Origin of the sequence: Janthinobacterium sp. BJB301, from assembly GCF_002735685.1 — a bacterium.
GTDB lineage: Bacteria > Pseudomonadota > Gammaproteobacteria > Burkholderiales > Burkholderiaceae_D > Janthinobacterium > Janthinobacterium lividum.
Map to the genome: position 1 here is coordinate 395,257 of NZ_PDZJ01000003.1, position 115,343 is coordinate 510,599.

Annotated in this window: 91 protein-coding genes and 2 tRNA genes (2 of these 93 only partly in view); 34 read left to right on the plus strand and 59 right to left on the minus strand. The window is 60.8% G+C overall.

The features are described 5' to 3' along the window. From murI to CSQ91_RS21165, 3 genes are all read left to right on the plus strand, one after another. Positions 1–489: the 3' portion of a glutamate racemase gene (gene murI, locus CSQ91_RS21155; RefSeq protein WP_099389522.1), read on the plus strand. Its footprint begins 357 nt before the window's first position; 489 of the gene's 846 nt are visible here — the last part of the coding sequence; its start codon lies beyond the left edge, outside the window; it ends in the stop codon at positions 487–489. 142 nt (positions 490–631) lie between these two features. Then, positions 632–707 (plus strand) — tRNA-His (locus CSQ91_RS21160). 181 nt (positions 708–888) lie between these two features. Then, complete coding sequence (locus CSQ91_RS21165) at positions 889–2,247, plus strand: family 43 glycosylhydrolase (protein ID WP_099389523.1); 1,359 nt, start codon at positions 889–891, stop codon at positions 2,245–2,247. A 9-nt stretch (positions 2,248–2,256) separates the two neighbouring features. Here the strand turns inward: CSQ91_RS21165 and CSQ91_RS29015 are convergent, their stop codons facing one another. Further along, complete coding sequence (locus CSQ91_RS29015; RefSeq protein WP_180278480.1) at positions 2,257–2,703, minus strand: response regulator; 447 nt, start codon at positions 2,701–2,703, stop codon at positions 2,257–2,259. A gap of 287 nt (positions 2,704–2,990) precedes the next feature. On the opposite strand from CSQ91_RS29015, the gene CSQ91_RS21175 reads away from it, so the two are divergent. The 3 genes from CSQ91_RS21175 to CSQ91_RS21185 all read left to right on the plus strand — a co-directional run bounded on the left by CSQ91_RS21175 (position 2,991) and on the right by CSQ91_RS21185 (position 6,297). After that, a complete protein-coding gene (locus tag CSQ91_RS21175) occupies positions 2,991–5,111 on the plus strand; it encodes a TonB-dependent receptor family protein (RefSeq protein ID WP_099389525.1) in 2,121 nt (706 codons plus the stop codon). 482 nt (positions 5,112–5,593) lie between these two features. Beyond that, positions 5,594–6,043 (plus strand): hypothetical protein, encoded by a 450-nt coding sequence (locus CSQ91_RS21180; RefSeq protein WP_034782544.1) that lies wholly within the window; start codon positions 5,594–5,596, stop codon positions 6,041–6,043. 35 nt (positions 6,044–6,078) lie between these two features. Then, complete coding sequence (locus CSQ91_RS21185) at positions 6,079–6,297, plus strand: hypothetical protein (RefSeq protein ID WP_180278481.1); 219 nt, start codon at positions 6,079–6,081, stop codon at positions 6,295–6,297. 63 nt (positions 6,298–6,360) lie between these two features. Here the strand turns inward: CSQ91_RS21185 and CSQ91_RS21190 are convergent, their stop codons facing one another. The 20 genes from CSQ91_RS21190 to CSQ91_RS21290 all read right to left on the minus strand — a co-directional run bounded on the left by CSQ91_RS21190 (position 6,361) and on the right by CSQ91_RS21290 (position 32,125). After that, positions 6,361–6,744, minus strand: a complete 384-nt coding sequence (locus CSQ91_RS21190) for a hypothetical protein (protein ID WP_034782540.1) — start codon at positions 6,742–6,744, stop codon at positions 6,361–6,363. Between the two features lie 161 nt (positions 6,745–6,905). Further along, positions 6,906–7,478, minus strand: a complete 573-nt coding sequence (locus CSQ91_RS21195; protein WP_099389526.1) for a hypothetical protein — start codon at positions 7,476–7,478, stop codon at positions 6,906–6,908. Positions 7,479–7,646: 168 nt separating this feature from the next. After that, a complete protein-coding gene (locus CSQ91_RS21200; protein ID WP_092611776.1) occupies positions 7,647–7,973 on the minus strand; it encodes an energy transducer TonB in 327 nt (108 codons plus the stop codon). Between the two features lie 81 nt (positions 7,974–8,054). Next, the gene (locus tag CSQ91_RS21205) at positions 8,055–9,794 is read right to left on the minus strand and encodes a methyl-accepting chemotaxis protein (RefSeq protein WP_034782537.1); all 1,740 of its coding nucleotides are present in this window, start codon (positions 9,792–9,794) and stop codon (positions 8,055–8,057) included. 533 nt (positions 9,795–10,327) lie between these two features. After that, on the minus strand, positions 10,328–10,792 hold the full coding sequence (locus CSQ91_RS21210; protein ID WP_099389527.1) for a hypothetical protein: 465 nt from the start codon (positions 10,790–10,792) through the stop codon (positions 10,328–10,330). After that, on the minus strand, positions 10,792–11,787 hold the full coding sequence (gene dusA / locus CSQ91_RS21215) for a tRNA dihydrouridine(20/20a) synthase DusA (RefSeq protein ID WP_034782593.1): 996 nt from the start codon (positions 11,785–11,787) through the stop codon (positions 10,792–10,794). The genes CSQ91_RS21210 and dusA overlap by 1 nt, the downstream gene beginning before the upstream one ends. 119 nt (positions 11,788–11,906) lie before the next feature. Continuing rightward, positions 11,907–13,739: a translational GTPase TypA gene (typA, locus tag CSQ91_RS21220; protein ID WP_034782534.1), complete on the minus strand. Its 1,833-nt coding sequence runs from the start codon at positions 13,737–13,739 to the stop codon at positions 11,907–11,909. A 342-nt stretch (positions 13,740–14,081) separates the two neighbouring features. Continuing rightward, positions 14,082–15,017 carry a tRNA pseudouridine(55) synthase TruB gene (gene truB, locus CSQ91_RS21225; protein WP_099389528.1) on the minus strand — a complete coding sequence of 312 codons (936 nt, stop codon included), beginning with the start codon at positions 15,015–15,017 and terminating at the stop codon, positions 14,082–14,084. Positions 15,018–15,019: 2 nt separating this feature from the next. Beyond that, complete coding sequence (gene rbfA, locus CSQ91_RS21230) at positions 15,020–15,442, minus strand: 30S ribosome-binding factor RbfA (protein ID WP_034782531.1); 423 nt, start codon at positions 15,440–15,442, stop codon at positions 15,020–15,022. Positions 15,443–15,557: 115 nt separating this feature from the next. Then, positions 15,558–18,416, minus strand: coding sequence for a translation initiation factor IF-2 (gene infB, locus CSQ91_RS21235; RefSeq protein WP_034760145.1), 2,859 nt, complete (start codon positions 18,414–18,416; stop codon positions 15,558–15,560). Between the two features lie 46 nt (positions 18,417–18,462). After that, positions 18,463–20,028, minus strand: a complete 1,566-nt coding sequence (gene nusA, locus CSQ91_RS21240) for a transcription termination factor NusA (protein WP_034782529.1) — start codon at positions 20,026–20,028, stop codon at positions 18,463–18,465. Continuing rightward, positions 20,025–20,513, minus strand: coding sequence for a ribosome maturation factor RimP (gene rimP / locus CSQ91_RS21245; protein ID WP_034782527.1), 489 nt, complete (start codon positions 20,511–20,513; stop codon positions 20,025–20,027). Before rimP ends, nusA begins: the two co-directional genes overlap by 4 nt. A 343-nt stretch (positions 20,514–20,856) precedes the next feature. Continuing rightward, positions 20,857–22,917, minus strand: a complete 2,061-nt coding sequence (rluB, locus tag CSQ91_RS21250; RefSeq protein WP_099389529.1) for a 23S rRNA pseudouridine(2605) synthase RluB — start codon at positions 22,915–22,917, stop codon at positions 20,857–20,859. Then, positions 22,910–23,704, minus strand: coding sequence for an SMC-Scp complex subunit ScpB (scpB, locus tag CSQ91_RS21255; protein ID WP_034782524.1), 795 nt, complete (start codon positions 23,702–23,704; stop codon positions 22,910–22,912). Before scpB ends, rluB begins: the two co-directional genes overlap by 8 nt. Before the next feature lie 399 nt (positions 23,705–24,103). Beyond that, positions 24,104–25,123 carry a glucokinase gene (locus CSQ91_RS21265; RefSeq protein WP_034782520.1) on the minus strand — a complete coding sequence of 340 codons (1,020 nt, stop codon included), beginning with the start codon at positions 25,121–25,123 and terminating at the stop codon, positions 24,104–24,106. Positions 25,124–25,512: 389 nt separating this feature from the next. Next, a complete protein-coding gene (locus CSQ91_RS21270) occupies positions 25,513–26,475 on the minus strand; it encodes a VTT domain-containing protein (RefSeq protein WP_099389531.1) in 963 nt (320 codons plus the stop codon). Between the two features lie 27 nt (positions 26,476–26,502). Beyond that, positions 26,503–28,194, minus strand: coding sequence for an ABC transporter ATP-binding protein (locus CSQ91_RS21275; RefSeq protein ID WP_099389532.1), 1,692 nt, complete (start codon positions 28,192–28,194; stop codon positions 26,503–26,505). Between the two features lie 9 nt (positions 28,195–28,203). Then, entirely contained in the window at positions 28,204–29,313 is a 1,110-nt protein-coding gene (locus tag CSQ91_RS21280; protein WP_070280986.1) for an ABC transporter permease, read from the minus strand. Positions 29,314–29,322: 9 nt separating this feature from the next. Further along, positions 29,323–30,261, minus strand: coding sequence for an ABC transporter permease (locus tag CSQ91_RS21285; protein ID WP_034782513.1), 939 nt, complete (start codon positions 30,259–30,261; stop codon positions 29,323–29,325). A gap of 28 nt (positions 30,262–30,289) precedes the next feature. Next, positions 30,290–32,125 (minus strand): ABC transporter substrate-binding protein, encoded by a 1,836-nt coding sequence (locus CSQ91_RS21290; RefSeq protein WP_257217429.1) that lies wholly within the window; start codon positions 32,123–32,125, stop codon positions 30,290–30,292. A 480-nt stretch (positions 32,126–32,605) separates the two neighbouring features. Between CSQ91_RS21290 and CSQ91_RS21295 the strand changes: the two genes are divergently transcribed. Then, on the plus strand, positions 32,606–35,281 hold the full coding sequence (locus CSQ91_RS21295; protein ID WP_099389534.1) for a TonB-dependent receptor: 2,676 nt from the start codon (positions 32,606–32,608) through the stop codon (positions 35,279–35,281). A 357-nt stretch (positions 35,282–35,638) separates the two neighbouring features. Continuing rightward, on the plus strand, positions 35,639–38,458 hold the full coding sequence (locus CSQ91_RS21300) for a TonB-dependent receptor (protein ID WP_034782508.1): 2,820 nt from the start codon (positions 35,639–35,641) through the stop codon (positions 38,456–38,458). An 84-nt stretch (positions 38,459–38,542) separates the two neighbouring features. On the opposite strand, the gene aroG is transcribed toward CSQ91_RS21300, so the two are convergent. Next, the gene (aroG, locus tag CSQ91_RS21305) at positions 38,543–39,607 is read right to left on the minus strand and encodes a 3-deoxy-7-phosphoheptulonate synthase AroG (protein WP_099389633.1); all 1,065 of its coding nucleotides are present in this window, start codon (positions 39,605–39,607) and stop codon (positions 38,543–38,545) included. Positions 39,608–40,091: 484 nt separating this feature from the next. Here aroG and CSQ91_RS21310 point away from each other — a divergent pair, with 484 nt between their 5' ends. Continuing rightward, positions 40,092–42,974: a TonB-dependent receptor gene (locus CSQ91_RS21310; RefSeq protein WP_257217430.1), complete on the plus strand. Its 2,883-nt coding sequence runs from the start codon at positions 40,092–40,094 to the stop codon at positions 42,972–42,974. A 147-nt stretch (positions 42,975–43,121) separates the two neighbouring features. Here the strand turns inward: CSQ91_RS21310 and tldD are convergent, their stop codons facing one another. From tldD to CSQ91_RS21325, 3 genes are read right to left on the minus strand one after another with little or no spacing between them, the layout of a single operon-like run. Next, entirely contained in the window at positions 43,122–44,582 is a 1,461-nt protein-coding gene (tldD, locus tag CSQ91_RS21315; RefSeq protein WP_099389535.1) for a metalloprotease TldD, read from the minus strand. 21 nt (positions 44,583–44,603) lie between these two features. Next, the gene (locus CSQ91_RS21320; RefSeq protein ID WP_034782501.1) at positions 44,604–45,404 is read right to left on the minus strand and encodes a carbon-nitrogen hydrolase family protein; all 801 of its coding nucleotides are present in this window, start codon (positions 45,402–45,404) and stop codon (positions 44,604–44,606) included. A gap of 30 nt (positions 45,405–45,434) precedes the next feature. Then, positions 45,435–49,619 carry a YhdP family protein gene (locus CSQ91_RS21325; RefSeq protein ID WP_070260193.1) on the minus strand — a complete coding sequence of 1,395 codons (4,185 nt, stop codon included), beginning with the start codon at positions 49,617–49,619 and terminating at the stop codon, positions 45,435–45,437. Between the two features lie 235 nt (positions 49,620–49,854). Here CSQ91_RS21325 and glnE point away from each other — a divergent pair, with 235 nt between their 5' ends. The 3 genes from glnE (at position 49,855) to CSQ91_RS21340 (ending at position 53,725) form a co-directional block, all read left to right on the plus strand. After that, on the plus strand, positions 49,855–52,608 hold the full coding sequence (gene glnE, locus CSQ91_RS21330; protein WP_373630537.1) for a bifunctional [glutamate--ammonia ligase]-adenylyl-L-tyrosine phosphorylase/[glutamate--ammonia-ligase] adenylyltransferase: 2,754 nt from the start codon (positions 49,855–49,857) through the stop codon (positions 52,606–52,608). Positions 52,609–52,621: 13 nt separating this feature from the next. Further along, positions 52,622–53,398, plus strand: coding sequence for a YoaK family protein (locus CSQ91_RS21335; protein WP_099389537.1), 777 nt, complete (start codon positions 52,622–52,624; stop codon positions 53,396–53,398). Between the two features lie 138 nt (positions 53,399–53,536). Next, on the plus strand, positions 53,537–53,725 hold the full coding sequence (locus tag CSQ91_RS21340) for a hypothetical protein (RefSeq protein ID WP_070260030.1): 189 nt from the start codon (positions 53,537–53,539) through the stop codon (positions 53,723–53,725). A gap of 57 nt (positions 53,726–53,782) precedes the next feature. Here the strand turns inward: CSQ91_RS21340 and gap are convergent, their stop codons facing one another. Then, entirely contained in the window at positions 53,783–54,793 is a 1,011-nt protein-coding gene (gap, locus tag CSQ91_RS21345; RefSeq protein WP_010395244.1) for a type I glyceraldehyde-3-phosphate dehydrogenase, read from the minus strand. Positions 54,794–54,869: 76 nt separating this feature from the next. Next, complete coding sequence (gene tkt / locus CSQ91_RS21350) at positions 54,870–56,867, minus strand: transketolase (RefSeq protein ID WP_070280969.1); 1,998 nt, start codon at positions 56,865–56,867, stop codon at positions 54,870–54,872. Positions 56,868–57,055: 188 nt separating this feature from the next. Between tkt and CSQ91_RS21355 the strand changes: the two genes are divergently transcribed. Continuing rightward, positions 57,056–57,781, plus strand: a complete 726-nt coding sequence (locus tag CSQ91_RS21355) for a 16S rRNA (uracil(1498)-N(3))-methyltransferase (RefSeq protein ID WP_070280967.1) — start codon at positions 57,056–57,058, stop codon at positions 57,779–57,781. Positions 57,782–57,884: 103 nt separating this feature from the next. Here CSQ91_RS21355 and CSQ91_RS21360 read toward each other — a convergent pair whose 3' ends face one another. Both CSQ91_RS21360 and CSQ91_RS21365 read right to left on the minus strand, forming a co-directional pair. Continuing rightward, a complete protein-coding gene (locus tag CSQ91_RS21360) occupies positions 57,885–60,950 on the minus strand; it encodes a TonB-dependent receptor (protein ID WP_070280965.1) in 3,066 nt (1,021 codons plus the stop codon). 590 nt (positions 60,951–61,540) lie between these two features. Beyond that, positions 61,541–62,329 carry a tetratricopeptide repeat protein gene (locus CSQ91_RS21365; RefSeq protein WP_143451077.1) on the minus strand — a complete coding sequence of 263 codons (789 nt, stop codon included), beginning with the start codon at positions 62,327–62,329 and terminating at the stop codon, positions 61,541–61,543. A 415-nt stretch (positions 62,330–62,744) separates the two neighbouring features. On the opposite strand from CSQ91_RS21365, the gene CSQ91_RS21370 reads away from it, so the two are divergent. Continuing rightward, positions 62,745–64,376, plus strand: coding sequence for an NAD(P)/FAD-dependent oxidoreductase (locus CSQ91_RS21370; RefSeq protein WP_099389539.1), 1,632 nt, complete (start codon positions 62,745–62,747; stop codon positions 64,374–64,376). Between the two features lie 77 nt (positions 64,377–64,453). On the opposite strand, the gene CSQ91_RS21375 is transcribed toward CSQ91_RS21370, so the two are convergent. From CSQ91_RS21375 to glnA, 7 genes are all read right to left on the minus strand, one after another. Beyond that, positions 64,454–67,270, minus strand: a complete 2,817-nt coding sequence (locus CSQ91_RS21375) for a TonB-dependent receptor plug domain-containing protein (protein ID WP_254672132.1) — start codon at positions 67,268–67,270, stop codon at positions 64,454–64,456. A 302-nt stretch (positions 67,271–67,572) separates the two neighbouring features. Beyond that, entirely contained in the window at positions 67,573–68,946 is a 1,374-nt protein-coding gene (locus tag CSQ91_RS21380) for a GAF domain-containing sensor histidine kinase (RefSeq protein WP_092611818.1), read from the minus strand. Positions 68,947–69,080: 134 nt separating this feature from the next. Next, complete coding sequence (gene corA / locus CSQ91_RS21385; RefSeq protein WP_034760218.1) at positions 69,081–70,046, minus strand: magnesium/cobalt transporter CorA; 966 nt, start codon at positions 70,044–70,046, stop codon at positions 69,081–69,083. 139 nt (positions 70,047–70,185) lie between these two features. Next, positions 70,186–71,676 carry a nitrogen regulation protein NR(I) gene (ntrC, locus tag CSQ91_RS21390; protein ID WP_034782485.1) on the minus strand — a complete coding sequence of 497 codons (1,491 nt, stop codon included), beginning with the start codon at positions 71,674–71,676 and terminating at the stop codon, positions 70,186–70,188. Positions 71,677–71,724: 48 nt separating this feature from the next. Next, positions 71,725–72,813 (minus strand): nitrogen regulation protein NR(II), encoded by a 1,089-nt coding sequence (glnL, locus tag CSQ91_RS21395; RefSeq protein ID WP_034782484.1) that lies wholly within the window; start codon positions 72,811–72,813, stop codon positions 71,725–71,727. Between the two features lie 5 nt (positions 72,814–72,818). After that, positions 72,819–73,328: a DUF4124 domain-containing protein gene (locus CSQ91_RS21400; protein WP_306508870.1), complete on the minus strand. Its 510-nt coding sequence runs from the start codon at positions 73,326–73,328 to the stop codon at positions 72,819–72,821. 156 nt (positions 73,329–73,484) lie between these two features. Further along, entirely contained in the window at positions 73,485–74,900 is a 1,416-nt protein-coding gene (gene glnA / locus CSQ91_RS21405; RefSeq protein ID WP_029496182.1) for a type I glutamate--ammonia ligase, read from the minus strand. Positions 74,901–75,284: 384 nt separating this feature from the next. Here glnA and CSQ91_RS21410 point away from each other — a divergent pair, with 384 nt between their 5' ends. From CSQ91_RS21410 to CSQ91_RS21420, 3 genes are all read left to right on the plus strand, one after another. Continuing rightward, positions 75,285–75,746 (plus strand): rhodanese-like domain-containing protein, encoded by a 462-nt coding sequence (locus tag CSQ91_RS21410; protein ID WP_099389540.1) that lies wholly within the window; start codon positions 75,285–75,287, stop codon positions 75,744–75,746. A 156-nt stretch (positions 75,747–75,902) separates the two neighbouring features. Continuing rightward, positions 75,903–76,253: a type II toxin-antitoxin system RelE/ParE family toxin gene (locus CSQ91_RS21415; protein WP_099389541.1), complete on the plus strand. Its 351-nt coding sequence runs from the start codon at positions 75,903–75,905 to the stop codon at positions 76,251–76,253. Further along, complete coding sequence (locus CSQ91_RS21420) at positions 76,250–76,534, plus strand: XRE family transcriptional regulator (protein WP_099389542.1); 285 nt, start codon at positions 76,250–76,252, stop codon at positions 76,532–76,534. Before CSQ91_RS21415 ends, CSQ91_RS21420 begins: the two co-directional genes overlap by 4 nt. A 13-nt stretch (positions 76,535–76,547) precedes the next feature. Here the strand turns inward: CSQ91_RS21420 and CSQ91_RS21425 are convergent, their stop codons facing one another. Continuing rightward, on the minus strand, positions 76,548–77,900 hold the full coding sequence (locus CSQ91_RS21425) for a TAXI family TRAP transporter solute-binding subunit (protein ID WP_099389636.1): 1,353 nt from the start codon (positions 77,898–77,900) through the stop codon (positions 76,548–76,550). Between the two features lie 130 nt (positions 77,901–78,030). On the opposite strand from CSQ91_RS21425, the gene CSQ91_RS21430 reads away from it, so the two are divergent. Beyond that, entirely contained in the window at positions 78,031–78,636 is a 606-nt protein-coding gene (locus CSQ91_RS21430) for a glutathione S-transferase family protein (protein WP_099389543.1), read from the plus strand. Here the strand turns inward: CSQ91_RS21430 and CSQ91_RS21435 are convergent. From CSQ91_RS21435 to CSQ91_RS21465, 7 genes are all read right to left on the minus strand, one after another. Then, positions 78,633–79,013 carry a hypothetical protein gene (locus tag CSQ91_RS21435; protein WP_143451078.1) on the minus strand — a complete coding sequence of 127 codons (381 nt, stop codon included), beginning with the start codon at positions 79,011–79,013 and terminating at the stop codon, positions 78,633–78,635. The genes CSQ91_RS21430 and CSQ91_RS21435 overlap by 4 nt on opposite strands. A 60-nt stretch (positions 79,014–79,073) precedes the next feature. Continuing rightward, positions 79,074–82,202, minus strand: coding sequence for a transglycosylase domain-containing protein (locus CSQ91_RS21440; RefSeq protein WP_034782477.1), 3,129 nt, complete (start codon positions 82,200–82,202; stop codon positions 79,074–79,076). 364 nt (positions 82,203–82,566) lie between these two features. After that, complete coding sequence (locus CSQ91_RS21445; protein WP_034782476.1) at positions 82,567–83,352, minus strand: competence/damage-inducible protein A; 786 nt, start codon at positions 83,350–83,352, stop codon at positions 82,567–82,569. Between the two features lie 31 nt (positions 83,353–83,383). Next, positions 83,384–84,211: an EI24 domain-containing protein gene (locus tag CSQ91_RS21450; RefSeq protein ID WP_099389545.1), complete on the minus strand. Its 828-nt coding sequence runs from the start codon at positions 84,209–84,211 to the stop codon at positions 83,384–83,386. Continuing rightward, positions 84,211–85,251 carry a sterol desaturase family protein gene (locus CSQ91_RS21455; RefSeq protein ID WP_099389546.1) on the minus strand — a complete coding sequence of 347 codons (1,041 nt, stop codon included), beginning with the start codon at positions 85,249–85,251 and terminating at the stop codon, positions 84,211–84,213. Before CSQ91_RS21455 ends, CSQ91_RS21450 begins: the two co-directional genes overlap by 1 nt. Then, the gene (locus CSQ91_RS21460) at positions 85,248–86,057 is read right to left on the minus strand and encodes a polysaccharide deacetylase family protein (protein ID WP_070281069.1); all 810 of its coding nucleotides are present in this window, start codon (positions 86,055–86,057) and stop codon (positions 85,248–85,250) included. The genes CSQ91_RS21455 and CSQ91_RS21460 overlap by 4 nt, the downstream gene beginning before the upstream one ends. A gap of 14 nt (positions 86,058–86,071) precedes the next feature. Continuing rightward, positions 86,072–87,043 (minus strand): YVTN family beta-propeller repeat protein, encoded by a 972-nt coding sequence (locus CSQ91_RS21465; protein ID WP_070260058.1) that lies wholly within the window; start codon positions 87,041–87,043, stop codon positions 86,072–86,074. Between the two features lie 197 nt (positions 87,044–87,240). Here CSQ91_RS21465 and CSQ91_RS21470 point away from each other — a divergent pair, with 197 nt between their 5' ends. The 3 genes from CSQ91_RS21470 to CSQ91_RS21480 all read left to right on the plus strand — a co-directional run bounded on the left by CSQ91_RS21470 (position 87,241) and on the right by CSQ91_RS21480 (position 88,566). Then, on the plus strand, positions 87,241–87,597 hold the full coding sequence (locus CSQ91_RS21470) for an FKBP-type peptidyl-prolyl cis-trans isomerase (RefSeq protein WP_034782471.1): 357 nt from the start codon (positions 87,241–87,243) through the stop codon (positions 87,595–87,597). A 200-nt stretch (positions 87,598–87,797) separates the two neighbouring features. After that, positions 87,798–88,052: an acyl-CoA-binding protein gene (locus CSQ91_RS21475; protein ID WP_034782468.1), complete on the plus strand. Its 255-nt coding sequence runs from the start codon at positions 87,798–87,800 to the stop codon at positions 88,050–88,052. 43 nt (positions 88,053–88,095) lie between these two features. Next, positions 88,096–88,566 carry a GNAT family N-acetyltransferase gene (locus tag CSQ91_RS21480; RefSeq protein ID WP_099389547.1) on the plus strand — a complete coding sequence of 157 codons (471 nt, stop codon included), beginning with the start codon at positions 88,096–88,098 and terminating at the stop codon, positions 88,564–88,566. Between the two features lie 92 nt (positions 88,567–88,658). On the opposite strand, the gene proX is transcribed toward CSQ91_RS21480, so the two are convergent. The 4 genes from proX to CSQ91_RS21500 all read right to left on the minus strand — a co-directional run bounded on the left by proX (position 88,659) and on the right by CSQ91_RS21500 (position 92,928). Further along, positions 88,659–89,717 carry a glycine betaine/L-proline ABC transporter substrate-binding protein ProX gene (gene proX, locus CSQ91_RS21485; RefSeq protein ID WP_034782466.1) on the minus strand — a complete coding sequence of 353 codons (1,059 nt, stop codon included), beginning with the start codon at positions 89,715–89,717 and terminating at the stop codon, positions 88,659–88,661. A gap of 9 nt (positions 89,718–89,726) precedes the next feature. Next, positions 89,727–90,830 carry a glycine betaine/L-proline ABC transporter permease ProW gene (gene proW, locus CSQ91_RS21490; protein ID WP_092611845.1) on the minus strand — a complete coding sequence of 368 codons (1,104 nt, stop codon included), beginning with the start codon at positions 90,828–90,830 and terminating at the stop codon, positions 89,727–89,729. Continuing rightward, a complete protein-coding gene (gene proV, locus CSQ91_RS21495; RefSeq protein WP_034782568.1) occupies positions 90,827–92,062 on the minus strand; it encodes a glycine betaine/L-proline ABC transporter ATP-binding protein ProV in 1,236 nt (411 codons plus the stop codon). Before proV ends, proW begins: the two co-directional genes overlap by 4 nt. 581 nt (positions 92,063–92,643) lie before the next feature. After that, positions 92,644–92,928: a polyhydroxyalkanoic acid system family protein gene (locus CSQ91_RS21500; RefSeq protein ID WP_070260060.1), complete on the minus strand. Its 285-nt coding sequence runs from the start codon at positions 92,926–92,928 to the stop codon at positions 92,644–92,646. A 200-nt stretch (positions 92,929–93,128) separates the two neighbouring features. Here CSQ91_RS21500 and CSQ91_RS21505 point away from each other — a divergent pair, with 200 nt between their 5' ends. The 4 genes from CSQ91_RS21505 to CSQ91_RS21520 all read left to right on the plus strand — a co-directional run bounded on the left by CSQ91_RS21505 (position 93,129) and on the right by CSQ91_RS21520 (position 97,076). After that, positions 93,129–94,526 carry a hypothetical protein gene (locus CSQ91_RS21505; protein ID WP_099389548.1) on the plus strand — a complete coding sequence of 466 codons (1,398 nt, stop codon included), beginning with the start codon at positions 93,129–93,131 and terminating at the stop codon, positions 94,524–94,526. Between the two features lie 89 nt (positions 94,527–94,615). After that, a complete protein-coding gene (locus CSQ91_RS21510; protein ID WP_034782459.1) occupies positions 94,616–94,903 on the plus strand; it encodes a protealysin inhibitor emfourin in 288 nt (95 codons plus the stop codon). A gap of 353 nt (positions 94,904–95,256) precedes the next feature. Then, on the plus strand, positions 95,257–95,580 hold the full coding sequence (fdxA, locus tag CSQ91_RS21515) for a ferredoxin FdxA (RefSeq protein ID WP_034782458.1): 324 nt from the start codon (positions 95,257–95,259) through the stop codon (positions 95,578–95,580). A 275-nt stretch (positions 95,581–95,855) separates the two neighbouring features. Continuing rightward, positions 95,856–97,076, plus strand: coding sequence for a polyhydroxyalkanoate depolymerase (locus tag CSQ91_RS21520; protein WP_070260064.1), 1,221 nt, complete (start codon positions 95,856–95,858; stop codon positions 97,074–97,076). Between the two features lie 54 nt (positions 97,077–97,130). Here the strand turns inward: CSQ91_RS21520 and CSQ91_RS21525 are convergent, their stop codons facing one another. The 3 genes from CSQ91_RS21525 to CSQ91_RS21535 all read right to left on the minus strand — a co-directional run bounded on the left by CSQ91_RS21525 (position 97,131) and on the right by CSQ91_RS21535 (position 101,256). Continuing rightward, entirely contained in the window at positions 97,131–97,808 is a 678-nt protein-coding gene (locus CSQ91_RS21525) for a DOPA 4,5-dioxygenase family protein (RefSeq protein WP_099389549.1), read from the minus strand. A gap of 46 nt (positions 97,809–97,854) precedes the next feature. Then, positions 97,855–100,389: a TonB-dependent receptor plug domain-containing protein gene (locus CSQ91_RS21530; protein WP_099389550.1), complete on the minus strand. Its 2,535-nt coding sequence runs from the start codon at positions 100,387–100,389 to the stop codon at positions 97,855–97,857. 126 nt (positions 100,390–100,515) lie between these two features. Beyond that, positions 100,516–101,256 carry a substrate-binding periplasmic protein gene (locus CSQ91_RS21535; RefSeq protein WP_099389551.1) on the minus strand — a complete coding sequence of 247 codons (741 nt, stop codon included), beginning with the start codon at positions 101,254–101,256 and terminating at the stop codon, positions 100,516–100,518. A 365-nt stretch (positions 101,257–101,621) separates the two neighbouring features. Between CSQ91_RS21535 and rsxB the strand changes: the two genes are divergently transcribed. Both rsxB and nth read left to right on the plus strand, forming a co-directional pair. Beyond that, positions 101,622–102,353 carry an electron transport complex subunit RsxB gene (gene rsxB / locus CSQ91_RS21540; RefSeq protein ID WP_099389552.1) on the plus strand — a complete coding sequence of 244 codons (732 nt, stop codon included), beginning with the start codon at positions 101,622–101,624 and terminating at the stop codon, positions 102,351–102,353. Next, positions 102,350–102,997, plus strand: a complete 648-nt coding sequence (nth, locus tag CSQ91_RS21545) for an endonuclease III (protein ID WP_034782448.1) — start codon at positions 102,350–102,352, stop codon at positions 102,995–102,997. The genes rsxB and nth overlap by 4 nt, the downstream gene beginning before the upstream one ends. Before the next feature lie 53 nt (positions 102,998–103,050). Here nth and proB read toward each other — a convergent pair whose 3' ends face one another. The 5 genes from proB to rplU form a co-directional block, all read right to left on the minus strand. Continuing rightward, positions 103,051–104,169: a glutamate 5-kinase gene (gene proB, locus CSQ91_RS21550; protein WP_099389553.1), complete on the minus strand. Its 1,119-nt coding sequence runs from the start codon at positions 104,167–104,169 to the stop codon at positions 103,051–103,053. A gap of 27 nt (positions 104,170–104,196) precedes the next feature. Then, positions 104,197–104,607, minus strand: coding sequence for a hypothetical protein (locus CSQ91_RS21555; RefSeq protein WP_034782445.1), 411 nt, complete (start codon positions 104,605–104,607; stop codon positions 104,197–104,199). Between the two features lie 12 nt (positions 104,608–104,619). Next, a complete protein-coding gene (obgE, locus tag CSQ91_RS21560; RefSeq protein ID WP_034754647.1) occupies positions 104,620–105,729 on the minus strand; it encodes a GTPase ObgE in 1,110 nt (369 codons plus the stop codon). A 113-nt stretch (positions 105,730–105,842) separates the two neighbouring features. Then, a complete protein-coding gene (rpmA, locus tag CSQ91_RS21565) occupies positions 105,843–106,115 on the minus strand; it encodes a 50S ribosomal protein L27 (RefSeq protein ID WP_010395157.1) in 273 nt (90 codons plus the stop codon). A gap of 40 nt (positions 106,116–106,155) precedes the next feature. Further along, entirely contained in the window at positions 106,156–106,467 is a 312-nt protein-coding gene (gene rplU / locus CSQ91_RS21570; RefSeq protein WP_034754730.1) for a 50S ribosomal protein L21, read from the minus strand. Between the two features lie 304 nt (positions 106,468–106,771). Here rplU and ispB point away from each other — a divergent pair, with 304 nt between their 5' ends. Then, a complete protein-coding gene (gene ispB / locus CSQ91_RS21575; RefSeq protein WP_077400159.1) occupies positions 106,772–107,761 on the plus strand; it encodes an octaprenyl diphosphate synthase in 990 nt (329 codons plus the stop codon). A gap of 61 nt (positions 107,762–107,822) precedes the next feature. On the opposite strand, the gene arsH is transcribed toward ispB, so the two are convergent. From arsH to CSQ91_RS21590, 3 genes are read right to left on the minus strand one after another with little or no spacing between them, the layout of a single operon-like run. Continuing rightward, positions 107,823–108,551 (minus strand): arsenical resistance protein ArsH, encoded by a 729-nt coding sequence (arsH, locus tag CSQ91_RS21580; RefSeq protein ID WP_099389554.1) that lies wholly within the window; start codon positions 108,549–108,551, stop codon positions 107,823–107,825. Beyond that, positions 108,552–108,974, minus strand: coding sequence for an arsenate reductase (glutaredoxin) (gene arsC / locus CSQ91_RS21585; protein WP_070280929.1), 423 nt, complete (start codon positions 108,972–108,974; stop codon positions 108,552–108,554). It abuts the gene before it with no gap. Beyond that, positions 108,971–109,342 carry an ArsR/SmtB family transcription factor gene (locus tag CSQ91_RS21590; RefSeq protein WP_175445080.1) on the minus strand — a complete coding sequence of 124 codons (372 nt, stop codon included), beginning with the start codon at positions 109,340–109,342 and terminating at the stop codon, positions 108,971–108,973. The genes arsC and CSQ91_RS21590 overlap by 4 nt, the downstream gene beginning before the upstream one ends. 124 nt (positions 109,343–109,466) lie before the next feature. Here CSQ91_RS21590 and CSQ91_RS21595 point away from each other — a divergent pair, with 124 nt between their 5' ends. The 6 genes from CSQ91_RS21595 to CSQ91_RS28770 form a co-directional block, all read left to right on the plus strand. Then, entirely contained in the window at positions 109,467–111,560 is a 2,094-nt protein-coding gene (locus CSQ91_RS21595; protein ID WP_099389555.1) for an AsmA family protein, read from the plus strand. A 52-nt stretch (positions 111,561–111,612) separates the two neighbouring features. Continuing rightward, positions 111,613–111,689, plus strand: a tRNA-Pro gene (locus tag CSQ91_RS21600). A gap of 163 nt (positions 111,690–111,852) precedes the next feature. After that, positions 111,853–113,052, plus strand: coding sequence for a site-specific integrase (locus CSQ91_RS21605; protein ID WP_099389556.1), 1,200 nt, complete (start codon positions 111,853–111,855; stop codon positions 113,050–113,052). Between the two features lie 142 nt (positions 113,053–113,194). Beyond that, on the plus strand, positions 113,195–113,638 hold the full coding sequence (locus tag CSQ91_RS21610; protein ID WP_099389557.1) for a hypothetical protein: 444 nt from the start codon (positions 113,195–113,197) through the stop codon (positions 113,636–113,638). Between the two features lie 187 nt (positions 113,639–113,825). Further along, positions 113,826–114,323: a hypothetical protein gene (locus tag CSQ91_RS21615; protein ID WP_099389558.1), complete on the plus strand. Its 498-nt coding sequence runs from the start codon at positions 113,826–113,828 to the stop codon at positions 114,321–114,323. Then, on the plus strand, positions 114,323–115,343 hold the 5' portion of the coding sequence (locus CSQ91_RS28770) for a hypothetical protein (protein WP_143451079.1). 377 nt of this gene lie beyond the right edge of the window; 1,021 of the gene's 1,398 nt are visible here — the first part of the coding sequence; it begins with the start codon at positions 114,323–114,325; the stop codon falls past the right edge of the window. The genes CSQ91_RS21615 and CSQ91_RS28770 overlap by 1 nt, the downstream gene beginning before the upstream one ends.

Consider the following 115,343-nt stretch of genomic DNA (forward strand, 5'->3'; position numbering starts at 1 on the left):
ATCGCCGTGCTGGCGACGGAACGCGCCTTGCGCGGCGACAAGCTGCTGGCCCTGCGCGAACAGGTGAGCGCCGCCACGGGCGCCACGTTCATCTTGCAGCCCTGCATCGGCCTGGCCGACCGCATCGAACAGTGCGAACTGGGCACCGATCCGCAGGACGCCACCAGCGCCATGCTGGAACGCTACATCGCCCCCATGCTGGAACAAGGCGTCGACACGCTGGTGCTCGGCTGCACGCACTACCTGTTCGTACAGGACGCCATCGAACGCACGGTGCGCGCCCACACGCAGGAACAGATCACCCTGGTGGACACGGGCGACGCCGTGGCGCGCCAGCTGGCCCGTCTGCTCGATGCGGCAAGCTTGCGCCGCATTAACAATGACGCACCACGGCTGCAAGGCTACACGACGGCCAAGGTCGAATCCCTGGCGAAAGCCTTCGCCGGTTTGCTGGACTTGCAGCCGCCTGTCGCACACCTATCCGTGTGAGCGGTGGGAGCAAAAGCGACCGTTTTCATGCAATCTTTCGATTCTTTAAAAAAGACTGCATTTAGATTTGCCACTTTGCCGAGTTCTTTGTATAATTCGGCACCTGTTCAGCAAAACAGCTAAACAGGTAAGTAAGACAGTGGTGGCTGTAGCTCAGTTGGTAGAGTCCAGGATTGTGATTCCTGTTGTCGTGGGTTCGAGCCCCATCAGCCACCCCACAGAATAAAGAAGAGCCCGGTTTTCGAACCGGGCTTTTTCTATTCCGGCGCCGCCTTTATTTCTTCAGCGATACCTACCCCGGTATCGCTTCCTGCAAAAAATTCATTAGTGCAAATTTGACCATCGCCCTACTCTGGGGTGCGGCCTGGACCGCCCCATAAAAACAGTACGGAGACAACGATGAAGCATATCCTGGCAGCACTGTGCCTGATGTTCTGCGCCCAAGCGCAGGCGATCAACCTGACGGGGGTGCCGAACGCGCACGACCCCGGCACCCTCACGCGCGACGGCGACACGTATTTCAATTTCACGACGGGCGACGGCATCTGGTATTCCACCTCGACGGACCTGCTGAAATGGTCGGCCGGCCCCGCGCCCGTGTTCAGCACGCCGCCGGCCTGGATCGCCAATAAAATCCCCAACTTCAGCGGCTCGTACTGGGCGCCCGACGTGATCCACATGAACGGCTACTATTACCTGTATTACTCGGTCTCCACCTTCGGCACCTCCGTGTCGGCCATCGGCGTGGCCCGCTCCGCCTCGCTGAAAAACCCCAGCTGGACGGACCTGGGCATCGTGGTGCAATCGTATGGGGGCGGTGCGGAAATCAATGCCATCGACCCGGCCCTGTTCCGCGATCATGACGGCAAGGTCTACATGTCGTACGGCTCGTTCTTTGGCGGCATCGGCGTGACGGAAATCAACCAGGCCACGGGCAAGACGAGCGGCAACGTCACCACCATCCTCGGTGGCGGCGGCAAGGATATCGAAGCGCCCTACATCACGCACGACGGCGAGTATTACTATCTGTTCGTCAACCGCGGCAAATGCTGCCAGGGCGCGGCCAGCACGTATTACGTGGAAGTGCAGCGCGCCAGCAGCGTGACGGGGCCGTACAGCGGCACGCGCACGCTGCTGCCTAACCTCGATGGCAAGTACAAGGGACCGGGCCATATCGGCGTGCTCAAGCAGGATGGCTGCAACTACACCTCGATCCACTACTACGACGTCAACGACAATGGCGCGGCCAAGCTCGACATTTTGAAGATGACGTATGACAGCGGCTGGCCCAGCCTGACGCGCAATTTCTCTGTCGCCAGCTGCGGCGGCATCTCGGACGGCCCCACGGTGCTACGCTCGCGCTTGAGCGGCAAGGCGCTCGCCGTGGCGGGCGCCGGCACGGCGAATGGCGCACTGGTGCAGCAGCAAACTTATACGGGAGCAAAACACCAGCAATGGTATGTGGTGGGACACGGCGATGGCTACTATAGCCTGATCAATGCGAACAGCCTGCTGGGCCTGGACGACTACAACAATTCGACCACGGCCGGCACGAATATCGCGCAATGGAGCTACTGGGGCGGACTGGGCCAGCAATGGCGCTTCGCCGGTCCCGCTGCCGGCTACCAGACGATCAGCAACCGCTACAGCAACCTGACCCTGGACGTACTCAACCTGAGCACGGCGGAAAACGCGCAGATCATCCAGTGGAATCTGACCAACGCGAACAACCAGCAGTGGTCTCTGAGCCGGCCGTAGGATCGGGAACTAGCCCGCCAGCACCGACTGCACCGTCGTCGCCAGGTCGTCCAGGCGCACGGGTTTCACGAGGAAGTGGCGGAAGCCCACGGCCAGCGCATCTTCCATGTACATGGGCAGGCTGTGGCCCGTGACGGCGATTAGCACGGCGTTGGCCGTCTCGGGATTGTGGTGCAGGCGGCGGCCGATTTCGATGCCGCTGATGCCGGGCATTTCGATGTCGAGGTAGACGGCATCGGGCACGCACAGCTTGACTTGCTCGACGGCCATCTGCCAGTTGCGCACCACCACAGCGTGGTGGCCCAGCGCTTCAAGCAGCATGGCCAGCGATTCGCCCACCTCCTGGTTGTCGTCGACCACCAGCAGATTCAATTTGCGCGCAGCACTTGCCGGCTGGTCGCCCTGACGGCGTTCCACGGGGGGATTGCCTGGTGTCGTTTCAGTTGTCTGGCTCATTGTACGTTTACGTCTGACGGCTGCAAAAGCGGGAGTATACAAGAAGCGCGCACAATGCCGCCGCACCCGAGCACTGGTGCCAGGCGGCAATCCAAGCCGCCCGCTGTACCGGGCCAGCAACACTTCTCCGCCCGCAGGCAGCCATATGGCCACTACGCAATATTCGCAATTGACGGATAAAATGAGAATCATTATCATTATCATCCCCTTGCGCCGGATATCCACGCCACGATGTTGTCGCGCCGCCCGATTGCCCGCGCAAACATTGTCATTACGGAGATCCATGCATGGCTGCCACACCTTTCACACTGCCCTTTTCGCTGCGCCCGTGCGCGCTGGCCATCGCCCTCGCCTGCCTGGGCGTTTCTTTTTCCGCGCAGGCACAGGAGACCAATACAGCCAATACCGCCGATAACGCCGGTCCCATCCTCGAATCCATCCAGGTCAGCAGCAATCTGCTGGGCACCAGCATGGCCGCCAGCACGAAGAATTTCGCGGGAGCCCGCACGGTGGTGCAAAAGGATGACATCGAGAACTCGGGCGCTACCAGCCTCAGCGATGTGATGCGCCGCATTCCCGGCGTGCAGATCAGCGACAACTCGGGCAGCGCCGGCAGCGCCATTTCACTGAACATCGGCGTGCGCGGCCTGGCCGGACGCTATTCGCCGCGCAGCACAGTCTTGCTGGACGGCATCCCGATGTCGGTGGCGCCGTATGGCCAGCCGCAACTGTCATTCGCGCCCGTCAGCCTGGCCAATGTCGAGACGGTCGACGTGGTGCGCGGCGGCGGCGCCGTGCGCTTCGGCCCGCAAAACGTGGGCGGCATCATCAACTTCAAGACACGCCGCGTGCCCACCACGCCAGGCATCACGGGCGACGCTACCGTACGCTACAACTCGTACAGCGAAGTGGGCCACAATACGCAGGCCAGCGTCTTTGCCGGCACCCAGCTCGATAGCGGCCTGGGCCTTGCCGTGCTGTATTCCGGCATCCGCGGCAGCGACTGGCGCGTGGGCAGCGATGAGAAGGTCAACGACTTCGCCCTGAAATTCCGCTACGACCTGAGCCCGACGGCCGAGGTGTACGCCAAGCTGTCCTACTACGACGTGACGTCGCGTACACCGGGCGGCCTGACGGCCGCCCAGTACAAGGCAGACCCGTTCCAAAACACGCGCCCGACCGATTACTGGAGCGGCGAGCGCAAGGCCTTCGACATCGGCTACCTGAACGCCATTTCCAGCACGCAGGAATTCGAAGTGCGCGCTTATTACAACAAGAGCTCGCGCGAAAGCACCCTGATCAACGCTGGCCGCACGGGCCTGGGCCGCCAGCCGCGCAACTATGAAACGACGGCCATCGAGCCGCGCTACACGCAGCGCTTCACGACCGGCAAGGTATCGCAGGACATCACCGTCGGCTATCGCTACCTGGCCGAACGGGCCGACGAGACCATCTACAACATCGTCATCGCCAGCGGCGTAAAGCAAAATCCGACGCGCTTCGCCGACAATTCCACCGATGCGCAAGCCGTGTATATCGACGACAAGATCGCCATCGATGCCTGGCGCATCACGCCCGGCGTGCGCTATGAACACATCAAGACGGAACGCTTCAACCACTTGCCGACCGACCAGAAGATCGAGTTGCTCAACAATAAGGCCCTGCCTTCGCTGAACGTGGCCTACTTGCTCAACAACAACGTGACCCTGTTCAGCAACTACAACAGCTCGTTTGGCGCCGTGCAAAACACGCAGCTGAACTCGCAATCGGACAAGAATCCGCTGCAGCCGGAACTGGCCAAGACGGCCGAACTGGGCGCGCGCTGGAAGAGTAGCCAGCTGTCGGCCGAAGCGACCTTGTTCAACATCAAGTTCGACAACCAGATCCAGTCCGTCGGCAGCGGCGAAAGCGCCATCTTCTACAACGTGGGCGCCACGCATCACCGGGGCCTGGAAACGGCCATCGACTACCACTTCGACAAGTCCGGCCCGCTGGCCGGCTTGAATACCTACGCCACCTACACCTATACGAAGGCGACCTTGCAGGATGGCGTGAACGCGGGCAATGACGTGCCCTTCTATTCACGCAACACGGATACCGTCGGCGCCCACTACCAGCTGGGCGCCTGGGGCTTCGACCTGTCGAGCAACCATCAGAGCCGCCAGTTCGCGGACGAAGCCAACACCGTGGCGGAAAACGCGGCCGGCAACCTGGGCATCATTCCCGGCTTCCGCACCTGGAACACGCAAGTGAAATGGAAAGTGCCGGGCCAGGCGGGCCTGGAGCTGGTCGCCGGCGTCAACAACCTGAGCGACAAGCGCTACTTCACGCGCACATCGGACGGCAACCTGGGCAAGATGGTGGGTGCGCCGCGCATGGTCTACCTGCAGGGCCGCCTGGCGTTCTGACCTGATCCGCTGCCCCCGCCTATCGAGTCGATAGGCGGGGGCACACGCTTGCTGCACGCAAAAACCTGCGCCATTGTTGTAATGGTGCAGGTTTTTTTACGCCCCCCGAAGTCACAAAAATTCTTTGCTGCAAGCACGCTGCAGGCCGCGTTCGCTGTGGGGGAAAATTGCTGCTGGGTCTGGGCTTGCTGGGTTTCATTGCGCGCCGCAAGGCAGCCGCCTGAATCTGAAAAGCCGTCGCGCAACAGCCGCTCCGCCGCCTGGCCGGACGGCTTTTTTCATGGGAAAACGGGAGCATCACATCAGTAAATGTTGCCAAGAAGAATTAAATTGACGCTACAATAGCGGGGTATCAAGCAATGCCAAGCATCGCTCCGCCAGGGCCCCTACCCCGCCCTGATCATCAGCACGCATTTTTTGAACAGGATGACTGGCGCTGCCGGGCCCGATCGCGCTCCCGGCACGGCCACCACACACGCACCATGTCCGCAGAAAAAACCATTACCGAAACGAGTTCCTACGGCAAGGAAACGCCCGTAGGGCGTCCTGACATCGATGGCCGCGCCGGCATTTTCGTGCCCACGGCGGAATTTGACATCAACAACACCACCACCATCCGCAAGGGCGCGGGCATTGTCGGCTTCGGCAACCTCGATGGCACCCTGACCGTATATTTCGAAGCGAACCGCTTCGACGAAAGCAATCTGCACAAGTGGGAACACAAGGCGCGCAAGGCGTATGACCGCATGGTCATGGGCGCGCCCACGGTGTCGAAGGCGAAAATCGATGCGCGCATGCTGGAACAGGTCGGCATCATCGATGGCATGGGCATCAATCTCAAGCACCCGGAACGCCTGACGCACTGGCTGGCGATCTCGAACGTGCCGGACACGGCGCCGGAAGAGCCGGTGGTGCGCTGGAAAAACCGCTAAACAGCCGGAGAGCGAGGCGGGGCGCCAGGCACGAGGTGTTGTCCTACATGGCGGCGGACATTCATCCGATGCCCAAAGGCATCAACTCATCCTATGATGAAAGCCTGACCACACCTCACACCACTCAGGAGTACGACATGTCCCGCCTCATCCCGATCAGCTTTGGCGCCTTGCAAATAGGTCTGGCAGCGGCGGCGATGTACATCCTGTGTTCGGCGGACGTATTGCACCAGGGTTCGGTTTATTTCCACTAATAAAATGACAAAGCCGGGCAAGCAACGCTTGTCCGGCTTTGTCCTGCATGCAAGCGCAATAGTCTAGCGGCGGCCGTGGTAGCGTCCATGCCCGCCCCAGCCACCGCGGTGTCCACCGTAGCGCCCAAAGCCGAACATGAAGTCCAGCCCGATCGTCACGGGTGGATTGTAATAATACGGTTGCGGCGCGTACACGGGCGCCGGCACATATACGGGTTGCTGCACGTACACCGGCTGCTGCTGCACGTACACAGGCTCATTCGTGTATTCCACGCGCGGTGCACTCATCACGCGGCCCGACTGCACCGGCTCGGACGAGACCGTATGCCATTCATAGGGATTGTAGGCCCCCTGCGGCGCGCGCGAACCGTAATATGCGGGACCGGGGGGTGCCACGGCGCAGCCACCCAGGGCGGCCAGCGAAATTACTGCCAACAGGGTTTTCATTGCAATTCTCCTCGAGTACCAATTCCATGTACTACCTTAATTAAGTACTATAAGAAATTACGTCGAGCTTTGCTGCGCTTTTACCGATTGTTACACGCCGACGCACGCCGCAACATGAAATGTGGCAAAGCCGCCACAAGCCACTCGTGCGGCATGTTTCCTCAAATAAACGGAATCGCGCACGTATCGATGGCCTTGCCAGCCGCATCGTAGCGCTGCACGCACACCTGGTAGCGCACCCCGTAATCGAGCTCGACCTGCTCGACCTTGCCATACTTCAATTTCCAGCTGGGCTGCACCTGTTGCCGGCCAGCCAGCGCGGCCACATCCTGCGGAATCGCCATCGCCGTTTGCGTCTCGCCCTGGCGCGCATCCTGGCGCCGCGCCACGTCGGTCGATACGCTCACAGCCAGGTCCACGCCGCCGTCCACATAGCTCAGCGTGGGCGCGCTGCGCTGCGCCCGCATCACGCCCCAGGCGCAAGGCTTGCCGCCGGCCTCGCATTGCTTCAATTGCGCCAGTGGGAAATATTCAGGGGCAATCTTGCCATCCTTGATGGGCCAGCTGGTGCGCACGCCGTCGCGCTTGCCCGTCAGGGGATTATCCCAGCTCAGGCTATTGACGACGGCCACGGTCTGCCCCGCCAGCAAGCCCACGGGCGTGCCCAGCGATGCGCAGGCGGAAAGCAGCAAGCCGCTGGCGGTCAGGGAAAAAAGTGTCAGGATGCGCTGCATGGTAGGCCTCTTGTAATGGGAGATCCCGAAGGTATGTTTCGAGGGTAACAGAATCGGCGGCGACAGTGCCGTTGGCTGGCGCACATAACAGTACGGGCGGCACCCTTGCAGGCGCCGCCCGTAGCGGATATGGCCATGCCGGGAGCCTCGCTCCCGGCAATACGTGGATCAGTCCAGCTTCCAGGCGTAGTCAACCTTGGTCCAGGTTTGCGCTGCGGCGCCATCCTTGGTGCCCGGCTTGAACTTGCACGCGGACAGGGCCTTGATGGCGGCCTTGTCCAGGTTCTTGAAGCCGCTGCTCTTGTCGACTTTCGAATCGGCAACAGTACCATCGGCATTGACCAGGAAAGACATCGACACGGTGCCCTGCTCTTCGTTCATCAGCGAGGCTTTCGGATAGTCGGCCTTGCAGTTCTTGGCATCGAACGACGCCGGCACCTCGGCAGCAAAGGCCGCGGAAGAAACGGACACCAGCAAGGCTGCTGCAACACTCATAAAACGCTTATTCTCAAACATGTGCTTCCCCATGATTATCAGATACGGTAATTACAATTTCCGGTGCGCTGTTGACCGCGCTTAAAACTCTTCCCACTCGTCATTGCTGCCGGCGCCTGCCGCCTTGCGTGGCGCCGCGGCGGCCACGGGAGCGGCCGCTTCCGCCTTGCGGGTCAACGACTTCACCGGGCGCAATGCCGCTGCCGGCTTGCGCACGGCCACTGGTGCGGCGGCCACGGGAGCCGGCACATACGCTGCCGGCTTCTCTTCGCCTTCGACCAGTTTGAAGATGCTGACCACGTGGGCCAGTTCGGCCGCCTGGTCTTGCAAACTTTGCGCCGCGGCGGCTGCCTGCTCCACCAGGGCGGCATTTTGCTGCGTCATGCCATCCATCTCGATGATCGACAGATTGACCTGTTCGATGCCGGCGCTTTGTTCCTGGCTGGCACTGGCGATCTCGCTCATGATGTCGGTCACGCGGCGCACGCTGTCGACCACTTCGCCCATCGTCACGCCAGCCTGGCCGACCAGACGCGTGCCCCGTTCCGTTTTCTCGGCCGAATCGTCGATGAGGATCTTGATTTCTTTCGCCGCGCCAGCGGAGCGCTGGGCCAGGTTGCGCACTTCCGACGCCACCACGGCAAAGCCGCGGCCTTGCTCGCCGGCACGTGCCGCTTCCACGGCCGCGTTCAGCGCCAGGATGTTGGTCTGGAAGGCGATGCCATCGATCACGCCGATGATGTCGACAATCTTCTTCGCCGACTCATTGATCGAGCTCATGGTGTCAACCACTTGCGACACCACGGAGCCGCCCTTGATGGCGACATCCGAAGCGGTGGCGGCCAGCTTGTTGGCTTCCCGCGCATTGTCCGCATTCTGCTTCACGGTCGAGGTCAGCTCTTCCATCGCCGACGCGGTTTTTTCCAGCGCGCTGGCCTGCATTTCCGTACGCGACGACAGGTCGATATTGCCGTCGGCAATTTCACGCGAGGCCGTGCCGATGGTTTCCGTACCGACGCGCACCTGGCCGACGATGCCCACCAGGCTGTTGCGCATTTCCTTCATTTCCGCCAGCAGGCTGGAGGTATCGGAAGGCTGCGTGTGGATGCCGATCGACAGGTCGCCATTGGCGATGCTGCCGGCGATCGATGCCGTGTAGTCCGGTTCGCCGCCCAGCTGTTTCAGCAGGCCGCGGGTAATCACCAGTGCCGCTGCCACGCCCATCGCCACGGCCAGTACGCCGAGGATGATCATGAACAGGCGCGCGCTGTCGAAGGCCTTGCGGGCGTCCGATTGCATCTGCTCATTGAGCTTGTCTTCCAGCACGGCCAGCTGCTCCAGCGCTTCCATCCATTTTTTCTGTACCGGGCGGATTTCCTTGATCATCACGCGCGTGGCGCCTTCCGCATCGTTGGCCATCCACAGCGCGGATGCCTTGGCGATGGCCGGCATGGCGGCGGCTTCGTATTCCTTGATCGAGGCCAGCAGGGCTTTTTCTTCAGGAGTCGACTCGACGGCAAATTTCTCTTCGAGCTTCTTCTGCGTTTCCTGATAGGTGCTGGTCTGCGTCTTGATACGCGCCATTTCAGGTTCCATATCGCCCGCGTCGGTCATCAGGGTCAGGATGCGCAGCGAAGTGATGCGGTCGCTGACGTTGCCACGCATGTCGATCACGAGGCGGGTGACGACGTTGTTGACATTGATCACGTGATCGAGACGTTCCTGGATTTGCGCCATGCGCGCGATGCCGAGGACGGTCACGGCCACCAGCAGAACCAGTACCAGGGCGAAACCCAGGCCCAGGCGGGTACCAACCTTCATTTTTGCTAAATTCATTTCGGCTCTTCGTAAATGAAACTATTGATAAGAATTTTGCCCGGCACGACAAGACGAAGGCTGCGTAACACCGGTATCCGCCCTTACCCATTGGTATGCTGGCGGTCTCCGGCCGCACGCAGCCTGGGGTACTTCCTGGTCTACAACAGCCCTGAAAACGCCAGTGACTGCGAATGCAAATTTGTTCCACACACTGAATTTTTGACACCGTTGATGTGAGATCAACATCAAACATTCATATGAGAAATATTTGTCTATAATCAATTATAGGTGTAAATTTTGCCTCAAAGCAAGCAATAAGTACCTGAATAAATAGCTGATTAACTTTCTTCGGGGAAATGGCAACAATGCCGTTTCTTGCCCCTTAGAAATGCCCCACGACAGTGCGGGCGTGCGCCGAAACAGCGCATTTACAACACATGGCATAGCCATATGACATCGTTTTGGGAAAGGTACTCAGAGGAAGGGGTGGTGCGGACAATACCACTGCGCCGGGGCAGCGGTATAGACAACTTGGATCAGCGGTCCCAGCTGCAATACATCATATAGGCGTGGCCGTCCGTGCCGAAGACAAAGATGCTCCAGATGGCACCCAATCGACCAGCCACGATGCCCTGGCCCGATGATACCAATTGATACCAGTACGGCTCGCTGCCCAGCAGTTCGGCCAGTTCACCCTCGAAACCGTCATATAAACGGGCGTCGAGCGGCTTGCGGTCGGCCTCGCTCGTCGGGAGCAAGCGCTCGAGCAGCCACTGGCGCGGCGTGCACAAGGCACCGCTGCATATCATGCTTTCGATCGGCTGCAGGCGCATGCCGTCCGGCGGCAGCTTCAGCGTGCGGCACAGCGCGTCGAGCGACGCCTGCGGCGCGATGGGTCCCAGATACTCGCAAAGAAACAGACTGCCATCATCCTTCAGCGCGGTGACGGCTTGCAGGTAACCATGCAACTGCCGTGCATGGGCGTGGCAGTCGCCGCGCATCAGGCAGGCAAGGACAAGCGCGCCGCCGCTTCCAGCAGCAAACGCGGGTCGCCCGAGGCCAGCTTCTTCGAATCCGACAAGGTCTGGCGGAAGCCGCGCGCGCCGGGCAGGTTCTGCATCAGGCCCAGCATGTGGCGCGTGACGCTGTTCAATTTCAAGCGCCCCGCCTCTTTTTCCAGCTGCGCGCTGATGTAGGGAATCATCGCTTCGAGCACCTGTTCGCGCGTTTTGACGGGAGCGTCGTCGCCGTAGTAGCGCTGGTCGAACTGCGCCATCACATACGGGTTGTGGTACGCCTCGCGCCCCAGCATGACGCCGTCCAGGTGCTGCAGGTGCAGGTCGATCTCGTCGAGCGTCTTGATGCCGCCATTGATGATGAACTCGAACTGGGGAAAATCACGCTTCAAGCGGTAGGCATAGTCATACTTGAGTGGCGGCACCTCGCGGTTCTCCTTCGGGCTCAGGCCTTTCAGGATGGCGTTGCGCGCATGCACGATAAACGTCTTGCAGCCGGCGTCGGCCACGGTGCCGACGAAGTCGCGCACGAAGTCGTACGATTCGCTGTCATCGATGCCGATGCGGTGTTTCACCGTGACGTCGATATCGACCACGTCGCGCATGGCTTTCACGCAGTCGGCCACCAGTTGCGGCTCGGCCATCAGGCAGGCGCCAAACGCGCCCTTTTGCACGCGCTCGGACGGGCAGCCGCAGTTCAGGTTGACCTCGTCGTAGCCCCACTGCTGGCCCAGCTTGGCGCTGGTGGCCAGGTCCTTCGGATCGCTGCCGCCCAGCTGCAGCGCCACCGGATGCTCTTCCTCGTTGAAGCGCAAATGGCGCTCCACGTCGCCGTACACCAACGCGCCCGTCGTCACCATCTCGGTGTAGAGCCAGGTGTGGCGCGTGATTTCGCGGTGGAACTTGCGGCAATGGCGGTCGGTCCAGTCCATCATCGGGGCGACGGACAGGCGGCGGGAAGGCAAAGAAGAGGAAGTCATGGTGTCTACAAAAAAACAGGAGCTGCAAATGACAAACCCGCTGCGCGCCTCACCAGTGATGGTGACGCGGCGCAGCGGGCCGGGAGCGGCATGGCCCGCAGGCCATGCTCTACAACAGATTACGAATCACGCGACGCTTTTTTACGCTCGTGCTCTTTCAGGAAGCGCTTGCGCAGACGGATCGATTTAGGCGTGATTTCCACCAGTTCGTCGTCCTCGATGAATTCGACTGCGTATTCCAGCGACATCTGAATTGGTGGTACCAGGCGCACCGCTTCGTCGGTACCCGACGAACGCACGTTGGTCAGCTGCTTGCCCTTGATCGGGTTGACGACCAGGTCGTTGTCGCGCGAGTGGATACCGATGACCATGCCTTCGTAGACTGGGTCATTGTGCGACACGAACATGCGGCCGCGGTCTTGCAGTTTCCAGATAGCGTAGGCAACAGCAGCGCCGTCATCTTGCGAGATCAGCACGCCGTTACGACGGCCAGCCATTTCGCCACGGGTGTTGTCGACTGGCGCGTATTCATGGAATACGTGGCTCATCAGGCCGGTGCCGCGGGTCAGGGTCATGAATTCGCCCTGGAAGCCGATCAGGCCACGCGCCGGGATCAGGTACTCGAGACGCACGCGGCCCTTGCCATCCGATTCCATGTTTTGCAGGTCGCCACGACGACGGCCCAGTTCTTCCATGACGCCGCCCTGGTTGACTTCTTCCACGTCAACCGACAGGTTTTCAAACGGCTCGTGGCGCACGCCATCGACCATTTTGAAGACCACGCGTGGACGCGAAACGGCCAGCTCGAAGCCTTCGCGACGCATGTTTTCGATCAGAATCGTCAGGTGCAGCTCGCCGCGGCCCGATACTTCAAAGATCGTGTCGTCGTCGGTTGGTGCCACGCGCAGAGCAACGTTGGCTTTCAATTCTTTTTCCAGACGGTCACGCAGTTGACGCGAGGTAACAAACTTGCCTTCGCGGCCAGCCAGTGGCGAGTTGTTGACCATGAAGTTCATGGTCAGGGTCGGCTCGTCGACGGTCAGCATAGGCAGCGCTTCCGGAGTGTCCACTGCGCACAGGGTCGAACCGATGCCGATTTCGTCGATACCGTTGATCAGGCAGATGTCGCCGGCGACGGCTTCGTCCACCAGCACGCGCTCCAGGCCCTTGAAGTTCAGCACCTGGTTGATGCGGCCTTTGATTGGCGTGGCGCCTGGGCCATTGATGACCAGCACGTCCTGGCCGACCTTGACGGTACCGCGGTTGACGCGGCCAATGCCGATCTTGCCGACGTACGACGAGTAGTCCAGCGAGGTGATCTGCATTTGCAGCGGGCCTTCAGGATTGTCGTCGCGTACTGGAACGTGTTCCAGGATGGCGTCAAACATCGGCTTCATGTCGCCGCCGCGCACGTCTTCGGTCAGGCCGGCATAGCCGTTCAGGCCCGAAGCGTAAATGATAGGGAAGTCCAGTTGTTCGTCGGTAGCGCCCAGCTTGTCGAACAGTTCGAACGTCTGGTTGATGGCCCAGTCCGGACGTGCGCCTGGACGGTCGATCTTGTTGACGATAACGATAGGCTTCAGACCCAGTGCCAGCGCCTTGCGCGTGACGAAACGGGTTTGCGGCATCGGGCCTTCTTGTGCATCGATCAGCAGCAGAACCGAGTCCACCATCGACAGAACACGTTCCACTTCGCCGCCGAAGTCGGCGTGGCCTGGGGTGTCGACGATGTTGATGTGGGTGCCTTCGTACTCAACGGCGCAGTTCTTCGACAGAATCGTAATGCCGCGCTCCTTTTCCAGGTCGTTCGAGTCCATGACTCGGGTGTCGACCGCTTGGTTTTCACGGAAGGTGCCGGACTGGCGCAGCAGCTGATCCACCAGCGTGGTTTTGCCGTGGTCAACGTGGGCGATAATGGCGATATTACGAATTGCGCGTTTTGTATTTGACATGGTCGTAGTAGTTACTGAAAAACTGCGGAGTGCGTACAAGGTGTACGAGATACCCGAATGCTAATCTATTTCCGGAACCGCGTAGTATAGCATGTTGCGTTGCAACGCTATCTAAAAATGCTGGCGGCTCCCGCAGTCGGGGACGATTTGTTTAAAAATGCGACACCGGGTTAGCAGTGTCGCTGATCAATATGACTTGACCATGACTTACCTATGACTTAACGACACCTGACAAAACCGTAGCGAGCGGAAGTGAGTTGTGGCTAAGAAGCGCAGCTGTGCGCATGCACAGTGAGCATCGCAGGCCGCAAATCACGACGCGCAGTAGGTTTGGTCAGGTGTTCACTGATGCGCGGTGGCGATCAGACGCTCCGGGGCCAGGATGCTGTACTCCTGCAACTGGCCCGTGCCCAGCAACTTGCTGTCGTGATACACGCGCACACGGCCAGGTTCGGCCGGTACGGCGACGTCTTCCTTGCCCAGCGCGATGCGCTGGCCATGCAGGAAACGCCTGGCCAATTCTTCCGTCAGCTGGACGGCGGGGAAACTCGACAGCAAGGCATCGACGGGAGCCAGCAGGCTCAACGGTTCGGCATGCGCCGTCAATTCGTCGAGCGTGACGACGCCGTCCAGCGTCAGGCTGCCCACCTGCGTGCGGCGCAAGGCGTTCAAATGGCCGCCGCAACCGAGGGCATGGCCGATGTCTTCGCCCAGCACGCGGATATACGTGCCTTTGCTGCACATCACGGACAATTTCAGGAACGGGGCGTCATAGCCGAGGAACTCGAGCTTGTGGATGGTCACCGGGCGCGCTTCGCGCTCCAGGGTGATGCCTGCCCTTGCATACTCATATAGGGGCTTGCCATCCCTTTTCAAGGCCGAGTACATGGGCGGCGTCTGCAGGATAGGCCCGCGGAACTGCGCCAGCACGGCTTCGATCTGCTCTTCGGTGACGTTGACGTCGCGCGTTTCCAGCACTTCGCCTTCCGTGTCGCCCGTATCCGTCGTCTGCCCCAGGTGCACCAGGGCTTCGTAGGTTTTATCGGCTTCCAGCAAGTCCTGCGAGAACTTGGTCGCTTCGCCAAAGCACAGCGGCAGCAAACCCGTGGCGAACGGATCCAGCGTGCCCGTATGGCCCGCCTTCTTCGCGTTCAAGACGCGCTTGGCCTTGATCAGGGCATCGTTGCTGGACCAGCCGACAGGCTTATCCAACAGCAGGACGCCATCGACCAGGTCGCGCACCCGCTTGATGCCGGGCGGTTTCTTCGGACCCGCCACGCTTATTGCTCGTCCGCTTTGTCTGCAGGCTTTTCGTCCGGCTCGGCGTCGGCCGCGCGCGTGGCGTTGGCCTTGTCGATCAGCAAGGACATTTCCATGCCGCGCGAGGTCGAGCTGTCATGCACGAAATGCAGCATCGGCAGGGTGTGGATGTGCAGGCGCTTGCCCAGCAAGCCACGGATGAAGCCAGACGCGGCCATCAGGCCTTCGGTGGTGTTCTTGATGGCTTCCTTGCTGTCTTTCAACATCGTGAAAAACACCTTGGCGTGCGCGTAATCGGGGGTGATCTGCACTTCGGTGATGGTGATCATCGTGCCGACGCGTGGATCCTTCAATTCGTAGGCGACGATTTCAGCCAGATCGCGCTGGATCTGGTCGGCCACGCGCAAGCCGCGCGCTGGCATGGTTTTGCTATGTTTAGCCATGATTATTATGCTGTCCTAAGTGCCGCAGGGCGCATGGGTCAAACGGTTGCCCGTTGACCAATGCGCCCCACGTGTTTGCGCGGACAACGATATGTCCGCGCCATTACTTCTGTGATTACAGGGTACGAGCGATTTCCTGGACTTCGAACACTTCCAGCGTGTCGCCAACCTGAATGTCGTTGTAGTTCTTCAGCGACAGGCCGCACTCCAGACCGGCGCGAACTTCTTTCGCATCGTCCTTGAAGCGTTTCAGGGAGTCGATCTCGCCGCTCCACACCACGATGTTGTTGCGCAACAGGCGGACGGAAGAAGCACGCTTGACCACGCCATCGGTGACCAGGCAACCGGCAATCGCGCCCACTTTCGAGACCAGGATAACCTGGCGGATCTCGACCTGGCCGATGACGGTTTCGCGTTTCTCTGGTGCCAACATGCCCGACAACGCCGATTTGATCTCGTCGATCGCATCGTAAATGATGTTGTAGTAGCGAATGTCCACGCCATTCGACTCGGCCAGCTTGCGTGCCTGGGCATCAGCACGGGCGTTAAAGCCGATGATGACCGCTTTCGAGGCGACTGCCAGGTTGACGTCCGATTCCGTGATGCCGCCGACGGCTGCGTGAACGACTTGTACGCGCACTTCGGAGGTCGACAGTTTCTGCAGCGAACCGACCAGCGCTTCTTGCGAACCTTGCACGTCGGTTTTGATGATCAACGGCAAGTTTTTCACTTCGCCTTCGGCCATCTGGTCGAACATGTTTTCCAGTTTCGCAGCTTGCTGCTTGGCCAGTTTCACGTCGCGGAACTTACCTTGACGGAACAGACCGATTTCACGCGCCTTGCGCTCGTCAGCCATGACGACGACTTCTTCACCGGCAACCGGCACTTCCGTCAAGCCCTGGATTTCGACCGGAATCGAAGGACCCGCTTCAGCGATGGACTTGCCGTTCTCGTCCAGCATGGCGCGAACACGGCCATACGAAGAGCCCGCCAGAATCACGTCGCCGCGCTTCAGGGTACCGGACTGCACCAGGATCGTCGCGACAGGACCACGGCCCTTGTCCAGACGTGCCTCGACTACCAGGCCGCGCGCAGGCGCATCGACCGGTGCCGTCAGTTCCAGCACTTCGGCTTGCAACAGCACTTGTTCCAGCAGGTCGTCGATACCTTGACCCGTTTTGGCCGAGACCGGCACGAATGGCGACTCGCCACCGTATTCTTCCGGCACGACTTGTTCCGCGACCAGTTCCTGCGTCACGCGGTCCACGTTGCCACCCGGTTTGTCGACCTTGTTGATCGCCACGACCAGCGGTACGCCGGCTGCTTTCGCATGGGCAATCGCTTCTTTCGTTTGCGGCATCACGCCATCGTCGGCGGCAACCACCAGAATCACGATGTCGGTTGCCTTGGCGCCACGGGCACGCATGGCGGTAAACGCTTCGTGGCCCGGGGTGTCGAGGAAGGTGATCATGCCGCGTGGCGTATCGACGTGGTAAGCGCCGATATGCTGCGTAATCCCGCCCGCTTCGCCGGAGGCAACCTTGGCGCGACGAATATAGTCCAGCAGCGAGGTCTTGCCATGGTCGACGTGACCCATGACGGTGACCACCGGTGCGCGTGGCTTGGTTTCGAAGTGCGCGTGTTCGCCCACATCGGCCAGCAGCGCTTCCGGATCGTCCAGTTCGGCGGCGAACGCCTTGTGGCCCATTTCTTCCACCAGAATCATGGCGGTTTCCTGGTCCAGCACCTGGTTGATCGTGCACATCTGGCCCAATTTCATCAAATGCTTGATGACTTCGGATGCCTTGACGGACATTTTGTGCGCCAGTTCGGCCACGGTGATCGTTTCCGGTACGTGCACGTCTTTGACGACGGCTTCCGTAGGAGCCTGGAAGTTCGACTCACGGTCGTCATGGTGCGTCGGGCGACGGCCCTTCGCGCCACCGCGCCAGCTGTCACGGCCGCCTGGGCCGCTATTGCCGCGTGGCTTGGGACCACCGGTGGTGCCGCGTTTTTTCGCGTCATCGGACCAGGTGGACGACACATTGGCCGACTTGATGGATTTCTTGTCTGCAACAGCAGGCTTCTTGTCGCCCGGCTTGTCGCCAGGTTTCTTGTCAGCAGGCTTGTGCAGGGTGCCTTCCGGCGCCTTCGGCTTGACCGGAACCGGTACGGGTTCAGGTGCCTTGATGGCGCGGCGTGGCGCGTTCATCATGGCCTTGATCTGGGCAACTTCGTCGGCAACGGCCTTGCGTGCACGCTCGGTGGCTTCCGCTTTGTCAGCGGCTTCCTTGGCGGCAACAGCAGCGGCAGCCGCTTTCTTCTTCGCTTCTTCGGCAGCAGCAGCTTTTTTCGCTTCGGCGGCGGCGTCGTCAACGACAGGCGCAGCAGCGCTGGCGGCAGGCGCGGCAGCAGCCTTGGCGGCGGCTTTCTTCGCTTCCGCTTCCGCTTCTTTCTTCGCAGCCAGTTCAGCCTGTTGCGTGGCTTTCGCCTGGGCTTCTTTTTCCGCGTCGAGCTTGGCCAGACGTTCTTGCTTTTCGCGCAGATCGGCTTCCTGGCGGGCGATCAGTTCAGCCTGTTTACGGGCTTCTTCTTCACGGCGCGCCACGTCGGCTGGATCGATCACCGGTGCGGCAGGCGCGACCGGTTCTGCTGCGACCGGCGCAGCTTCGTCACGCTGGACGAAAGTACGTTTCTTGCGCACTTCCACCTGGATGGTGCGCGATTTGCCGGTTGCGTCAGCTTGTTTGATTTCAGTCGTTTCCTTGCGGGTCACGGTGATTTTTTTCTTTTCTGTGTCAGCCGCTGCGCCGTGTGTGCGGCGCAGATGATCCAAAAGCTTGTCCTTATCATCTTTCGACAATGGATCTGACGTCGAACTTTTCTCGACGCCGGCAGAACGCAGCTGCGTCAGCAGCAAATCTGCAGGCATCTTCAGTTCGGTGGCAAATTGGGCTACGTTGTTACTCGCCATTCAGTCCTCTTTTCTATGTGTCGCGGAGATGATAAAGATACTCAAATTAAGCCTTTGCGGATTCGGCCAGACTCCATGCCTTGGCTTGCAACGCCTTGGCACGATCGTCGTATTTCGAGTCAACCAACTTCATCTCATCGTCGGTCACATCTTTAAATTCACTTGTAATCAGTTCACGCGCACGGTCCGCAGACAAGGCCAGGATTGCGCCAAATTCGTCGTATGCCAGTGCTGCAAATGCTTCAACGGTCTTGATACCAGCCAGACCCAGCTTGCCGGCGGTAATGCGGTCCATGCCTTCCAGACCCACCAACGCCTCGTCCATGCCTTCCAGACCCTCTTCCGAAGCAATCGCTTCGGTAACCAGCGCATCACGCGCACGGGTACGGAGTTCATTGACGGTATCTTCGTCAAACGATTCGATTTCCAGCATTTCGGAAATTGGCACGTAAGCGATTTCTTCCAGACTGGCGAAACCTTCTTCCACCAGAATATCGGCCACTTCCTGATCGACATCGAGCTTTTCCATGAACAGGATGCGCACGGCAGCCGTTTCCTGGGCAGCTTTGTCAGCCGATTCTTCGGCCGTCATGATGTTGATCTTCCAGCCGGTCAGGTCCGAGGCCAGGCGCACGTTCTGGCCGGAACGGCCGATCGCGATTGCCAGGTTTTCTTCGTCCACGACGACATCCATCGCGTGTTTTTCTTCATCGACCATGATCGACGACACGTTCGCCGGCGCCAGGGCGCCGATGACGAACTGCGCCGGATCTTCCGACCACAGCACGATGTCGACGCGTTCGCCACCGAGTTCGCCAGTCACGGCCTGCACGCGCGAACCGCGCATGCCGACGCAAGTACCGATCGGATCGATGCGCTTGTCGGCCGTGTAGACGGCGATCTTGGCGCGCACGCCGGCATCGCGGGCTGCGGATTTGATCTCCAGCATGCCTTGCTCGATTTCCGGCACTTCCAGTTCAAACAGCTTCATGATGAATTCCGGCGCGGTGCGCGACAGAATCACTTGCGGGCCGCGCATGTTGCGGTCGATGCGCAAGATGAAGGCACGCACACGGTCGCCGATACGCAGATTCTCTTTCGGGATCATCTGGTCGCGTGGCAGACGCGCTTCGATCTTGCCCGATTCGACGATGGCGTCGCCGCGTTCCATGCGCTTGATGGTGCCGGTGACGAGCGAATCGCCGCGCTCCAGGAAGTCGACCAGGATCTGTTCGCGTTCGGCGTCACGTACGCGCTGCAGGACGACCTGTTTGGTATCCTGGGCGAAACGGCGGCCGAATTCAACGGATTCGATCGGTTCTTCGATATGGTCATCGACTTCGATATCGGAAATCTGTTCTTTTGCCTCGAAATGCAGGATCTCCTGATCCGGCAATTGCAGGCCCGCTTCATCGGGCACGACGTGCCAGCGGCGGAACGATTCGAATTCGCCCGTTTCGCGGTCGATCGAAACGCGGATGTCTACCTCACCCTCATACCGTTTCTTCGTGGCTTGCGCCAACGCGAATTCGAGGGCGCCGAAGACGACATCTTTATCGACGTTTTTTTCGCGCGCCAGCGCGTCAACCAATAATAAAACTTCGCGGCTCATGCTTTGCGTCCCTTAAAAACCACCTGCGGCACCAAGCGTGCCTTATCCACATCCGCGAGCGTAAACTCCAACATCGCCGGACCATCCTTACCTTCAAATTCCAACGACAATTTATCGCCCACGGGTTCTTGCAAGATCCCCTGGAACGATTTCCGGTTGTTCGTACCCGGCATCGCCACCATCAGCTTGACGATGATTTCCTGGCCTGCGAAACGGACAAAGTCTTCCAGCTTGCGCACCGGACGATCCAGACCCGGGGAAGAAATTTCGAGACGCTCGTAAGGAACGTTCTCTACCGTCAACACATGCGATAACTGGTGACTCACCGTGGCACAGTCTTCGACCGTGATCGGACCTTTTTCAGCGGCATCGGCGGCGCTGAAATCAATAAAGACGCGCAGCAGTCCGCGCTCGGCACGTTCGACATCAACGAGCTCATAGCCCAGACCAATAACTGTCTTTTCAATTAATCCCAACTGCTGCAAGAAATTCTCCAGAAATAAGGCCGTTTTCAGCATGAGAGCGCCGCATTGAGCGCCGACAACATGCAAAAACACGCATTCAAGTCATATATGGCCCCTTGCGGAGCCATTACAAACGGTTCAACAAAAAAAAAATGGGCATCTGCCCATCTTCTTGTATTTTCCCAACCAGATGAAAGCACTCCCCACCAAACAACCCTGCGGAGAACTTTTATTAGGCTGCAGATTATAACCTCTTATTAACTTCGCCGCAATGCCGCACGCAAGGAGCGGCCCGGCTTACAACAGTTACAAGAGCGCGCACCCGCGGCAGATCAGCGGGCGCGCAAGAAGAAACTCTTCCCGATTAACCTTTGCTGCGGCGGCGCGGCATGCCATCCATGCCGCCACGCGGCTGGCCACCGGAACGCGCTTGCCCACCGGCACCACCGCCCGTATTGCGGCGCGGACCCGTGTTGGCGAAGCCGAATGCCGTTTGCAGCGGATCGGGCTGGCGCGGACCGCGCTGCGGCGCGCGGCCTTCGCCACCACCGGCCGGACGACCCTGGCCTGCCGCACGCGGCGGACGACCCTGGCCTTGCGGCGAACCTTCGAACGATGCCGACGAGCGGGGCTGGCCGCCCTGGAACGGACCTTGCGGCTGGCCGCGGCCAGGACCACGCGCTTCGCCTGGACGGCCTGCGCCGCCCGGACGACCCTGGCCTTGCGGACGGGCAAACTGGCCTTGCGGCTGGCCACGGCGCGGCGCGACCGGGAAAGGATCGGCGTTGCGGTTGCTCACATCGATGCGGTTGCCATTCGGCTCGTCATCACGGCTGGCCTTGCGCGCTTCGCGGCCCTTGGCGGCGCCAGCGGCACGAGGGTCGCCCGATGCCGGCATTTTCTTTTCGATGCCGTAGGCGGTCAGCAGGTCGCGCACGGTGTTTTCATCCATCTCTTCCCAACGGCCGCGTTTCAGGCCGCTCGGCAGGGTCATGGCGCCGTAGCGGGTACGGATCAGGCGCGAAACGGTCAGGCCGATCGCTTCGAACATGCGGCGCACTTCGCGGTTACGGCCTTCGCCGATCACCACGCGATACCACTTGTTGATGCCTTCGCCGCCGCCATCGGCGATCTTCGAGAACTGCGCCAGGCCGTCTTCCAGTTCGACGCCGGCCAGCAGTTTCTGGCGCATGCCCTCTTCCAGCTCGCCCAGGGTACGCACGGCGTACTCGCGGTCGATGCCGTAGCGCGGGTGCATCAGGCGGTTGGCCAGGTCACCGGAGGTGGTAAACAGCAGCAAGCCTTCCGTATTGAAGTCGAGGCGGCCAACGGCCAGCCACTTGCCCGCTTTCATGGTCGGCAGGCGGTCGAACACGGATGGACGGCCGTCCGGGTCGTTGTGGCTGACGATTTCGCCAGCCGGCTTGTGGTAGACCAATACGCGTGGCGGCTTCTTGCTGACGCGGCGCTGGATCAACTTGCCGTTGATGCGCACGTGGTCGCTCGGCAGGATACGCTGGCCGATGTGGGCCGGCTCGCCATTCACGGACACGCGGCCCGAAATGATCAGGTCTTCCATGTCGCGGCGCGAACCGAGACCGGCTTCGGCCAGCACCTTGTGCAGCTTCGGCGCGTCGTCGTCGGACGTCAGGTCGCGGCGCACGGCCGCTTTCTGCGCGCGGCCCGTGCCGCCCTCTTCACTGTCGAAAGCGTCGGAAGTGACAAACGAGAACACGGCGTCAGCGTCGCTGAGCTTGCCTGGCGCAGCCTGGCGGCCCTTGCCCTTCTTGCGGCTCTTGCCGGCATTCTTGCCAGCGCCCGGCACATCGTTGCGCGGACCGCGCGGCAGGCGCGGGCCGGACACGAGATTGCCTTCGGCATCGAACACGTCGGCGACAGGCGCGGCAGCTTGCTCCGCGGCAGGCGCTGCGGCAACGGCATCGGCTGCCTGCGGCGCTTCCGCGCGCGGCGGCTGGCGCAGCGCGCGTTCCGCCTGCACGCCACGCATCTGGCGCGGACCGCGGGTCGGGCGCGCTTCGGCCGGCTTGTCAGCGGCAACTTCCGGCGCGGCTTCCGCTTCGGCGGCAGCGGCCTTGGCGGCGGCGCGGGCGCGCGGCGGACGCGGCGCAGGTGCGGCGACGGCTTCGGCAGCCGCTTCGGCGGCGTCGGCCACGGCCTTCAGGGCTGGCTTGGCGCGGGTTTTCTTGACGACAGGCGCAGCTTCTTCTACCGCAGCAGCGGCAACGGGCGCGTCGGCAGCCACGTCGGCTTTCGTGCGGCGCTTCGGCTTGGCAGCGGCGGTATCGCCGGCAACTGCAGCAGCAGCCGTATCGGCTTCGATCTGGGCCTTGGTGCGGCGCTTGGGCTTGGCAACGATGGCTTCGTCGCTGGCGGTTACTGTCTCGGGTGTGTTCGGATTATTCATTCTTCGTTTCTTGGCTGTGCTGACCTGGCGCAGCGTCAACCGTTAGTTCTGGCGCAGGGTCGTGAGTGTAGGCTTCGTCCGTGGGCGAAGCATCGGGGCCGGCATCAAGGCTTGCTGTCACATCTACATCTGTCACAGCCGTATTGCTACCTGCACCAAGCTGGGGGACAAGCTCATTGCTTGCCTTGTCAAAATTTTCTTGCAGGGCCGCTTCCAGGGCTTCGAGCCCATTGCCCTGCATTTCACTGATTTGCTGCAAAGGCGGCAGCTGGGACAGCGAATGCAAACCCAGGTCATCCAAAAACTGCTTGGTGGTGGCCAGCAAGGCCGGCCGTCCCACCACGTCGCGGTAGCCGATGGCATCGACCCAGCCACGGTCTTCCAGCATCTTGATCGTCTGCGAATTGACGGCAACGCCGCGAATCTCTTCGATATCGCCGCGCGTCACCGGCTGGCGGTAGGCGATGATGGCCAGGGTTTCCAGGGTCGCCCGCGAATACTTGGGCGGCCGCTCGGGCGTCATGCGATCGAGATACATCTTCATTTCCGGGCGGCTTTGAAAGCGCCAGCCCGACGCGAGACTGACGATCTCGATGCCGCGCCCTTCCCACTCCTGCCGCAACTCTTCCAGCAATTGCTTGATCGTGTCGGCACCAACGCCGACACCACGCACGCGACCATTCTCGTCCGCATCGACGAACAGCTTCTTCAAGCTGTGGATCGTCAGCGATTCACGAGCGCACAGCAACGCGGTTTCGAGGACTTTTTTAGCCTCAATTGTATTCATAGCAATTCTGTGCGGATGTGTGTTGCAATTCGTATGCAGAGAAAGAAATCAAAAACGTTCATTTCAACGTAACAGATGGCAGACATCATGATGACGCCGTGCTGGGTTACTAGTTGAGGCTGTTTTTCCGACGCCTTGGCCGATGCGCGCAAAGCGGGACTAAAGCGGATGCAGTGAAAGTCCTGCCATCCATGGTGCTGGCCTTAAATAACCAGCAATGAAACGAACTCCGGAGCAGCTGCTTTTCCCGTGGCGGCGAACCAGCCAGACGGGAGAGCGACAGTCGTCGTTTCATCCAACGATGCCAATTGTACCTGATAAAAAGCGGAAAAGCGCAAAACCGGGTAAAACACGCGTTTTACCCGGCCCTGGCGCGACACATCGCCCTCACCCTGCATATCACAGGGAGGCGAGTTTCTCCGAGAGAATGGCCGATGCACCCAGGAAAGCTGGGTATTGCGCCGTGATGACGAAGGTCGGCACTTGCGAGACATAATTGGCGAAACGACCCTTGCGCTCGAAGCGGGCGCGGAAGCCGGAGCGGTCGAAACGCGCCCCCAGGCGTGGCACGATGCCGCCGCCGATATAGATGCCGCCCAGCGCGCCCAGGGTGACGGCGACGTTGCCCGCCACCGTGCCCAGCATGCAGCAGAATGCTTCGATGACGTCGTCGCACAGCTGGGATTCGCCAGCCAGCGCGCGGCGCGTGATTTCCGCCGCCGGCAAGTCTTCCGCCGGCACGCCCGCGCGGTCGGCCAGGGCGCGGTAGATCAGTTCCAGGCCATCGCCGGAAATCAGGCGCTCGGCCGAGACGTGCTCGTATTCGCGCCAGGCAAATTGCAGAATGCTCACTTCCACTTCATTGAACGGCGCGAAGCTGACGTGGCCGCCCTCGCTTTGCAGGGCGATCCAGCCGCCGTGCGACGGGATCAGGCCCGACACGCCCAGGCCCGTGCCGGCGCCGATCAGGCCGATGGCCGTGTTCGGACGGGCCGTGCCCGCGCCCACCTGGTGCTTTTGCTCGTTCGACAGCTGCGGCAAGGCGCGCGCCAAGGCCGTGAAATCGTTGACCACGTCCAGGGTCGTGAAACCGCACTCGTCGCGCATGGCGCGGATCGAGAACGACCAGTGATGGTTCGTCATGCTGAGGAAATCGCCGTCGACCGGATTGGCGATGGCGATCACGGCATGGCGCACGGCTTGCCCGCCGGCGGCGGCGATGTGCGGCAGGGCCAGGTAGGCTTGCAGGGCGGCGGACAGGCTCGGGTAATCGGCACAGGGCAACACTTCCACCAGGGTGATGTGGCCGGCGGCCACTTCCAGGGCGAAACGGGCATTGGTGCCGCCCACGTCGGCCAGCAGGCGCGGTCCATCGGCGAAGGCGGAAGTCGGCAGTACGGGAGAAGACGAAGCGCTCATGATTTTAAATGATGAAGTGGGACGCATGGGACGCCAAGCTTAAAGGATGAATGCGCCCGGAGGCAAGCAAAGTTTGTAGTTTAAGTACATCAAAACAAGCCTTTATTGGTAGTTCCACTCCAAATGCAACAGGCAGTGTCAAAATTACTTAGAAACAATGATTTATAGTAAGTACTTGCACTCATCAGGCACGCGAAAAGCATGCTGCACAGCAGCAGGAGTCGCCTTGAAAGCAGAGTATGCAGGAGTTTGCGCAAAGGCGCTTTGTACGCGGCGGCGGCGGTGCGGCGCTCCCGTCCCGGCGGCGCCGCAAAGGTGTTTTCGTATTATTACTACCGTTTTTTATTGCGGGTCTTGCTGCCAGTCTGGCGTGCCGGCGGCAGCCGGGATCAGGACGGCAAGCCTTCGCCCAGCAGGCTGGCGGGCGCCGGCTGGTCCGAGCGGTAGGCGGCATTCCACGCATCGAGGCCGCCATGCAGGGGCTTGGCCCGGTGAAAGCCGTGCTGGTGCAGCAGCTTGGCCACCTGCGCGGCCGTCACGTCGTTGGGACAGCTGCAATACACGATGATGTGGCGGTCCTTGTCCATGGCGATCATGGCTGGCACGGGTTCCTTGCCATTGAAAAACAAGGCGCCCGGCACGGCCGGTTCCAGCGCCTGCGCCGTGGCGCTGCGCGCGTCGACCATCAGCGGCTCCGCGCCCTGCTCTATGAGTTCGAGCAATTCATCGATGCCGATGCGTTCGATCTGCAAGGCCTGGCGGAAACGCCGGCGTTCGAGGAATTTGTACAGCAGGAACAAGCCCAGCAAGGTGGCCAGCATCAGCAAGGCCGTGCTGCCCATGGTGCTGAGCAAGTCAAGCACCTGCTGCACGCTGGCATGGAAAATCACGCCGACGACGATGCCCGTGCCGCTCCACAGCAAGGCGCCCAGGCCCGCGTACAGGAAGAACAGGCCCGGCGGCGTGCCCAGCGCGCCCGACATCGGTGCGGCCACGGTATTGAAACCCGGCACGAATTTGGAAACGATCAGGGCTTTCGGGCCCCAGCGCTTGAATTTGTCTTCCGTCTGGCTGACGCAGTAATCGGGCGACAGCGAGATGCGGCACAGCAGCCGCAGGATGCGCTTGCCGAAATGACGGCCCGCGCGGAACCACGTGAAGTCGCTGATCAGGCAAGCGCTTAGCGCGGCGGCCAGCACCAGGCCCCCATTCATGTCGCCATCGACGGCCAGCGCGCCCGCCACCACAAGGATGGGAAAGGCGGGAATCGGCAGGCCGAGCTGCTCCACCAGCACGATGCCAAAGACAATCAGGACACCGTAATGTTCGAGCAGGTAAATGAGGTTGGGCATGGCCGCTATCTTACCGTAAAAAGCCCCTTACAACTGCACGCCCTTCGGTATGGCGCTGAGCAAAGTGCGCGTGTACGGATGCACGGGATTGCGGTACAGCTCATCCGAATCGGCCAGTTCCACCACTTGCCCCTTGTGCATCACCATCACCTGGTCGGCGATATATTTCACCACGGACAAATCGTGCGAAATGAAGATGTAGGACAGGCCGAATTCATCCTGCAAGTCCTGCAGCAGATTGAGCACCTGCGCCTGCACCGACACGTCCAGCGCCGACACGGATTCGTCGCAGACGAGGATTTCCGGCTGCATGGTCAGGCAGCGGGCGATGGCGATGCGCTGGCGTTGTCCACCGGAAAACTCGTGCGGATAGCGGTGGAAGGCCTGTTCCGGCAAGCCAACCTTGTCGAGCAGCCAGTAAGCCTTGGCGATGCGTTCCTGGTCGTTCGCGCCGATCTTGTGGATGCGCATGGGTTCCAGCAGGATCTGTCCCACCGTAAAGCGCGGGTTCAGCGACGCATACGGATTCTGGAAGATGATCTGGATGCGGCGTTTATACGGCAAATATTCCCTGTTAGGCATGGCAATCAGATCCTTGCCGTGGAACATGGCCGTACCGCCCGTTGCCTGGTGCAGGCGCAGCAGGGTCAAGCCCACCGTCGTCTTGCCGGAGCCGGACTCGCCCACCACGCCCAGCGTCTTGCCGCGCGGCAAAGTGAACGACACATCCTTGACGGCCTGGAACTCGCGCTTGCCGAACAGTCCCTCGCGCGTGTAAAAACTTTTACTCAAGTTATTCACCACCAGCACGGGTTCGTCACCGGGCGTGTAGCCGCGCGTGCGCTGTTTCACCTCGATGCCGGGGCCCGCCTTGCCGTCCATATAGTCGGCGATGACGGGCAGGCGCCATGGGCGCTCGTCCAGCGATGGGCGGCAATGCAGCAGCGCCTTGGTATAACTGTCTTGCGGCGCTTCAAACACTTGCCGCACTTCCCCCGTCTCGCGCACTTCGCCGTGGCGCATGACGATCACCTGGTCGGCGATCTCGCCCACCAGGCCCAGGTCGTGGGTAATGAACAGCACGGACATCTGATGCTTCTTTTGCAGCGCCGCGATCAGGTCCATGATCTGCTTCTGGATCGTCACGTCGAGCGCCGTTGTCGGCTCGTCCGCGATCAAGAGCTTCGGTTCGCAGGCGATCGCCATGGCGATCATCACGCGCTGCTGCTGGCCGCCCGACATCTGGCTCGGGTAGGCGTCGATCTTGGTGGCAGGATCGGGTATGCCTACTTCCTCAAGCAGCGCCAGCGTGCGCGCGCGCGCCTGCTTGCGGTTCATGCCCATATGCTGGCGCAACACTTCGGCGATCTGGAACCCGACCGTAAACACGGGGTTCAGCGACGACATCGGCTCCTGGAAGATCATCGAGATATCCTTGCCGCACATGGTGCGCCGCTCGGCGATCGACAGTTTGAGCAGATCGCGCCCGCCGAAATGAATGCTCGAGGCGGGATCGATGATGGTGTTATCCGGGGGCAACAAGCCCATCACGGCCAGCGAACTGACGGACTTGCCGCTGCCCGATTCGCCCACCAGCGCGACGGTGCTGTTGCGCGGCACGTTGAACGAGATGCCCTTGACGGCTTCGAACGTGGTCTTCTTGTCCAGGCGGAAGGTGACGCGCAGGTCGCGCACTTCCAACAGGTTATTCTGGTCCATGAGCAACTCCTATTTCACTTTGGGGTCGAGCGCATCGCGCAAGGCATCGGTAAACAGCGAGAACGCCGTCACCAGCACGGCCATCGCCGTGGCGGCGGCTGTCAGCTGCCACCATTTGCCCAGGATCAGTTCATTTTGTGCCTCGTTGAGCATGCTGCCCCACGAGACGGTACCCACCGGCACGCCAAAGCCGAGGAAGCTCAGAATCACTTCCGCCTTGATGAAGCCCACCACCAGGATGGACATCTGCACCAGCGCCACGTGACTGACGTTCGGGAAGATGTGGGAAAACATCTTGCGCCAGTGCGAGGCGCCAATCGCGTCGGCCGCCATCACGTATTCGCGTGCCTTGTGCTTGATGTATTCGGCGCGGATCAAGCGGTACGGCCCCGTCCAGCCCGTCAAGCCCAGGATCAGCACGATGGTCAGCACGCCCTTCTGCTGCAGCACGGCCGCCACCGTCAAGATCATCAGGATGGACGGAATCGACGTGAAGATGCTGTAGAACCAGTTGAAGAAGTCATCGACGACGCCGCCAAAGTAGCCGGACACGGCGCCAAAAATCGTGCCCAGCACAACGGCCAGCAAGGCCGCCACCAGGCCCACGACGATCGACGTTTCGCCGCCCTTGATGGTTTTCTGCAGGATATCGTGACCCCACTTGTCGGCGCCGAACGGCAGGGTGGCCGCCTTGTGCGTGACGAGCTTCTTGGCCTTGCCCATGCCGGCGCGCAAGGCCGTCAAGTCGTCGGCCAGCGGGTCCGTGACGCCGTACATCTCGACGCCAGCCGATGGGTTACTGCCCATCTGGGCGCGCAGTTCGGCGATATCGTCGGCCAGCGGATCGAGCACGTTGACGGGTGTCGGTGCGCTGCGCTCGTCCGTCACGGGCATCGCGCCATCAACGGCGACATCCCTGTCGGCACCCACAAACGTGGGCGGCGCATAGCTGACGGCCACTTCGTCTTCCCAGTTCGAGGCGACCAGGCCGCTGGCGGACGCCAGCACCAGCAGGAAAAAGGCGCCGACCACGGCCAGCGATACCATTGCAATCTTGTCGCCGCGCAAACGGCGCCACGCCAGGGCCCACAGGCCGGGCGATGTATGAGGTTTCGACATCGTCTCTTTCTACTTCAGTTGTACGCGAGGATCGACCGCCTGGTACAGCAGGTCGGTGAGCAGGTTGAAGAGCATGGTGGCGGCGGCGACATACACGGTGATCGCCTTGATCACCGGAAAGTCGCTGCGCTCGACGGCCAGGATCACTTCACGCCCGATGCCGGGGATGCCGAAGAAGCGCTCGAGCAGGAACGCGCCGATCAGCAGGGCCGGCAAGTTCGACATCACATAGGTAATGATGGGAATGCCGGCGTTGCGCAGCACGTGCACCCACATGATGCGGCCTTCCTTGAGGCCCTTGGCGCGCGCCGTGCGCACGTAATCCTGGTTGGCCTCGTCCAGCACGAAGGTGCGGAACAGGCGCAGGGTCGGCGCAATCGACACGGCCAGGCCGATCAGGATAGGCAAGGTGGAATAGCGCAGCAGGTTTTCCCAGAAGCTGTCACCCCAGCCCTGCACGGGGAACAGGCCCAGTTTATAGGCGAAGCCGTACTGGAAGACGATGATGTAGACGAGGATGGAAATCGACATGCCCACCGTGCAGGCGATCATGACGGCGCGGTCCGTCAGCGAGCCGCGCACGAAAGCGATGGCCAGCGCCAGCGCCACGCCAAAAAACGTTTCCAGCACGGTCAGCGGGATCAAGACCATCATCGACGGCCCCAGGCGCGAGGTGATGATGTGCGACACGGATTCCCCCGTGGCCCAGCTCTGGCCGAAGTCAAACGTGACGATCTGCTTGATGAAGATCCACAGCTGCACATAATAGGGCTGGTCGACACCGAGCTGCCGGCGGATGTTGGCGATGCTTTCCGCACTGGACATCTTGCCGGCCAGGATGTAGGCGGGATCGCCACCCACCCAGTTGAACAGGATAAACACCAGCAGGACGACGCCCAGCATGGTGGGCAGCATCTGCCACAAGCGGCGCAGGATATAAGCAAACATAATGATTCCTTGTTGTTATAAGCCGCGCTTATTTGCTGGCGGGAGCCGGAGTAACAACCGGCGTACCCGTGCTGTCGATATCCATGTACGCCCATTCCTGGAACAGGATCGGGTGCTTCTTGTAGCCCTGCACCGACTTTTGCGCCAGCATGTTGCGGTAGCGCGCATAGCCGATCAGGGCGCCCGCATTGACTTCCAGGCGGCGCGCCATCTTGTGGAACAGCTCGTCGCGCTCGGGGCTGGCCGGCATGGCCTGGCTGGCCGCGTACCACTTGTCGTATTCCGGATCCTGGTAGCAGCCGTTGTTGTTCTGGTGCGTGTTCGGGCCATAGAACAGCTGCATGAAGTTGTCGCCGTCCGGATAGTCGGCCAGCCATGGCGCCGTGCGCGTCTGCATCTTGCACTGCTTTTCCGTCTTTAAAATGTCGGAAAAGATCATGCGGTCGTTTTCCATGCGGATGCCCAGCGAGTTGTACGTCTTGCGCCACATTTCCGCCTGCAGCACGCCATTGGCTTCATTGCGCGAGGCGTAGCGGATCAGCAGCGGTTTGCCGTCCGGCAAAGTGCGCCAGCCATCGGCGCCCTTCTTGTAGCCGAATTTATCCAGCAATTTGTTCGCCAGCACGGGATCGTATTGCAGCAGGGATTTGTAGTGCGGATCGTAACCGACGACGCCAGGCGGGATCGGATAGTCGAGGCGCTTGGCCTGGCCATTCCAGATGATGCGGATTTCTTCATCGATATTGTGCGCCATGGCAATGGCGCGGCGCAGGGCGATCTTTTCCTTGCTGAAGCCGCCGAGAGTCGGGTCTTCCATATTCCAGTAGTAATAGCTGATCTCGGGGTCGAGCAGGCGCGACAGTTGCACGCCCTTTTCCGCCAGTTCGGGACGCAGCTTGCCGTTCAACAGCGCTTTCGGCGCCAGCGGGCCGTCGAGCCAGAACACGTCCGTGCCGCCGCTCTGGAAGGACAGCCAGCGCGACTGGTCTTCGATCATCACGGAAATTTCGATGCGGTCGATGGCGGGAATGCGTTTACCTTGCATCTGGCGCACGATGCGCTGGTCGTCCGGGTCGTCGCCGGCCATGAAATTCCACGTTTCCGGCAAGTGCTGCGGATTGCGGTTCAGGACGATGCGGTTGCCGCGCGTCCATTCACCCAAAGTGTAGTAGCCGGTGCCGACGGGATTCGAGCCCACTTCGCCCTTCACGTCGCCGTATTTTTCCACCACTTCGCGCGCCACGGCGGCTGTCGGCACGTAGGCGAGGATCATGGGGAAGTTGAAATCCGTCTTGGTCAGGGTGATGCGCAAGGTGTACGGGTCGAGGATTTCCAGGCCGGCCACCTTCTTGCTGAAGTCCAGCTTGTTCGACTTGGCCGCTTCCTTGGCCAGGTCGTCCAGCCCCACCACCTTGCCTTCGAACAGCCAGCTGTGCGGCGAAGCGAGGCGCGGGTCGAACAGTCGCTTCCACGAATACACGTAATCGGCCATCGTCAGTTCGCGGCGCTTGCCGCCGAACGCGGCATCGGGCGTGAACAGGATGCCTTTTTTCAGGCGGATGGTATAGGTCTTGCCGTCGGCCGACACTTCCGGCATAGCGGCGGCCGCGCCGGGCACCACCTTGACGGGGCGCGCCAGGTAATCATAGGTGTACAGGGTGTCGAAGACGGCCTGCGTGATGTGGTTCGAATACAGGTCGCGCGCGGTGGCGGGATCGAAGCCCGTCTCGGCGGCCGGCAGGATATAGCGCAAGGTTTTGACCGGCGCGGCCGCGGCGCTTGGGGCATCGGCGGCAACGGCCGCCAGCGGCAGGGTGGCCAGGCAGGCGAGCAGCGCCACGCGCCGCATCCATGGTGACTTCATGTAATACCCTTCATCTCGATTATCTGTCGCACCGTATTGGTGCGCTTGTACTGGCTTCCCCCTGGGATACAGGATTCCACCACCAAAACCAGTCCATCCTCGCAAGATCTATGCCTTGTTAGCAGCCGTCTCGACTGTCTGAAAAACGCGTAACGATAACGCATATTTTGCTGCGTGGGCAGAAAGCCGCACCAGCGCCGCCATCCGCGCCCCCGCTGCCAGCCCGATTTGCTGCGTCGCAATATCCACATGTTGCCGCTAGTGACGACGGCAGCAAAGCGGCAAAAGCGAAGCCCGCCGCCGGCTGCTGCCTTGCAACGCAGCATCACGCATTTGCGTCGCATCAATGCCGCACCCGTGCGCGCCACCGTTGTCCTGCGCTAGCGCAAATCGGCCATCAACAGCGCCTGCTACAACCGCAGCAGGCGTCCTCTCGCCCCTATTTCCCAGCAACATGACCTTTGTCACAGGAGCGTTTCAATGAAAATCCATACGCGTCCGTCCCCTCCCTTGCGCCTGCTGTGTGCGGCGCTGCTTGCGGCCCAGGCCCCCTCCACCCTGGGGCAAAGCACGGGCGACCCGGCAGAACCCGCCATGCAGCGGGTCGAAGTCACCGGCTCCTCCATCAAGCGCCTCGTCTCGGAAACGGCGACGCCCCTGTCCATCTTCAAGGCCGAGGATTTCGCCAAGCAGGGCTTGACGACGGCCCAGGAAGTGCTGGGCAGGATCCCCTCGAATGCGTCGGGCATGGGCAGCGGCAATGCCGTCGGTGGCAATACCAGCGGCTTGCCCACGGGCGGCCAGGCCAGCGCCGACTTGCGCGGCCTGGGCGGCGACAAAACGCTGGTGCTGCTCAATGGCCGGCGCATCGCCAACCATCCGTATGACGGCGCCAGCGTCGACCTGAACATCATTCCCATCGCCGCCCTGGAACGGGTCGAAGTGCTGCGCGACGGCGCCTCGGCCATCTACGGCACGGACGCCATCGGCGGCGTCATCAATTTCATCACGAAGCGCTCCGTCAACGTCACGAATATCGCCGCCGAGATCGTTGCCCCACAGCACAAGGGCGGCGGCGAGCACCGCATCAACCTGTCGACGGGCTATGGCGAGCTCGACACCGATGGCTACAATATTTTTGGCGTGCTCGACTATCACAAGCAAAAAGTGCTGACCTCGCAAGACCGCGCCTTCTCGGCCACCGGCATCGTTCCCTCGCGCGGCCTGTCCATCACCAGCGGCACGACTTTCCCCGGCAATTACTTCGATGCGGCGGCCAACGGCGGCGACGGCCTGGCTGGCAACCCCTACGCGGCCAGCGGCTGCCTGTCGCCGCTGTCGGTGCCGGCCGTGCCGGCGAATGGCACTTGCCGCCAGGATTACACGCGCCAGATCGACGACTTGCCGGCCCAGCAACAACTGGCGTTCTTCGGCAAGGGCGCCTTCAAGCTCGCTGGCGGCCACCTGGCCACGCTGGAATATCTGCATTCGGAAAACAAGGTCAAGGCGCGCACGGCACCGCCGCCGCAAACGGGCTTGATCCTGCCCAGCACCAGCCCCTACTATCCGGGCAATGCGGGTGTCGTGCCAGCCCAGCCAGGCTTGTCGGGCCAGCCCCTGAGCGTCAACTGGCGTCCCGTCGAGGCAGGCCAGCGGCAAATCGATTCCACCGGCAAGGCCGACCGCCTGGTGTTGGCGCTGGAAGGCGAACTGGCGGGCTGGGATTACAAGACGGCGCTCAGCCATGCGATCAGCAAGTCGTCGGAAAAGTTCACGAACGGCTATGTGCAGGATGCGGGCTTTGCCGCTGGCGTGCTGAACGGCATCCTGAATCCGTTTGGCGTGCAGGATGCGGCCGGCAAGGCTTACCTGGCCAGCACGGCCCTGCGCGGCGAAGTGCAGAACGCCAAGGTCACCACCACGGGTGTCGACCTCAAGGGCAGCCGCGATCTGATGCAGCTGGCCGGCGGCCCGCTGGCCATCGCGCTCGGCGGCGAAGTGCGGCGCGAAAAGGCCGACTTCAACGTGAACCGCGATATCGCCGGCCAGGCCGCCAGTTCCGGTTTGTCCGGCTCGCTGTCGAAGAGCGGCGCGCGCACGATCCAGGCCGTCTTCGGAGAAATCAACTTGCCGTTGATCAAGGACCTGGAAGTGCAGCTGGCCGCCCGTTTCGACCATTACAGCGACGTGGGCAGCACCACCAATCCCAAGCTGGCCCTGCGCTACCAGGCCAGCAGCACGCTGGTGCTGCGCGGCTCGGCCAGCACGGGTTTCCGCGCCCCCACCCTGTTTGAAAAGAATGCGCCGCCGTCGAAGAACGATACCAACGATAGCTATGACGACCCGATCCTGTGCCCCGGTGGCGTGCCGCAGCCCGGTGCCAATCCCTTGCGCGATTGCGACTTGCAGCAGTTCAAGCTACAAGGCGGCAATGAAAACCTGAAACCGGAAAAATCCACCACCTTCGCCTTCGGCCTGGTGCTCGAACCGGTGAAAGAAGTGACGGTGGCCATCGATTACTGGAACATCCATCTGAAGGACAAGATTGCATCCTTGCCCGAGCAATCGATCTTCGGCAACTACGAGAAATACAAGGCCTTGTTCCTGCGCAATCCCGACGGTTCGCCCTACGCCATTCTCGACCTGAACGACAACCTCGGTGAAGTGAAAACGGACGGCATCGATGTCAGCCTGAATGCGCGGCTGGGACGCGGCGCGTATGGCGATATCAGCGTATCGGTCGATGGCACGTGGACCCGCAAGTACGACTACCAGAACGAGCGCGGCGGCGCCTTCATCGCCAACGTGGGCCGCTATGCGGACAACAATCCCGTGTTTCGCTGGAAGCATACGGCGGCGCTGAACTGGCGCAAGGGTAACTGGGGCGCTACCTTGTCGCAATCGTTCAAGTCCGGCTACACGGACCAGAATCTGGTCGCGCCGCCATACCGGCACGATGTGCCCTCGTACAGCCTGCTTGGGCTGTCGGGCAGCTATGCGTGGAAAGGCTTGCTGCTGACGGCTGGCGTGAAGAACCTGCTGGACAGGGAGCCGCCGTTTTCGAACCAGGGCACCTTGTTCCAGAAAGGCTATGACCCGCGCTATACGGACCCGATCGGGCGCGCCTGGTACCTGCGCGGCAGCTATACGTTTTAAGGGGAGAAATTCAGATCGACAAATAAAACAGGCAGTGCTGGCAACAGCGTACCAGCAACAGAAAAGCGGCGCCATCAGCGATGATGTGCGCCGTTTTATTTTACGCATCTGAGCAAGTCTGACAAGGGTTCGCGATACTTTATTACTGAAGGATTATAAAAAAAACAGGGAAATGTTGCATTTCGTCCAAAAAGTCCGCGCGAAATTGACAATCTGAATCGTGAATGTTTTGATGAGGGCCCTGAAAATTTACAGAATTTTCATTGGTGGATTTTCAAAAAGGCAAATAAATTGTTGGTTAGCAACAAGTTATTTCAAAATAATTGCCGCCTTTATCACAATAACAAGGAATTTCAGATGATGATAGAAAATGTAATATCGCGGTCGCTGCGCCTGATGTTTGCAGGCGGCATGGCCCTGAGCATGCACGCCGCGTATGCACAAGAAACAACAGATAGCACCATGCAGCGCGTGGAAGTCACCGGTTCGAGCATCAAGCGCATCGCTTCCGAAGCGTCGCTGCCGGTGCAATCGTTCAACCAGAAAGACATCAAGAAAACTGGCGTCAGCACGGTCACCGATTTCATCCAGCAAATCCCCGCGATGCAGGGCTTCTCCGTGGCCGCCGATTCGGTGGGCGGCGGCGGTGGCGGCGTCACCACGGCATCGATCCACGATATCGGTGCAGCCTACACGCTGGTGCTGCTGAACGGCCGCCGCATTGCGCCGTCCAATTCGGGCACCACCATCGACCTGAACTCGATTCCGCTGTCGGCCATCGAACGCGTGGAAGTGCTGACCGACGGCGCCTCGGCCCTGTATGGCGCCGATGCCATCGCCGGCGTGGTCAACTTCATCCTGAAAAAAGGCGCATCGCCGCTGGAAATCAACGCCAAGTACTCGCGTCCTGAAGAATCGGGCGGCGCCAGCAACTCGTTCTCGATCAGCAAGGGCTTCGGCGACATCGACGACGACGGTTACAGCATCTTCGTGTCGGCCAGCCATGACGAGCAAAAATCGCTGAAAGCATCGCAGCGCAGCTTCGCCAAGAGCGGCATCATCAATTTCACGGACCCGAAAAACGGCCAGAAATTGCAGTTCATCAATGGGTCCTCGCGCTCCGCGCCAGCCAACGCCACCGTCGATTACAACGCCATCGACCCGGCCACGGGCAAGACCGTCAGCAAGTCCGTCAACCTGAATCCCTATGCGCTGGCCAACGGCGGCAAATGCGCCGCCAGCAATATGGACTTCTATGGCGACGGCAACTGCTATTTCGATTCGCCATCGACCATCGAAATCAATCCGGAATCGAAGCGCGACTCGCTGTTCAGCTCCGGTAGCGTCAAGCTGGGCAATACAGGCTTCCAGGGCTTCTATGACCTGGCCTACACGGAAGCGCGCATCATCGCCAGCATCGCGCCGTATCCGGCCGACTTCTCGGTCCCCGTCGGCTCGCCGCTGTTCAATAAATACCTGGCACCGGGGCTGACGCCGGAGCAACTGGCCAACGCCACGGGCGCCATCGCCAAATACCGCCTGTCGGAAATGGGCAACCGCGTATATGACTATGGCACCAAGGCCACCCACATCGTCGCCGGCATCGATGGCAACGCGTTCGGCTGGGATATCAACTCGGCGGTGACGTACTCGAAAAACAAGCAGACGCAAGACTACGTCAGCGGCTTCCCGCTGTCGGACAAGTTTGACGCGCAAGTGGCTGCCGGCAATATCGACCCATTCGCCTACCCCGTCGGCAGCATGCCCGATTCCATGCGCCAGGCCCTGCTGGGCACCGGCTTCAGCGGCACCTACAACACGCAGACCGTGGAAATGAAAGGCATCGACGGCCGCGCTTCGCGTCCTGTCTTCTCGCTGCCAGGCGGCACCGCGATGCTGGGTATCGGCGCCGACTACCGCAACACCTCGTACAAGGTGCAACAGGCGGACGTCGCCAAGCAGGCGCAGATCCTGTTTGACAATCAGCAAGTCGACAGCGAATACGCACGCGACAACGCCGGCGCGTATGCCGAACTGATGCTGCCGATCTCGAAGAAACTGGAAATGACGGGCTCGTTGCGTTATGACCAGATCGGCGCCATCGATGACAAGCTGACGGGCAAGACGGTTGGCAAGAAAGAAAACGCCACCACCTGGAAAGTCAGCGGCAAATACTCGGCCGCCAAGAACCTGATGTTCCGCGCTGCTGCCGGCACCGGCTTCCGCGCCGCCAGCATGCAGGAAATCGCTGGTCCATTGGAAGATTGGGGCGTTACCGGTGGCAACTATCAATGCCCGCTGACTGCAGCCAACGGCATGGGCGGCCATCCGCTGGCCAGCTACTGCAGTGGCGTGGGACGCCAGCAGTTTGAAGCCTTCCAGGGCGGCAATCCTGACCTGAAGCCGGAAACGTCGAAACAGTGGAGCATCGGCACCGTATTCGAACCGATCGATAGCCTGTCGATGTCGTTCGACCTGTGGAACGTGGAAATCCGCGATCAGGTGACGGCCGTGTCGGAAGGCCTGATCTTCAACGATCCAGCCAAGTACGCCAACCTGTTCACCACCAAGCACATCAGCTCGACGGGCAAGGATGTGCTGGCCATCAAACTGCTGCCTATCAACATCGGCAAAGTGGAAAACCGCGGTATCGACTACGACTTCACCCACAAGATGAAGCTGCTGGACGGTCGCCTGACGAGCCGCCTGATGGGTACCTACCTGCTGCGTTCGCGCTACACGACGCCAGGCACCGATGATCAATGGGAAACCAGCCTGAACCGCTACGGTTCGAACGACAAGGTCAGCTTCCGCAACATCATCCGCGCCAGCACCACGTATGAGACGGCCAAGTTCACGCATACGCTGAGCGCCAGCTACCGCAATGGCTACACGGACAAGGAACAGACGGCGGACGACTGCGCCGTCATCGTGGCCGGCAGCCCTGGCGAATGCTATGGCATCCAGCTGGAAGTGCCAAGCTACACCACGTTCGACTTCCAGACGGCTTACCGTCCTTTGAAGAACGTGGAAATCACGGGCGGCATCCTGAACCTGTTCGACCGCAACCCGCCGTTCACGCTGCGCAACACGGGTTCGCATCAAGTGGGCTACAACCCATCGTACTCGAGCGCCCTGGGCCGCCAGTTCTACCTGAGCGGTTCCTACAAGTTCTAAGCTGATTGCATCTGCTCTCGGCTGAAAACTGAAAAAGCCCGGAAAGCTTAGCTTTCCGGGCTTTTTTTCATGCTGCGCGCCACGTTATTCCGCGTCGCCCTGCAAGCGGCGCTGCCTGACGGCCGCCGCCAGGTTTTCCAGCACGGCCACGCTGGCGCTCCAGTCGATGCAGCCATCCGTGACAGACTGGCCATAGATCAATTCCTTGCCCGGGATCAAATCCTGGCGTCCCGCCACCAGGTGCGATTCCACCATCACGCCAACGATGCGGCCATCGCCCGCCGCCACCTGGCTGGCGATGTCGGCGCACACGGGGATCTGGTTTTCCGGTTTTTTCGAGCTGTTCGCATGCGAGGCGTCGATCATCAGGCGCGCCGCCAGGCCTTGTGCCGCGATCGCCTTGCACGCCTCGTCCACGCTGGCCGCGTCATAGTTCGGGGTTTTCCCGCCGCGCAAGATGATGTGGCAATCCTCGTTGCCGTTGGTCGAGACGATGGCCGAGTGGCCGCCCTTCGTGACGGAAAGAAAATGGTGCGGCTGCGAGGCGGCCTTGATGGCTTCCACGGCGATCTTCACATTGCCGTCCGTGCCATTCTTGAAGCCGACCGGACAGGACAGCCCCGACGCCAGCTCGCGGTGCACCTGCGATTCCGTCGTGCGCGCGCCGATGGCGCCCCAGCTGATCAGGTCGGCGATGTATTGCGGGCTGATCACGTCGAGGAACTCGGTGCCAGCCGGCAAACCCAGCTCATTGATATCGCGCAACAGTTCGCGCGCCATGCGCAAGCCGTCGTTGATGCGGAAGCTGTTGTCCATGTACGGATCGTTGATCAGGCCCTTCCATCCCACCGTGGTGCGCGGCTTCTCGAAGTAGACGCGCATGACGATTTCCAGTTCACCCGCGAAACGCGCGCGCTCCTTGACCAGCAGACGCGCATATTCCATGGCCGCCTTGGTATCGTGGATGGAGCAAGGCCCGATCACCACCATCAGGCGGTCATCCTGGCCATGCAGGATACGGTGCAGAGCGATACGGGCGTTGGCGGCGGTCTGTTCGGCTTGCTCCGAGCAGGCAAATTCGCGGATCAGGTGGGACGGCGGGGTCAATTCCTTCATTTCGCGAATACGCAAATCATCGGTGCGGGGCATCATTTTCTCCAAAATTTAAGGATGGGTAAAACATCTGGGTAAAAAAAAACCGCCATGAGTGGCGGTTTTTTAGAATTTGCTGGGATCTCGTTTTGCTGCTACGTGAACCGACCGCTACTCCACCGCCTTTGGGTTGGAATTGCTAAAGTAAAAATAAGCGGTAAAAAAGTGGCGAGCGAACATGCGAGTCATCCGTAAGTGATGAACGACTATAAACCTAAATTGCAAGGGTTGGCAAGCATATTTGTCGGCAAAGCCGCATGCCACCGCCGTTTTACACTGCACAACACGCAAAAAAGCATAAAAAGTTGCGCGCTATGACTCTCGCTGTGCATCTGCGCTGTGACTCTGCATACCGGACGCCACCGCTGTGTCCGTCGTGGCAACCACGCCACGCCAGCCATTCTATCGACGACAAGCGGGGCACTACTTGATCTAGATCAATTCCAGCGTCGCGGGACGGAGAAAACTCAAGGACGTATCGATGACCTTTGACTGCCTGACCTTTCCGGAGAACCGCATGATCCCGACACCATCCTTACAGTCCACCACCTTTTCACCACCCAGACTGGGCCTGGCGCTGGCCAGTGCGCTGCTGAGTCTACCCGTCCTGGCGCAGGATGCCGCGCCGATTGCCCGCGTGGAAATCACCGGCTCGAACATCCGCCGCGCGCAGGCGGAAACGGCTTCGGCCGTACAAACCCTGAACGCGGCCGACATTGAAAAGTCGGGCAAGTCCAGCGTGGCCGAACTGCTGCAGACCCTGGCCGTCGACAACCAGGGTTCCGTGCCCACGTCCTTCGGCAACGGCTTTGCCGCCGGCGCTTCCGGCGTGTCGCTGCGGGGCCTCGGCACGGCCTCGACCCTGGTCTTGCTGAATGGCCGCAGGGTGGCGCCGTACGGCCTGGCCGACGATGGCCAGAAAGTGTTTGCCGACCTGAACATCATTCCCCTGGAAGCGGTGGAACGGGTGGAAATCCTCAAGGATGGCGCCTCGGCCATCTACGGTTCGGACGCCATCGCCGGCGTGGTCAACGTGATCCTGCGGCGCGACTACCAGGGCACGGCCATCAAGGGCAATTACGGCAAGACCAAGGAATGGGACGGGCGCGACGCGCGCGCCGCCATCACGCACGGCTTCGGCGACATCGACAGCGACCGCTACAACGTGCTGCTGAATCTCGAATACAGCGAAAAGGCCGCCATCTGGAACCGCGACCGGGCTGGGCGGGGGGCCGTCGGCCGCAGCGACTTGCGCGACCTGGGCTTCAGCGCGCAGGAGTCGCTCAGCGGCGCGGGCGCCATCACCACCAACAATGCGGCCGGCAGCGCCGTCAACGGCAATGTGCGCAATCCCGACACGCTCGACTACTACAACCGCGGCAATCTCGCCGGCGCGGGTTTTACGCGCGCCTTCCCCGGCGCCGCCTGCGGCAACTTCACCACGCATCCGCAAGGCGACCCGGGCGGCGGCTGCCTGACCGATGCTGCGCAACAATACGGCCAGATCCAGCCGAAACAGAAGAACATCAATTTCTTTGGCCGCGCCGCCTGGCAACTGACGCCAGCGTTGCAGACGTATGCCGAATTGAACGTATATCACAGCGAATCGCACTCGGCCACCACGCCGTCCACGGTCAGCGGCTCGGTCGGCTACCCGGGCGGCCCTGTCAGCAATGCGGGCGTGTCGCTGGGCGCCGCCCACCCGGACAATCCGTATTTCGGCACGGCGGCGCGGCTGCGCTACCTGGCCGCCGACGTGGGGCCGCGCCTGTCGGAAGTCAATTCCACCTTCACGCGCTTTGTCGCCGGCATCAAGGGCGCGGTGGCGGGCTGGGATATCGACAGCGCCTTGCTGTACTCGCAGAACAAGGTGTCGAACGACTTGAACGGCTACCTGCAGCGCGACGTCGCCTTCGCCCTGCTCAACCCGACTGCCGCGAATGTGGCGGCGGCCAGCCTGAACCCCGCGTATGCAGCCCTGCCGGCCGGCAGCCTGTGGCGCATCGCGGAAAACGCGGGCCTCAACTCAGTCGAGCTGTACGCGGCCCTGTCGCCGCGTATTTCCAACGATGCCAAAACGCATATCGCGCAGATCGACTTCAAGGCCAGCCGCGAGGTGGCCAAGCTGGACGGCGGCGGCCTGGGCGTGGCCGTGGGTGCCGAATTCCGCCACGAATCGACGGAACTGAAGCCCACCACGGGCACGGAGCGGGGCAATATCATTGGCCTCGGCTATTCCGCCTACAAGGGCAGCCGCAATGCTTCGGCCATCTATGCCGAGGTGCTGGCGCCCGTGCTGAAAACCGTGGAACTGTCGGGCGCCCTGCGCGCCGACCATTTCACCGACGTGGGCAATTCCTATACCCCGAAAGCGGGCGTGAAATGGACGCCCCTGCGCGAACTGGCCCTGCGCGGCACCTTCGCCAAGGGCTTCCGCGCGCCCAGCGCGGCGGAAAACGGCGTCGGCGGCCTGGCAGCGTTTTCCACCGCCAGCGATCCGCTGCGCTGCGGGCTCGGCGTGGAGGTGGCTTGCGATCCCGCCTCCATCGCCGTCATCACGTCGCCCAATCCCAAGCTGTCGCCCGAGCGTTCGCGCAGCTATTCCGTGGGCGCCGTGTGGGACCCGCTGCCGCGCACCAGTATTTCCGTGGATCTGTGGCAAATCCGCCGCAAGAATGAAATCAACCAGGAGCAAACGGACACCGCCATCGCCGAAGGCCATGTGGCGCGCGACCCGTCGACGGCCACGGGCATCGCCGGCGATCCGGGTGCCATCACGGCCGTGCTGGCCAATTATGTGAATTCGGCGCAAACGACGGTGCGCGGCATCGATATCGACGCGCGCCAGCGCTTCAGCCTGGGCAGCGACTATGGCAGCCTGGTGTTCGACCTGAAATGGACGCACTTGTACAAATGGCTGCGTACGGAGCAGGATGGCACGCAGCGCGATTTTGCCGGCACGCATGGCAATTGCGATGTGTCCAACTGCATGGGCACGCCGGACGACCGCATCAACCTGGGTGCCACCTGGGAGCGCCAGGACTGGCGGGTCACGGCCAACGTCAACTACCGCGCGCCGCTCGACAACGTGCTGTTCAAGAATGACCCGGACGGCTGTGCCACGCATTTCGCCGACGGCACGGATGCCCCTCGCGGCTGCCGCATCGCCTCGTTCACCACGGTGGACCTGACGGCCCGCTGGCTGGCCACGCCCAAGCTGGAAGTGTTTGCAACGGTGCAAAACCTGTTCGACAAGATCGCCCCGCTCGACCCGCTGACCTATGGCGCCACGGGCTACAACCCGCTCGACTACGCGGGCGCGGCGGGACGGTTCATCAGCGCGGGAGTGAAGTACAAGTTCTGAATTTCGTCATATTTTCAACGTATCAGGCGTTTCAGGAACCGTAGCGAGCAAGCCCAATATTGGGTTGAGTAGCGCAGCTGTACTTCAGGTACAGCGAGCAACGCAAACTCAAGAGTGGGCTGCGCGGTAGGTTCCTGAAATGGCGATCTAAGCCGTCCCGCCGACCGTAATGCCATCCAGGCGCAAGGTCGGCTGTCCCACGCCCACGGGCACGCTTTGCCCCTCCTTACCGCACACGCCCACGCCCGAATCGAGGCGCATGTCGTTGCCGATCATGGAAACGCGATTGAGCACGTCCGGGCCGTTGCCGATCAGGGTGGCGCCCTTCACCGGGTAGCTGAGCTTGCCGTTTTCAATCATGTACGCTTCGCTGGCCGAGAAGACGAACTTGCCGTTCGTGATGTCGACCTGGCCGCCGCCGAAGTTGACGGCGTACAAACCGTTCTTGACGGACGCGAGGATCTCGCCCGGGTCCTTGTCGCCGCCCAGCATATATGTATTCGTCATGCGCGGCATGGGCAGGTGGGCGAACGATTCGCGGCGCGCATTGCCCGTCACGGGCATCTTCATCAGGCGCGCATTCATGGTGTCCTGGATGTAACCCTTCAGGATGCCGTCCTCGATCAGGGTGGTGCACTGCGTCGGATTGCCCTCGTCATCGATATTCAGCGAGCCGCGCCGGCCCGCCAGGGTGCCGTCATCGACCACGGTGACGCCCTTGGCGGCCACGCGTTCGCCGATGCGGCCCGAAAACGCGGACGAACCCTTGCGGTTGAAATCGCCTTCCAGGCCGTGGCCGATCGCTTCGTGCAGCAGGATGCCGGGCCAGCCCGGTCCCAGCACGATGGTCATGGGACCGGCGGGCGCCGGGCGCGCTTCCAGGTTCACCAGGGCCGAATTGACGGCGTCCGTTGCGTATTGTTCCAGCACGGCATCGCTGAAATAGTCATAGCTGAAACGCCCGCCGCCGCCGGCCGAGCCCGTTTCGCGGCGGCCATTCTGTTCCGCGATCACCGTCAGCGAGACGCGCACCAGCGGGCGGATGTCGGCCGCCAGCACGCCATCGCTGCGCAGCACCAGCACCACGTCGTATTCGCCGGCCAGGCCCGCCATCACTTGCACCACTCTGGGATCTTTCGCCCGCGCCATCTTTTCCACGCGTTCCAGCAATTGCACCTTGGCCGTGGCATCCAGCGAGGCGAGCGGATCGTTGGGCAGGTACAAGGAACGGCCGCCCTGCGCAAGCATCTGGCCCGCGATCCTGATTTTGCCGGCGCCGGCGCGCGCGATGGTACGCGTGGCCGCCGCCGCTTCCAGCAGGGCCCGCTCGGAAATATCGTCGGAGTACGCAAAGGCCGTCTTGTCGCCAGACACGGCACGCACGCCCACACCCTGGTCGATGGAAAAACTGCCCGTCTTGACGATGCCCTCTTCCAGGCTCCAGCCTTCGCTCTTGGTCGACTGGAAGTACAGGTCGGCATAGTCGACCTTGTGCGTAAACATCGTGCCCAGGGCTTTCAACAGCTTGTCTTCATCCAGGCCGAACGGCGTGAGCAGGATATCGCGCGCCACAGCCAGGCTGGACAGATTGGGTTCAAATGGGATCATGGTTCTTTCTCACAATTCAATTCACATGGTGCGGTGCGCCAGGGCGGGCAGCGACTCGCGCACGCCGGCCAGGAACACCAGGTCGATCTCGCCACTCACCACGCCCTCGCCTTCGGGCAGCACGGCTTTCACTTCGCCCCACGGGTCGATCAGCATGCTGTGGCCCCAGGTGCGGCGGCCGTTCGGATGCAAGCCGCCTTGCGCCGAGGCCAGCACATAGCACTGGTTTTCGATGGCGCGCGCGCGCAGCAGCACTTCCCAGTGGGCGCTGCCCGTCGTATGGGTAAACGCGGCCGGCACGACGATCAGCGCGCAATCGCCCATGGCGCGGTACAGCTCGGGAAAGCGCAGGTCATAGCATATGGACAGGCCGACCCGGCCGAACGGCGTCTCGATCGAGCGCACCTGCGCGCCCGGCACGATGGTGCGCGATTCATTGTACGACTCGGTGCCGCGCGTAAAACCGAACAGGTGGATCTTGTCGTAGCGCCCGGCCGGCGCGCCTTGCGGGTCGTACACCAGCGTCGTATTGAGTACCTTGCCCTCCTCACCGGAAATCAGGGGCAAGGTGCCGCCGATCAGCCAGATGCCGTGCTGGCGCGCCATCTGCGCCATGCCATCTTGGATCGGTCCGCTGCCGGGCTGTTCCGCATGGGCCAGCTTGTCCGTTTCCTGCTTGCCCATGATGGCCCAGTATTCAGGCAGCACCACCAGCTGCGCGCCACCGGCGGCGGCCTGCGCCACCAGCCGGCGCGCCGTGGCCAGGTTGTCTTCCACGGAGGGCGAGGAAATCATTTGTACTGCTGCGACTGTATGCATCATTGCCACCTCTTATCCATTCGAACGCCTCGCCTATTTCGCCACGGCCTCCACGGCTGCAGCGGCAGGCACGGCGACAGGTTCCAATTTACCACCATCGAGCTTGGTCACGACGGGCGATTTCCACGGGCCGGCGATCTGCATGTGGTAAGTGAGCGCCTTCATCACGGGAGCGCGCAGGAACAATTGCGCCAGGAAACTGCCCAGGCCGATGACGGGATTGACGGCCAGCGCGTACACGAGCGGCCCCGTGCCCAGGTTAAATTCGGGGATCACCACCACGTGCAAATTCGTCGTTTCATTGGCGATATCGGCCGTGCCATCCATCAGCACGGTGGCCGCCACGCCATGCATCTTGAGGTTGTCCGTGGTCACGACGCCGCGCTTGATGCTGGCGTTGGCCGTGATGCCGTCGAAGGCCAGGCCTTCGGAAAACACGTCGTGGAAATCGAGTTTCAGCAAACGGGGCAAGGCTTGCAGGCTGAGTACGCCCAACAGCTTGGCCGCGCCCGGATCCTGCTTGAGGAACTGGCCCGATTCCACGTTCATCTCGATCTGCCCCGACAAGGTGGGAATGTCGAGCGAATACGGCAAGCCATTCCAGGCGATGTCACCGCTCAGGCGGCCCTTGCCGCGACGCACCGTATCGGCAAAGCCGAAGCGGTCGAGCAACTTGCCCGCATCGACGATATCGAGGCCAAAACGCAGGCTGGTCGTGCTTTGCCCATCCTTGATGACCCATTTGCCATTGCCGCTCAGCGCGCCATCGGGGTTCGACAGCTGCAGCTTGCCCACGCGCCATTCTCTCCCGCCCGCCGCCATGGTGTTATAGGCTTGCAACTCCAGCCGGCCGATCTTCTTGTTGAACAGTTCAAATTGCTCGGCGACGATATCAAGCGAAGGGATCGACTGGGCGCCACTTTTTCCTTCCAACAGATTCTTCACGTCGTTGGCGGCCGACTCGGGAATGATCAGCGACGACAGGCGCGCCGTCATCTTGCCCAGGCCGGACGGCGTTTCCAGCCACGTCACATAGCCGGACACTTGTTTCGCGTCAATATTGGCTTGCCACACATCCTTTTGATGCGTGGCGCCCACAACCACGTTTTCCAGCTTGCGCTCGCCCAGCATCAGTTCGCTGGCACGGGCCGCCATCATGTCAGGCACCACGTATTGCGCAATATCGGGCGCATCGTCGGCGGCACCGCTGTCGGCCGGGGCCGTGCCGCTGCCGGCGATTTCACTGCCGGCGGCAATCCAGCTGTCCACGTCCAGGGTTTTCATGTTGACGTTGAACATCATGCCGCTGTCCGGTTCCGGCGCCGGCACATTCACGCCGATGCCGCCGCGCACCAGGCGCCAGGCATCCTTGCCCTGCTTCTGGCGCTGGTAGCGGGCAGCGATGCCGGAACCCAGCGCGATGCGGATATCGTCCGTGCGCAAGCCCGCGCCGTTGGCCGCATTGCCCGTCAGGGTGAATTTCACGGGCAGGCTGTCGCCGGCCGGCTTTTTCAGGGGGGCGGGGAAATCCAGACCCAGGCCCGTCAGCGGCGACTCGACATTGACGACCACCTGGTGGTCGCGCGCCGTGATCAGGCCGCTGTAACGGGCGCCGCCATTCAAATGTTTCGCCAGGCGCTGCAGCACGGGCGCCGGATAGGTCTTGCGCAAGCCGTCGATCGTCATGTTGCCGGCCAGTTTCACCTGGATGGAACTGTCCGGCTGCGTGCCGCCCGAAATGGCCAGCGGCCCGCCCAGCAGGCTGCCATTCAAACCATTCAGGTTGACGCCTTTTTCGTTGAATTCGATCTTGCCCTGCGTGCCGAGCACGGGCGGCATGTCGTGGAACAGCACCACGTCGTTGCCCGCCAGCTGCAAGCTGCCCTGCACGGTCGACTCGAGCATGCGCTCTGTCGGCAAGTGCAATTTGAGGGCCAGCTTGGCATTGCCCGTTGCCGTCGTTTCATCCGTGAAATGCTCGATCCAGCCGAGCACGGGGCTGGCCGTCACGTACTTGAGGAATTCCTGCATCGGGCCGGCCGCATTGCCCTCGATATCGAGCAAGGTGTCGAAGACGGTCAGGTCGGGGATCACGGCTTTGACATTCGTCAAGGCCACACCGCCCGTGGTGGCCGTGTCGCCGCGGATTTCCATGCGCGCCCGCTCGAACACGAAACTGCCCTTGATCTTTTCCGCCTGCGGCCACAGCGGTGCCTTGCCGGCCAGGGGGCCGCTTTCCGCAAATTCGCCGGGCGCGTAGTTCAGCGTGCCATTCTCGATCTTGCCGGCCACGCGGAAGTCGCCCCGGTTGCGCTGGGCCGGGGTGTCGGCCTTGAAGGGGAAATGTTCGAGTTCGCCGCGCAGGCGCAGGCTGACATCGCGCGCCACGCCGCCCTCCAATGCACCCGTCAGCCAGTGGCGCAGGTGCTCGGGCGTTTGCAGCGGCAGATAGCGGCCGATGGTGTTGATCTGGAAGTTGTCGATCGTGCCCGTCACATCCACCTGACCCAATTTGCTGCCGTCGAGCGGCAAACGCTGCGAACCATGCAAGGCGACCCGCATGCCTTGTTGATTAAAATCAAGCCTGTCCAGGTCAACTTGCAGCATATTATCTGCTTGGAAAGCCCAGCGCGCCTCCATTTCGAATTGTTCGAACGGCAAGGCCGGCTCACTCAAGTAGGAGGCCAGTTGCAATACCAATCCCTGTGCATCGATATCGATCTTGCCGCCCTTGTCGCTGGCGTCGATACTGCCCGTCAAATGATCGAAACCGGGGATAGCCGGTGCGGCCGCCTGCGCAGGGCTGGTCGCCGTCTTCGCCACGGCCAGGCGCGCCGGCTGCGCATTCAGGCCCAGATCGATGAGCTTGCCACGCAAACGGTAGCTGGCCGGCGTCGCCATCTCGCCTTCCCATTGGGCAGAAAAATCCTGCAAACGCCCGCGCGGCGCCAGGGCGTCGAGGCGCTGGCGCTGCTGTTCGCCCAGCGGCAGCTTGTCGGCCAATGCGGCCAGGGTCTGCAAATCGAGCGACTTGGCCGTGATTTCCGTACGCGCCGGCTTGCGCTTCGTGGCGGCAACAAAGCGTTCGGACAGGGTCGTGGGCGGCAGGCTGAGGCCATCGCGGGTTTCCACCGCAAAATTCGTCAACTCGACCTGGTGTCCATTCGCGCCAAAGGTAGGCTTGCCGTCAGGCACCTGCGCCGACAGCTCTTCTTTTGCCGAAATACGCCCGCTGACCGACAGCAAGTCGAGCGGCGCGATATGTTCGCCCAGTTGCGCCTGCACATCCGTCAAGCCCACGTCGGCCGTGAAGCCGGCCAGGCGCGCGTGATCCAGGCTCAACCAGGCGCGCAGGGCGCCCTTGCCCTGGCTCAGTTCAAACGGATAGTCGAGATAGCGGCGCCAGGCGGCCAGGTCGGCATTTTTCAGGTCGGCGTACAGTTCCCCCTTCCACATCGACACATCCGAGATGCGCGTGCTGAAAGGCGGATGCGTGAAGTGGGCGCGCACATCGATGGGCGCGGCCAGGCTAGGCGGCGGCGTGGCCTGCAAGCCCAGCCGGTGGCTGCGCCAGCGGTTGCGCAACAGCACATTGACCTGCGATAAAGCCAGCTCAGGTGTGCCGCGCGCTTCGTCCGTCCAGCGCACCTTGCCGTCGCGAATGATGATGTCATGCTGCGACAGCAGCCAGTCGGCGCCCTTGCCATCGCTGCCTTGCGTGCTGTCGATCAATACCCCGGCTACGTACAGCTTGCCATCCTTGCTGCGCCGCACGTCCAGGTCGGGCCGCGTGATTTCCAGGGTAGTAAAGCGCACGGAGCCAAGCACGCTCCACCACGACACGGTGGCCGATATGCTCGGCAGGCTCAACGCCTGGCGGCCCGCTTGGTCGCGCAGGGTCACGTCGCCAAGGAAGAGATTCGGGCGTACGCCATGCCAGGAGGCATAAATGCGCGCAATGCTGACAGGGTTGCCCAGCGCGCGGCTGGCCGCCCGCTCGATATCGCCTTTGTAGTAATCGATATTCGGCAAGATCGCGTAGCGCAGGAATAAAAACAGCACGGCAAAGGCGAAGTACGCCAGCAATACCAGTTTGATGGTAAAACCCAACACATGGTGGGTGGCCAGGTTGGCCATGCGATAGGCAGCACGCAACCGCTGCCAGCGCAGGGCCAATGGCACATGTTCTGTCACGCTTGCTTCTGGCGGTTTTTGCATCAATAAGCTAATAAACTGGCCCGGCGTCAAATAATGGCAAAAATCGTCTGCATTCGTGGTGCGCGCCTGCATCCTTGCGCTTGCGTCTGAGCAAAGCCTCCCTTACCATCGTCCGGAAGAGCACGCACTGCCGGCGGTATTGGGCCGGCGGCACAATTTTACCGCATCCCCCGCCGTTCGCAGCCAAGTTAAGCAAGAACATGCACGCAGCATCCACGAGACACTTACCGATACCATGAGCACACAGCCTTTGATCTCCGCCTCCCGTTTCTACCAGCGCTGGCTGGACGCCGCCCCCGAGCGCGCCGCGCAGGTGGCGCAACTGGTGCGCGCGCCGCTGGACGGGCTCGACTTTGCCGCCGAGTTGGCCGCCCAGGCGAATGCCGCCACGCCGCCGCTGCCGCCCGAGCGGGCCATGCGCCGCCTGCGCAACCTGCTCGTCTGCGGCCTGATCGCGCGCGATCTTGGCGGCCAGGCCGACTTGAACGAAGTCGTCACGGCCATGACGGGCTTTGCCGATTTCGCCATCCGCACGCATGTGGACGCCATCATGGCCGAAATGGTGGCCCTGCACGGCATGCCTGTCGGCGAGGAGTCGGGCGAGGAGCAGGCCTTGATGGTATTGGCGATGGGCAAGCAAGGCGGCGGCGAACTGAATGTCTCGTCAGATATCGACCTGATCTTTGTCTACCCGGAAGATGGCGACACGCAAGTCACCGTGGCGGGCCAGCGCAGCCTGTCCAACCACGAGTTTTTCATTCGCATGGGCAAGAAACTGATCGCCGCCCTGGCCGAGATCACGCAAGATGGTTTTACTTTCCGCGTGGACATGGCCTTGCGTCCGAACGGCAACTCGGGTCCGCTGGCTGCCAGTCTCAGCATGGTGGAACAGTACCTGATCGTGCAAGGGCGCGAATGGGAGCGCTACGCCTGGGTCAAGGCGCGCGCCGTAACGGGCAAGGCCGAGGATATCGCCTCGCTCGACGCCATCGTGCGCCCGTTTGTCTTCCGCCGCTACCTCGATTTCGGCGTCATCGATGCCATCCGCACCATGCACGGCCAGATCCGCGCCGAGGTCAACCGCCAGGAACGGCTGCACCCGGACCGCAGCAACAACGTCAAGCTGGGCCGCGGCGGCATCCGCGAAATCGAATTCCTCGCGCAAGTATTTCAATTGATACGGGGCGGGCGCGACGCCGAGCTGCGCGAACGTTCCACGCGCGCCACCCTGCGCACGGTGGCAGACAAGGGCTTGCTGGAGCCGGCCATCGTGGAACAGTTGCTGGGTTCCTACACCTTCCTGCGCAACCTCGAACACCGGCTGCAATACCTGGACGATGCACAAACCCACACCCTGCCCGCGAATGACGCCGACCGCCTGACCGTGGCGCAGATGATGGGCTTGCCCGACACGCCCACCCTGCTGGCCCAGCTGGAAGCACACCGCGTATTTGTCGCCGGCCAGTTCGACGAGATGTTCAGCGACAAGAGCAGCGGCACGCCGCCGGCCGACACGGGCATCGACCCGCAAACGTCGAACGACTGCGCCGCGTCCGACCAGCAGGAAGCCATCGAGGCGCGCTTTGCCGCCCTGGGTTTCCATGAGCCCGCCGCCTGCGCGCGCCGCCTGCTGGCCACGTGGCAGGCGCCCCGTTTGCAATCGTTGCCCGAGGCGAGCCGCACGCGCCTCGTCGCCCTCGTCAATTCCGCCCTGCCCCTGATCACCGATTGCTCCGTTTCCAACGGTAATGCCAGCCAGCTGGCCACCCTGGGCCGGCTGCTCGATTTCCTGGAAGCGATTGCGCGCCGCTCGGCCTATCTGTCGCTGCTGACGGAATACCCGCATACGCTCGAGCGCGTCGTGCGCATGGTGTGCGCCAGCGGCTGGGCCGCCACCTTCCTCACGCAGCACCCGATCCTGCTCGACGAACTGCTCGATGAGCGCATCCGCAACACGGTGCCGGACCCGGCCGCCCTGGCGCTCGACCTGCAGCGCCAGCTCGACGACGCGCCCGGCGACACGGAGCGGCAGATGGATATCCTGCGCGAAATGCACCACGCGCAGCTGTTCCAGTGCCTGGCGCAAGACCTGGCGGGCGACCTGAGCGTGGAAAAACTGGCCGACTACCTGTCGCAGCTGGCCGACATCATCGTCGCCGCCACCGTGCAAGCCGTCTGGCAAACCTTGCCGACGCGCCACCGCGACGTGCCGAAATTCGCCGTCATCGCGTACGGCAAGCTGGGCGGCAAGGAACTGGGCTATGTGTCCGACCTGGACGTCATTTTCCTCTTCGACGACGACGACCAGGAAGCGCCCGGCCTGTACGCCAAGCTGGCGCAACGTTTCATTACCTGGATGACCTCGCACACTTCGGCCGGCATTCTGTTCGATATCGACATCGCCCTGCGTCCCGACGGCGCCTCGGGCATGCTGGTTTCCAGCGTGCAGGCATTCGAGCGCTACCAGAGCAGCGCGGCCTGGGTGTGGGAACACCAGGCGCTCACGCGCGCGCGCTTTTGTGCCGGAGATACCACCATCGGCAAGCATTTTGAGCGCATCCGCGACACGATCTTGCGCAAGGAGCGCCCGGAAAACGGCCCGCTCAAGGGCGAAGTGGTGGCCATGCGCAAGAAGATGCTGGATGCGCATCCGCCCCGCCCGGGCAGCTTTGACTTGAAGCAGGATCCGGGCGGCATGATCGACATCGAGTTCATGGTGCAATACCTGGTGCTTCAGCATGCGGCGCAGTATCCGCAACTGACGGCCAACTCGGGCAATATCGCCCTGCTGCGCCTGTGCGGCGAACTGGGACTGATCGACGCCCAGCTGGCCGCCCTGGTCGCCGACGCCTACCGCGCGCTGCGCAAGCTGCAGCACCAGTTGCGCCTGCAGGGGCAGGACCTGGCCCGCGTGGAACCGGAGCGCGTGCGCGTGCATGCGGATAACGTCGTGCGCCTGTGGCAAGCCATCTTCGGCGCCGCAGCCTGAGGCCGGCTCGGGCATGCCGCTCCATTACCTGTCGCGCCTGAGCGGATCGGCGCGCGATACGCAAGCCAACCTGCAGCTGGGCTGCGTGCTGGCGCTGGTGGCGGGCGCCGTGAATGCGGGCGGCTTTCTCGCCATCGGCGGCTATACCTCGCACATGACGGGCATCGTCTCGGGCATGGCCGATGACCTGGCGCTGGGCAATATCACCGTGGCCCTGGCAGCGCTGGGCGCATGGCTGGCCTTTGTCAGCGGTGCGGCCGTCACGGCCATCATGGTGAACTGGGGCAAGCGGCGCCGGCTGCACAGCCAGTTTGCCGCCAGCCTGCTGCTGGAAGCAGCCTTGCTGTTGCTGTTCGGCTTGACGGGCAATTATCTGGCCGCCATGCCCGACGTGCTGGGCCCCGTCACCATCTTGCTGCTGTGCTTTGTGATGGGATTGCAAAACGCCATCATCACCAAGATTTCGGGCGCCGTCATCCGCACCACGCACGTGACGGGCCTGTCCACCGATATCGGCATCGAACTGGGCAAGATGGCGTATTACAACCGGCGCCACCTGCCGGACCGGATGGTGAAGGTCAACCGCGGCAAGCTGAGAACGCACAGCCTGCTGATCGCCTGCTTCTTCATCGGCGGCGTCAGCGGCGCCCTGGCCTTCAAGCACATCGGTTTTCCAGCCGCCACCATCCTGCTCGCCGGCGTGCTGACCCTGCTCTCCGGCGTGCCCGTGCTGCGTGACTTGCGCCTGCTATGGCGCTTTTACCGGCGCCGCCTGCACGCCTGGCATTAGCAGGAATATTTTTCTTTATAGCAATAAATTACTGATTTTAATGCTAATATTTTTCTGCGTCTGGCCGGTTCACCATGCCTGCCGTGACGGCCTTTTGATTTGACACTCTACCGTTGTCCAATTGTGAAAGCGAGAAAAATGATTTCCATTAAAAAAGCCCTGTTTATCTTTGCCATCGCCGTCGGCGCCGCAGCTTCGTTCTCCAGCACGGCCGCCGTGCGCGCGTGGATTCCGTCGGAAAACTGCGACTACATCCTCAACATGTGCTACCAGGGCGTCGAGGCGTCGTGCGAGCAGTGGCGCAACCAGTGCGAACCCAAGGAATAAGCTGGCAACAGACGAAAAAAACGCCCCGAAGGGCGTTTTTTGTATGCTAGCCAGGAATTACTTGGCCGACATCAGTGCGACGGTGGTGTCGAGCATGCGGTTCGAGAAACCCCACTCGTTGTCGTACCACGACGATACTTTCACTAGGCGGCCCGACACTTTGGTCAGGGTCGAATCGAAGTTCGACGAAGCCGGGTTGTGGTTGAAGTCGATCGAGACCAGCGGTTCGGTCTGGTACGTCAGGATGCCTTCCAGGGCGCCTTCCGAAGCGGCCTTCATCAGGGCGTTGACTTCTTCCACGGTGGTATCGCGCTTGGCGATGAAGGACAGGTCGACCAGCGACACGTTGATGGTCGGCACGCGGATGGCGAAGCCGTCCAGTTTGCCATTCAGCTCAGGCAAGACCAGGCCCACGGCGGCAGCGGCGCCCGTCTTGGTCGGGATCATGCTCATGGTGGCCGAACGGGCGCGGCGCAGGTCTTCATGCATCACGTCGGACAGCACCTGGTCGTTGGTGTAGGCGTGCACGGTGGTCATCAGGCCTGTTTCGATGCCGATGGCGTCGTTGAGCGGCTTGACCAGCGGTGCCAGGCAGTTGGTGGTGCACGATGCGTTGGAAATGACGGTATCCGTCGATTTCAGCACGGAGTGGTTGACGCCGAATACTACAGTCGCATCGACATCCTTGCCGCCTGGTGCGGAAATGATGACTTTCTTGGCGCCGCCCTTCAAGTGAGCCGAAGCTTTCTCTTTGGTGGTGAAGAAGCCCGTGCATTCCAGCACGACATCCACGCCCAGCTCGCCCCATGGGATTTCAGCAGGATTACGCTGTGCAAACACGCGGATCGGATCGCCATTGACGATCATGTTGTCGCCTTCGACGGTGACCGTGCCCGGGAACTTGCCGTGCGCGGTGTCGTAGCGGGTCAGGTGGGCGTTCGATTTGGCATCGCCCAGGTCGTTGATGGCAACGATCTGGATATCCTGTTTCTTGCCGCCTTCGTAGAAAGCGCGCAACACATTACGGCCGATGCGGCCGTAGCCATTGATTGCAACTTTGATCGTCATACTCTGCTCCTGATTAAAAAAAAGGTATCAGCACAGCCCCCGGCATTACCTTGCCGGGGTCTGCTCAAAATCAATATTAGCCAGCAATAACCGCTTTAACCTTGGCTACGACGTTCTCGACCGTGAAGCCGAAATGCTTGAACAGCACGCCGGCAGGCGCCGATTCGCCAAACGTGTCGATACCGACCACAGCGCCTTCCAGGCCCACGTATTTGTACCAGAAGCTGGTCACGCCCGCTTCGATGGCCACGCGCGGCACGCCCTTCGTCAGCACGCTGGCCTTGTAGGCGGCGTCCTGGCGGTCATACACGTCGGTCGACGGCATCGACACCACGCGCACGTTGATGCCTTCGGCTGCCAGCGCGCTGGCGGCGGCGACAGCCAGTTCCACTTCGGAACCGGTGGCGATCAGGATCGCCTTGGCATCGGCCACGTCGTTCAGCACATAGCCGCCGCGGTAGATGTTGTCGATCTGTTCGGCGCTACGCTCCTGGTACGGCAGGTTCTGGCGCGAGAAGATCAGGGTCGACGGGCCATCCTTGCGGCGCACGGCGGCGCCCCAGGCAGCGGCCGACTCGACGGTGTCGCATGGACGCCAGTTGTCCAGGTTCGGGATCAAACGCATCGACGAGACGTGCTCGACCGATTGGTGCGTCGGGCCGTCTTCGCCCAGGCCGATCGAATCGTGGGTGAACACGAAGATCGAACGCAGCTTCATCAGGGCAGCCATGCGCAGCGCATTGCGGCTGTAGTCGGAGAACGTCAGGAACGTGGCGCCGAACGGGATGTAGCCGCCGTGCAGGGTGATGCCGTTCATGATGGCGCTCATGCCGAATTCGCGCACGCCGTAGTTGATATGGTTGCCCGGCTGGCCCGAACGCACGGCCACGCACTCTTTCCAGTTGGTCAGGTTCGAACCGGTCAGGTCGGCCGAACCGCCGAGGAATTCCGGCAGGGACGAAGCCAGGGCCTGGATGGCGTTCTGGCTGGCCTTGCGGGTGGCGATGTTTTCTTTCTTTTCGACACAGGAAGCGATGGCGGCCGACAGCGCCGTTTCAAACGCGGCTGGCAACTCGCCCTGCATGCGGCGCGACAATTCTGCGGCTTGCTGCGGGAATTCACGGCTGTAGGCGGCAAAGCGCTCGTTCCAGTCCGCTTCCAGCAAGGCGCCTTGCTTCTTGGCATCCCAGGCCGCATACACGTCGGCCGGCATCTCAAATGGCGCGGCATCCCAGCCGATGTATTCGCGCACGGCAGCGATTTCCTTGTCGCCCAGCGCGGCGCCGTGGACCTTGTCGCCGCCTTGCAGGTTCGGCGAACCCTTGCCGATGATGGTCTTGCAGCAGATCAGGGTTGGCTTCGATGCGGTCTTGGCGGCGGCGATGGCGGCAGCCACGGCGGCAACATCGTGGCCATCGACGGCGCGGATGACGTTCCAGCCGTACGCTTCGAAGCGGGCCGGGGTGTCGTCCGTGAACCAGCCTTCGACTTTGCCGTCGATGGAAATGCCGTTGTCATCGTACAGGGCGATCAGTTTGTTCAAGCCCAGGGTGCCGGCCAGCGCGCACACTTCGTGCGAAATACCTTCCATCAGGCAACCGTCGCCAACGAAAGCATAAGTGTAGTGGTTGACGATGTCGTAGCCAGGCTTGTTGAATTCAGCAGCCAGCAATTGCTCCGACAGGGCCATGCCGACGGCGTTGGCGATGCCCTGGCCCAGCGGGCCGGTAGTCGTCTCGATGCCTGGCGTGATATCGACTTCCGGGTGGCCCGGAGTTTTCGAATGCATCTGGCGGAAAGCCTTGATGTCATCCATCGACAGGTCGTAACCGGTCAGGTGCAGCAGCGCGTAATGCAGCATCGAGCCGTGGCCGTTCGACAACAGGAAACGGTCGCGGTTCTGCCATTTTGGATTCGCGGGATTGTGGCGATAGTGACCACTCCACAGAGCAACTGCGATCTCGGCCATGCCCATCGGCATGCCTGGATGGCCGGAGTTGGCCTTTTGTACAGCGTCCATTGCCAGTGCGCGGATCGCATTGGCCATTTTGGTAGTCGGGAGCGTAGTTGTCATGATGGTGTGGGTCAGTCGCGAGTTTGGGATTCGTTTGCAACAGCACGGACAGGGAAGCCGGCTGCTTTCTGTGGTCAAGTATTTTACCAGACTGGGGGGCCGCAAATTAGAATTGCGGCGTACTGGCCAGCCAAATGGCTATACTTTGACGTCTTTCCACCCCACATATACCCCCGTTGAGGATTTGCATGCCGCGTTTTTTCTGCCCCCAGCCGCTCGTTGCCGGCACCACCATCGCCCTGCCGGAGGCTGTCGCCCACCATATCCAGGTCGTGCGCCTGGCGCCGGGCGATGTCATCACCCTGTTCAATGGCGAAGGCGGCGAAGTGCAAGCGAGCCTGGTAACGGTTGCCAAGCGCAGCGTGACGGCTGAAATCCAGACGCACATAGCCCGCGAAGCGGAGCTGCCGTACGCCGTGACCCTGGCGCAGGCGCTGCCGGAAGCATCCAAAATGGACTGGATCATCGAAAAAGCCATCGAACTGGGCGCGGCCGGCATCGTGCCGCTGTCGGCGCAGCGCTGCGTTGTGCGCTTGTCAAGCGAACGGGCCGAAAAAAAACTCGCGCATTGGCAAGGCATTATCGTTTCCGCTTCGGAACAATGCGGGCGCAACCGCCTGGCGCAACTGGCACCGCTGCAGGATTTCAATAGCTGGAGCAGCCAGCAAGATTTACATAAACGCATCATTTTGACGCCGCGCGCGGAGCAGTCCCTGGCCGACTGGGCCCGCCACCAGCCGCCGCAAGCCATCACCGTGATGGTAGGACCGGAAGGCGGGTTTTCGGAGGCGGAAGAAAAGGCGGCCCTCGCCGCCGGCGCCATCGGCCTGGCTATGGGCCCGCGCATCCTGCGCACGGAAACGGCGGGCCTGACGGCATTGGCCACGCTGGCGGCGTTGTGGGGCGGGATGTAGAACATAACAATCACGTCAGACAATAAAAAAACCGCCGGCTTGCACCGGCGGTTTTTTTATGATCGCCTTGCCCATTCGCATGGGCAAGGCCTATCCAAGTCGATTAGAACTTGTAGTTGTACTCTGCGGTCAGTTTCACAGCGCGTGGCGCGGTGTAGCTGATGACGCGGCCGTACGTTTGGCTGACGTTGAAGTTACCACGAGCAACGTTGTAGGTTTCGTCGATGGTTTGTGCCGTTTGTTTGTTAAACACGTTAAACACATCCACTTTCAAAGCCAGGCCGCTGATTTGCTCTGGACGGTAGGTCACGTTGGCATCGAAACGCACATCCCATGGCAGTTTGCCGAAGGTGCCGCGTGGTGCTTCCTTGCCATCGCAGTAGAAGTAGACCGAACCGTAGTTCGCTACGTCGGCTGGCAGGTCAGGACGGTTACCGAAGCAGCTGCGTGGACGACCCGAAGCGATCAGGGCATTGCCGCCGACGCTGATCTGATTCGTCAGCTCATAGAAGCCGAACGCTTTGATCTGATGGGTACGGTTGTTTGGCAGCAAGCCATCCGCGCCCATCATCAGCTCTTTGTTGTCCCAGCTCGAAGTTGCAGCCACGTCGGTTTGTGCATTGTCCGAACGGGTTTGACCTTCGGTGTTACCCGTGCTGCGCGACCACGTGTAGTTGATACGGCCATACCAGCCATTGCGCATCGGATGTTCCGCAAACAGATCGATTGCGGTGTACGTACGCTTGGCTTTTTCGAAACCGATATCGGCAGCCTTCAGATCGACGCGGGTGTAGTTCGATTGCGTACCAGCGAAATCGACCCAGAAGCTGTTGTCTTCGCCTGGATTGAACGAAGCGCAGTTAAAGCCGCCGTAGTTCGACGTATCGATGCCTTTGGCGGCAGCGAAAGCATAGATCTGACGGTCGTCGCAGAAGTCATCGATCGTTTGACGCAGTTTGCGATAGGTGACCTTGGCGCCGAAATTCAAGCTAGGCGAGTAGGCTTGCTCGAAACCGACCGTCAATTCATCCTGGTACGTCGGCTTGATATCGATCGCGCTCAGGGTCTTGACATCTTTCGCTTGGCCCAGTTCGTTGTTTGTCGAGAACTCAGGCGTCAAAGCCTTCAGACCCGTCGGACGACCGTACTGATCGGTACCGGTATAGGTGTAGTACTGGTTGGTGAACAGCGAGCGGCTTGCGCCACGCACGGCCAGGTGGGTCGGGATTTGCACGGCATAACGACCAGCGCTACCGTACACTTTCAACGATGCATCACCATGCACGTCCCAGGCAGCAGCCAGACGTGGCGACAGCTGGTTCTTGATTTCCAGGAAGGTTTCGCCGTCACCATTTTTGTTTTTAAACGATTCGCTGCGCAGACCAACGGTCACCAGCACGTCTTTCGTTGCCTGGTAACGGTCTTCGAGGTACTGAGCCGACTGGTCCGAGAACGCATTGGTCAGCGTGTTGTACAGCGTGCTGCCAACATAGTAACCCTGGGTACCCAGGCCGCCGCCGCTGGCCACCGGCACGCGATAGCCGCCGCCGAAGTTGGTCGCTGCCAGTGGATTGGCAACTTTGCCGTACGTCCACAGACCGCCACCAGCTTGCACATCACCCGCATTCACGGACGACAGCTTGTTGTTGTCCAGGCCGCCACGAATCGTGTGCTTGCCCAGTTTGTATTCCAAGTCGATACGCGACGACTTGATCTTGCTTTGCGCATCATCACCTGGGATCACGCCACTCAGCACTTGCGGGCTGGAATAGTTCAGGCCAGGTGCACGGGCATTCGAAGGCGCGGTGATCGAGAAGATATCCGCAGGAGCGCTGCCCACTGCATCAAAGCGGTTCTTGTTCTTGGTTTTGCTTTCGCCGTACACGGCGGTGACAGTCAGGTCATCGGTCAGATTACCCGTGTAGCGCAGAATTTGCGATTCGGCGCCGACGTTAGGCGAGAACGTTGCATCATTTGTATAGTGCTGCGATGCCGTTTGCGCGCCGCGCAGAGCGGTTACGTAGTCATACGCATACAGTTGACGGTCCGACTTGCCTTCATCGCCGAGGAAGGTGGCTTCCAGGCGATGATTGTCCGTGATGTTCCAGTCGAACTTGGCGATGTAGCGGTCGATCGTATCCTGGTTCGATGCAAAGCCGGTGGCTGCATTCGACGCCGAGGTACGGGTGCCGTTGATGCGCTCCCAGTCGGTTTTCTTGGTTTCTACCGCAGCGAACATGAACAGCTTGTCCTTGATGATCGGACCACCGACGTAAGCGCCGTAGGTCTTTTCAGTCTTGCTGTTTTCCGAGTTGCGGCGGAACAGGGTGCCATCGGTCGTTGCATTTTCCGGACGGCCCGTTACTGGGTAGTAGCTGTCGCGGTATTTCGCGCGCAGATTGTCCGGCTCGATGCTGACGCTGGCGCCAAATTCCCAGTTATTCGTACCGCTCTTGGTGGTGATATTGACCACGCCGCCAACCGAACGGCCGAACTCGGCGCCGAAGCCGCCGGTCAGGATCTGTGCCTGAGCGATCGCGCCGAAAGGCAGTTCCGATGCGCCCAGCTGTGTCAGCGGATTGGTAACAGGGAAACCATTGATGTAGTACGCGTTTTCAGACGCGCCGCCACCACCGAAGGATGCACCGGCCGCGTAGCGCGAGTCGGCACGGGTGGTGTTTGGTGCCAGCTGAATAATCGCCGCAACGTTTTGCGCGATAGGCAGACGGGCCAATTCTTTGGCGGTAAAGGTCGCGCCATTGTTGGAGCTGGAGACGTCGATACGGTTGCGGCGGCCAGTAACCTGAACCGCTTGCACGCCGGGAGCTGCCGTTGCTGTGACAAACGAGGCATCCACGCCCTGGCCCACCAGGACATCGACTTCGACCGTTTTGCTGACTTGGCCATCACGTACCAGTTCCACTTTGTAGTGGCCTGGTGGCAAGGCGGTGGCGAAATAGCGGCCCGATGCGTCAGGCACCACGATACGCTTGGCGCCCGTGTCCGTATTCAACAGAACAACCGTGCTGCCAGCAGCGGCTTCGACGTTACCGTAGATATTACCGGCAGCGTTCGATTGAGCCATGGCTGCAGGAACCACGGCAGCGGTCAGGGTTGCCGCACCAAACGCGATGGACAACGCGCGTACTAAAACAGTTTTTCTAAACATGTGTTTTCCTAATTATTATATTAAGTGTTATGGGGTACCTCTGATAGAGAGACCCGGCAAAGTTAAGCACTAAATCATGTTCAATACGTTTTTTATTTCCGGTTTTAGTTTTCAATTAATTTCACTCTCAACCCACACTGATAGCGCAGATCCCCAAACGAATAGTTTTAGAAAAAATTATTCGCTTAAGCAATACATAAAACCATATTGCCTGCATTAGTGTCAATACAATAGCTTGTGACTTGTGCGTAAAAGCAACAACTCGCAGAGGGGCAGTTTCGACAGGAACAGGTGTCTGAAATGGAGCATGCGCGCACCACTTTGGTGCAATGCAAAATAAAGAATATGTATATACGAAAAACCAACTTCAGCTCGCGCTCAATCATGGGGTTTGAGACGTTTTTGCCTTGCGCAAATGCACCGAAGTGGCAGCGCAACATAGGTGCAGGCAGGTTGCAGATGGGCGCGATAGCGCCGGGGGAAAGGAAAGGGGAAGAACAGAAGCGGAGACCTTGACGTTGCAATAATACAACATTCCCTTGGATCTCCACTTCCGCGTTTCATTGCAGGAGCGTACGGATTCTTATTTCTTATTTCTTATATGAAGTCGTGAACATGGAATGTTCCATATTTCTTCTGGTAGTTTCCAATACTCGTATTTCATTATCCGATGTTATTTTATCCTGGACCAGTTTCTTGTCATATTCGGCCGCATATAATTCAGTCGATTTTTTCCAGGCACTGCTTTCATTGGAAATGTTTTGTTCTATCGCTGCCGCTTCCGCCAAGATATTGCCGTAGACTTTATTAATCAACGCAGCGGAACGGTTAAATTCTTCATTATTCATCAGCTTGAGAATTTCCGGCTTGATGGTTTTATCCGCAGGAGCGACGCTGCGCAAATTGACGATAAAGCGCCCATAACACTCGGTCCAGGTATTGATCTTGGCATTCACTTTACGAATGTCTTCATTGCTCGTCGATTTCGCGGGAATTTGAGGGCGCTCGCAACCGTAGCGGGAGTACGCAGCGCTACCGCCGTCAAAGCTCGTCGTGTAGTAGGCGATATCGGCGTGATGGGTTTTGCGCTCTTGCACCAGCGCGAGCGAAGCGGCAGCTTCCGGATGCCCTTTGGCGGCAGCCTGCTTCAGCCAGTAAGCGGCCTTTTCCGTATCTTCAGCCGTCCCTTCGCCAAAGCCGTACATTTCACCGAGCTGAAGTTGGGCATTCACATTCCCCGCCTCGGCTAATTTATTAAATATCTGAAAGGATTTGTAAAAATCCTTGTTTTCCCATAATTTCTGAGCATCGCTCAATTCATCTGCATGCACAGCCCCGAACCCTGCCAGCAGCAACATGACCAAAGTTAATTTTTTCATCTTCACGCCCGTTAAGAAAATTAGAGATTCAAACCCTGGCTGATCACTTGAAGACACCTACCGCCAGATCAGTACGGGCCCGCACATCAGCAGTTAATCCTAAGTCACAATTTATTATTTTGCAATTTTAAATTGATTGAAAATCACACAAAAATACAGACTCAGGCATGCCTACAGAGTGCCACACGGCAATAAAGAGAGGCTGAAAAATTTACGCACGAGCGAATTTTGTTGCAAATAAATTACATCCCTTCCACGCCACATTGTCATTTCCACCAAAAAATCGTTGACAATCCATACTTTGCCATCGCAGCTCACTGCCGATAGTCCGGGGAGTGCGGGTAAAATAGCGCCTTGCCGTACAACACGCATTCACCATGGGGCCTAGACAGCCCCCAACCTTGGACTCATCATTATGTTGCGACTCAACGAAGTAAAACTCCCCCTTGAACACGACGAAGCGGCCCTGCCCGCCGCCATCCTGGCGCGCCTGGGCATAGCCGCCGCCGATTTGCTCGGCTTTACCGTCTTCAAACGCAGCTATGACGCGCGCAAGCGCAGCGCCGTGGTGCTGATTTACTCGCTGCACGTTGAAGTCAGGAACGAGGCCGCCGTACTGGCGCGCCTGCAGCACGATGTGCACCTGATGCCCGCGCCCGACACCGACTATAAATTCGTCGCCGGCGGCGAACAGCTGGCCGGCCACACCAATGAACCGCGCCCCATCGTCATCGGCACGGGCCCCTGCGGCTTGTTCGTGGCGCTGATCCTGGCGCAGATGGGCTTGCGCCCCCTCATCCTGGAGCGGGGCAAGCAGGTGCGCGAACGCACGGTCGACACCTTCGGCTTCTGGCGCAAGCGCGAACTGAACCCGGAATCGAACGTGCAGTTCGGCGAAGGCGGCGCCGGCACCTTCTCGGACGGCAAGCTGTACAGCCAGATCAAGGACCCCAAGCACTACGGCCGCAAGGTCTTGACGGAATTCGTGAAGGCGGGCGCGCCTGAAGAAATCATGTACGTGAGCAAACCGCACATCGGCACCTTCCGCCTGGTCAAGATGGTGGAAGAAATGCGCGCCAATATCGAACGGCTGGGCGGCGAATACCGCTTCAGCAGCAAAGTGGTCGATCTCGACATCGTGCCGGGTGCCGATGGCGGCCAGGTGCGTGGCGTGGTGCTGGACAATGGCGAAACCATCGCCAGCAACCACGTCGTGCTGGCCATCGGCCACAGCGCGCGCGACACCTTCGAGATGCTGCACCGCCGCGGCGTGTACATCGAAGCGAAACCGTTTTCGATCGGCTTCCGCGTGGAACACCCGCAATCCCTGATCGACAGTTGCCGCTTCGGCCCCAGCGCGGGCCACCCGATCCTGGGCGCGGCCGACTACAAGCTGGTGCACCACGCCAGCAATGGCCGCTCCGTCTATAGCTTCTGCATGTGCCCGGGCGGCACGGTGGTGGCGGCCGCGTCGGAACCGGGTCGCCTGGTGACGAACGGCATGAGCCAGTATTCGCGCAACGAGCGCAACGCCAACAGCGCCATCGTGGTCGGCATCACGCCGGCCGATTACCCGGGTGACCCGCTGGCCGGCATCGCCCTGCAACGCGAACTGGAAGAGCGTGCGTTTGCCCTGGGAGGCGGCAACTACGATGCGCCAGGGCAATTGGTCGGCGACTTCGTCGCAGGCCGCGCCTCGACCGAATTTGGCAGCGTGGTGCCGTCGTACAAGCCGGCCGTACACTTGACGGACCTGGCCCCATCGCTGCCCGAATACGCGATCACGGCCCTGCGCGAAGCGTTTCCTGCGTTCAACAAACAAATCAAGGGCTATTACAAGGCCGACGCCGTGCTGACGGGCGTGGAAACGCGCACCTCTTCGCCGATCCGCATCAAGCGCCGCGACGACGACCTGCAAAGCCTGAATACACGGGGACTGTTCCCTGCGGGTGAAGGCGCCGGCTATGCGGGCGGCATCCTGTCGGCGGCCGTCGACGGCATCAAGGTGGCTGAAGCGGTGGCCCTGTCGATGGCGGCGCGCGGCTAAGCACGCTGTCCCCGCCCTGCAGCAGGACGAAAAAAAAACCGGCACCATGTGCCGGTTTTTTTACGCCTGCGCGCTGCTTAAAACTTGTACGAGGCATTCAGGTAGCCAGTGCGGCCGCGCGGATCGTAGTAGCGGTCGTCATAGCCGAATTGCTGGCCGCGGTTCGCGCCGGACGTCGATGGCACGAATGGCGGGCTCTTGTCGGTCAGGTTCAGCACGCCTGCGGTGAGGACCCAGCTCTTGCTGGGCGTCCATACCGTTTGCCAGTCGAGCGTCGAATAGAAGCCCACTTTCATGCGGATCTTTTCCTGGCCCGTCACTGCGCCCGAAGCGTCAAGCACGTCGACCGACGTTTCCTGGTCCTTGTAGCCGGACAGGAAGTTGACCGTCAGCGAATTGGCCCAGTTGCCCGTTTTCAGGGTATTCGTCCACTGGCCGCGCGTGCGGAAAGTCACCGTGCCCAGATCGGCGAAGTTGCCCAATGCCGAATAATATTGGCCATCGCGTTCCAGCTGCACATCCTCGCGCAGCATCTGCGTCGCGTTCAGCTGCGACGTGAACAGGCCGATGCCGGAGCGGTAACGGGCGCTGACGTCGATATCGACACCGGTGGCAAACGATTTACCGAGGTTCTGGTTATCCGCCAGGAAGGCCAGGTAGGTCGTCCCTGTGCCCACGTCCTTGTTGACGCCCCAGGATTTCGGGAAGTTGGCCGGATTGGCGAATACCAGCTGTTCCGTCAGCTGGCCGAAGGAATCGCGGATCTGCACATGCCACAGGTCGGCGCCCAGGGTGATGGCGCTGATCGGCTCGTAACGGAAACCGATGGTCGCCTGTTTCGATTTCTCGGGCTGCAAGTCGCGGTTGCCACCGGCCAGCTGATCGTACTGGCGATTGCCTGGCTGGCATTGTGCATTCAGACGCGTGGCGATGGCTTGCAAGGCTGGCGAGCACGTGTACTTGTCGCTGGTGACACCATAGCCGCGCTGCAAGGCATTCACTTGCGGCACGGTCGGCGCATGGAAGCCATTACCGACCGAACCGCGGATCAGCAAGGTGGGCGCCGGTGTCCACTTGAAGCTGGCCTTGGCCGTGGTGGCGCCGCCGAAGTCCGAGAAGTCATCGAAACGCAAGGCCGCGCCCAGTTCCAGTTCTTTCAGCACAGGTGCGATAACTTCGCCAAAGATGCCCTTCGAGGTGCGGCTGGCGCTGTATGGCTGGCTGCTGGCCGCGTCGCCGAAACGCTGGTCGCATTCCAGGCCCGTCGTACCGCCGCACAAAGTGCCTTTTACGGGATCGGCCAGGATGCCTTGCGCAAACGGACTCGGCTTGGCCGAGAATTCCTCGCGGTTGATGTTGGCGCCCACGCCCAACATCATGGCGCCGCCAGCCAGACGCCGCACTTCCGTCGACCCATTCAAATTGATGGTTTGCAGGCGCGAGGTGCCGCCATCCCAATAACCGGAGAAGGTGGCGCTTTTGATGGCTTCCTGCGCCGCAGTGGACTGCTTGCCTGGGCCGACGAAGGGGTCGAGCAAGCCGCTCGACGTGAGATTATTGACGGCGATGGCGCCAGGATAGCCGGAAATACTGCCTTTTACGCGGCTTTCCGAGAAGTTGTACGAGGCGTTGTAGTCCCAGCCGGCAGCGACGCCGCGCGTACCGACCACCACGCTGGCGAAGTCAGCCGTATCCTTCGAGGTACGCTGGCCCATGTCGAACAGCCGGTAAAAAGCCGTGCTGTCGCCAGTAATACCGATTGGCAATAAATACTTGTCATGCAGGGGCGTGCCTGCATCCACGGCAATGGCGCCAGGGACGGGCGCGATACGCGAGGTTTGCTTGGTGCGCGACAGCAGCACGTCCGCAAACACTTCGTGGCCGGCAATCTTGAACGTGCCCGAGGCCATGAAGTTGTCACGCTTGCGTTCCGGATAGATTTCCAGATCCTTGGTGAAATCGTAGCCACAGTAGTCATCAACCAGGCCGCTGCCATCGTTATACGGTTCGATCACGCGGAACGTCTTCTCGGGACAGGATCCGTTGCTCTTCTGGAAAGGACTGATCAACTGGCCATTGTCATCGGTGGCATTGGCCGGAATCGGGCTGGCGGAGAATTGCTGCTTCTGATAGCGCTTGCCGTTGGCCGAGAATTGCACCTTGCCCGTGCTGGCGAACTTGCGGTCGACGGAAGCGAGCTTGTCGCGCTCGTCGTGGCCAAAGGTCAGCACCACGTTGTAGCCATCGTCTTCCAGATTGCCAAAGCCCTTGGTGGCGCTGATGCGTTTCTCGCGCGCACCGTTTTTTGGTGCGGAATAGCCGATGGACACATCGCCTTCAGTCGTGTCGTGCTTGGTAATGAAGTTGACCACGCCGGCAATGGCGTCGGCGCCGTACAGCGCGGAGGCGCCGTCAGTCAGCAGTTCGACGCGCTGAATGGCTGAAATGGGAATCGAATTCAAATCGAAACCGGCGGCAAAACCGGTCAGCGTCTGGCCGCCGAACTGGGCCAGGCGTTTACCATTCAGCAAGACGAGCGTACGCGTCTCACCCACGTTATGCACGGAAATGCCGGAGAAACCAAAGGTGCTGCCGCCAACCGAGGAACTTTCGCTGGTGGCGCCCTGGGCGGAAGAGAGTTTCTTGACCAGATCGGTGACCGAAGTGGCGCCCGAGGTGCGGATGGCTTCGGCGGTCAGGACGGTGACTGGCAAGGCGCCTTCGGCGGCGATGCGCTTGATCGACGAGCCCGTGACTTCCACGCGCTGGATCTGCGTATCGGCAGCCTGTGCATCTTGTGCAATCGCGGACTGCGAAACAACGGACATGGCGGCAGCTACACCACCGGCGCAGACGATGCGAACGGCACGAGAGATGACGGTTTCTTTAAGCATGGTGAACCCTTTTTCATTTGTACGGTTATATATGACTCCGGATTTGCGACCCGGATTGCACTCGTTCATCTAAAGGAAACGCCTCGCATGGCACTGCGATCGAGTGCCGCGAATTTCGCTGGGACAGTTGTACAGAGCGACTCCAGGCGACTAAAAGTCAACTAGACAACTACATAGAATCACAGCAACAATATGAGTGTCAACAGAACTCAGCATGCGTATGGCGTACATACAACATGTGAAAAGCAGGGATGAAAAGGGACAGGGCGGCCTTTCCCGGGAGCCCGGGAAGCCGCGCGGCGTCAGCCAGCCAGCGGCAGCCTGATCTGTATATGACAGCCGGGAGTGCTGTCGATGGCGCACACCTGGCCGCCCAGCTGCTGCACGATCGTGTAGACGATGTGCATGCCCAGGCCGGAGCCGCCCTGGCCCCGCTTGGTGGTGAAAAACGGTTCGAACATATGCTCGCGCACGGCCGGCGCCAGGCCGATGCCGTCGTCGGAAAAATCCAGCAGCAGCCAGCGCGCAGCCGCATCAGTGTCATCCGCCTCGATGCGCGCGCGTATCGTGATGCGCCCCGGCCCACCCTGCGGATAGCCATGGCGGGCGCTGTTCATCAGCAGGTTCGAAAGGATTTGCGACAGCTTGCCGGCCGCCAGGCGCACCTGGCAATCGGGGGCGATATCGAGTTCCACGCCGAGCGCAGCCTTGCGCAGTTCCGGACTGTGCGCCGATACCAGGCCGTGCACATAGTCGTGCAGGGCCAGGTCGGCCACGTATTCGCTGACCTGGTCCACCGCCAGCTGCTTGAAATTGCCGATCAGGTCGGCAGCGCGCGCCAGGTTGCGCTCGACCAGGGCGGCCGCGCCTTTCAAGGATTCGGCAATGTCGATCAGTTCGGCGCGGCTGACCTTGGCGCCGCCCAGCAGCTGCACCAGCTGGTCGGCATAGCTGCCCATGCTCGACGCCGCCGTCAGCGCCACGCCGATGGGCGTGTTGACTTCATGCGAGACACCGGCCACCAGCGAACCGAGCGCCGCCATCTGTTCCTGCTCGATCAGGTTCGCTTGCGCCGCCAGCAGCGACTCGGTGCGCACGCGCACGATTTCTTCCAGCTGCTGGGTGCGCTCCTGGTGCTGCAGCTCGGCCGCGCCGCGCGCCGAGAAGATCGACAGCAGCAGCAGCGCCAGCAAGCGCTTGTTTTCATCGATGGGCCGCGTGTCGATGGCCGACAGGATGCCCAGGGTCTTGCCATCGGTATCGATCAGCGGCATGCCGACATAGCTTTCCGCCCGCATGTCGACGAGGAGACTATCGAATGGAAAGCGACGCTGGATGTCGCTGCCATGAAAACACATGCTCTGGCAAGTCACGTCCTGGCAAGGCGTGTGCTGCAGGCTGTATTCGATATTCGGCTGGTAGCCATCGCCGCCCCACAGGGCGAGGGTGCGGATGCCTTCGCTGCCGTCGTCCAGGCGCACCAGCCGCCCGGCGATCACATAGTGCACGTCGAGCGCTTCGGCCAGGTCCTTGACGAGGATGCGCAGGAAGTCGTCGCCACGGGCATGCGCCGTCGAGGCGGTAATCGAGCGCAGCGCAGCTTCCGCCAGGGTGCGCCGCTGCTCGGCATCGAACAGGGGTTCTTGCGAATTCACATCAAACAACGGAATACTCATGAATGCTCCTGCGCAGCACCGGAAGCGCAGGCACACTTGCCGGCGCGGCGACTCTCAGCCATGGCCCGCCCCAGCGGACCTGCCGCGATTGTACCCCTGGCTATTGTTTAATAATACAGATACACAGGAATTTTTTATAGCCAGCCGGAACGCTTGAACAAGTAATACATATAACCGCAGACACAGCTCATCACTGCCACGGCGGCCGGGTAGCCATAATGCCAGTCCAGCTCCGGCATGAACTTGAAGTTCATGCCCCAGATGCCGGCAAACGCCGTGAACACGGCGAAAATAGCGGCCCAGGCCGCCAATTGCTTGTTCACTTCGCTCTCGTCGATGGCCACCATCGACAGATTCACCTGAATCGCCGTGCTGATCGTGTCACGGATGGTGTCGAGCGTGCCGTTGATGCGCGCCAGATGGTCATGCACGTCACGGAAATACTCCTGGGTATCGTGGCACAGCGGCGGCACGCGGCCGCCATGCAGCTTGCCCACCGCTTCCATCAGGGGCGCCACCACGTGGCGCAAGACCATCACCTTGCGCTTCAATTGATACAGGCGTTCGATATTGTCGCGCTCGGTGCCACGGTCGAAGATGCGGTCCTCGATCAGTTCCAGCTCCGATTCCAGCGCGTCGAGCACGGGAAAGTAACGGTCGACGACGGCGTCCATCAGCGCGTACAGCACGAAGGCCGAGCCCTGGCGCAGCAGATGCGGTTCGCGCTCGGCGCGCGCTCGGACGCCAAGGAACCCTTGCGAGCTGTTGCTGCGCGACGAAAGCACGTAATTGGCGCCCACGAAAATGTCGACTTCGCCCAGCACCAGTTCGTTCTCGACCATTTCCACGGTTTTCACGACGGCAAACAGGGAATCGCCATATTCCTCGATCTTCGGGCGCTGGTGACCCCGTTGCGCGTCTTCCACCGCCAGTTCGTGCAGGCAAAACTCGTGCTGCATCTGTTTCAGCTCGTCCGGCGTAGCGTCGAGCAGGGCTACCCAGACGAAGCAATCGGGGCGCTCGACGTAGTCGCTGATATCGTCGATCGGCAAGTCGGCCAGTTTTTTGCCATCCTGGTAGGCCACGCAGTTTATGAGCATGCTATTCCACAGTTCAAGTTAACACCGGACGAAACAGTCCGGCAGGCGCCAGCTTACCTTATCGCCTGCTGTGGGTGTTGTGGCGTGCAAGGAACACCGCAAGAAAAAGCGGACGGGGGAGCCCCCGTCCGGCAAGACGTCAATCGTCCTTGGCGCCGTCGATGCCCAGTTCGGATATCTTGCGGGTGATGGTGTTGCGGCCGATGCCCAGGCGCACGGCGGCATCGTTCTTGCGCCCGTGCGTATGCTTGAGCGCCGTCTTGATCAGGGCCGACTCGAACTGGCGTCCCAGCACGGCCATGACTTCCTGCTGCCCCGCGCCCAGCATGCCGGCCGCCTGCAATTCCAGTAAACCAATCCAGCCCGGCGGCGCGCCGTTGGCGGGTGCGGCCGCCTCGAAGACCTGGCCGCCATGCGGATGAGCCACGGCCGCCGGCGCAGCTTCGCCCGCCGCCGCGGTGGCCGCGCCATCGCCCTGCCCCTGCGTCAATTCCAGCGGCAAGTCCTTGATTTCCACCGTCTGGCCCGGCGCCATGACGGTGATCCAGTTGCACAGGTTTTCCAGCTGGCGCACATTGCCGGGCAAATCCAGGCTGCTGAGAAACTGCATCGTCGGCTCGCTCATGCGCTTGGCTTCCACGCCCAGCTGGCGCGCGCTTTGCACCAGGAAGTGGCGCACCAGGATGGGGATATCCTCGCGCCGCTCCCTCAAACTGGGCAGGCGCAGGCGGATCACGTTCAGGCGGTGATACAAGTCTTCGCGGAACAGGCCGTCGCGCACGCGCTGCTCGAGATTCTGGTGCGTGGCGGTAATGACGCGCACGTTCGCCTTCATGGGCTGATGGCCGCCGACGCGGTAGAAATGGCCGTCGGACAGCACGCGCAGCAAGCGCGTCTGCAGGTCGAACGGCATGTCGCCGATTTCATCGAGGAACAAAGTGCCGTTCTCGGCTTGCTCAAAGCGGCCCCGGCGCGTCGTCTGCGCGCCCGTAAATGCACCGCGTTCATGGCCAAACAGTTCGGACTCCAGCAAATCCTTCGGGATCGCCGCCGTGTTCAGGGCAATGAACGGTTGCGCCGCGCGCGGGCTGTGCTTGTGCAGCGCGCGCGCCACGAGTTCCTTGCCGGAACCGGATTCGCCCGTGATCAGCACGGTCACATTCGATTGCGACAGGCGGCCGATGGCGCGGAAGACTTCCTGCATGGCCGGCGCCTGGCCGAGGATTTCCGGCGTTTCCGACGGGCCCGATTCGACGCTGGTCTCGCGCAGGCTTTCTTCCAGCGCGCGGCGGATCAGCTCGACGGCCTTGTCGATATCGAAAGGTTTCGCCAGGTATTCGAAGGCGCCGCCCTGGAAGGCTGCGACGGCCGAATCGAGGTCGGAAAAGGCCGTGATGATGATGACCGGCAAGCCGGGAAAACGCGACTTGACCGTCTGCAGCAATTCCAGGCCGGATGCGCCCGGCATGCGGATATCGGACACGAGCACTTGCGGCGTGTCAAATTCCAGTGCGGCGATGGCGTCGCGCGCATTGGCAAAACTCTTGGTGGCGAGATTTTCCCGCGCCAGGGCTTTTTCCAGCACCCAGCGGATTGATTCGTCGTCGTCAACTATCCAGATTGGCTTCATTAGTGTGTGCGTCCCGCAATGGATTTCATGGGTGGGATACCTCCTCGCTTATGGCAAGGGTAGAACGATCCTGAAATCGGTGTATCCAGGCCGGCTTTCGCACTCGATCACGCCCAGGTGCTGTTGCACGAAGGTTTGCGCCAAGGTCAGTCCCAACCCGCTGCCGCCTTCCCTGCCCGACACCAGCGGGTAGAAAATCCGGTCGCGGATCTGGGGTGCGATGCCCGGTCCATTGTCAATGATATGCAAGTCTAATGCCAGGCCGTAACGGACCTTGGCCAGGGTCACCTGGCGCGCCACGCGCGTCTTGAAAATCAGCTCCGCATCGCCCGCCTCGATGCGCTCGGCCAGGGCTTGCGCTGCGTTGTGCGCGATGTTGAGCACGGTTTGTATCAATTGTTCCTTGTCGCCGCGAAACTCGGGGATCGAGGCATCGTAATCGCGCGAAATAGTCAAGCCACTGGGAAATTCGGCCAGGATCAGGCTGCGCACGCGCTCGCACACTTCGTGGATATTCACGTCGCCCACGATATGCGGGCGGCGGTGCGGCGCCAGCAGGCGGTCGACCAGGGTTTGCAGGCGGTCCGCTTCCTTGATGATGACTTGCGTGTATTCGCGCAGCTCGCTCAGGTGCAGGGCCGGCAATTCCAGCTCCAGCAGCTGGGCCGCGCCGCGGATGCCGCCCAGCGGGTTCTTGATTTCATGCGCCAGGTTGCGGATCAGCTCCTTGTTGACCTGGCTCTGGTCGAGGATGCGCTCCTCGCGGTCGAGCTTTAGCTGCTGCACGTTTTCGCGCAGCTCGATCAGCACGCCGTCGCGCGGCGCGTCGAGCGCGCTGATGATGCTGTGCACGCGCAGCGGTTCGCGCCCCAGGCGTTCCAGGCTCAGGTCCTGCCGCAAGTCGGAAAATTTATGTTCGAGCGCCTGCGCGCAAATACCGGACAGCTCGTCGGGATTGAGGAACAGCGCCGTCAGCTTTTGCCGCGACAGGGCTTTCAATGAGCTTTCCAGCAGGTTTTCCGCCGCCGCGTTGGCATAGCTGATGCGGCCGTCGCCATCGAGCAGGATCACGGCTGAAGCGAGCAAATCAAGGCCGGCCAGGTGGGCGGGACGGCTGGAATGGTTGTCTGGTGTCATGTGCTTTACCGAATATTCGCGATCTCGCGTTTCAGGGCCTCGACGTTCTGCTGTGTTCGGCTAATGTTGTCCTTCAACTGCGCCACCCGTTCCTGGTATTTCGCATAGTTGCGCTCATTGCCCTGGCGCTCGGGCTGGCCGTCGTTGAATTCCAGGCGCTGTGCCGCCAGTTTCAGTTCTTCGCTGCGCAATTCGTCCTGCAGGATCTGGCGCCGGTCCAGGTCGCGCGCGCGCTGCTCGGCGCCATCGACCTTGGGAAACGCGCCGGCGGCAGGCGCCGCCGTGGCCGCCGCCTGCATGGCGGGCCGGGCAGGCGCGCCGGCCAGCGGCGCCGTCTTGCGTGGAGGCTCCGTCATGGCGCCCGGTAAATCGAGCAGCTGGCAATGCGCGCCAGCCCGCTTGTCCGTGTACGTCTTGTGTCCCTGCGCATCGGCGCAGACATACAGCTGCCCGTGCGCCTGTGCTGCCGCGCCCAGCAATCCTGCCATCAGCGCCATTCTGTAATGCTTGGTCAATCTTCACTCCTGTCGGCACATGCCGCATCGTTCCTGGGCCGACTATACAACACCGCACGATCACCGCCTTGGCGTACTGCATAAAAAAAACGCGGGCAAGACCATCGCCTCACCCGCGTTTTTATTCACTACCGGCACATTGCCGGCATGGCGCCATTATAGCGAGTAGTACATGTCGAACTCGGCAGGATGCGTGGTCATGCGCATGCGCTGTACGTCCTGCATTTTCAGTTCCAGGTAAGCGTCGATCATCGAATCGCTGAACACGCCGCCACGGGTCAGGAACTCGCGGTCCTTGTCCAGTGCGTCCAGAGCTTCTTCCAGCGAAGCGCACACGGTCGGGATCAGTGCGTCTTCTTCCGGCGGCAGATGGTACAGATCTTTCGAGGCGGCTTCGCCCGGATGGATCTTGTTGGCAACGCCGTCCAGGCCAGCCATCAGCAGTGCGGCGAAGCACAGGTACGGGTTCGCCAGTGGGTCCGGGAAGCGCGCTTCGACGCGGCGGCCTTTTGGATTGGCCACGTGCGGGATGCGGATCGAGGCGGAACGGTTTTTCGCCGAGTACGCCAGTTTCACTGGGGCTTCGTAGCCTGGTACCAGGCGCTTGTACGAGTTGGTGCCCGGATTCGTGATCGCGTTCAGTGCCTTGGCGTGCTTGATGATGCCGCCGATGTAGTACAGGGCGAAATCGGACAGGCCGGCATAGCCGTCGCCAGCGAACAGGTTTTTGCCATCTTTCCATACGGATTGATGCACGTGCATGCCCGAACCGTTGTCGCCAACGATAGGTTTCGGCATGAAGGTGGCGGTCTTGCCATAGCTGTGCGCCACGTTCCACACCACGTATTTCAGGTTTTGCGTCCAGTCGGCGCGCTCGACCAGGGTCGAGAACTTGGTGCCGATTTCATTTTGGCCGGCGCCGGCCACTTCGTGATGATGTACCTCAACCGGGATGCCCAGCGATTCCAGGATCAGGCACATTTCCGAACGCATGTCCTGGAAGCTGTCCACTGGTGGCACCGGGAAGTAGCCGCCCTTGACGGTAGGACGGTGGCCGCTGTTGCCGCCTTCGATGTCCTTGCCGGTCGACCACGAACCTTCGTCCGAACCGATCTTGACGAAGCAGCCCGACATGTCGATCTTCCAGCGCACGCTGTCGAAGATGAAGAATTCCGGCTCAGGGCCGAAGTAGGCGGTGTCGCCCATGCCCGACGATTTCAGGTAGGCTTCGGCGCGTTTCGCGATCGAGCGCGGGTCGCGGTCATAGCCCTTGCCGTCCGACGGTTCGATCACGTCGCACTGCATGAACAAGGTCGTTTCTTCCATGAACGGGTCGATATTGGCCGTGTTTGGATCCGGCAGCAAGATCATGTCGGACGCTTCAATGCCTTTCCAGCCAGCGATCGAAGAACCGTCAAAGGCGTGGCCCGACTCGAATTTGTCCATGTCGAAGTGCGACACGGGAACCGTCACGTGCTGCTCTTTACCACGGGTATCAGCAAAGCGGAAATCAACGAATTTGACTTCGTTTTCTTCTACCATCTTCAAGACTTCTGCGGCTGTCATTGCCATGCGTATCTCCTAAATGAATGTGGGGTGAGCCGACCTTAGTGCGTCTGGGCTGATGAAGCGAAGCAAACATTGCGTGCCACCAAAACTCATAAGGATCATAGCAGATTCCATGCCAGCTCCAGGAGCCCCCTGGTGCCGGCAACAAAATTACTGCCATCCCAGTGAAAGTTTCATGCCCGCGATTTTCCTGCTGCGTTTGCGTCAAATCAAGAATGCACTATGCAAGTGCAAAAAACGAATAACGCACCATTATCGTGCATTTTGTATGAATTTCTGCAAAATGCCTCGTTGTGGTGCAAAGACTGTGCACCATGGTTTCCCGTTTGCGGGGCGCGGACGGCGCACTATAATCGTACACACCTGCCCACTTTCATCGAGGACGCCATGACTACCGCCGCCGACATCCTGACCACCGCCCGCAGCCGGGCCAATGAAGGCACGCCGTATGCCGGTGCCGTCACGCCGCAGGAAGCGTATGACCTGCTGCAACGCGACGCTGCCGCCAAGCTCATCGATGTACGCACGAATGCCGAGCGCGACTGGGTCGGCCGGGTCGACATCGCCGATACCCAGCATGGTGCGGTGCAGTGGGCCACCTACCCGGGTGGCGTGCCGAATCCCGATTTCCTCGCGCAACTGGCCGCCCAGGCCGGCAAGGATGAGGTACTGCTGTTCCTGTGCCGTTCCGGCGTGCGTTCGCGCCATGCCGCCAAGCTGGCGACCGAGCACGGCTACATGAACTGCTTCGACATCCTCGAAGGCTTCGAGGGCGACAAGGACGCCGATGGCCACCGCAAGCAGATCGGCGGCTGGTGCAAGGCGGGGTTGCCGTGGCTGGGCGCCTGACACTGGCAGCCGAATTATCTGAACAGTGTTTGATCTGGTGGGCTACCATGCGGTCCGCCATCGGCTACAACCATCCATGCGCGCCCGATTTTTCAAGAGCGGCGCAGATTTACCTTGCGAATATGTACCTTATATAGTACAACGTAGGGGTGCGTCATGGATGCTTCCGGCTTGCGGCAGATTACCCTGCTGTTCTATGCGAACGGCAATGGCGGCGAACCCGTGCGCGACTGGCTCAAATCCTTACCCATCGAAGAACGTCATGTGATCGGACAAGACTTGATGCATGCGCAATGGCGCTGGCGCGTGGGCATGCCCCTGTGCCGCCACTTGGGGCACGGTGTGTCAGAAGTGCGCAGCAGCTTGCCCGGCAACCGCATCGCGCGCGTGCTGATCTGCCATCACGGCGATTGCCTGGTGGCGCTGCACGGCTTTATCAAGAAAACCCGCGCCACGCCGGACGACGATCTGGCGCTGGCTCGCAAACGCCACAAGGAACTGACATGAACGCCACCGCTCCCCACCTCGGCAGCAGTCTCGACGACTTCCTCAAGGAAGAAGGCATCTTTGAGCAAACGCAAACCCGTGCCATCAAGGAAGTGATCGCCTGGCAACTGACGAAGGCCATGCAGGAACAATCGCTGTCGAAGACGCGCATGGCGGCCCTGCTGCAGACGAGCCGTTCGCAACTCGACCGCCTGCTCGACCCCAGCAGCGACGTGACCCTCTCCACCCTGGAGCGGGCCGCCGCGCTGGTAGGGCGCAAGCTGTCGATCACCCTCGTTTAAGCGGGTTCAACGTTCAGGCCGGATCGCCCACCTCGGGCGCCGGATACTCTCCCATCAGGGTCAGGATGCGCTTGCGCACGAAATTGATGTGGCTGCGCAAGCCATACAGGCCGTCCGCAAACGACAGCGGAATCGAGATCTGGTTGACCATTTCCTCGATCTGGTCCAGCCGTTGCAATTGCGCCGCGTAGACTTGTGCGCGCTGCGCTTCCGGCACGTCTTCCAGCGCCTGCTCGACCGTGCGCAGCTGGCCGTACCAGCGGTACACGCGCGAGCGGATGCGCCACACGTACAGGGGCGGCACCACGCGCGACAGGGGCAGGATCAAGGCGCCCAGCGCCACCACCAGCACCCACATGCGGTCGAAGAAATTGGCCAGCCAGAAACTCATGTAGCGCTGCAGCACAGGCGCGCCATCCTTGTAGAATTTCAGCGCTTCCGGCGCGACGGGAATCTCCGTGTAGCGCGCGGATGGGAACTGCCCCTGCTGCTGAAACCAGCCCGTGCCGCCGTGAATGCCGGCCGCCGCCTGCACGAACAGGTCTACCAGGGCAGGATGCAAGTCTTCGCGCGCGACCAAAGTGGCGGTCGGCGCGATCAGGTGATAATCCTGCGCGGGAATGTTCTGCCCCAGGTCGACGATACCGCGCGGCAAGACGACGTGCGTGAGGAAAGGCAGGCGCCGCGTGTACGCTTCCGCCTGTGAAAAGTCAAACAGCTTGATGCCCGGCGTTTGCAGCAGCATCTGGATCAGCGGCGCTTCCGGCGCCGAGCTGAACACGAGACCGTCGATGCGCCCTTCCAGCAGCTCCACCGTGGCAGGCGTGTTCTGCAAGTCGCTCACCGTCAAGTCCTTGGCTTCGACGCCATTTACGGACAGCAACTGGCGGAACAGGCCGGGCACGCCCGTGCCTTCCGGCCCCAGGTTGATCTTCATGCCCTTCAGTTGCGTCAGCTCCGTCACGGCCTTGTCTTCGCGCAAGAACAGCCAGACGGGTTCCGTAAACAGGCTGCCCAGGGAAATCAAGCCATGGCGCTCGGCATCGTCGTGTTCCGTCGAGCCGCTTTGCACAAAGGCAATATCGGTCTTGCCCGCGTTCAGGCGCTGCAGGTTTTCCTGCGAACCCAGCGACGGTTGCAAGGTCACCTTGATGCCGTGCTTGGCCAGGGTGGCCGCATATTTCTTGCCGAATTCTTCGTAGGCGCTATTGTCCTGCCCCGTCGACAGGCTCACCTGGCGTGGCGGCGCGGGGTCGACCAGCCAGTAAGCGAGCGCGCAAAACGCGCCGACCAGCAGCAAGGTGGGACCGGCGGTGGCGAGGAAGTCGCGCACGGAAAAACGGCTGAACGCGAGGATTTTGGACATGTGGTGGCGCATAGGTTTCATGGGTGGCTACGATGCCAAGAAAAGCCCAACTATGCAAGGCACTTTCACATGCGCGGCGTGGCCAATTCGGCTACAGTTCTGGATCGCCCACCTGCCTATGGAGTCCCGCATGCTGAAAATTCTTGGAAAAGCCGCTTCGATCAATGTCCGTAAAGTCTTGTGGACGTGCGAGGAACTCGACCTGCCGTATGAACGCGAAGACTGGGGCAGCGGCTTTCGCAGCACGGACGACCCGGCCTTTCTGGCCTTGAACCCGAACGCCATGGTGCCCGTGCTGCTCGATGGCGACCTGGTGCTGTGGGAATCGAACACGATTTGCCGCTACTTGTGCGCCCAGGCGGGCCGCGACGACTTGCTGCCGAGTAATCCGCGTGCCCGCGCGGAAGTGGAAAAATGGATGGACTGGCAAATGGGTGATTTGAACAACAGCTGGCGCTACGCCTTCATGTCGCTGGTGCGCCACAGCCCGGCCCACCAGGATGCGGCGCAACTGGCGGCCGGTATTGCCGGATGGAACAAGATGATGGGCGTGCTGGAACAGCAGTTGCAGCGCACGGGCGCCTTCGTCTGCGGCGAAGCATTCACCCTGGCCGATATCGTGCTGGGCCTGTCCGTCAAGCGCTGGCTGATGGCGCCCATGCAGCGTCCCGACTATCCAGCCATCGCCGTCTACCATGCGCGCCTGGAAGATAAAACCGCCGTATTTGCCGGCTAATCGAGTTCGATTGCCTCGACCGTGCCGCCAATGACATAGCAATCGCCATCGCGGCGCACTTCGTCCAGTGTAGCCGGGTCATCGTGCGCATACGTGCCGTCGATATCGACGCACCAGACATCGCCGAAACGCAGCAACTTCACGCCGCAGCAGATGCGGTTGATGAAGTTGCCCGGCGTCCTGACCAGTACTTCCCGCACTTCTCCCACCGTGATGGCGACTTTGCGCCAGACATTGCCTTCCAGCCCATGATTTCTTGCGTACAAGACGATGCGCACGGCCTGCACGCCTTGGGGCTGGTACATCTGTTCCATCGACACCAGTGAGCCATCGTCAAAGCGGTGGTATTGCAGAAAAATCTGCTGCGTCTTGTCCAATTCCACTCCCCAAAAAAAACGCCGGCCTTGCGGGCCGGCGTTCACACAAGCCAGATACTTTTAATTCGTGCACTGCTTGGCCACGCCTTCGGCCGGCGCGGGCGCCTCGATCAGCGGCATCAAACTCGGCGCCAGGGACACCAGCAGTTGCACGGGCAAGGCGCTGGTGAAGTCATAGTTCTTCGATTCCGGTCCGCGCACATACGCCGTCATGCTGCCATAGAAGCGCTCGCCGATATTGAACACAAATGTCGCCGAGCGGTTCACATAGCGCGACTCGATCAGGCGGCCACCGGCGCCGTACACGTCGAAGCGCTGGTCACCCGTACCCGTCTTACCGCCCATCGGGATCGGCACGCCGTCGGCGCCGACAAACGCCGTCTTCGCCCGTTTCGCCGTACCGTCCGACACCACTTCGCGGATGGCCTTGGCCACTGCCTTGGCCACGTCCGGCGACAGCACTTGCTCCGCTTCCACCTTGCTGCCACGCTTGACCATGGTGTCGTATGGCGTATTGGCGGCGAAATGCATGGAATCGATGCGCACGCTCGGTTTGCGCACGCCATCGTTGATGATGATACCCATCAACTCGGCCAGTGCGGCGGGACGGTCGGCCGATGCGCCCAGGGTCGTCGCGTACGACGGCACGAGCGAGTCGAATGGATAGCCCATCTTCTTCCACTGGCGGTGGATTTCCAGGAACCCTTCCACTTCCAGCAAGTTGGCGATGCGGCGGTCCTGCGCATGCTTGCGGTGCGTATTGAACAGCCATTTGTAGACTTCCTGGCGTTCCTTCTCGCTGGCCGCCACCATCTGCGACAGGGTGGAACCTTCGTGCTGGCGCAGATACGCCACCATCCACAGTTCCAGCGGATGCACATTGGCCAGGTAGCCACGGTCGGCCAGCGACCAGTTTTCCATCGCGTACTGCTGGTACATCTTGGCAACGCGTTCGGGCGGTACTTCGTTTTGCGACGTCAAGTTGGCATTGAGGAAATCGCCGAATTCCGCCACGGTCCCCTTCGGATTCACGGTGCGGAAGATATTCGCCAGGCGCACGGGGGTCGGGCGGATGCTGGCCAACAAAATCTTTTCCTGCTCGTCAACGCTCTTGCCGCGGTATTTCTGATAGAAGCGGTGCAGGAATTCACGCCCTTCCTTGTCGGCAAAACGGCTCAGGTACTGGGCCCGGCGCGGATCATCCGCATCCGCCAGCAGCGAGGCCGACGAATCGGGACGCGAAAACATGTAATAGCGGGCCACGTCGCGCATCAGGCGCACGAACACCAGGTTGGTCGACTGGCGCAGCGCCTGCTGCAAGGTCATGATGCGGCTGTCGTCGAGCTTGGAGAAGTTGCCGAAATGGTGCAAGCCGCCGCCCGTGAAGAAGCCTTCGCCCGGGTTGCCAGAATATTTGCGCTCCATGGCGGCCGCCAGCATGGCCGGCAGGTTGCGCGCCTCGCCGAGTGCCAACGGTTTCAGATAGGCAATCGCCCACTGCGACAGCATGTCCTTGGGATCGACGGCGATCTTATTCAGCTCGGCGGCGCCCATGCCGCTGTAGCGCTGGTGCAACTGGTCGATGATGTCCAGGTAGGTGACCAGGGTGCGCAGCTTGGCCGTGGAACCGAGGTCCAGCTTGGCGCCTTCGTTGATGTCGAGCGGCTGGTCGTAGTTATCCGTCTGCACGCGCAGCAAGTTGGCTTGATCGCCCTTTTGCAGCAGGGTAAAGCTGTAGACCACGTTGGCCGGGTCGCCATTGCCCAGCATGCCCTTGCCCGTCAGGCCGGCCGCTTTCGCCACTTCAGGATCGCGCAACTCGCGCAAGACCTTGGTAACGGCGTTTTGCGCCTGCGCGTCGAGCGTGCTGACCACTTTCAGGTCGAGGCGGTCGAGGTTGTACAAGCGCGGGTCGCCCAGCATGCTGGCCAGGTGATTGCGCACGGCATTCGAGGCCTTGCGCGTGACGAACGAGGTCGATGCTTCCGATTGCACGCCGGACGCCGTCGACGGACGCAGCTTCTCGGCGATGGCCGCATTGCGCAGCTGCGGCGAAATCACGCCCGCTTGCGCCAGCAGGCGCAGATGGCTGTTGGTCAATTCTTCCAGGTCGGCGCCACCGGCCACCAGGTAATGCGATGGACGGCGCTGCGCGATCAAGAGGCTCAGCGCCTGCTTGTAGGCCAGCGCGCTGCCCGGCTGGTCCATATTACCCTTGAGCAAAGTCTTCACTTCGGCAAATGGCCTGCCATACCAGACCCACATGCCGTCGCCAATGCCGTTGACTTCGCCAAAACCGCTCTTTGCCGACAGCGGCACGGTATTGAGGTAATTGACGACGATCTTGCGCCGCGCTTCCATGGTGTTTTCGCCATCCTGGTACGAGCGCAGGCTGGCCGAAATCATCTGCAGCAACTTGTCCTGCATGGAACTGGTGCGGCCGTCTTCCGAATGCCGGTATTTTTCAATTTGGGTAGCCAGAGTGCTGCCGCCGCCACTGCGATGGCCGCCGAACAGGTTCAGCGCCTTGTCGAGGACAGCCTTGCTCAGGCGGTCCCATTCCACGGCGGGATTGCGCTCGGGCGTGCCCGGGTCGAGCAATTCGCGGTTTTCGATGAACAGCAAGCTTTGCACGAGCGCGGGCGGCGCTTCGGCAAAGCCGTCGAACATGCGCTCGGGATAGCTGGCCGCGAACAGGGGCGCGGCGCGGCAATCGAGGATGGTCAGTCCGGCGCGGTTTTTCTCGTGGTACGTGGCAAAGATGCCCCGGTCGACCAATTGCACCATTTTCGGCGACATGCGCGCCTGCGCCGTCACTTCATAGTCGCGCGCATTGAGCTTGCTAATAAAATCCGGCAGGCTGGCATAGCCGAGCCGCTCGTCATACGGCCCGTGCTGCGGATAGCGGATGGCGCCCGCCGGTGCCGGGCCAGGCTCGACCTTGAACGCCAGTTGGCGGTCCAGGCGCGTGAAAAACTCCGCCTGCAGGGCCGAGGTGCGCACTTCGCGCATGACGAACCACGCCGCGCCGGCGATCAGCGCCAGCACGATGATGGCAAAGATGGGCCAGATGCGCGAACGGCGCTTCTTCGGCGGGCGCGCCGGCGGTGGTGCCTCGGCGCCCGTGTCGGAGAGTGGATCAGAGGGGGGCCGCTCTTGCGCGGCCAGATTGACGCCTGTGTCTTTCATGGGATGCTGGGGTAAGGTTGGGTTTGGACGGCGCGGGAAATGCGGTAGCGATACCGCTCCGCGCGGGATAAGAGCAGGGCCGGCCAGGGCCGGTCACGACAAAGCTTGCTTAACATGATGTCCATACCGGTGAATCAAAAAAACACGCTACTGCACAGGCAGGCAACCCCGCGTTTGACACGCCAGGCTCCTGTTCACCATTCCACCACATCGGCATGGGAACGACTGACGAGCGCACACAAAAATCTTGCTTCATTGAAGATTTTCGCAAAAAAACAACGTCTTGGAATGTGCGCTTGCGTACATAGATGCAAGGCGGGCTGAACGCCGGCGAAAAAGCCGCCGGCGCCGGGCTGGCTGCATGTCAGATGGTGGTGTATTCCGCTTGCAAGGTATCGAGCGCGGCGCACATCTGCGCGAAGGCGGCCTCTGCCTGCGCGGGCTCGCCCTTGACGCCCAGTTCGATATGCCGGCGCGTCTGCGCATCGCCCACGCTGGGCAGGCTGAACACCTTAATCAGCGGAAAATCTGTTTCCAGGCGCACCATCAGCGGCGTCAGCAGGGATTCGGCCGTTTCATACACGAGCAAGGCGTGTTCCGCATGCGGCACCTGGTTGAACAGGTGCGCATAATGCGTGTCGAGCACCCATTCGATCATGGGCCAGGACATGACGGGAAAGCCCGGCACGAAATAATGTTCGCGCACGGCAAAGCCTGCAATCTTGTTGTACGGATTCGGAATCAGCTCGGCGCCTTCGACAAATTCCGCCATTTTCAGGCGGTGCAGGTTTTCCGGCGAGTTCAAATCGGCCGGCACGCCCGCCTCTAGGCCCATTTCCGTGATGCGCTGCTGGATATTGACCTTGCCCTGCGGATGCAGCACCAGCGGCAAGCCCAGCGCATCGGCCGCCGCCTGGCGCGTATGGTCATCCGGCGTGGCGCCGATGCCGCCAAAGCTGAAGACGATGTCGCCGCTGGCAAAGCTGCGCTTGAGCAAGGCGACCAGGCGGGCCGGCTCGTCGCCCACGTATTCCGCCCAGCTCAGCTGCAAGCCCCGTGCCTTGAGCATGCTCACTACTTTCGGGAAATGCTGGTCCGTGCGCTTGCCCGACAGGATTTCGTCGCCGATGATGATCAATCCGATAGCCATGAAGCTCCCTCGTAGAATTCGATAAAAATACTCAGGCGTCTGCCGGCGCCACGTCGGTCATGCCGCGTACGCCCCGCAAACGCGACAGTGCTTCCAGGCAGTAATACTGGAACCACAGGCCCGTGAAGATAAAGATCAGCACATACAGCCAGATGGCGAACGCCGCCAGGAAGGGGAAGAACACCACCGACATCGCGCCGCCCATCCACAGCAAGCCCGGCACGGCGCCGGCCGCGCCGGACACCATGCCGATGGCCAGCAGGGGCCAGCGCTGCGTGCGCATGATGGCGTGGCGCTCTTCTGCGCTGGCGTAGTCGGCCATGGCGTCATACGCCATCACGCGGTAGGTCAGCCAGCCCCACAGCACGGCTTGTCCCGCCAGCGCGGCCGGCGGAAACGCGTACAGGGGCAGCAGGATGACCCAGGCGATGATGAACAGCAAAAAGGTGGCCAGGGACGTCCCCACGCTGCCCAGCAGGCTGCCGCCATGTTTCTTTTCCAGCTCAGGAAAGTGCCGACCGCCGATATGGCGGCCAATGGCCGGCATGGCGAACAGGCCCATGAAGATCAGCGCCGTCAGGATCATCAGCGGCAGCAGCATGAACATGGCGATCAACGGCACGATCACGGCCTTCAGCACGCCCAGGCCAAAGGTGGACAGCACCTGCCCGCTGGTGCGGAAGAAATCGTACTGCGTAAACAGCGCATGCAGGCTGTCGATCAGCGGCTGCAAGCCCACGTACAGCAGTCCGCCCCACAGCACCAGCGACAGGATGAACGGCGCCACGCTCAGCAGCAATATCCTGCCGTGCAATTGCGACAGGAAAGCACGGCCATACGAATTCAACACATTACGCATCAATGGCGTCCTTTTCGTTTAATTCTTGCAAATTCCACCATGCGGCGCAGGCCCAGCCATTGCTGTTGCCAGAAGCCGTGGCCATAGCTGCGCCCCGGCCGGCCCATGCCCTTGCTATCGATACGGGCCAGCTGGTCGCGCACGCCCGTGCGCGCATAGCCGGCCGAGAAATTCGCGGTGCCCAGCAGCATATCCCAAATCGGCAAGACCACGCCGAAGTTGCAACCGCCCATGCTGCCCTTGCCTTTCGACTCGTGCCCCACGCCGATCGCGTGATGCGTGCGGTGGAAACGGGGCGAGATCAGCAGCCGCTCGCCGATGCGGCCGAAGTGTATCCTCACATTCGCGTGCTGCAAGCTTTGCAGGATGCGCGAAATCGACACCAGCAGCACATACTGGCCCGGCGGCACACCGATACCGAGCGCCACCAGGGCCATCACCACGTCGCGCAGGAAGTCATCGAGCAGGTGGTTGCGGTCATCGCTCCACAAGTTCATGTTTTGCTGGCTGTGATGCAGGCTGTGCAAGCCCCACCACCAGCCGAAATGGTGCGAGGCCCGGTGGTAGCAATAGTCGACGAAGTCCAGTATCACAAAATAAATGATAAAACTGAGCAAGGGACTGATGCCGGGCAACAGCGATTCCAGGTTCAGGGGATGAATATTGTCGAAACGCAAGGCGCCCGCCAATGCATCCATCAGCGGATCGAGCGTGAAAAAGACCACGACAGAAAACAGGCCGATGCGGTGCAGCACGGTGTAGATAAAATCGTTCCAGCGGGCGCGCGGGTCGGTGATCTTTTGCGCGGGAATCAAGGCTTCAAGCGGGCGCAGCACGAGAAACAACAGCACCAGTTCGCACAGGCCGATCAGCAGCCACTCCGTGCCCTCGAACGCTTCTTCCGTGAATTCGCCAAAGCCCAGGTGATACACGAGGGGGTTCACGATGGTCTGGAACAGCCAGCCTTGCGCCACGCCAAAGGCGTCGACGACGGCGTCGATGACGGGAGTGACGTGGCCGAGGATGTCGGCGGCGATCATGGCTGGCCCTTCTTCTGCGCGTAGGCAGGATGCTCGCGCAGGGTGGCAAAGCAGAACCCTTTGTCTTGCAAGCCGGAAATTAAGGCGTCCAGGTTGGCGGGCGCCCACGCATCCTTGCGCGACCAGATGCCCATATGCGAAATGAAAATATCGCCGCTGCGCAAGTTCGCCAGCGCTTTTTTCAGCAACATGGCATTCGGATACTTGTCGCTGGGCAGCTCATCGCCGGAATACCCCGCAGGCGCCCAGCCCGCATGCTGGTAGCCGCAGGCGCTGCCGGCCGCCAGGGTGCGCGGCGACGTGTAGCCGCCCGGCGCACGCCAGAATGGGTCGAGCTTGTGCCCGGTCAATTCCTGGAAGCGCGTATCGACGCGGCGCAATTCCTCGCAGAACTGTTTATCCGTGAACGACGCCAGCTTGCCGCCGTCCTTGCCGAACTGGGGCTTGACCTGGATCAAACCGTTGGCCAGATCCTTCTTCCAGTACACATGGTCAAACGTATGCGTGCCGAACGCATGGCCTTCGGCGACCCGGGCTTTCCAGTACGGTGCCCACGAGGCATCGAGCGAATAATCGCCGCGCGTGGTCTTTTCATTGGCCAGGAAGAAGGTTGCCTTCACATGGCGTTGATTCAGCACGTCGGCGATCAGTTGCGCTTGCGACTGGCTGCCCGTGTCGAAGGTCATGTAGATGGTGCCCTTGCAGGCGGCCGGGGCAACAGGTGCGGCGGCCTGCGCGGGCGACAGCATGGCGCTGGCGCACAACAGCATGGCGGGCACGTGGCACGCGGGAATCAGACGTTTCATCAGCACACCCGCCATCACATGCGCGGCGAGTGGGTGGCGAAATACACGCCATGGGGCGAGCGGCCCACCGGTATGGTCTTGATGACCTTGCGCGTCGTCAGGTCGATCACGGCCACTTTCTTGATCCAGCGCAGGGTCACCCACATGGTCTTGCCATCGGGCGTGATTTCCATGCAGTCCGGGCCGCCCGGCACATTGATGGTGCCCACGTTTTCCAGGGTTTTCTGGTCGATGATGTTGATCGTGTTCGACACGCGGTTCGAGACGAACGTCATGCGGTTGTCCCCCAGCGCACGGAAATTATGCGTGCCGGCGCCCGCCTTGATGCGCTTGACGGTCTTTTGCGTGCGCCAGTCGATCACTTCCACGTAATCGCTGCCCATGATGCCAACCAGCAAATGCTTGCCATCGGGCGTCATCGTGATGCCGGCTGGCGCCGGGCCGACGGGCATGGTCCATTTCACGGTTTGCGTGGCCAGGTCGATGGCGCTGACCTGGTTGCTGCCCTGCTGCGTGATGAAAGCCATGGTGCTGTCAGCCGTGAACGCCATGTGGCTGGGCAACTTCGGCAGCGGGATGCGCTTGGCCAGGGTCAGGTTCTTGCCGTCGTAGCGGTACAGGTCGATGCGGTCCAGGCGCAGCGAATTCGAAATGAACCACTTCTGGTCCGGCGAAAAGCCGATCTGGTAAGGATCGAGGATATTGCTGATGCGGCGCTGGATCTGGCCCGAGACAGGGTCGAGGAAAATCAGCTCGTTGCCGACGGAACTGGCGACGATCAGCGACTTGCCATCCGGCGTTTCCATCAGATGGTGCGGTTCCTTGCCGACAGCAAAGGTAGACAGGGGAGCATAGGTTTTCTGGTCCAGCAGTTGCACCGTAGCATCACGGGAATTGAGCACCACCACCACTTCGGCTTGCGCCGTCGATATTGCGGAAACCAGGCACAGCGAGGAAAAAACAAGGCGGCATAGACTGCGGAACATGGAAGAAATCACTGTTAAATACAAAACATGCATTTTACGTGGAACACTGTATTTATTGTGTTAAATCCCCCCTTAAATGCGACCGGCAGCCACACATCGTCGTAATTTCTGGTTTTTCCCTGCGGCGGGCCTGGAATGGCGCTTTGCAACTCATTGCTCTACAATCTGAAGCTTTCATCGCCTACACAAGGATTATCATGACCACCACCACTACCGCTTCCGGCCTGCAATACATCGATACCACCGTTGGCGAAGGCGCTGAAGCGCAAGCTGGCAACAATGTTGTCGTGCATTACACGGGCTGGCTGCAAAACGACGACGGCAGCGCCGGCGCGAAATTTGACTCGAGCAAGGACCGCAACGATCCATTCGAATTCCCGCTGGGCGCCGGCCGCGTCATTCAAGGCTGGGATGAAGGCGTGCAAGGCATGAAAGTGGGCGGCAAGCGCCAGCTGATCATCCCTGCAGCACTGGGCTATGGCGCACGCGGCGCCGGCGGCGTGATTCCACCGAACGCCACCCTGATTTTCGACGTCGAACTGCTGGGCGTATAAGAACAGACTCCGCAGCGCGCAAGCGACTGTACCAGGCGCCGCCCCTGTTCACTCAGCGGCGGCGTTTTTGTTTTGAGTGTGTCCTCTAATGCACGGCGCGTTTTTTTCACTATGATGTCAGGCACTGCAGCACGCACGGTGGCCACTCCGCCGGGCCTGCCGCACTTTTCCAGCGATTCCATCAGCACACAGGAGCCATCATGAGTTTACAAGAGCAATTCGAACAAGCGCAGCTCGATTCCAAGACCCTGTCCGAGCGTCCGGACAATATGACCTTGTTGAAAATCTATGCCTTGTTCAAGCAAGCCTCGAGCGGCGACGCCACGGGCGAGCGTCCTGGCATGACCGACTTTGTCAACCGCGCCAAGTTCGACGCCTGGGCGGCCCTGGCCGGCACCTCGAAGGAAGAGGCGCAACAGCAATACATCGACCTGATCGAAGACTTGAAGGACTGATCTTCCCCTGCCCCGGCGCCTGCCGGGGCAGTATAATTTCTGCATGAACCCATCACCGCTTTCCCCAGTTTCGCTGGCCCACGCCGCCGACCTGCCCCGTTTGTTCGACGTCTGGCACCTGTCCGTACGCGCCACCCACGATTTTCTCGCCGACAGCGATATCGCCTTCCTGATGCCCTTCGTCCGCGATGAGCTGGCCAGGGTGACGGCAGCAAGCCTGCTGCACGTGCTGCGCGCCGATGACGGCGTCGCTCATGCCTTCCTGTGCGTCGAGCACGCCAAGATCGAGATGCTGTTCGTGCATCCCGACCGGCGCGGCAGCGGCGCCGGCCGCGCGCTGGTCCGGCATGCCCTCGCGGCCCTGGGCGCCACGGCCGTCGATGTCAACGAGCACAACGCGCAAGCGCACGGTTTTTACCGCCACCTGGGCTTTATCGAGGAAAACCGCTCGGAATGCGACCCGTTCGGCAAGCCTTTCCCCATTTTGCACCTGAAACTGGCCAAAATGGTCTAAAAACTCACCAAAAACCACCAAAACAGGCCGTTAACGCAAAAGTGGCTACCGAATCGGTAGCCACTTCTTTCAATGCCGGGTAGCGCGGAAACTTACTTCTTTGCCGCCGCCAGCGCTTGCGCGATCCAGCCATCAAATTTTTGCTGGTGGAACTTGATCCAGCCAGCCGTATGGCGGGCGATATCGGCCTGCGTGTTTTCGCCGCGGCGCATGCGCTCGTTCTGCGCATTGATGTCCGCCACGGGCAATTGCATCACTTCGAACAGCTTGGCCGCGGCCGGATTTTTCTCCGCCCAGGCCTTGTTCGACACGATGCGCGCCGTGTTGACGGCAAAACCGTAGTCGCTGCCATCGTCGAGGCGGGTATTCACCTTGTCCGGATTGGCCGAGAATGGCACTTTCAGCCAGACCACGTCCTTGCCCGGCACCAGCACGCCACTGACCCAGTACGGCGTCCACGTGTAATACAGGATGGACTCGCCACGCTTGTAGCGGCCCAGGGTATCGGCGATCAGGGCCGCATAGCTGCCCTGCACGTGCGTCACCGTCTCGCGTAATTTATACGCATCCATGTGGTTCTCGATCAGCGCTTCGCAGCCCCAGCCGGGGTTGCAACCCGTCAAGTCGGCCTTGCCATCGCCATCGTGGTCGAACAGCTTGGCCAGGGTGGGGTCGCGCAACTGGTCGATATTCGTGATGTTGTACTTCTCGGCCGTCGCCTTGTCGATCAGATAACCTTGTGCGGCAGGACCGGCGTATTGGCCCGTGCGCAACAGCTTGGCGTCGCCGCCAGCATTGTTATAGAAATCCTTGTGCATCGGATCCCAGTGCACGGCCATGAAGGTGGCGTCGCCGTTGGCGATGGCGATATGCGCGGTCGGATACTCCACTTCCTTAATCGGCTGCACTTCGTAGCCCAGCTTTTCCAGGGCCTTGTCGACCAGCATGGTCTGGAAGGTTTCTTCCGCGATCGAGCTTTGCAGCGGCTGCACCTTGACGCCCTTGCCGGGCAGCGCATCGGCGGCCACGGCCGGCGTCTGCGCCATGGCCAGGCTGGTGGTCAGGGCCAGGGCGGCGATCGCCAGGGCGGAAAACAGCTGGAACTTGCGTTGCGATTTTTGCGTCACTTTAAAATTGTCAATTTGATGCATGTGTATCCTTTATTGTGCGTTGGCCAGCGTTGCTTGCTGTTCAACATTATTTTTGTCCGTGTTGCCGCGCACCAGGCGCAGCACGAAACCGGCAGGACCCGTCTGGTACCAATGGCGCACGCCACGGCGTGGCTGGCCCATCGCTTGCGTCAATCGGTCCAGGGTGATGGCCAGCAGCACGATACCCAGGCCACCCACGGTTGCCAGGCCCATGTCCAGGCGGCCAATGCCGCGCAATACCATCTGGCCCAGGCCACCCACGGCGATCATCGAGGCGATCACGACCATCGACAGCGACAGCATCAGCGACTGGTTGATACCGGCCATGATGGACGGCATGGCCAGCGGAAATTGCACGCGGGTCAGCAGCTGCCACGGCGAGGCGCCATAGGCGCGGGCCGCTTCGATCAGGTCGGGACGCACCTGGCGGATACCGAGGTTGGTCAAACGCACCAGCGGCGGCAGGGCAAAGATGATCGTCACGATCACGCCTGGCGCATTACCGATACCAAACAGCATCACCACGGGTACCAGGTAGACGAAGGCAGGCGTCGTCTGCATCGCGTCCAGCAGGGGGCGCAGGATATTCTGCGCGCGGTCGCTGCTGGCAAGGAAAATACCCAGCGGCAAGCCGATGGCCAGACAGAAAGCCAGCGACGTCAATACCAGCGACAGGGTGGTCATGGCTTCCGGCCAGATGCCCAGCATCGACACCACCAGCAGCGCCAGCACGGTACCGATGGCCAGGGTACGGCTGGTAAATTGCCACGCCAGCAAGCCGATGATGGCGATCACCGTCAGCGACGGGGCCGCCAGCAGCACGCCTTCCACGCCGGACAGCACGCTGTCGATCGGTGCGCGCACGGCCTGGAAGAAAGGACGGAAATGGGTGACAACCCAGCCCAGGCCCTGGTTGATCCAGCTTTCCAGCGGCAGCGAGCCGTCGAAAATCTGTGTCAGGTGAAAGCCGCTCGCATGTTCCGGCTGCACGGCAGGCGCGGCGGCGTCCAGCCAGGCGGTGCTGGCATCGGTGGGCGGCGTCAGCGCCCAGGGATTGATTTGGGCGGCCTGTTCAACAACAGGTTCTACTGTGGAAACGGTGCTTGGGTTCATGCTTGTCCTTTCTGTTGTTGTGGCTCGGCAATGGCTGGCGTATCGCGGTCGAGGAACTTCAGCAAGGTCGTCTTGCTGATGGCGCCGCGGAAGCTGCCGTCATTGGCCACCACAGGGACGGCGTAAGGCAGTTGCGCCACCTGGCCGAACAGGCCGGCGACTGGCTCATCTGCATTGATGGTCTGCACGTCGGGCAGATAGGCATGCGCCAGGCCCAACGGTCCCACATGGCCGTCGAGCGCACTGCGCAGCGAATCGGCCGAGACGACGCCGAGGAACTTGCGCTGCGGATTGACGACATACGCAAAGGCGCGATCCTGCTCTTCCAGCATCGACAGCGCGGCGCGCGAGCCGCGGCTCGGCGACTCGGACACGACGATCTGGCTCTTGCGGGCAATATCGCTGGCCTTGAACACGGCCGCCGCATCCACGCCGCGCACGAAATTGCGCACGTAATCGTTGGCAGGCTTGCGCAGGATTTCTTCCGGCGTGCCCACTTGCACCACGTGGCCGTCTTTCATGATGGCGACGCGGTCGCCGATGCGCATGGCTTCGTCGAGGTCATGCGAAATGAAGACGATGGTGCGGCGCTTGATTTGCTGCAAGCGCAGCAGTTCCGATTGCATTTCCGTACGAATAATCGGATCGAGCGCGGAAAATGCTTCATCCATCAGCAAAATCGATGGATCGCAAGCCAGCGCACGGGCCAGGCCCACGCGCTGCTGCATGCCGCCCGACAATTCGTCGGGATAGCTGGCGCCGTAGCCATCCAGGCCCACTTGCTCCAGCGCTTGCTGGGCCAGCGCATGGCGCTCAGCTTTCGGCATGCCGGCCAGTTCCATGCCGAAGGCAGTGTTGTCGAGCACGGTAATTTGCGGCAGCAGCGCGAACGACTGGAACACCATGCTGATGTCCTTGCGGCGCAGGGCGCGCAGCTGGGCGTCCGGCAAGGTATTGATGTCGTTGCCGTCGATCAGGATGCGGCCGGCGGTCGGCTCGATCAGGCGGTTCAGCATGCGCACCAGGGTCGACTTGCCCGAACCGGACAGGCCCATGATGACGAAGATCTCGCCCGCTTCAATGGTAAAGGTGGCGTCGAAAACGCCGATGGTGCAGTCCGTCTTGGCCAGGATATCCTGCTTGCTGGCGCCTTGGTGGACGAGTTCAAGTGCTTCTTCTGGCTTGTCGCCGAACACTTTGAACACATGGTCGATAATGATTTGTTTTGCCACGATGTGGTTCTCCCTCGATTTGACGAATGGAATGAAACCCAGCAAGCTGCTAGCTTGCGGCGGGAATCAGCAAACCCTGTTGCGTCGGCTACGCCACGGCGCAAAAAGCGCACGGGAGCGACAGGAAACAGGGGGTGACACGCGTGTGACCAGCGGATGGCCAAAGCCGGTGCCGGGGTGCCGTGTGCGTGCTAAAAGAGGCTGTGGTTCAGGACTTTTAACAACGCTAGCGCCATGCAAATACATGGCACCAAATGTATTTGACCGAAAAAAATCGACCAAGCTACTTTTAACTGGATGCGGGTGTAAAACCCGAAGAATTATTCACCACTCAGCGAGTGGGGAGTACTGCGAAGCAGAAGGTGAAACGCGGTGTAGCTGTTGTAAATATGACTCAAGTATAACGCAAAAAGCCACCAAAGTCCAATGGCTTTCCAAATAGAAATGTGCTAGCAATGTTCGCCAGCGTACAGTCAGACGTAAAAAAGGCGAAAAGAGACTTGTTTTCATCGTCTTTTCGCCCATCGCTGCGACACGCTCCCTAGCACCAAACCGGGCGCCGGACAAGCGATGCAAAGCCGTCAAGCCGGCTCGGTAAACACCTTGCGCATCTTCTCGGCAATCTTGCCTTCAATCGTGGAGGCGAAGGCGCTCAGCATGAAACCCAGCTTGATTTGCAGTTGCGCCTGCTCTTTTTCCAGGGTCAGCGATCCGTCGACGCCGCTGCGCTCGAAACGCAGCACGTCGCCATCCCAGGCGCACGCCAGGTCATATTCCTGGGCCAGCTTGTCGGCCACTTGCTGCGCCGCTTGGCGCGCCTTTTCTGCTGTCAGCTTATGTTGCTGAACTATATTTATATCCGCCATCAAACGATCCTTTTATTATAAAAACGGGGGCAATACGGCCAGCATCATACCAGCCGCCATGCGGCAGCCGCGGCCATGGGTGGCGCCGGCACGCAGAAAAAACCGCGCTTTCCTGCGCCGCACTTGCGCCGCATCAAACCAAAACCACCGAAGCGGGCCGACTATCTCCATTCCAGTTGCGAGTGTCTTGGAGAGCTAACATGGACCAGAAAGTCATCGTGCCGGTCGAAGCCGTGCTGACCAAATGCGTGTCCCTGCCCGTCGGCTATGTCCCCACCCCATCGGCGCCCTACCGCCAGCACCGCAAGAATGCGCAATTGACCTTGCAGCCGGGTCCGCCCCGCGTGCTCGCCCCCACCACCCGCAAGCTCGAAGCCGTGCCGGTCGGTTCGCGCGTGCTGATCTGGAAGCAGGACCCGTCCGTGAGCGAACTGGGCACGCGCAAGACCTTCCTCGCCGGCCTGACCCTGCAAGGCCCGCGCGATGCACGCATCACCTTTGGCGAGCCGGGCATCGCCCAGGTCAGCCCGAACGCCTTTGGCGACTTCATCGTCTCGCCCAACACCGACCAGTTCGACGCCGTGCACACGTTTGCCATCGTGCGCATGACGCTCACCATGTACCAGCGTGCGCTGGCCAGCAACGGCACGGCCTCGCCCCTGCCCTGGCAATGGAATAGCGCCAGCAATACGGCCCCCCTGCGCGTGTTTCCGCACGGCTTGCCCAATGTCATGAATGCGTACTACAGCCGCAGCGACAAGGCCCTCAAGTTCGGCGATTTCATTCCCAGCGGCGCCACCGAGCGCGTCTATACCTGCCGTTCGCTCGACATCGTCTCGCATGAAACTGGGCATGCCATCCTCGATGGCCTCAAACCGAATTGGCTGCTCAACAATAACCCGCCGCAGACGGGCGGCTTGCACGAATCGTTCGGCGACCTGACGGCCATCTTCCTGGCCCTGTCGCAGCTGGACCAGGTCGAAGCCGTGATCGCGCAAACCAAGTCCGATCTGCACGACAAAACCTTCCTGGCCGACCTGGCGGAACAGTTCGGTCTGGCGCTGGGCCGGCCTAACGGTTTGCGCAATGCCGACAATGACATCAAATTGTCAGAAGCAGGCACGGAAGTGCACGCCATCTCGCAAGTGTTTACAGGCGCCGTCTACGACATCCTGGCCGACATCTTTGCCCATGAACGCCAGCCCCAGCTGGAAGACGACGCTGCCGTGCTGCACCGCTGCGGCGACTACCTGCGCAGCCTGGTCTTGCGCGCCCTGGTGGCGTCTCCCGACCATGCGGCCACGTATGCCGACGTGGCCGGCCAGATGCTGACCCTGGCGCAGGCCGACGGCTATACCGCCTACCTGGACTTCATCCGCAACAGCTTTACCGTGCGCGAAGTACTCAAGAACAATGCCATGACGGAAGATGGGCAAATGACCTTTGCCGCAGGCATCGTCGATGACGAGGGTGCCGTGCAAGACAGGCGCGCCTGCTGCGGTACCATGAACCATGCGGAATACAGCGAATCGGACCACTTGCTGGAAGCGGAGCGCGAAGCACTGGCGGCCTGGTGCCGCAGCTACGCGCCCCGATAAATGCCATACGCCGCAAGCCAGTCAATAGTCGGCAGCAGGCGATGACATGCCGCACCACGTCCCCACCACCGTCCACCAGAAGGAGCAGCATGAAAATTTCAGCCCGCAGCAGCGGCGGCTTTGCCGGCCTGAGCGAACAGTACGACATCGATACGCAAGCCCATCCGGCCGGCCCCGGACTGGAAGCGGCACTGGCCAGCAGCGGCTTTTTCACGCACTCGCAGGCGACGGGCCAGCAGGTGGGTGCCGATATCCCCCAATGGCAGATCACCGTTGACGCGCCCACCGCGCGCCGCACCATCACATTTGCCGAGGATGGCAGTGCTGAAAATGCACGTTGGCAACAGTTACTGACGCAAATACGCGCCAGCGCCTGAATGTTCCGACACTTGGCCTGATTGTTCCGGCGCTTATTTTGTGCCGGTCTTGATTTGAGTAAAACAAAAACACCACACGGCAAGCCAGCACACCGCCCACCCTGCACCCTGCCGCATCGGGTGACTGTCGCTTTCTTGCCGCGTTCTTTATGGCAACGTCCCGGATAGTCGCTGAATTACCCGCTCTGCGCGGCAACGGCACCGTCAAAAAATGAATTTGCTTATATGTATTGTATATAAGCGGGATTTGTGAGAAATAGCGAATTGCCTTAAAATACAATGCTTTGCTTTAGTATGCGCCGCCGAGTTTCCTGCAGGCGCTACAGCACCTCCCCCAAATTGATAGGACTGTTATGACCCACGTTGTCACCGAATCCTGCATCGCCTGTCGCTATACCGACTGCGTCGATGTCTGCCCGGTAGATTGTTTCCGGGAAGGCCCGAACTTCCTGGCAATCGATCCGGACGAATGTATTGACTGCGCAGTCTGCGTGGCAGAGTGCCCGGTGAACGCGATTTTCGCGGAAGAAGACGTGCCGGGCGACCAGCAAGCCTTCATCAAGATCAACGTCGATCTGGCCCGTAACTGGCCTTCGATCACCAAGACGAAGGCTGCCTTGCCGGAAGCCGAGCAATTCAAGGACGTCAAGGACAAGCTCGACATGCTGGTGCGCTAAGCGCACGGCACTTGCCGCGGCCGTTCTGGCGGAGAGACTCTTCTCCGCAGGGGCGGGGCGGCGAAAAAACAGACGAAAAGCAGCGGAAACGCTGCTTTTTTTGCTTTTAAAGCATCGTTGCAGCTCTATCCACGCAAGTGTGGCGCCCTGTCACACCAAAGCGCAAACTGTGGACCTGTGCGCGGTAAAGCACATTTTGTCCTCAACAAATATCGTAGAATTGGATTATGATATTTGAGCCGATATTGGCGCTTGGAATTAAACAAGGACTCTATATGCTTTACCAACTGCACGAACTGCAACGCTCTTTCCTCACTCCGGTGATGCAATGGGCAGACATGTCCTCCAAGTTATTTACCAACCCGGTTTCTCCACTGGCCCACACCCCGTTTTCGCAACGCATCGCAGCCGGCTACGAGCTGATGTACCGCCTTGGCAAAGACTACGAAAAACCACAATTCGACATCCAATCCGTTCTCGTCCAAGGCGAGAGCGTCGACATCCGCGAACACGTTGTCGTGACAAAACCGTTTTGCCGCCTGATTCACTTCAAAAAAGAAGCCACTGGCTTGCAACAGCCCAAAGTTTTGCTGGTTGCCCCCCTGTCCGGTCACCACTCGACCCTGCTGCGCGATACCGTGCGCGGCTTGCTGGCCGAGCACGATGTCTACATTACCGACTGGACGGACGCGCGCATGGTACCGCTGACGGAAGGCCCGTTCCACCTGGACGACTACATTTATTATGTGCAGGAATTCATCCGCCTGCTGGCGCCTGACTTGCACGTTATTTCCGTCTGTCAACCGACCGTGCCCGTGCTGGCCGCCATCTCGCTGATGGCGACAGCCAAAGATCCGCACATGCCGAAAACCATGACGATGATGGGCGGCCCGATCGACCCGCGCCGCTCGCCCACGCAAGTGAACAACCTGGCGACGGAAAAGAAATTCTCGTGGTTTGAAAACACCGTGATCTACGCGGTTCCGCCGAACTATCCGGGCTTTGGCCGCAAGGTGTATCCGGGCTTCCTGCAGCATGCCGGCTTCATCGCCATGAACCCGGGCCGCCACGCGCAAAGCCACCGCGAGTTCTACATGCACCTGGTGACGGGCGACGACGAGCCGGCGGAAGGCCACCGCCAGTTCTACAACGAGTACAACGCCGTACTGGACATGCCGGCCGAGTACTACCTGGAAACCATTAAAACGGTTTTCCAGGAATTCAGCCTGCCGATGGGCACGTGGAAAGTGGGCGGCCAGCTGGTGCGTCCGCAAGACATCACGAATGTGGCGCTGTTCACCGTGGAAGGCGAACTGGACGACATTTCCGGCGCCGGCCAGACGCAGGCGGCGCATGACTTGTGTTCCGGTATCCCTGCCGAGATGCAACAAGACTTCGTGGCGCCGAAATGCGGCCATTACGGCATCTTCTCGGGCCGCCGCTGGCGCGAGATCATTTGCCCGAAAATCGGCGAATTCATCCAGAAACACGGCTAATACACGGCATATCCATCAAAAAGCCACCCCAGTTCACACTGGTGTGGCTTTTTTTCATGCGCGCTCGATTTTCACCGTCGGACGCGTATTCACAAAGATCTGCTCGACTCTCGGCTCACCCGGTCCCGGCTTCTTCATCGCATAGCCATTCACAGGCTGCGACCGGTTTACCCACAGCGCGTAATACAGGTGATCGGCGCGCGGATCTTCCGTATTCGGGTGGATCAGTATCGTCAGGCCCAGGCTGTTCAGCTGCAGCCACGGCACGATCACGGGCAGCAGATCATTGGTAAAGCCAAAATAAAACGACGGCGTCACGTGCGGGCCGCGCGGCTCCAGGTTCCAGTCGCCCAGCTCGATCTGGAAACGCTCGGCCGCCCACTTGCGTATCAGCGCCGCTTTCTGGTAACTGTCTTCGTCAAAATAGATATGCGCGTGATAGCTCTCGATATCCGTGTAGGCGCGCGGTGTCGATGGCAAGGTTTCCTCGCCGGGCCGCACGCTGACGAGGCGCGGCGTGGGCGCCTTGTCCGTATGCTCGCCCCACGGGCTCTTGCCCGGTGCAGGTTTGGCGCGTTTTACTGCGCCATCCTGCGCCAGGGCGGTGCCCGCCAAGCCGGAAGCGGCCAATGCCGCCACCAAGCCGCCGCCGCGCAAGACCGTGCGGCGCTGCGGCGAGAGGAGATTGGCCCATTCCAGGTCGATGGCCGCGTGTTGAGTGTTGTCAGACATGTCAATTCCTGTTCTTGATGATAAGTACGGAGATAGAGAAGGCAGATCAAAAGTGAACAGTGGCGCGGGCGTAGTAGTAACCGCCCAATACGCCCAATGGTCCCGAATTGTCGTAGGCGCCCGTGTACTGCGCCAGATTCGCGGCGCTGCGCGCTGCGCGCGGCACCTGGCTGGGCTTCTGGTCGAAGACATTGTTGGCGCCCACCGTCACGTTGATGCGCTTGCTGATGTCGTAGCCGACGCTGACATCCGTCACGAAGGCGGCCTTCAGCTGGTAGTCGCCGCCCGTGATGGCATTCAGGCGCTTGAGCTTGCCGTAGCGCGTCTCGCGCAGGTTGAATGTCCAGCCGGCTTTTTCATACGCCAGGGTGACGATCTCCTTATCGCGCGGCGCCCGGTACAGCAAGTCGTACTCGGCCGACTTGCTCAAGGTGCCGATGTTCGGCAAACCTTGCAGCACCGCCGGCAGTGCCGCCTTGCCAACCAGACTCGTGTGATTGATATTCACGGCCGCCGTCCAGCGCAGCTTGCCATCGGCCACGCGCAGAACATCCTCGGCCGTCAAGTCGATGCCGCGCGTGCGCGTGTCGCCCACGTTGGCAAAGTAATGCGCCACCAGGCCATTGCCCACCGTCAGCCCCGCCGAGCGCAGCAGGTTTTCAATGACGCTCGCTTGCGCCCCCGTCAGTGGCCGGCCGCTGCCGTCGAGCGCCACGCCAGAGCTGCGGTCAATGCCGATGTTCGACGACACGCCCAGGCGGTCGCTGACCTTGATTTGATACGCGTCAACGGCCAGGCGCAGGGTGGGCGTAGGATTGAAGGTCAGCCCTGCTGACAGATTCGTCGATTTTTCCGGTTTTAATGCTTGCGCCCCCAAGGCCCGTGCGGCAGCGGAATTGGGCTGCGCCAGGGTGTACGGCACGCCCGCATGGTCGGACGTGTTCGAATACGATTGCGTCACCAGGCTAGGTGCATGGAAACCGTTGCTGACGGTAGCGCGCACGGAGACCGTGGACGTCACGTCATAACGGGTGGACAAGCGGCCCGTCGTCTTGCTGCCGAAATCGGAATATTTCTCGGCGCGCAGAGCCGTGTCGAGCAGCAATTGCGGCGTCAGTTTCGCACCCAGGCCGATATACGCCGCATGGCTGTGGCGCGCCGTGTCGGATGCGTCGACGGGCAGGTAGCCGGCCAGCGCCGATGAGCCGCTGCCCTGGTAAGAGGCAGGTTCTCCCGGGCTGCGCTGCTGCGTTTCATGCGAATACTCGAGGCCCAGGCTCAGGTCAGCCGGCTCGCTCAAGCCCAGCTGCACGGGGCGGCGCACATCGGCATTCGTGGTCGAGCGGCTGTAGCGCTGATTGCCGATAGTAAAATCGGTCTTGCCACCGGGATAGGTCAGCGAGTAATTGGCCGAGTGTTCGACACCCACGTCGATATCGTCGCGGCCATATGTCGTGCTCAGGTCCCAGGACCAGCCCGCCGTCTCACCCTTGACACCGCCCGTCAGCGAAAAGTCGTTTTCGCTCGTCGTTTCATATGGCGTGAAACCGTCGGGATACACGGCCAGCAAGCCTTTGTTGTTATTAAAAATGGTATTGGGCAGGCGGAAATTCTGCGCCGAGCGGGCATTGCGGTGCGCATAGGTGCCGAAACCATACAGTTGCACCTCGTTCGACACGTCATAGCCGAGGTTGGCGCTGAGCGAGGCGGTCGTGCTTTGCGGCACGCCCGTATTGCGCCATGGATTGCTGTTGCGGTTTGCTTCGGCCGGGTTCGGCGAAGCGCCGGCCGGCAAGCTGTTGTTCGGTCCCAATTTCACCAGTTGGCCATCGCTGTTGCGCACGGCCGGATACGACAGATAGGCGGGATTCAGTCCAAAATTGCGCACGGCGATGCCCTGGCGCTGGACTTCGGCGCCGAAGTGGGCAAAGCCGTGTTCGCCCAGGCGCGTGCCGCCATCGATGCGCGCCGACCCGTTCGTGCCGTCGCCCTCGTAGGTGGAACCGAGTTGCGTGCTGAAACTGCCCTTGTCATCCGACTTCAGGATGATGTTGATGACGCCGGCGATGGCGTCCGAACCGTAGATGGCGGAAGCACCGTCGCGCAGGATTTCCACGCGGGCAATCGCCCCCGTGGGGATCAGGGCTAGGTCGGTGGCGACGGAACCCGGAAAGCCATCCTCATTGACGATGGCCGTCGTATGCCGGCGCTTGCCATTGACCAGCACCAGGGTATGCGAGGGATCGAGGTTGCGCAGCTGCCCGGCGCGCACGATGCTGCCCAGGTCAGGCTGCACGCGGGCCGGCAAGTTGAATGACGGCAAGGCCGTATCCAGCGCATCGAGCAAGTTCAATTTGCCCGTGGCCTGCAATTGCTGCGCGCTGATCACGTCGATCGGTGCGGCGCTGTTGGCCACCGTGCGGCCCGTGCCGCGCGCCCCCGTGACGATGACGGTGTCAAACGGCACGGCCTCTGCGTGGACCACGCCAGGCGCCCCCAGCACGAGCACGGCCACCGAGACGGCGTACGCCAGTTGCCGCAGGCGCGGGATGGGGTCTTGCTTGTGAATCAATTCCAGCATACGGAAACATCCTTTTCAAGTCGTCAACACAGTGGTTGCAGACTAAAGGATGGACAAACAAACAAGAACGAATGGTTTCGTATTTAGATATTTCGTTTTGGCAACTAACAACAGCGGCGCGCCGTGTCAGGGACTGGCCGGGGCGGTCGCCAGGCTCTGGTCGAGCCGCTTCCAGTAATCGCGTTCCAGCCGGGCCGTATCGATGTCGCGCGCCGCCTCGTTGAAGCGCTTTTGCCGCGCCGCTCCTTCCGCGTCGCGCTGGAAGCAGACGTGCACGGGACGCTCCTTGAAGACGGTATCGATGATGGCGATGCGCTCCCGCTCGACCTTGCTGAAGTTGCGTCCCATCAGCAAGTGCTGCAGGACATGGCGTTCGATGACGATCACGCGGTAACGCTTGATGAGCAGTTTCTTCAGATTCGTCGCATCGTTCAAGCCCTCTTCCGTCTTCAACTCGCCGCGCGCCACCATGCCGTCGAACTGCTCGCCATTCGAATAACCGGCCACGGTGCCGATACGCAGCTTGCCCAGGTCGGCCAGGGCGGTGCCGGGCACGCCATCCTCCTTCAGGTAGGCCAGCACGCCTTGCGTATTGCCAACCGGAACCGAGAAGTGGCAGAGTTTTTCCCGTTCGGGCGTACGCCAGACAGCCAGAAACCCGGCATAGCGGGAACTGGCCAGGCCAAACTGCATGGCGCGCTTCCACGGGAAATACTCATATTTGACGACATAGCCCATGCGTTCGAAGATGGCGCTGACCATCGCCCCGGACATGCCGTCGGCAGGCAAGCTGCGGGAAATAAAGGGCGGCCAGTCTTCCGCGGCGAAGCGGACGATGCGCGAGCTGGCAGCGCCCGGCGCCGCCATGGGGGAGCCAGCCTGCCCGTGTGCAAGGGCAAGTGTAGCGTGCATGAATAAACAGAAGGGCAAACCAACTGTCCGGAGGAAACGCATGTTTGGCTCCTATGGCCTGGCGCACCTTGCAATGCAGGCGCGGCAACAGGACTGGCGGTCGGCTTTTTTTGATTACAGGCTTGATAAAAATCATGCTCCCATAAAAAAAAGAAATTGCAAAGTTGTTTATTTGCACTTTGACATTCCCAAGGGAAATAAAATACGATTGCGGCGTGCCTGCAACAGGCCTGCCATGCGCCAGCTATTCCCTCTCACGAGCCAGGTTTTTACTTGTGCGCGCGCCAGATGGCCGATAATGACGTTTTACCGTATTGAAGATGACCGTGCCGCATCCCGCCTCTCCCCCACTTGCCGACCAGATCGAAGACTTGCTGCCGCAAACGCAATGCACCAAATGCGGCTACAACGGCTGCCGCCCGTATGCGGAAGCGATTGCCGCAGGCAGCGCCGACATCAACCAGTGCCCGCCGGGCGGCGCGCAGGGCATCGTGCGCCTGGCCGGCTTGCTGGGCAAAAAAGTCATTCCGCTCAATCCCGTCAACGGCCTCGAACGTCCGCGATCTGTCGCCTATATCGACGAATCGCTGTGTATCGGCTGTACCCTGTGCATCCAGGCCTGTCCCGTCGACGCCATCGTCGGCGCCGCCAAGCAGATGCATACGGTGGTCACCGATCTGTGCACCGGCTGCGACCTGTGCGTGGCGCCCTGCCCCGTCGACTGCATCGTCATGTACCCGGTCAGCGGCGACGCCACGGGCTGGGATGCCTGGAGCCAGGCCGAGGCGGACGACGCGCGCGCGCGCCACGATTTCCGCACGCAGCGTTTGCGCCGGGAAACAGAGGAAAATGAAGCACGCCTGGCCGCCAAGGCCGTCGCCAAGATGCACGAAGTGACGCAGGAAGTACCCGTCACGCCAGACGAACAGGCCGAAAAGGAACGCAAGCGCGCCATCATCGCTGCCGCCATGGAGCGCGCGCGCGCCAAGGCCGCTGCCGCCAGCACGGACACCGCCCAGCCAGCCCCCATCACCCCGAAAAAAGACGCATGAACGCCGCCAAACGCCTGGAAATCTTTACGCGCTTTCGCGCCGCCAACCCTTCCCCGAAAACGGAACTCGACTACACGACGCCGTTCGAGCTGCTGATCGCCGTGCTGCTGTCGGCGCAGGCGACGGACGTGTCCGTCAACAAGGCGACCCGTTTGCTGTATCCGGTCGCCAATACGCCGGCCACGATACTGGCCCTGGGCGTGGACGAGCTGGCCAGCTACATCCGCACCATCGGCCTGTTCCGCACCAAGGCGAAGAACGTCATCGCCACCTGCCAGATCCTGCTGGAGCAGCACGGCGGCGAAGTGCCGCGCGACCGCGCCTCGCTGGAAGCCTTGCCCGGCGTGGGCCGCAAGACGGCGAATGTGGTCATGAACACGGCGTTTGGCGAACCGACCATGGCCGTGGACACACATATCTTCCGCGTCTCGAACCGCACCGGCATCGCGCCAGGCAAGAATGTCGATATCGTCGAACAAAAACTGCTGAAATTCATCCCCAAGGAATTCCTGCACGACGCCCATCACTGGCTCATCTTGCACGGCCGCTACACGTGCACGGCGCGCAAGCCCCAATGCTGGAACTGCATGATTGCCGACCTGTGCGATTACAAGGACAAGTCGCCGATGCCGGCCGTGGTATAAAGCAAAAAAAACGGCCCGCAAGGGCCGTTTTTTGATTCGCAGCAAGCGGGAGCTTACAGCAAGACCATATTATCGCGATGGATCAGCTCATGGCCTTCCATGTAGCCGAGGATGGACTCGATCTCGGTCGAAGGCTTGCGCATGATGCGGCGCGCTTCGCCGCTCGTGTAGTTGGACAGGCCGCGCGCCACGGGCGCGCCATCGGCATCGACGCAGGTGATCACGGCGCCGCGGCCGAATTCGCCATTCACGCCCGTCACACCGATCGGCAACAGTGACTTGCCTTCCTGGCGCAGCTTTTGCACGGCGCCCGCATCGAGCACGACGGCGCCGGCCGTATGCAGATGATCGGCCATCCACTGCTTGCGCGCCGTCAATTGCCCCGTTTGCGCCCGCAGCTCCGTGCCGATCGCTTCGCCCTGGGCTAGGCGGCTGAGCACGTCGCTGTCGCGGCCCCAGGCGATGATGGTATGGGCGCCGGACTTGGCGGCGCGCTTGGCGGCAAGGATTTTCGTCAGCATGCCGCCACGCCCCAGGCTGCTGCCGGCACCGCCGGCCATCGCTTCCAGGGCCGGATCGCCGGCGATGCCTTGCGTGATCAGGTAAGCGTCCGGGTCCTTGCGCGGGTCGGCCGAGAACAGGCCGTGCTGGTCTGTCAGGATGACCAGCGCATCGGCTTCGATCAGGTTGGCCACCAGGGCACCCAGGGTGTCGTTGTCGCCGAACTTGATTTCATCGGTGACGACGGTGTCGTTTTCATTGATGATCGGCACCACGCCCAGGCGCAGCAGGGTCGTCAGGGTGAAACGGGCATTCAGGTAGCGTTCGCGGTCGGCCAGGTCGGCGTGCGTGAGCAGCACTTGCGCCGTGCCGAGGCTGTGGGCGCGGAAGCTGCTTTCATAGATTTGCGCCAGGCCCATCTGGCCGACGGCGGCGCAAGCCTGCAATTCGTGGATATCGGTGGGGCGCTGCTCGAAACCGAGGCGCAGCATGCCTTCGGCGATGGCGCCGGAGCTCACCAGCACGACTTCCTTGCCCAAGGCGCGCAAGCCGGAAATCTGCGCGGCCCAGCGCGCGATGGCGGCATGATCGAGTCCGCGGCCATCGTTGGTGACCAGCGAAGAACCAACTTTGATGATGATGCGGGTAGCTTTTTGAATCACGGAATCCATGGGGCGGCGCTCTTCACTTAATAGACGTCAGCGCGCAGGACGCAGCAGCAGCAAGGCCAGCCCCGCCGTCAGCTCCATTGCGCACATGAACAACACAAAACCCTGGGGCAAGCCGAAGCTGATGGCCGCGAACAGACGGCCGGCGGGCTGCGCCAGGACCAACATTGCAGTGATATCGCCGAGGACAGGCGGTTCGCCCTGCCGTGCCGCGAACAGCGCCAGGAGCGCGGTAGCGCCCCAGACACCGACATGAGTAGCGTAGAACTGGCTGTAGCCGTTGACGCCATTGAGGAAGATGCCCATGCCGGCCGCCATTTCATCGGCGAACAACAGGCAGGCGACCGCGCTCAGCCCGTAAGCATACGCGATCAGATGCAATACACGGCGCTGCCACGCTTGCTTGCGCGCTGGCGCGACAGCGGCCGTCTGTACCGACATCAGGGTAAAGCCTTAGTCGAGGATCTTGAAACGCGGATCATCCGGGTCGATCGACGAGATACCGCGTGCTTCTTCGGTCATCTGCGTTTCTTCGGCACGGCTTTCGCTGTGTTTCTTCTCTTCCAGATGCTGGTAAATCGCATTCACCAGTTCCGGGCAACCCTGATGGTTCAGCGCGGAGATCTCGAAGACGGGACCTTTCCAGGCGAAACGCTTGAGGAAGTCCTTGACGATCTTCTTGCGCTCCTCTTCCGGCACCATGTCGAGCTTGTTCAACACCAGCCAGCGCGGTTTGTCGACCAGCGACTCGTCGTACTTTTTCAATTCCTTGACCAGCGCCTTGGCTTCCTTGACAGGATCGACGTTGGTTTCAAACGGCGCCAGGTCGACAATGTGCAACAGCAAGCCCGTGCGCTGCAAGTGGCGCAGGAATTGATGGCCCAGGCCCGCGCCTTCGGAAGCGCCTTCGATCAAGCCGGGAATGTCGGCGATCACAAAGCTCTTCTCGTGCGACACGCGCACCACGCCCAAGTTCGGGTGCAGGGTGGTAAATGGATAATCGGCAATTTTCGGACGCGCGTTCGAGACGGCCGAAATGAAGGTCGACTTGCCGGCGTTCGGCATGCCCAGCAGGCCCACGTCAGCCAGCACTTTCAGTTCCAGGCGCAGTTCGCGGCGTTCGCCTTCCTTGCCCTCGCCTTTTTGACGCGGTGCGCGGTTGGTCGAGGACTTGAAGTGGATATTGCCCCAGCCGCCTTCGCCGCCCTTGGCCAGCATTTCGGTCTGGCCGTGTTCGGTCAGATCGGCCAGGATTTCGCCGCTCGCGTTGTCGATGATCAAGGTGCCGACCGGCATGCGCAGGTGGATGTCATCCGCGCCCTTGCCATAGCAATCTGCGCCACGGCCAGGCTCGCCATTGCGAGCCTTGTGCATTTTGGAGAAGCGGAAATCGACGAGCGTGTTGATATTGCGGTCGGCGACTGCCCAAATGGTGCCGCCCTTGCCGCCATCGCCGCCATCGGGACCGCCAAAAGGCCGGAATTTTTCACGGCAGAAAGAGGCGCAGCCGTTGCCGCCATCGCCCGCGATGACTTCGATTTTTGCTTCGTCGATAAACTTCATAATTTTGCCGCCATAAAACTAAAAAGGCTCTACCTTGGGCAGAGCCTTTCGATTGAAGGCTTGCGCCTTACATCATGCGATCATTGCGGAGCGAACTGGCGCTCCGCGACGAATTACGCTGGTACTGCTGCGTTAGGTACAACGGTCACGAATTGCTTCGAGCCAGCACCTTTGACAACGAACTTCACTTTGCCCGCGATCAGCGCGAACAACGTGTGGTCCTTGCCCATGCCTACGCCTTCGCCAGCGCGCACTGGGGTGCCGCGTTGACGAATGATGATGCCGCCAGCATTGATAGCTTGGCCGCCGTAGACTTTAACGCCCAGACGTTTTGATTCTGAATCACGGCCGTTTCGCGTTGTGCCGCCGCCTTTTTTATGTGCCATTTAAGACTCCTTGATAGCTGATTAATTCAAACAGCGGCGATTAGCCGTTGATCGAAACGATTTGGATTTCGGTAAAATTCTGGCGATGGCCTTGATGCTTTTGGTAATGCTTACGACGACGCATCTTGAAAATTTTGACCTTATCATGGCGACCATGCGCCACAACCGTAACCAGTACCGTTGCACCTTCGACCAATGGAGCACCAAACTTGATGCTGTCGCCCGCGCCTACTGCGAGAACTTGATCGATGGTGATTTCGGAACCAATGTCTGCCGGTATCTGTTCTACTTTAAGTTTTTCGCCAGCGACAACTTTGTATTGTTTGCCACCGGTTTTTATGACCGCGTACATGATTTGAAACCTCATCAAATGTTGAAAGAATTTGTCCCACTGCCATGAAAAGCAAGCCGTGCACAACAGGGGGAACCAGCGATTATACACGGACTGAGAAATTGCGTCAAAAAGTATTCACAAAGCTTGACGATCGTGGTATGTCGACAACCTGACCATCATGTCAGGCTTGCGCCAGGCGGACAGCAAAACGCGCGCCAGTGCCAACAAGGTCAATCAATTGCTCTACAGTCATAGGCAAACGTCACGCACGCGCAAGCCTTGTCGTATAATCGCGGCACCCACAATCTAATGCAGGTTCGCCTTGTCTGACGCTAACAAACACGTTAACCAAAACACCATCGTGCAAACGATTGCCGCCGATATGGACGCAGTCAATACGGTGATCCGCCAAAAGTTGCACTCCGATGTGATTCTGATCAACCAGATCGCTGAATACATCATCAGCGCAGGCGGCAAACGCATCCGTCCCGTGCTGATCTTGCTGGTGGCCAATGCCCACGCCTATCGCGGCACGGCGCACCATGAACTGGCCGCCGTGGTCGAATTCATCCACACCGCCACCCTGCTGCACGACGACGTCGTCGATGAATCGTCGATGCGCCGCGGACGCCAGACGGCCAATGCCCTGTTCGGCAATGCCGCTTCGGTGCTGGTGGGCGACTTCCTGCACTCGCGCTCGTTCCAGCTGATGGTATCGCTGAATAATATGCGCGTCATGCAAATCCTGTCCGACGCCACCAACGTGATCGCCGAAGGCGAAGTGCTGCAGTTGCTGAACATGCACGATCCGGACGTGACGCAAGAGAGCTATCTGAACGTCATCCGCTCGAAGACAGCCAAGCTGTTCGAAGCGTCGGCGCAACTGGGTGCCCTGATCGCCGGCGCCAGCGAAGACGATATCGAAGCGGCCGCCGAATACGGCCGCTCGCTGGGCACGGCCTTCCAGCTGATCGACGACGTACTCGACTATGCAGGCGACGCCGCTGAAATCGGCAAGAACGTGGGCGACGACTTGCGCGAAGGCAAACCGACCATGCCGCTGATCTGGCTGATGGAAAACGGTACGCCAGAGCAACGCGAACTGGTGCGCAGCTGTATCGAGCAAGGCGACGAACAGCATTTCGACGCTGTCCTGACGGCCATCACCAGTAGCGGCGCCCTCGACTACACGCGCAAGCAGGCGGAAATCGCCGGCCAGCGCGCCGCCGATGCTATCGCCGGCTGGCCGGACAGCGTCTACAAGCAATCCATGCTGCAGCTGTGCTCGTTTGCCGTGGACCGCAATCACTGATCGCGTTTCATCCTATGCAATACAAAACGGCGCCACTGGCGCCGTTTTCTTTATGTGCCGCTTATTTGCTGCGCTCATGTTCCATCGCCGCGCCCGCCAATGCCTGGACGATGGCCGGCGCCGCTTCCAGCCGCTCGCTGTAGCGGCTGCCCAGGTAATCGCGGCGGTCGCGCACCAGCAAGGTGAATTTATACAGCTCTTCCATCACGTCGACCAGGCGCTCGTAATACGGCGATGGTTTCATGCGGCCGTCATCGTCGAATTCCTGATACGCCTTGGCAACCGAAGACTGGTTCGGTATCGTCACCATGCGCATCCAGCGTCCCAGCACGCGCAAGCCGTTGACGGCATTGAACGATTGCGAACCGCCCGACACTTGCATCACGGCCAGGGTCCGGCCCTGCGTGGGCCGCACGCTGCCCGTTTCCAGCGGCAGCCAGTCGATCTGCGACTTGAACACGCCCGTGACGGCGCCATGGCGTTCCGGGCTGCACCACACTTGCCCTTCCGACCATAGCGACAGCGCGCGCAATTCCTGCACCTTCGGATGCTCGGGTGACACGCTGTCGACCATGGGCAAGCCATGCGGGTCGAACACGCGCGTGTCGGCGCCAAAGTGGCGCAGGATGCGCTCCGCTTCCAGGGTCAGCAGCTTGCTGTACGAGCGCTCGCGCAAGGAACCGTACAGCAGCAGGATGCGCGGCGCATGGGTGGAAACGTTAACCGGCGCCAGCTTGTCCAGGTCCGGCACGTCCAGGTGCGCGGCATTGATATTCGGCAAGTCATTCATTCAGGCCACCGGCTTGCCGTCGGCGCCGACCACGGCCTGGCCGTCTTCCTTGACGAAGGCCCCTTGCTGCGGCAATGGCAGGATGTCCAGCACTTTTTCCGAAGGCCGGCACAGGCGCACGCCCAGTTCCGTGACGACGATGGGGCGGTTGATCAAGATAGGATGGGCTTGCATGGCGTCCAGCAGGGCCGCGTCCGGCAAGTCCGGATTGGCCAGGCCCAGTTCGTCATACAGGGCGCCCTTGTCGCGCATGACGGCGCGCACGGTCAGGCCGGCGCGGGCGATCAGGTCGAGCAATTCCTCGCGCGAAGGCGGATGCTTGACGTAATCGATGATGACGGGCTCGACACCCGTGTTGCGGATCAGGGCCAGGGTATTGCGCGAGGTGCCGCACGCCGTGTTGTGATAGATCGTGATCGTCATGTCGTGATGTCCTTGAGTAAATGAGATTCAGTGACGCAACAAGGGGCGCCAGCACAGCAGTTCTCGGTCAAGAAGGCCAGCAAGCCATTCATGCCCGCATAGTTGGCGGCGTAGATGATGGAGCGGCCCGCCTTGCTCGCCGTCACCAGGTTGGCGTGCGCCAACTCCTTCAAGTGAAACGACAGCGACGATGGCGCGATCGCCAGCGCTTCGGCGATTTTCGTCGCCGCCATGCCTTGCGGCCCCGCTTGCACCAGCAGGCGGAACACGGCCAGCCGCGATTCCTGTGCCAGCGCAGCCAGGGCAGCGATGGCGGCCGTGCTTGTCAGCGGCGCAGCCTGCGTTGCGATAGTATTGTTGTTTTCCATAATTCAATAATACTCGAATTATGGAATCAATGCCAGTAATCACGATGCGTACGTAACCCAGCGCACCGACTGCCATGATCAATCGGTCTATCTTAATGAAAAAATCACTGCGATTGGCATCCCCATGACACGCTCGACACCCCTGAAAATCCTCGGCTGGAGCCTGGCCACCCTGCTGGCCCTGATCGCCATCGTGGTCATCTTCGTGCTGACCTTCGACTGGAACCGCGCCCGCCCCTACATCAACGAAAAGGTGTCGGAAAGCACGGGCCGCACCTTCGTCATCGGTGGCGATTTGCAGGTGCAATGGAAGCAAGGGCTGAAAACGGAGCCGGGCTGGCGCCGCTACGTGCCGCGGCCCATCATCAGTGCGCAGGACGTGCGCATGAGCAACCCGGACTGGGCGACGGCCGGCCCGCAACTGGCCAGCGCGAAACGCATCGACGTGGCCATCCATCCGATGCCCCTGCTGCAGCACAGGCTGGTGCTGACGGACCTGGCGCTCGACTCTCCCAATATTGCCCTGCAGCGGCGCGCCGATGGCAGCAACAGCTGGACCTTGAAGGATAACGGCCCTTCGGCATGGGACGTGGAAATCCAGCGCATGGCCTTCGGCGACGGCGCCATCCGCTACCTCGACGAGGGCATCGCGCTGGACCTGCGCGCCAAGGTCAGCTCGACAGCACCCGACGCCACGCCGGGCGACGCGCCAGGCAGCGCGCCCGTGCAGAAATACGGCATCGAATTCACCCTCGGCGGCAGCTACCGCAAGGCGCCCGTGACGGGTGGCGGCAAGGCCGGTGCCGTGCTGTCCTTGACCGATAACAACACCGTGTATCCCGTGCAGGCGCATGCCGTGCTGGGCAAGAACAAGGCCAGCATCGATGGCACCCTGACGGACCCGCGCTCGCTGTCGGGAATCGATTTGCAGCTGAGCCTGGCCGGCGCCAGCATGGCCGACCTGTATCCGCTGACGGGTGTGCTGCTGCCGGAAACCCCGGACTACGCCACCAAAGGCCGCCTGCTGGGCAAGAAGGAAGGCGCCATCTGGAACTGGACCTATCAAGACTTCAAGGGCACGGTGGGCCAGAGCGACCTGGCCGGTACCCTGCAGTACTTGCCGCGCCAGCCGCGTCCCTTGCTGCGCGGCGAAGTGACGTCGCAGCAATTGCGCCTGGAAGACCTGGGCCCTACCATCGGCGCCGACAGCAATGCGCAGAAACAGGCGCGCGGCAAGGCGCCTGTGCAGCCCGACAACAAAGCCTTGCCCGTGGAGCAGTTCAATACAGCCAAATGGAATGCGCTCGACGCCGACGTGAAATTCACGGGCAAGAAACTGGTGCGCACGCACGATATCCCGCTCAACAATGTCGTCGCCAACATCCACATGAAAGACAAGGTGCTGAGTCTGACGCCGCTCAACTTCGGCATGGCCGGCGGCGACATCACCTCGAACATCACGCTCGATGGCCGTCAAAAGACCATCGCCGCGCAAGCCAAGGTGGCGGCGCGCCACCTCAAAATTCGCGAACTGTTTCCCAAGCTGCAATCGATGCAAGCGAGCTTCGGCGAAGTGTATGGCGATGCGGCGCTGACGGGCCACGGCAATTCCGTCTCGGCCATGCTGGCCAGCGCGAATGGCGAGCTGGCGGCCACCGTCAGCGAAGGCTCCGTCAGCCAGTTCATGCTGGAACTGGCTGGCCTGAACCTGGCCAATGCCGTCTTCGTGAAAATCTTTGGCGACAAGCAAGTCCACCTGAACTGCCTGGCCAGCGACTTCGCCGTCACGAATGGCCAGGCCAACGTGCGCCGCTTCGTGCTCGACACGGACAGCGCCGTCGTGAATGTCACGGGCAACGTCAACCTGGCAAGCGAAACCCTGGATCTCGACGTGCGCCCCCGTACCAAAGGCGCCCGCATCATCACCCTGCGCACGCCGCTGTATGCGAAAGGCACGTTCAAGAACCCGGACGTGGGCCCGCAGAAAGGCCCGCTGGCGTTGAAAGCCGGCGCCGCCGTGGCGCTGGCCACCGTCGTCACGCCGCTGGCCGCCCTGCTGCCGCTGGTCAGCGTCGACAAGGCCCCCGACACGGACTGCGCCGCCGTCATGGCGCAAGCCAACGCCACCCGCAAGGCCCCGACTTCGCCTGCGACGAATGCGCCAGCGAAAAAAGTGAGCGAAGCGGAAATCAGGAAGGCGCAGCAGGAAAAGAAATAGACCTTGATGCAGCCGCTTGAAAGCCGTGCCACCATCTGCTGTAATGAAGGAGCGGGGTGTGGCTCAGCCTGGTAGAGCGCTGCGTTCGGGACGCAGAGGCCGGAGGTTCGAATCCTCTCACCCCGACCAAAAATCCTTTTATAATCAAAGGGTTCTCGTCCCAGGCGAATGTGGCTTTGACAGATTTCTGCGCGTTAGTGGCAAATTAGTGGCAAAGCTTGCGGTCTCCCCGCAATACATATAACTCCTGATTCATAGACTCGGCTCCATAACACCTAGGAGCAAAGGTCTCATGGCATCTATTGAAAACCGTTCCCGCTTCGTCGTCAGTGTCAAGAACCGCGAAGACCTGACCCAAACGTTCGCTTACAACCGCGATAAGCAACTGAAGGCCTATATAGCAAAGCTGAAGGCGGACGGATATAAACCAAAACTGGTTCGCACCAACGACAGCTTCGCCATCCGCGTGCGCGATGCCGGTCACCTGAATCAATGCCTGTACGCGCATACGGAACAGGAGGCCGTCGACATCAAACAGCGTCTGGAACTAGAACGTCGAAATGGTTTGTTCGTGGACTACGCCAAGGGTCGTAGCGTGACTTTCGCCGACCTCCTGGCACGCTATCTGCGCGAGGTCTCTCCTCGTCACAAAGGCTTTGAGGTTGAAGGCTACATCATCAATGCCCTTTTGTCTGATGCAGGCCTTCCGCGAGTGGACATCGCCCAGGCATACGCCGACCATAAGAATCCGCATCCGAGCTTGGCCGGCAAAGCCTTCCGCAAACCTTCTGGAAGGAAAATGCGCGTGCCATCGCCTGCGTCATGCTTCATTCGCAAGCCTTTCGCGGATATCGTACCCGACGACTTCAACGACTACATTGACGACCGTTGTATGAGCGTGGAAACGCGGTCACTCACTTGGGACAGCATCAACTTCAACGAGCAGACGGCATTCATCCCCGAGTCCAAAAATGGACGCCCTCGCACGCTCGCGCTGCGCAAGGACATTCTTGTGTTGCTCCAGCAGTTGCCGCGTGATGATGAAAAAGTGTTTCCGATGAGTCTGGACGCCTTGTGCAAAGCCTGGGCACGAATCTGCAAGGCTGCTGACCTGATGGGTGAAAATGAGCTTCACGTGCATGACCTCCGGCACGAGGCGATTTCCCGCGTAGCCGACGCGGGAGGCAGGCTCCCCGGAGGATTCTCCTTGGTTGACCTACAGGCGTTCAGCGGGCACCGCGACACCCGTATGTTGCTTCGCTATACCCATCTGTGCATGCCCAGCTTGGCAAAGCGGCTAGACGAGGCATTCGCTGACAAGAGCCAAACCGTAGTGCATCGTGGGCAACGGCGCCTGCGGAAAGGCGCTCAGTTGAGCATGAAGGACTTGACCACCGCGCAGCCAAAGCAGCCACCGGCGTTGATTGTCGCGTCGGAGCCAGCGGCACGGCCATGCAACGTGGTCCCGTTCCGCCTCCGTGCCGCAGCCTGACCTGCATGACCCATAAGATGAGGGCACCGCGAGTGCCCTCATCTCTTGCTACTTGCTGATGTTTCATACTCGTTCAGCAGGAGGAGCGCCGAGTTTTTGCTTCAATTGCTATAGGAGATACCCTCCCCCGCCAGTCATCCCAATGCCCCCACGCGAACTCCTCTACGAACTCCACCTGCCCGAGCCCCCCCCCTCCAACAATGCCATCAAGGGCATGCATTTTCATGCGTACAAAAAACTGCGCAACGGCTGGCGCGCCCGTGTGCTGGCGGCGATTAGCGGCAAAGCGCCCACGACACCGCTTGTCAGAAGCGCGCTGGAAATAGAACGTCACTGCGCCGGCAGCCTGGACTGGGATAACGCGTACGGTGGCTTAAAACCTCTGCTGGACTGCCTTGTTGTGCCAAGCGCGCGTAACCCTGATGGGTTGGGGCTGATTCAGGACGATAGCCCCAAGTTCATGCCCGAGGCGCCGCGTATGGCCCAGGTCACAGCAAGACGGGGCAAAGGCTGTACTGTCGTGCGCATTTACGCCGTCGACCAATTGGCCTGCGGCGATTGCGATAGTGTCCACGGTCTACGGTAAGGGCTTGCCGGGGCGAATTTTGCCTGCGCCACTCGCCAGCCTCAAAATTGACAATGTCAGTTTTTTTATTGCATTATATTGACATTGGAAAATTTGAGGCATACTATGGTTGCTCAATGAAAAGGCAAACACGATGCGTGACGACCTACATAGAACTGTTCCGCTAACTCGGCCATGGCAATCCGTTGTGAAATTTGCATCCCGTGAAGCGGACTGGTCGCGCGTTCCAGATGCAATTTCGAGAGCAGTCCATTGTGAAGTCGATGCCGGCCTTGAACCCAAATGGGCAAGCGGCTTCAAGGCAGGGTTACTACCCTCGGAAACGGATTTCTTTGAAGAGGAAAGGCTATCGCGTTTCATTAATGATTTTAGCCAGCAAGATATGACTCCTCGTGAGCGTCAACTCATTGAAATTGCTAAGGGTCTACTGGCGAGGGATGGCAGCGCCAACCTTTATGCGCATGCAATCGCCGAACTATATCGTCAAGTGCTTGATGCCGATATCGAGCAAGTCACGGCAAGAGTTCGAGAAATTTGGGGAGCGCAACAAGCTTCTGAAGTTCGACAAGGTCTCCTGCGGGCCGCCGCCGAGTGTTCTTTCACGGAAGCACCGAAGGCCAAGGAACCCACCAAACACAACAGCGTCGCGACTTTGCTCAGCGAAGCAATTGAGTTGAATATCTAATGAAAACCCCAACGGCGTTTCCAGTAAGTGCCACGATTCGGGTTGTCGAAAATTCGCCGGAAAAACCAAAATGTGGCGAGTACATTGCCGAACTTGGTCGCGACATTCGCATCAGCACTACCTTACTGGATGAGTATTGCTTTTCCTCACCCACCGACCTGACGCATGACTTGATGTCACTGCTAGGTGCAGTTCGATTCGCGGACAGAAGCGTCAAACGCCACCATTGCGATGGTTGGGGACGTAGACTGGACATCGAATTACCCGTGCTCGACAAGGCGCTGTGGCAAGGTGAAGAAGTAGCCTCAGCGCTTCAAGAATGCCTAGGATACTTAACGGGCGATAGTTGGCACTTCAAATTTGTCCAACGTAAATCCCGGCCCTGTGATGACCATCAAGGTCACGCAATTTCTTCATCCGACGTTTCGCGAGTATTCATTCCATACAGCCACGGCTTGGATTCGTATGCACAAACGCGGTTACTTCAACAGCGAGAGCCCGGATGCGAAGTTGTTTGCGTTTTCACGGACAACAAATCGAATTCCAAAACCTGGAAGCAGTTCTGCAAGGATAAGCCACAGGGAGGCGTGCGGGCAGTTAAAGTACCCGTAGAGGTGAGTGAACCGCATCATGCTGAGCCAACGTTTCGGTCACGCCCATTCATGTACTACATCCTGTCCGCGTATGGGGCTCTACGAAGTAACTCTAATCGCGTTCTAATACCTGAAAATGGCCAAGGCAGTCTTGGTGGTTCATTAGTCCCCCTTGGCAACGAAAGTAAGCATCGTAGTTGCCACCCAGGCTTCACTAAGCGCATTCGCGACCTACTTGAGAAACTAACGGGCAAGACCGTGAAGTTCGAGCACCCGGCCCTATTTCAAACCAAAGGGCAAGTAATGGAGGCACTAGCCGCGATAGAGCCCAATACTGACAGCTGGCTGCGCGACCATCGTTCATGCTCTCACGACCAGCGCCATGCTAATCATAACGGCGCTCGGGTTCATTGCGGGGCCTGCGGAA

Bases quoted from the DNA above. Each gene is read 5' to 3' on its own strand.
- tkt (WP_070280969.1), bottom strand. From the start codon at position 56,867: ATGACAACTACGCTCCCGACTACCAAAATGGCCAATGCGATCCGCGCA.
- CSQ91_RS21505 (WP_099389548.1), top strand. From the start codon at position 93,129: ATGGACCAGAAAGTCATCGTGCCGGTCGAAGCCGTGCTGACCAAATGC.
- CSQ91_RS29015 (WP_180278480.1), bottom strand. From the start codon at position 2,703: ATGAGCCAGACAACTGAAACGACACCAGGCAATCCCCCCGTGGAACGC.
- CSQ91_RS21285 (WP_034782513.1), bottom strand. From the start codon at position 30,261: ATGTTTGCTTATATCCTGCGCCGCTTGTGGCAGATGCTGCCCACCATG.
- CSQ91_RS21470 (WP_034782471.1), top strand. From the start codon at position 87,241: ATGACCACCACCACTACCGCTTCCGGCCTGCAATACATCGATACCACC.
- CSQ91_RS21415 (WP_099389541.1), top strand. From the start codon at position 75,903: ATGGATGCTTCCGGCTTGCGGCAGATTACCCTGCTGTTCTATGCGAAC.
- CSQ91_RS21360 (WP_070280965.1), bottom strand. From the start codon at position 60,950: ATGTTTAGAAAAACTGTTTTAGTACGCGCGTTGTCCATCGCGTTTGGT.
- CSQ91_RS21480 (WP_099389547.1), top strand. From the start codon at position 88,096: ATGAACCCATCACCGCTTTCCCCAGTTTCGCTGGCCCACGCCGCCGAC.
- CSQ91_RS21380 (WP_092611818.1), bottom strand. From the start codon at position 68,946: ATGAGTATTCCGTTGTTTGATGTGAATTCGCAAGAACCCCTGTTCGAT.
- glnA (WP_029496182.1), bottom strand. From the start codon at position 74,900: ATGGCAATGACAGCCGCAGAAGTCTTGAAGATGGTAGAAGAAAACGAA.
- CSQ91_RS21280 (WP_070280986.1), bottom strand. From the start codon at position 29,313: ATGTCGAAACCTCATACATCGCCCGGCCTGTGGGCCCTGGCGTGGCGC.
- CSQ91_RS21375 (WP_254672132.1), bottom strand. From the start codon at position 67,270: ATGCTTAAAGAAACCGTCATCTCTCGTGCCGTTCGCATCGTCTGCGCC.
- CSQ91_RS21510 (WP_034782459.1), top strand. From the start codon at position 94,616: ATGAAAATTTCAGCCCGCAGCAGCGGCGGCTTTGCCGGCCTGAGCGAA.
- CSQ91_RS21200 (WP_092611776.1), bottom strand. From the start codon at position 7,973: ATGAGTGTTGCAGCAGCCTTGCTGGTGTCCGTTTCTTCCGCGGCCTTT.
- CSQ91_RS21205 (WP_034782537.1), bottom strand. From the start codon at position 9,794: ATGAAGGTTGGTACCCGCCTGGGCCTGGGTTTCGCCCTGGTACTGGTT.
- glnE (WP_373630537.1), top strand. From the start codon at position 49,855: ATGAGCACACAGCCTTTGATCTCCGCCTCCCGTTTCTACCAGCGCTGG.
- CSQ91_RS21370 (WP_099389539.1), top strand. From the start codon at position 62,745: ATGTTGCGACTCAACGAAGTAAAACTCCCCCTTGAACACGACGAAGCG.
- CSQ91_RS21595 (WP_099389555.1), top strand. From the start codon at position 109,467: ATGACACGCTCGACACCCCTGAAAATCCTCGGCTGGAGCCTGGCCACC.
- CSQ91_RS21555 (WP_034782445.1), bottom strand. From the start codon at position 104,607: ATGTCGGTACAGACGGCCGCTGTCGCGCCAGCGCGCAAGCAAGCGTGG.
- CSQ91_RS21300 (WP_034782508.1), top strand. From the start codon at position 35,639: ATGATGATAGAAAATGTAATATCGCGGTCGCTGCGCCTGATGTTTGCA.
- CSQ91_RS21175 (WP_099389525.1), top strand. From the start codon at position 2,991: ATGGCTGCCACACCTTTCACACTGCCCTTTTCGCTGCGCCCGTGCGCG.
- CSQ91_RS21335 (WP_099389537.1), top strand. From the start codon at position 52,622: ATGCCGCTCCATTACCTGTCGCGCCTGAGCGGATCGGCGCGCGATACG.
- nusA (WP_034782529.1), bottom strand. From the start codon at position 20,028: ATGAGCCGCGAAGTTTTATTATTGGTTGACGCGCTGGCGCGCGAAAAA.
- CSQ91_RS21525 (WP_099389549.1), bottom strand. From the start codon at position 97,808: ATGTCTGACAACACTCAACACGCGGCCATCGACCTGGAATGGGCCAAT.
- CSQ91_RS21460 (WP_070281069.1), bottom strand. From the start codon at position 86,057: ATGAAACGTCTGATTCCCGCGTGCCACGTGCCCGCCATGCTGTTGTGC.
- CSQ91_RS21590 (WP_175445080.1), bottom strand. From the start codon at position 109,342: ATGGAAAACAACAATACTATCGCAACGCAGGCTGCGCCGCTGACAAGC.
- CSQ91_RS21355 (WP_070280967.1), top strand. From the start codon at position 57,056: ATGCCGCGTTTTTTCTGCCCCCAGCCGCTCGTTGCCGGCACCACCATC.
- CSQ91_RS21190 (WP_034782540.1), bottom strand. From the start codon at position 6,744: ATGAAAACCCTGTTGGCAGTAATTTCGCTGGCCGCCCTGGGTGGCTGC.
- CSQ91_RS21610 (WP_099389557.1), top strand. From the start codon at position 113,195: ATGCCCCCACGCGAACTCCTCTACGAACTCCACCTGCCCGAGCCCCCC.
- arsC (WP_070280929.1), bottom strand. From the start codon at position 108,974: ATGACGATCACGATCTATCACAACACGGCGTGCGGCACCTCGCGCAAT.
- CSQ91_RS21420 (WP_099389542.1), top strand. From the start codon at position 76,250: ATGAACGCCACCGCTCCCCACCTCGGCAGCAGTCTCGACGACTTCCTC.
- scpB (WP_034782524.1), bottom strand. From the start codon at position 23,704: ATGAATACAATTGAGGCTAAAAAAGTCCTCGAAACCGCGTTGCTGTGC.
- CSQ91_RS21475 (WP_034782468.1), top strand. From the start codon at position 87,798: ATGAGTTTACAAGAGCAATTCGAACAAGCGCAGCTCGATTCCAAGACC.
- CSQ91_RS21210 (WP_099389527.1), bottom strand. From the start codon at position 10,792: ATGCGCGGCGACTGCCACGCCCATGCACGGCAGTTGCATGGTTACCTG.
- CSQ91_RS21265 (WP_034782520.1), bottom strand. From the start codon at position 25,123: ATGAGCGCTTCGTCTTCTCCCGTACTGCCGACTTCCGCCTTCGCCGAT.
- infB (WP_034760145.1), bottom strand. From the start codon at position 18,416: ATGGCGAGTAACAACGTAGCCCAATTTGCCACCGAACTGAAGATGCCT.
- CSQ91_RS21465 (WP_070260058.1), bottom strand. From the start codon at position 87,043: ATGTTCCGCAGTCTATGCCGCCTTGTTTTTTCCTCGCTGTGCCTGGTT.
- CSQ91_RS21450 (WP_099389545.1), bottom strand. From the start codon at position 84,211: ATGCGTAATGTGTTGAATTCGTATGGCCGTGCTTTCCTGTCGCAATTG.
- rluB (WP_099389529.1), bottom strand. From the start codon at position 22,917: ATGAATAATCCGAACACACCCGAGACAGTAACCGCCAGCGACGAAGCC.
- glnL (WP_034782484.1), bottom strand. From the start codon at position 72,813: ATGACACCAGACAACCATTCCAGCCGTCCCGCCCACCTGGCCGGCCTT.
- CSQ91_RS21440 (WP_034782477.1), bottom strand. From the start codon at position 82,202: ATGAAAGACACAGGCGTCAATCTGGCCGCGCAAGAGCGGCCCCCCTCT.
- CSQ91_RS21275 (WP_099389532.1), bottom strand. From the start codon at position 28,194: ATGGACCAGAATAACCTGTTGGAAGTGCGCGACCTGCGCGTCACCTTC.
- proW (WP_092611845.1), bottom strand. From the start codon at position 90,830: ATGAACCCAAGCACCGTTTCCACAGTAGAACCTGTTGTTGAACAGGCC.
- CSQ91_RS21340 (WP_070260030.1), top strand. From the start codon at position 53,537: ATGATTTCCATTAAAAAAGCCCTGTTTATCTTTGCCATCGCCGTCGGC.
- rplU (WP_034754730.1), bottom strand. From the start codon at position 106,467: ATGTACGCGGTCATAAAAACCGGTGGCAAACAATACAAAGTTGTCGCT.
- CSQ91_RS21535 (WP_099389551.1), bottom strand. From the start codon at position 101,256: ATGGCGGCGCCGGGCGCTGCCAGCTCGCGCATCGTCCGCTTCGCCGCG.
- CSQ91_RS21165 (WP_099389523.1), top strand. From the start codon at position 889: ATGAAGCATATCCTGGCAGCACTGTGCCTGATGTTCTGCGCCCAAGCG.
- CSQ91_RS21320 (WP_034782501.1), bottom strand. From the start codon at position 45,404: ATGATGCATACAGTCGCAGCAGTACAAATGATTTCCTCGCCCTCCGTG.
- corA (WP_034760218.1), bottom strand. From the start codon at position 70,046: ATGCTCATAAACTGCGTGGCCTACCAGGATGGCAAAAAACTGGCCGAC.
- ntrC (WP_034782485.1), bottom strand. From the start codon at position 71,676: ATGAAGCCAATCTGGATAGTTGACGACGACGAATCAATCCGCTGGGTG.
- aroG (WP_099389633.1), bottom strand. From the start codon at position 39,607: ATGCCCCGCACCGATGATTTGCGTATTCGCGAAATGAAGGAATTGACC.
- CSQ91_RS21520 (WP_070260064.1), top strand. From the start codon at position 95,856: ATGCTTTACCAACTGCACGAACTGCAACGCTCTTTCCTCACTCCGGTG.
- CSQ91_RS21455 (WP_099389546.1), bottom strand. From the start codon at position 85,251: ATGATCGCCGCCGACATCCTCGGCCACGTCACTCCCGTCATCGACGCC.
- rbfA (WP_034782531.1), bottom strand. From the start codon at position 15,442: ATGGCTAAACATAGCAAAACCATGCCAGCGCGCGGCTTGCGCGTGGCC.
- proX (WP_034782466.1), bottom strand. From the start codon at position 89,717: ATGCATCAAATTGACAATTTTAAAGTGACGCAAAAATCGCAACGCAAG.
- CSQ91_RS21180 (WP_034782544.1), top strand. From the start codon at position 5,594: ATGTCCGCAGAAAAAACCATTACCGAAACGAGTTCCTACGGCAAGGAA.
- CSQ91_RS21430 (WP_099389543.1), top strand. From the start codon at position 78,031: ATGCTGAAAATTCTTGGAAAAGCCGCTTCGATCAATGTCCGTAAAGTC.
- CSQ91_RS21195 (WP_099389526.1), bottom strand. From the start codon at position 7,478: ATGCAGCGCATCCTGACACTTTTTTCCCTGACCGCCAGCGGCTTGCTG.
- dusA (WP_034782593.1), bottom strand. From the start codon at position 11,787: ATGACTTCCTCTTCTTTGCCTTCCCGCCGCCTGTCCGTCGCCCCGATG.
- CSQ91_RS21500 (WP_070260060.1), bottom strand. From the start codon at position 92,928: ATGGCGGATATAAATATAGTTCAGCAACATAAGCTGACAGCAGAAAAG.
- gap (WP_010395244.1), bottom strand. From the start codon at position 54,793: ATGACGATCAAAGTTGCAATCAATGGCTACGGCCGCATCGGCCGTAAT.
- CSQ91_RS21295 (WP_099389534.1), top strand. From the start codon at position 32,606: ATGAAAATCCATACGCGTCCGTCCCCTCCCTTGCGCCTGCTGTGTGCG.
- CSQ91_RS21410 (WP_099389540.1), top strand. From the start codon at position 75,285: ATGACTACCGCCGCCGACATCCTGACCACCGCCCGCAGCCGGGCCAAT.
- CSQ91_RS21270 (WP_099389531.1), bottom strand. From the start codon at position 26,475: ATGCCCAACCTCATTTACCTGCTCGAACATTACGGTGTCCTGATTGTC.
- CSQ91_RS21310 (WP_257217430.1), top strand. From the start codon at position 40,092: ATGACCTTTGACTGCCTGACCTTTCCGGAGAACCGCATGATCCCGACA.
- obgE (WP_034754647.1), bottom strand. From the start codon at position 105,729: ATGAAGTTTATCGACGAAGCAAAAATCGAAGTCATCGCGGGCGATGGC.
- CSQ91_RS21530 (WP_099389550.1), bottom strand. From the start codon at position 100,389: ATGCTGGAATTGATTCACAAGCAAGACCCCATCCCGCGCCTGCGGCAA.
- rsxB (WP_099389552.1), top strand. From the start codon at position 101,622: ATGACCGTGCCGCATCCCGCCTCTCCCCCACTTGCCGACCAGATCGAA.
- typA (WP_034782534.1), bottom strand. From the start codon at position 13,739: ATGTCAAATACAAAACGCGCAATTCGTAATATCGCCATTATCGCCCAC.
- proB (WP_099389553.1), bottom strand. From the start codon at position 104,169: ATGGATTCCGTGATTCAAAAAGCTACCCGCATCATCATCAAAGTTGGT.
- CSQ91_RS21605 (WP_099389556.1), top strand. From the start codon at position 111,853: ATGGCATCTATTGAAAACCGTTCCCGCTTCGTCGTCAGTGTCAAGAAC.
- CSQ91_RS21445 (WP_034782476.1), bottom strand. From the start codon at position 83,352: ATGGCTATCGGATTGATCATCATCGGCGACGAAATCCTGTCGGGCAAG.
- arsH (WP_099389554.1), bottom strand. From the start codon at position 108,551: ATGAATGACTTGCCGAATATCAATGCCGCGCACCTGGACGTGCCGGAC.
- rpmA (WP_010395157.1), bottom strand. From the start codon at position 106,115: ATGGCACATAAAAAAGGCGGCGGCACAACGCGAAACGGCCGTGATTCA.
- fdxA (WP_034782458.1), top strand. From the start codon at position 95,257: ATGACCCACGTTGTCACCGAATCCTGCATCGCCTGTCGCTATACCGAC.
- CSQ91_RS21425 (WP_099389636.1), bottom strand. From the start codon at position 77,900: ATGTCCAAAATCCTCGCGTTCAGCCGTTTTTCCGTGCGCGACTTCCTC.
- nth (WP_034782448.1), top strand. From the start codon at position 102,350: ATGAACGCCGCCAAACGCCTGGAAATCTTTACGCGCTTTCGCGCCGCC.
- CSQ91_RS21325 (WP_070260193.1), bottom strand. From the start codon at position 49,619: ATGCAAAAACCGCCAGAAGCAAGCGTGACAGAACATGTGCCATTGGCC.
- CSQ91_RS21290 (WP_257217429.1), bottom strand. From the start codon at position 32,125: ATGAAGTCACCATGGATGCGGCGCGTGGCGCTGCTCGCCTGCCTGGCC.
- tldD (WP_099389535.1), bottom strand. From the start codon at position 44,582: ATGATCCCATTTGAACCCAATCTGTCCAGCCTGGCTGTGGCGCGCGAT.
- CSQ91_RS21365 (WP_143451077.1), bottom strand. From the start codon at position 62,329: ATGAAAAAATTAACTTTGGTCATGTTGCTGCTGGCAGGGTTCGGGGCT.